Source organism: Vibrio atlanticus, assembly GCF_024347315.1.
Lineage (GTDB): Bacteria > Pseudomonadota > Gammaproteobacteria > Enterobacterales > Vibrionaceae > Vibrio > Vibrio atlanticus.
On record NZ_AP025461.1, the window covers coordinates 749,728 to 865,070 of the forward strand.

Below are 115,343 nucleotides of genomic sequence, written 5' to 3' on the forward strand. Positions count from 1 at the left end.
TTGTTGCTAGGGTTATTGGCGGGTGTGTTTAATTCGGGTTCACAAGTGAGTTTGTATCGAGCATCCAAGACTAGCCTGACACCCGCAGAGCTTAACGCGTGGACGTTCTTGGTCGCGGCAATCATTGTGATACCAATGGTTGTGTTTACTTCAGTATCTGCGGATCCAGATATGCTTGAGAGTGCTGCGGGCAATGGAACCTTTTCGGCTCTGCTATCTTTTGAAGGCTTACGCTGGATTGGGCTTGGCGCTTTTGGATTGGCTCTATTTACTATTAACACGCAAATCTTCCGCTCGAAAGCGTACAAGTTGGCAGACAGCGGTTCTCAGTTGGCTCCCCTAATTTTCACGAACATGCTGTTCAGTGCGTTATGGCAGAGCTTGTTCTTTGATGACGTGTTTTCATCTCAGCAGTTAATCGGCATCAATTTGATAGTCGTGGCGAGCATAACCAATACTCTATTGGCTAAAAGACACAGCAAAGCAAAAGCCAAGCAAACACCTCGATCTGCTGTGGCTGTAGCAGATGCTGCGGTTTTGGACTCTGCCGTTAAAAGCTAATCATTGAGGCTGAAGATTACAGACAAAAGCCTAGAACAATGAACGAATGTACTCTTTTACTCGGTCGATGTGTTCGTTTGGTTCAATCTTGCAACGCTGTTTAGTCTCTAGGAATCGCTCAGCGTATTTGTCATAGATTTTGTTTTCTAAAAACAGCAAATACAGTTTTGGATCGATATGACCGCTGGTGGCCATGTCGGTCATGATATTGAGTGATTCGCTTAGGAGTTTGCCTTTCTTATACGGGCGATCACTGGAGGTGAGCGCTTCGAATACATCGGCAATGGCCATAGCTCTAGACGGCAAAGGTAACTGGTCTTCGTTTAAGCCTCTCGGGTAACCCTTGCCATCGATACGTTCGTGGTGTCCGCTGGCAATGTCAGGAATGTTCTTGAGATAAGATGGGTAAGGGAGCTTGTTGAGCATGGTGAAGGTTTGAATGATATGGTCGTTTATCATGAAGCGTTCTTCGTCGTTTAAGGTACCGCGACGTACTTTCAAATTGTGCAATTCACCTTGGTTGTACTTGACTTCACCAGGTTTGAGTACAAACGCTTCTTGCCACACGTCGGCTGGGTTAAAGCCATTATCCCAAGGTATTTTATGTTCGGGTTTATCGACAAGTAGCGGCTCCATCACGGGCAGCGTTTGGTCTTTGATTCTTGGCTCAATTTCATCTTTTTCAGCCGGATCTTGCTGCGTGTTAAATCTCTCTTTTTCAGACCAAGATAAACCTAGCTGATCGTCGAGTGTTCGTTTCCATTGGCGCTTGGCTATTTGGTCTAAGCGCTCTAGTTGCTCATCCGTCATAGACTCCCCACCAAGGTTACACTCGGCTACGAAGGCAAACTCTTCATCCAATTCAGATAAACTTTGCTCGAGAACTTTCAGCTGATCTTCTTGAAGCGCTCCGTTCGCTATGGCTTTCCAGTAGTCGGTTTCAGCCTGTTGTTTTAACAGTTCGAAACGCATTCGCACTTCGTGGATTCGGTCGTAAATGGTTTCCAATTTTGTAGCTTTGTCTACGACATACTCAGGTGTGGTTACCTTGCCGCAGTCATGAAGCCAAGCGGCGAGCATTAACTCTTCCCACTGTTTACTATCCAATGAGAATTGCGGGTAATAACGGTCATCATCAATGGTTGCTTGAGTCAGCCATTTGGTCAGTTCAGGCACTCGTTGGCAGTGCCCGCCTGTGTAAGGTGATTTGGTATCAATCGCTGATGCAATCAACTCGATAAAGGCGTTAAGCATGTCTTTTTGTTGCTGCATTTGGTCAATGTTATCTTTGGCTATTTCCGCAAAACTGAGCAGTTCTCGTAAGAAGGCGTGCTTGTCTGCCTGCATCTTGGTAATCGGTCTTTCATAGCCAATTGCGACGATACCCACCAACAACTTCTCACGGTTTAATAGTGGAAACAGGTACAGATCTGAATTGAAGATCGAATCTTGGTAATAGTTGAGAACATTGTCTTCTCGGTTTAAGTGGATGGTTTCTCCAGATTTAAGCTGGCACAGCAACCAAGGGGTGTGCTTGATGAAGTCATTGATGTCGGCCTTAAAGGGAAGAATGGCGAGGTTCGCGGCCGTATCAAACACATCTTTCTCTTTTGATTGAGTGAAGAGGACGATGGTTTCTGCTTTGGTAATTAAATAGCTTTGATGAGCAATATTCTTGGCTAAGATCGAAAACTCCTGATTACCTGCCGTGTCTCGAAGTAGCGTAATCAGATCATGAAGCGTGTGTTCCATCAGCTCAATCGAGTGGGCGAGGTTAGCCACTTCTTGAATCATGCTTTTGGGATAATGAGTTCGCCTGAAGTCAAATCGTGCGATGTTGTCGGTGAGTTGCATCAGTGTATTGAGCGGCTGAGACAGACGATTAGCAACAAACCATACGATAGCGAAGCAGATGAACAACATACCAATCGCGACCGCAACTTGCTTGTCTCGCATTGAGATAAGATCAGCGAGCAGTTCATTGTGTGGCGTCGCTTCTGCCAAATATAAAGTGACATTTTGAGTGAGTTCAACAGGCGTTAGCGTTAATGCCCAAGTGTTTAAGTTGTACTCAACGTTTTTTAAGTTGAGGTTTAATTTCTCCTCGTCGGAGATAAGTGGTGCTATGACGGATGCTTTCAATGCTTCCATCTGTTCACGCTTTGGCACATTAAAAAAGCTTAGATCTTGTTCACTGCCAGAGAGTTTGCCCGTCGCTTGGTTATTCGTTTTCTCAGCTTTACTTGTGTCGTTGGGCGGGGAGGTAAGCTTGGGGATCGATAAATCAAGTTGATGCTGACCGAGAAGATTAAAATGTTGATCGAACAAGGCGAGTCGGGTTTGCGGAGAGTAGGCCAATTCACTGATCTGGGAAGAGAGAGATTTCAACGTGAAGTCGGCACCAACGACATGCTTGCCATCCAATGAACGTCTAGAAAGCGTAATGCCATTGGTTTGCAGGAAATAGAATAGGTAGGGCTCAGAAAGTTGTATTGAGCCGTCAGGCTTTGCGTTACGAAACCAAGGTCGAGTAGTGGGGTTGAACTTACTCTCTGCTTGGCTGGTGCTGATCACTTGATGTGCGCCATCAAGGAAGGTAATAAAGTTTTCACCGTCTAGATTGGTGCTGCTGACCATCATGGTCGCTTTGGCGGGGGCGTTATTGTCGGCTCTCTGTTTAATGGATCTCAGAGGGCGAAATATTCTGAAGTCACCATCTTCAGAACCATAAAATAGAGCGACCAAATTGGTGTTTTGTTTGAAGATGATATCGACCGAAGCAAGCCAAGATTCTTTTTCGACGGAGGAGGTTTGATGAGCAACAAACGGGCTCACTGCCATCACGTTTAAAGTTGTGATGACTGGGGCAATAGCTTGTTTAAATACCGATTCCAGTTTATCGCGATGTTCATTACTGACTTCGCGCACTGTGCCTAAAAGCAGTTCTTGAGAATGCCGATAACTTATCGAAATCAGTACGGTACCGACAAGAGTGGTCAAAATTAAGAAAAGGCTAGTGATGTGGATGCTCAGCGGATATCGTCTTCTTCTCATCTAACACTCCAGTTTGTAGACTGGTTTAAGTATTGACGAACTTGGGTAGGTTGCAAAAAATTGGCGTAATTACCGAGTATGTTCGATGTTACTTAGATAAGAAAAGCGTTAGCGTCTTCTGGTTAGCTACGTATTCCCGTGTCGTATCAATGAACCAGAATAAACCTTTATGTTTGAGTGCTAATTGTCACTTTCAGCTGATAAACTGGTCGGATTGTTGCTATTAAGCACTCATTTTCTGAAGCACGTTTTTTGACCGAGCGAAGAGGGCATTGATTCATGGAACTCAAAGTAGATACTCACACCCACACATACGCAAGTGGTCATGCTTACAGCACATTGATCGAAAACGCTAAGTCGGCAAAGCAAAATGGTTTAGCTATGTTTTGTACAACCGACCATTCAGAGTCTATGCCGGGCGCGCCACACTATTGGTTCTTCAGTAACCAGCGTGTACTTCCTCGTTTTATTGAAGATGTCGCAATTATTCGAGGTGTCGAGTCAAACATCATGAACACACAGGGTGAAATCGATATTCATCCGAGCGTTGATAAGAACCTAGATTGGGTGATTGCCAGCTTCCACGAGCCCGTTTTTCGCCCATCGGATGTCGCTACCCATACAGAGGCTCTCGTGAATGTGATTAAGGGCGGTCGAATTGATGCACTTGGTCATTTAGGAAACCCAAATTTTGATTTTGATTTTGAACCTGTGATTCAATGCGCGGCGGAACATAACGTAGCAATCGAAATTAATAACACCACGCTTAAAGGCAATAGTCGCGTTGGCAGTGTTGATCGTTGTTACGAGATCGCAAGAATAGCGAAAGCGAAAGGTGCGTTTATTACGACAGGTAGCGATGCGCATTTCTGCATAGATGTGGGCGGGTTAGATCTCGTGTCTTCACTACTTGATGAGGTGGGCGTGGATTCGAGCAAGGTTATTACCCATTCACCACAGCAATTCTTAGCCTTTTTGGCATTACGTGGTCGTCAATCGATTACCGAGTTTTCGGTATTTGAGTGATGGTTTGCCCGGTACTTGTCAGTAATTAGCTAGCTAGTTTGCATTTCGACACAATCAATTTTTGTGCCCGACGGATTTTTGTATACACTAGCCGAAAATAATAAAGTCGAAGTGCCACAATAACGATGGCGCTATCTTCAAAGACATCGCTTCACCTGGAGAAACAATGAAAACTCGCTCAATCCTTTTATCTGGCTTAATCGCTGCTTCACTATTGTCTGGCAACGCTTTTGCTAATGTAGACCTTAAGAAAAACATGCAAGAAATGAAGCTTGCGTTCAAACAAGCGGCAGAAGCTCAAAGCATTGAAGAGATGCAAAAGCCTATCGTTCGTTTAGATACGCTAGTGGCAGAGCTGAAAACGGGTGTTTACCCAGTCGAGAAAGAAGACAACTTCATGGAAGGGTTCAAAAAGATCAGTGCATCATTGGATAGCATTGAGCAGAAGCTAGACCAAGGTGACTTAGAGTCGGCACAGCAGGAACTTCGTACTATTGACGGCCTGCGTGAAGAGTACCATGAGAAGCGTAATCCAAGCATTTGGAGCAAGATCTTCGGCTAATTTGCCAATCAATTGAGTTTGCTAGATACGTAACAAAGAGCAAAACCTCAAGATTCGATTTCTAAAACGCTGTCTTACATTACCCTCTTCAAGGGAAGGTGTAAGGCGGCGTTTTTTATTGTCGTTTCTCTAAACAGTTTACTGCTATTTTTCTAGACATTTTACTGCTAATGGACGCGTAACATTCTTTTGGCTCTTTGGTTGTAACCAGTTTTTAACTAAAAAGAGTGTGCGTTAGCTTCAATTTTTTAACTTGCTGTTAATCTTTACGTTTACCTATATTCCAAGTCCCTCATAATAAGGGAAATTTATAAAGATTTGGAATAATGCGCCGAACCTCGTTCAACTTCTCCATGTTACTTGCTACAGCATTAAGCTGGGTGCTGGTGACATTAATGCCTGTTATCAATGCTCATGGTAATAGTGCGGGAGTATGGGCGTCGTTATGTACGGTCAATGGCTTTGAACTGGTTCAAATTGAAGAAGGTGAACCTAATACTCATAAAGGAAAGCCGTGTCCCTTTAGCCATTTTTCCACGTTTCACCAAGACAATCTTCCAACTACACTACTGACAACTCGATTGAGTTCTATTGTCTCAGACAGCTACGCTTTTTTGGCTCTAAGCGAACGCTACACGAGACAAGCCCCGCGCGGCCCTCCCTTTGGTATTGCTTAAACCTAACCCACTAACATAATTAGAAAATAAAGTATTAAGTAAAGTTAAACATGCTCAGATTACTTTCTGATTTTTCAGAAGGTACGTTTGCGTGTGTCAAAGGAAATTATAATGTTGAGAAATGAATCTCAAATCCCTGCGAAAGCACAAGTAACTTCGCAGTCTAAAAGCAGTGCAACAACCGGTTCGAAAACCAATATAAAAAGCAAAGACCGCAATAAAACTCTCTACTTCCTCACTTGGCGCTGGCACTTCTATGCCGGGCTATTCGTTATCCCATTTATGTTGATGTTGAGTATTACTGGATTGGTGATGCTGTTTGACGATGAAATCGAACTTGCTTTCCATCAAGACGCGATTGAAATTGTTGCATCGGGCGAACCGATCAAGGTGTCACAACAATTAGCTGCCGTACAAAATCACTACCCACAAGGTACGGTGACACAGTTTGTACCGAGCAAAGTCCCTGATCTTGCGAACCGATTTCCTGTATCACTTGAGGATGGCACTTCCGTTTTCGCCACGGTGAATCAATACACTGGCGAAGTGGTAGGAGAAATCCCCCGCAGCGATAGTCTGTATCAACTGGCGAATGACATTCACGGCACTTTGTTGATTGGTGATTGGGGTGATTACCTAATTGAAGTCGCAATAAGCTTGTCTATTCTGTTACTCATCAGTGGTATTTACTTATGGTTACCGAGAGATAACGCGAGCCGTGCTGGCTTTCTTAAACTTCGATTTGGTTCAGGAACGCGTGTTTTAATGCGAGATCTACATGCGAACATCGGTGGAACACTGTCATTCATTCTTCTGTTATTTATTCTATCAGGATTATCGTGGACTGGTTTTTGGGGTGGTAAGCTAGTGCAAGCATGGAGTACTTTTCCTGCTCAAATGTGGGACGATATTCCTCTGTCTAACGAAACGCATGCTTCTTTAAATCACGGGTCTGAAGAGGAAATGCCTTGGAACCTAGAGCAAACTCCACTGCCTTTATCTCAAGATAAGCCAGCAGAACACGTCCACCAAGTAGAAGAAGCGTCTGAAGCTCATGACCATTCTAAGATGGGTGAGGATCATTCTCAGCATGTATTATCTGCCAGTAATTTCTCGATTGATGATGTGATAGAAAAAGCTCAATCTATTGGTTTTACACAATATAAAGTCAATTTTCCGCGCTCAGAAACGGGCGTTTACACCGTGGCTGCCAATACCATGGGAGGCGATATCATCGACCCAACCCAAGATCGCACGACTCACCTCGACCAGTATTCAGGGCGCATTCTAGGAGAGGTGACGTGGCAAGATTACAATTTATTCGCCAAAACCTTAGCCGTCGGTATTTCTCTGCATCAAGGTGACATCAGCATCATTAATAAGCTTCTAAATGCGTTGTTCTGTTTGGCGTTCATTGTGGTGTCAGTGACTGGTGGAGTAATGTGGTGGATACGCAGACCTTCAGGCCAAAGAAAGTTGGGAACGCCACCGAAGTTTGGCGATGCTGGTTTTTGGAAAGCAGGCTTAGTGACTGTGGTTATTATTTCGATACTGTTTCCACTCGCGGGTGCAACTATCGTGACAGCAATGCTATTGGATTGGTTACTGTTTTCACGCGTTGAGAGATTCAAGACCGCGTTGAGTTAATTGACATGCAAACGGACTTTCTCGACTTGAGAAGGTCCGTTTATTTATCAGATGAGAGATTCCTTTGTGAGGAAGACTTTAGACTAGATGCTGCTCTAGATTTGATAAAGCTTTAGATCTGATAAAGCTCAAGCGGCAGGCCGTCTGGGTCTGCGAAAAACGTAAATGATTTCCCCGTAAACTCATCAACTCGAATTGGTTCGACTTCAATGCCTTGTCCTTCCAAATAGCTTTTGACATGTTGAACATCATCAACACAAAAAGCCAAATGTCTCAACCCTTGAGCTTCCGGAAAGCTTGGTCTTTCAGGTGCGTCAGGGAAGCTGAATAATTCTATTTGAGCGCCATTAGGCAGTGCCAAGTCGAGCTTATACGACTGACGTGCTTCACGATAATTTTCCGCAATCACTTCAAGCTTTAAAACTTCTGTATAAAAGCGTTTAGAGACTTCGTAGTCTGAGCAAATAATGGCGGCGTGGTGTATTCCTTTCAGCATTAGTTTATTTCTCCTGCCAGTTTGTCACCCAAGTGTTCCATCGCATAATCAATGAACACACGCAACCGGGCAGGCATGTACTTGGTTTGAGCAAACTGCATCGCGATAGCGCCATGGTAATTACTCTTGATGGTCCAATCTTCTAGTACTTGCACTACAGAACCTTCAGCCAACGCATCTTGAATCACGAAGTCGTGGAAAATGCCGACGCCAAGCCCTTCTTTCACGCCTTTAAGTCGCATCTGAGAGTGGTTTACCGCGTAACGTCCACTGACGGGAACGGTGTGAAACTCATCATCTTTAAGAAAGTCCCAAATGTGGTCTTTATCTGTCTCTGCAAGATACAAACAATCGTGTTTAGACAGCTCGGTAGGGTGGTGAGGAATCCCTTTCGCTTCTAAATAGCTAGGGCTTGCACACAACACGAGGTTTGTTTTTCCGAGTTCTTTCAATACCAAACTCTCGTCAGGTTTGTCGGTAAGGCGAAAGGCAATGTCGATGCCTTGGCGCAATATGTCGATGTCGCCATCAGCTGCCCTTAGCTTGAGTTGAATCTCTGGATACTGATTTAAAAATGGAACAACAAAAGGCTGTAGCACTGAGTTCAAGAACGCCTCAGGCGCCGCTACCGTTATAGAGCCTGCAGGTTCAGTATGGTCGGAGGTAGACAGCTCAACCGCTTGTTGCGCCGCATTAATCATGACCACGCTTTGGTCGTATACCAACTGGCCTGCTTGCGTGATGATCAATGTACGAGTGGTTCGCTCGAACAGCTTTACTGAGAGTGCTTTTTCTAGACGTGTGATCAATTTACTCAACGCTGAAGGTGTAACGCCTAGCTGTTTTGCTGCGGCGGTAAAGCTCCCCTCATTCACAACTAAGATAAACGAGGCGAGATCGGGAAGTAGGGCGATGAGTTTTGGGTTAATCATAAGTATCCAGTTGGGCTAGTTGCAACGATGAGCTTATTGATAATTGTGAGTGATTTACTTTGATTTGTGAATCAATTTCATTAATTACTTGGCGTGATTGCTCTGATTGCTCTGATTGCTCTGATTGCTCTGATTGCTTGGCGTGTTTTGCTTTTCATCTCATCGGTTTTCATCTGTATAGCAGAGTTGCTGATGCACATTCTAAGAGAAGCGGATAATCATCACCATATCGTTTTGAGATGAAAAATAGAGATCTGATATGAAAGTGAAATTAGACACAAACGGAAGGGGATTTGACGTTAAAAAGAGCAGGTAAGACGCGTTTATGTGCCCTGTGTCACTGGGATGAACCATTATTAGTGCCTGTGATTCATTAATGTTTTTCCAACTAAAGGGATAATCGAGAAGGGGATGTTCAACTAGAATAGGGGTATAAGTTTTACAGTGTAAATGATCGAATTGAAATCGTTTACATCCCCTACATAATGCGGCGCGCGATGCTGCTGAATAATAATTAGGAAGGAATAGACAATGTCTTCTGCATTTTACCAACAGATTCAAACTCAAATCGAAGAAGTTAAAGAAGAAGGTCTTTACAAGTCTGAGCGCATTATCACTTCTGCACAAAAAGCAGCGGTTTCTATCTCGACTGGTGAAGAAGTACTAAACTTCTGTGCAAACAACTACTTAGGTCTTGCGAACCACCCAGCTCTTATCGAAGCAGCTAAAGACGGTATGGATCAGCACGGCTTTGGTATGGCTTCAGTACGTTTCATCTGTGGTACTCAAGACTCTCACAAAGAACTAGAGCAAAAGCTATCTACGTTCCTTGGTAAAGAAGACACTATCCTTTACACATCTTGCTTTGATGCAAACGCTGGCCTATTCGAAACGATTCTAGGCAAAGAAGACGCAATCATTTCTGATGCTCTAAACCACGCATCTATCATTGATGGTGTTCGTCTATGTAAAGCAATGCGCTTCCGTTACTCGAACAACAACATGGAAGAGCTAGAGCAACAACTTATCGCAGCTAAAGAAGCGGGCGCTCGTCACACGCTTATCGTAACTGACGGTGTGTTCTCAATGGACGGCGTAGTCGCTAACCTTCCTGCTATCTGTGATCTTGCTGACAAGTACGGCGCACTAGTGATGGTTGATGACTCTCATGCAGTTGGCTTCATGGGTGAAAACGGCGCGGGTACTCACGAGTTCCATAACGTTGTTGACCGTATCGACATCATCACAGGTACGCTTGGTAAAGCAATGGGTGGCGCTTCAGGCGGTTACACTTCTGGTAAAAAAGAAGTAATCGACTGGTTACGTCAGCGTTCTCGTCCATACCTATTCTCTAACTCTGTTGCACCTGCAATCGTATCGGCGTCTATCCGCGTTCTAGATCTTCTAGCGGAATCTGGCGACCTACGTACTCAACTATGGGAAAACTCTGCTCACTTCCGTACTCGTATGGAAGCAGCTGGTTTCACTATGGGTGGTGCTGACCACGCAATCATCCCAATCATGCTGGGTGATGCAAAAGTAGCGGCTGAATTCGCAGAGCGCGCACTAGAGAAAGGTATCTACGTAGTAGGTTTCTCTTTCCCTGTAGTACCAAAAGGCCAAGCTCGTATCCGTACGCAAATGTCTGCTGCACACTCTCGTGAGCAACTAGACCGTGCAATCGATGCGTTCATCCAAGTTGGTAAAGACATGGCTATCATCTAATTTTGAAGGGGTGCCTTGTGCATCCTTTGATTAGATAAAACAACACCCAATAGAACATATAGATTTTTGATTCTCGCCTTACAGTTAGGCGAGATGAACTGGATAACATTATGAAAATTAAAGCACTTTCTAAGCTTAAGCCTGAAGAAGGCATTTGGATGACCGAGGTTAAAAAACCTGAAATGGGTCATAATGATCTTCTTATCCGTATTAAGAAAACCGCAATTTGTGGTACTGACGTACATATCTATAACTGGGATGAGTGGTCACAAAACACAATCCCAGTACCTATGGTAGTAGGTCACGAATACGTGGGTGAAGTTGTTGGCATCGGCCAAGAAGTTCGTGGTTTTGAAATCGGCGACCGTGTATCTGGCGAAGGTCACATCACATGTGGTCACTGTCGTAACTGTCGTGGCGGCCGTACTCACCTTTGTCGTAACACTACAGGTGTTGGTGTAAATCGCACTGGTGCGTTCTCTGAGTTCCTTGTGATCCCTGCGTTCAACGCATTTAAGATCCCTGCAGAAATCTCTGACGATCTAGCATCGATCTTTGACCCGTTTGGTAACGCAGTACACACAGCGCTTTCTTTCGACCTAGTAGGCGAAGACGTGCTAATCACTGGTGCTGGTCCAATCGGTATCATGGCTGCTGCTGTTGCGAAGCACGTTGGTGCTCGTCACGTTGTAATTACTGACGTAAACGAATACCGCCTAGACCTTGCTCGTCAAATGGGTGTGACTCGTGCAGTAAACGTAATGGAAGAGAAGCTTGAAGACGTAATGGCTGATCTTGGCATGACTGAAGGCTTCGATGTAGGCTTAGAAATGTCTGGTAACCCATCTGCGTTCAACAGCATGCTGACTAACATGAACCACGGCGGTAAGATCTCTCTACTAGGTATTCCACCATCAGATATGGCAGTAGATTGGAATCAAGTAATCTTTAAAGGCTTGGTTATCAAAGGTATCTACGGTCGTGAGATGTTCGAAACTTGGTACAAGATGGCGTCACTAATCCAGTCAGGCCTAGATCTAACACCAATCATTACTCACCGCTACAAAGTGGACGACTTCCAGAAAGGCTTCGACATGATGCGTTCTGGTATGTCTGGTAAGGTGATTTTAGACTGGGAGTAGGTTACAACCGGTTTTGAATTTCAGAAGGCAACAGGTAAAACTGTTGCCTTTTTTGTCGCCATTCTGTAGCCATTTTAAGTTGATAATTAATTTAACCTGTTGATATTTAATGGTTGTTTTTGATTTTGCATAGAGTGGCAAGTTTGATTCAATCAGGATTAGACCTATCACCAATCATTACTCATCACTTTAAAATTGATGATTTCCAAGCTGGCTTCGATGCTATGCGTAGTGGGCTTTCTGGCAAGGTTATCCTCGATTGGGAATAGAAAAAATTAGGCTCTAAATAGCAAAAGGCGACAGTGAAAACTGTCGCCTTTTTTACGAATAAAACCGCTAAATAACGGTCGATTACAGTGCCTGCCGCCACTTTGTCGCCATTAATTCTCTAATGGATTGAGGTGTACAGCTTGTATCAAATGTTCTGGAGCAAAATGAGAATACGCCATTGTCTGCTCAATTTTAGTGTGTCCAAGAATTCGCTGTAACACCAAAATATCCCCTTTGTTCATCATAAAATGCGAAGCAAATGTATGTCGTAGAACAGGCGTCGCTTGACCACTCGGTACGTGCTCTGGTAAAGCTCTTTTAATGTAGCGCCAGGCGTCCTTGTAACTCGTGTTAAAAATTTTATGGTTGCTCACCGCGATATCTAAGATCTCTTGATATAAAGCCGGTGAGATGGGCACACTTCGATTCCTCTTACCTTTTGTCTTGGTGTAAGTCAGTTTAAATTCAGCTACCTGTGAACGGGTAAGAGTTAGAGCTTCACTTATACGGGCACCGGTGGCTAAGCAAATCTTAGAAATTACAATGAGCTGTGGAATCGAGACTGTAATGACTCGGTTGAAATTTTTCAGGTTAACTAGGGCGTGTTGATCTTTCGTGAGTGTTTTTTGAACAGCATGGTAAAGAGTTATAATTTGCTTCGCCAAAAGTAAAACCATAACCAATACCATGCCAAGAACAATGCTAACTGATATTCGCTGGGAACTGCTACTCCAAGTTATGAAAAGTACAGGTCGTATTTACGATAAAACTGAACATCGAATGACATTTGAAGGAATACTTTATCGAATGAGAACAGGTATTCCTTGGCGAGATCTACCCTCTGAGTTCAAAGAGTGGAGTACCGTTTACAGACGATTTAATCTTTGGTCAAAGAAAGGGATTTTAGATAATCTTTTCAAAAGCTTATCTAGCATGGCTGATTTTGAATGGGTATTTCTTGATGGCTCTATAGTTAGAGCACATCAGCATAGTACAGGTGCAGCTACTGAAAGTTCAGAGCAAATAGGAAAAAGTCGCGGGGGCAACTCAACCAAAATTCACTTAGCCGTAGATAGTGGTGGCCTGCCGATTTGCTTTGATTTATCAGAGGGACAACGCCACGATATAGTGCATGCTGAAAGCTTAGTTGAGCAACTCGATGAAGTTAATACCATCGTTTGTGATAAAGGATATGACAGCGAACCTTTCCGTACTTTTGTTAAGGAACGTGGCGGAGAAACGGTAATTGCTAAACGCAATTACGGACAAGATATAGACAAAGACAGTATGGATTGGTGTCTATACAAGTATCGTCACTTGGTCGAAAATGCCTTTGGGAGAATTAAGCATTATCGAGCTATTTCAAGTAGATATGACAAGCTAGAAAGGAATTATGCCAGCATGTTATCGCTGGCATTCATGTTAATGTGGCTACCGATGTATTGTTGAACGCGAAATGTACAGCAAAGATCAACACGCCCTAAGAACTCTTCAATTTGTGGCTTGGTTAGATATGCTAGTTTCGTTTCTTCTCACTTGTTTTGATTGTTTTGATTGTTTCGATAGCTTCAAGTGGATTGGGGTATTTCCATTGATTGTACTTAATTAGTTTCTTGAACATTCCCTTTAGATAAATCAACTCCGTGTTATGTGTTGTTGGTGAAATCTTAATAGATTTATTTTTGCCACGGTAGGGTATTCGCGCTGCACGATAGTCTAAATAGTCTCGTTCTTTAAGGTGGGAGGCAATTGGATTCCCTAATTCTTCAATTGTCTTGGCTATTAGCTCCCGAGCTTGTTTACCCGATTTCAACGTATGACCGTGTATGGTCCACCAAGCGTCTAACAGTTCGCTCATTCTACGGTGATCGGGTTTACTTCCCATCCATGGCTTATCGTCAATCTCCTTCATCGTGTGAAGCTCAAAAGCCTTTGCTTCTCCCCTAGTCGTAAACTTTTTACGAACACGTTTCCCCGTTCGCCCATTCGGGTAACATTCGCAGAGCCAAGGTTTGGTAGAACCATCTTTTAAATTACGGATAGACATAATAAAGCCTAAAATTACTGTATATAAAAACAGTTTAATTGGGGCTGAAACGTAGAACAATGTTTTATATCGGACAAAAAGCACAGGTTAGGTTCCTATCTCAAAGTGCTAAGAAAGCTAATAGGTTATTGTGATCCGCAACAGCAGTTTTTGACAGTACAAAACTGGAAGGTAACTTCTCTCGTTGGAAAGACTTGAAGAGCATTATAATGGTTGAAAACTTCCGTATTGAGAAATGAAAAGTAATCGACCTAGAGTATCGTTACTATATCAGCTCCAAAGTGCTAAGCGCAGAGCAAGCTGCGATGGCAGTTAGAGAGCATTGGGATATAGAGTCAATGCATTGGGTACTTGATGTCAGTATGAATGAGGATGCGTGCCAGATATACAAAGACCATGGAGCGGAGAATCTATCTTGCTTGCGTCATATGAGCTTAAATATGCTCAGAGAAGAGCCAACTAAGCTAAGCATTGTTGGGAAGCAAAAGCGATGCATGATGAATACAACCATTCTAGAGGCAGTATTAAGTGCTGGTTTTACTCAGGCGGTGAAAAACTAGGCACTCATGCGGTCGCCCTGCTGATCAATTGACACTAAATTATGGTTTTTTTATACAACCTCATTCAACTGAGGTATTTACTCTATTTTTTAACGAAAATACCACCATATTCTAGTTAAAAGTGAACTGCTGTATCGAATTCACGCTAAGTTGATGTTAATTCGCCCAATTTTCGGCTATATTACACTCGATGAATAAGGGCGTAACGATTTTTATTCTCACTCCTCGGTTGTTAAGGTAGGTAATGTGCCATTAGTCATGGCGTTATTTTTAGAATAAATGTGGGTTCATTGATGAGTATTAAAGATTTAAGTGTAGTAAAGAAAATTGGGTTGAGTTACTTAGCCGTATTTCTGGTTTTTGCAGTTGTTTCTGTAGTGATGATGTCGAGTTTATTATCACTGAATAAAAACACAGCGATATTAACTGATAAAAGCCTGCCATCGGTTGCCTTGCTTAAAGGTATTCAAGTTGATATTACAAAAGTTCGTAAAGATGAATTTTCGCTTCTGTCAAATGCAAAGCATCCCAAAATCGCGGAATGGATAGAGGGGCTTGAACAATGGAGGGAAAATGTTCAACAAGGTATTTTGTCGTATGAAGCTCTAGCGCTGAGTGAGCAAGAAAAGCGTTCTTTTAAAGTATTTAAAGATACATGGAATAGTTATATTTCTGAAACGCAGCAATATAATTATTTACTTGCACAAGGTAAGGCAAAAAAAGCAAATGAAGTTGTTTTATCTAGTTTCACTACATATACAAAAGCTCTTACTAGCTTGGACAATACGCTTAGCTTAAATGATGAGCTTATAAATCAGCTAAAAGTAGAAGTACAAAGTGAATCTCAATCGACTCAACTTACTGCCACCGCTGGTTCCTTAGTCATTATCGGTATGATAATTCTTTCGTCAGTTCTGTTATCTCGAGTAGTTTGTAAACCGGTTAATCGAGCTTTATGGTTTGCTTCTCAGATAGCTAAAGGTCAGTTGAATAATACAATTGACGAAAGAGAGTTAACTGAAGATGAACTTGGTACTTTGCTGAAAGAGTTAGTATCAATGCAAAATAATTTGCATTCTTTAGTCTCAGAGGTGAGTGATTCTACAATTCAATTAACAGCAGCGGTGGAAGAGGTGAGTGCAATATCAGCTCAAACGGCTTCAGGAATGCAAAATCAACAATTAGAGTTGAGTTCTGTTGCATCGGCCATGACAGAAATGCAGGCCGCAGTTAACGAGGTAGCGCAGAATACAGAAAGTGGAGCTACCTCAGCAAACTCAGCAACTGAAGTTGCAAAGCACGGAACCGAGATTTTAAATAAAACAATCCAAGAAATTGATAAGGTCACTAAAACAATACAAAACACAGATGAATTGGCAAGTGATCTAGAAAATAGTTCAAGTAGCATTAATGTTGTTGTTGATGTTATTAGAGGGATTGCGGAACAAACGAACCTATTAGCCTTGAATGCTGCAATAGAAGCTGCTAGAGCAGGAGAGCAAGGGAGAGGCTTTGCTGTAGTAGCTGATGAAGTTCGTTCTCTGGCTCAACGAACGCAAGAATCTACAACGCAGATTGTCGATATTGTTGAAGACTTACAAGAAAAAACCATCAAAATGGGGGAGGCAAGCAGGGAGTGTCAGAGTGGTATCGCTACATGTGTTGACCAAGTCAATGAGGCTGGAGAACAAATTGATATGATTGAACACTCTGTCGAGAATATTGCTCAGATGAGTACTCATATTGCAACAGCATGTAGTGAGCAAAACTCAGTGTCAGAAGAGTTAAATCGAAGTGTGGAGCATATTAATTCAGCATCCTCAGAAATGGCAGAAGGCACTTCACAAACCGCTATAGCGTGTCAGGAAATCAGTAGTCTAGCTCATAATCTCCAATCGAGGATGGGAGCATTCAAGCTATAGAAAGGTGCACTACGCCTTAGATTTTTTTAATCAGGAGTGGCGTTGTTGATCAAATCAGCTCGAAGATCAACTCTAAGCCATTTCTGTCCAGAATCTTCACAGTTGGCACTTCGTAACGTAGAAGTGCCCCATAATCACTAAGAGTAAATGGTCATACACATTCTATTCATCTGTGTTTGCAATATCTGAGTTAATATACATTTACATCGATTTTAACGGGCTCTTTTTTACAAAAGGATATATACCAAGTTCCGCCTGAAGCTATACATGCAGCCTCTAGTTGAGCATCTTCATCTCGCTGTTGTGCTTTTCGTATTGCACGTGCTTGGCGAGAATCAATAGTTCCTTTCTTACATTCCTCATCAGACATATCTAAACCTCTACGAGCTAATTCCTTAGATACGACTTCCAACGTTGCAGAACGGTATGCGGGCGCGCTATTACCAACTTCGTAACACAAGCTATAAGTATCAAGATAACGAGCATCACTTTCCGAAACGTTTGAGCAACCAGCAACAGTCCCAATAACCCATAAGATTAAAAGATTCCTTCTAAACATATAAATCCCGAAAATCAACAAATTTAAAGTAATTACATTATACATGAATAAGATGATAAGTGCTGTTAAAACAATAGCTTTGAGAAATACTGACACGGATGCATAGATCCTCAAACGCTCAGATTAGCTGTTATGAACTATATAGTCAGTCGACGTTTATGTATTTCTTGATCTTGATAAATGGAATTAATGATGCGCACTTTTCCCGATAACAAGCGTTATGTAGATAGAGGGAAATATGACAACATCCGATTTAAAGGCTACTGTGTTTGTGCGTATTTCGGTGATTGCGATCGGCTGTTTCCGCTGTTTTTCAAGCAAGTTGTCGCTATTTTTACAATTCAGCAACGTGAATGATTACGCCGCACACTTTTCAGGGTTCAAATACACCTCATCGATATAACTCCATTCACCTTCGCCATAAACATTAAGGCCAGTCGCATCAATGGCTAGGTGCTGTATTGCTCCTCTCGTTTTTGTCTTAAATGAGACCTCAACTTGCTTAGCTCTATGATTGATGCAGTGTAATGCGGACAACTTAATGGAACATGGGCAAGTCTAAATATTGAGTCGATAAATCCTTGCGATGCTCTCAGTGGCATAGAAAACATGCGTTTCACCATGAGGGCCGTCGTGATAGCTAAATCGCTGAACCGACGTGGCCTTCCGCGCTTATTTTGTTTGCTTTGCGCCCAACCGCTTATCGCCTCTTCATCAATCCAAAAGGTCATAGAGCCACGGTTAATAAGTAATTGGTTGTATTGCTTCCAGTTGGTTGTTTTGTAGCGTGGTTTAGGCATGAGGCTACGAGAGATAGTGAACGTAGCAGATCAGATCGTAGGTTATGGATTTAATTCCATTGAATTACGCAATAAGGCCTAAATGGACCGCTAAAATGGCATATATGCTGGTTTTGTAAAATCAATGAAAATGTAAAATGTAATCTATCAATATATTTCGCCTTTGGGAAAGTAAAGACATGGCGAAATATATTCACGATACCTTAATTAGCAAATCATGAGAGTCTATGCCATTTTTAAAATCTCAGGCTGAACAGCTTTCTCAACCAATCAGTGATGAGTTGGTGTGTGGTGTTTACTTGAAAATGGACAAAAGTGCGTTTCGTCCATTACGGAATGAGTTCAATGTGGCGCAAACCGCATTGCGTAAACTCAGTCAGAATCCGGCAGAAAGCGAAAAAGACGAGTTGATAGCCGCGTGTCACGCAAGTTGGCAGTCCTTGTCCGAGCGTTTGCTTGAAACTTTCGCCCACACCACGCGAGACATCGAGTTAATTTCTTGGTTTATCGCGGCTCAATTTTTGCTCGACCCTAGTCTTGAGAGTGCGGCCAATAGTATCGAATGGTTGGCGGACTTGGCAGAGCAACACTGGGATCACCTCAACCCCGTTTTGACTGAAGAAAAACTCACATCCGACGAGAATGCGGCCATCGCTAAGCAACAAGCTGAAGCGAAAATTAAGGCATTGATGCAATTGGTTGGGGAGAGTGAAGAGAGCTGTTTGCTGTATGGGCCATTGCTTCAACTTCCTTTGGTCGGAACGGTAACATTTTATGACTACCAGAGCGCCGAGCGCCGAAGTGAAACCAGTCAATTAAAGTCGTCTCTCTCTGCAGTAGTAGCTCAGGAGCGCGCTGCCATCACCGCTAAATTGGACAATTTGAGCCAAGTACTCGCGCAGTTGGATAGATTGCGCGTAAACGTCGCTCAGCGAAGCCAAGCATTAGGCGTCAAAGCGGCCAATTTTGGCTTCGTGACGGGATTACTGCGTCGCGTGGACCAAGCGCTATTTCATCTCACTGGGATCAAAGTGACGGCGACGACGGAGCCGAAAGCCGCAGCGCCTGCTGATGAGCCTTCCGTGGTTTCCGAGCCCACGAATATTGAGCCATCGACTTGTACATCGGAGCCTATGACAACGTCACAGCACCTCCATGCCGGGAACTTGTCCGCGTTGGGCGCGCTCAACAATATGAACCGTGATCTGGCATTCCATCTATTGAGAGAGATCGCGGACTACTTTCGCCAAAGCGAGCCGCATAGTCCTAGCGCTTTCATGTTAGAGAAGGTGATTCGTTGGGGCTATCTCCCTCTGCCTGAGCTGTTGCAAGAGATGATGGCAGAGAAAAGCGCTGACTCGGTCAGTGCAATGTTTAATGCCGTTGGGCTCAATCACCTTGAGCAGGTGACTCTGCCTGAAGTGACACGCCCAGCGGTCACCCCGGTGCCTTCGGTGGCTCCGCAAGTTTCGGAAGCACCAAGTGCCCAAGAGTTAGTATCACAGACTTCCCCTGTCGATACCCAACCTCAACGAGATGATGAACCTAAATCCTCAGCTAAATCTGGCTTGAGCTGGTAATCGTCTTTTAAAAATAAGGAAAAAACATGGCAAGTATTTATATGCGCATCAGTGGCTTCAACTTCGAAGAAGGTGCAGCCACTATCGAAAAAATAAAAACAGAGAATGGAGAAAGCACAGATTGGTTTGCGATCCAGTCTTATGCGTGGGGTGGTGCTCGCAACGTTGCGATGGACATTGGTAATGCCACCAACGCTGATGGTGGCATGGTCGGCGTGAGTGAAGTCAGTGTCACTAAAGTAGTAGATGCTGCCTCAGAAGCTCTCTTGTCTTATCTATTTGCCCCAGGTAAAGATGGCCGTGATGTTGAGATTGCCTTCACCAAACCAGCGGATGGAGGTAAAGGTGTGGAAGTGTACTTCCAAATCAAACTCGAAAAAGCACGTCTGGTTTCTTACAACGTGAGCGGCACTGATGGCTCACAACCTTACGAGAGCCTATCGCTGTCTTACACGAAAATTTCTCAAAAGCACCATTTTGAGTCAACTGGTGGTGATCTTAAGCCAGGTGGTATTGTGACTTACAATATTCCTACGGGAATTATGGAGTCTGGTCAGACAGGATCGTAAAAGCTGTGCGCATTATTTTTCCAATAATGCGCCTAACTTCCCAATAGAATAAATAGGACAAGCTATGTCATTGAACTCGCAACACAAGCGCGTCAGCAAGAACCGAGTCAGCATTACGTATGATGTGGAAACCAATGGTGCTGTGGAAACCAAAGAACTGCCGTTTGTCGTCGGTGTAATTGGTGATTTCTCGGGCCATAAACCGGATTCGGAAAAAGTCGCGCTTGAAGAGCGTGAATTTACTGGCGTTGATAAAGACAACTTCGACTCTGTGATGGGGCAAATCCACCCACGTTTGTCGTACAAAGTGGACAACAAGCTAGCAAAAGACGACACACAATTTGATGTGAATTTGAGCTTTCGATCGATGAAAGATTTTCATCCGGAGAATCTGGTTGAGCAGATCGACCCACTTAAGCAGTTAGTTGAGACACGTAATCAACTCAAAGTGTTGTTAAGTAAAGCGGACCGCTCAAGAGATCTCGAGAGTCTGTTAAAAGAAGTTCTACAAAGTACAGACGCCATCAATGGCTTAGCTGAGGAACTTGGTTTAAATCAGGAGGGCGGCGAATAATGTCGGTAGAACAACAAGCAACGCAAAATGTGGCAGAAGCAGAGGCTTCGCTGAGTTTTCTTGATCGTGCGATCAGTGCGACCGCCCAGACGCCCGTCAATACGACGAAAGAGTTGTTGAGCATTATGACGGCCCAAGCGCTAGAAGGGACCGTAACGTGGGATAAAAACTTTACACTGACCATTGAGAAAGCCATCGGCGAGATTGATCGTAAGATCTCTGAGCAGTTGTCTACGGTGATGCAAAACTCTGAGTTCCAAAAAATGGAAGGGTCTTGGCTGGGGCTACAAAAACTCATAAAAAATAGCGAGTTAGGACCAGATTTAAAGATCAAACTGGCGGATTACACCAAAGAAGAACTGCTTGAGCAATTCGAAGATGCCCCAGCAATTGATCGTAGTCGCTTCTTCAACATGGTGTATCAGGAAGAATTTGGTACGGCCGGGGGTCAGCCGTACGGTGCTCTCCTTGGGGATTACGAGTTTGGTTACGGTGACGAAGATGTTTCTTTGCTTCGTTACATGGGCGAAGTCGCGTCGGCATCTCACTCTCCATTTGTTGCGGCGGCAAACGCTGGCATGTTCGATTTCAGTTCATTCAGTACCTTTGCTGAAGGTAAACCAGTCGCTACAGGCTTTGACTCGCCAGCGTATGCAAGTTGGAATGCATTCCGTGAAAGCGATGACTCGCGTTACGTAGCGCTGACCTTACCTAAGACAATGGCACGCTTACCATACGGCGCGGATACGGTGCCAGTGAAGTCTTTTGCGTTTGAAGAGCTGAAAACGCGTGACAACGGCCAAGCCATTGTTTCATCAGACAACGAGTTTGTTTGGAGCAATGCAGCGTATGAATTTGGCTTACTTATGACTCAAGCTTACACAAAATACGGTTGGTGTACGGCGATTCGTGGTACGGAAAATGGCGGCAAAGTTGAAAACTTACCGAATTTTACGTACGTGTCAGATGCCGGTGATCTATTGCAGCAATGCCCGACTGAGCTCAACTTTACCGATGAACGTGAGAAAGAACTGAGTGATCTGGGCTTCTTGCCGCTCGTGCATTACAAAAACACGAACTACGCGGTGTTTATGGGCGCGCAGACGACGCACAAGCCAAAGACTTACACAGATCCTGATGCAACGGCAAACGCCGCAATTTCAGCTCGTTTACCTTATACGATGGCTAGCAGCCGCATTGCCCTGTACCTCAAAGTTATGGGCCGTGATCGTATTGGCTCTAACTTAGATCCAAATGATGTTGAGCGCGATCTCAACTCTTGGATCGATCAGTACGTAAACCCAAATGCGATCGGTAACGATGCCAAAGCCACCCACCCGTTGGTTGAGGCAAAAGTCACTGTTGAAGAACAAGCTGGCCGACCTGGCGCTTATTCTGCGGTGGCCTACCTGCGTCCTTGGCTACAAATGGAAGAATTGACGACCTCATTGCGTATGGTTGCAAATATCCCTGGTTAATCTGATTCGGGGGCTTGTAGTCCCCGAATGTTTTGCATTGAGTTTTTGATGAAAGTTGACTCCGAAATACCACTCAGCCCAATAGGCTCTTCCGCCTGGCAGGCCTTATTAGCTATGGCGCCACGTCAATCAAAAGCGCTATTCAAAGCATGGCTTAATCGTTTGATTGCTCAGCTTGATGCACTGCTCAGTGAGCAATTATCTGAAGTCATTCAGCATCCGCAGTTTCAGCAACTGGAAGCGTCTTGGACTGGAGTCGAATCCTTGACAGAGGTTCAAGTTTCGCAGCGTCGTGTGAAAATTAAGCTGCTCGATGCCAGTTGGCAAGTGGTTGCTTCCGATCTTAACCATTCATTCGATTTAAAGCATTCGAGGCTGTATCAGAAATTATATGCCAACGAGTTTGATACGGCGGGAGGATTGCCTTTCGGGCTTGTCATGGTTGACCATAAGATCAGTGCCGACTACAACCCAGATCAAGAGTGGGATGACTTATTCACTCTTCAACTGTTATCTGAGTTGGGTGAAATGGCATTTTGTCCAATGGTGTTAGGTGTTGATGAACTCTTTTTTGGGGATGACCCTCGTCGACAACTGCATGATCGAGCTCGTATAAACCGTATTCTAAGCAGCCGTGATCTCGTGTCATGGCAACTGCTACGTGGGCGCAGCTCGTCACGTTTTCTCCACTTAGTGATGCCAGAGTTTTTAATGCGCCAACCTTATCAGCATTGTCCTGCTGGCTTTCTGTTTAACCAAGAACAACGTGAGCATTGTGCCTTATGGGGGAACAGTGGCTACCTGGTCTTGAGTAATGTGATGCGCGAGTTCGACCGCATCAGTTGGTTTGGGTTTTTGCGTTCATACGATGACACTGGTAACTATGGAGCGGTAGTGCCGAACTCTGGATCACTGCGCACGAAAGTAGACTTGTTTGCGGAGGACGATGGCTTTTGGGGCGCGCAGGGATTCATGCCCTTAACGAGCCTTTATTTGAGTGATCAAAAAGGATTTTTTAGCAATCAGTCCGTCTGGCAAGCCCCGAGCCCAGATCAACGTCAACTAGGAATGCTACAGACCAATTTGATGGCCTGCCGATTTGGTCACTACATCAAAGCACAAATCCGTGATCAGGTTGGACGGTACGACAGTGTGGAAAGTTGTCGACGTAGCCTTGAGCGGTGGCTGGATCAATACATCAGCAACGTGAGCTATGGAGAAGACTCGATCTTAGCGCGGTATCCCCTCCGTTCCTGCTATGTGCGAATTGAAGAGTCAGAACACGATAAGACGCGTTATCTGTGTGAAATCATGCTCCAGCCTCAGTATCAGTTTGAAATGATGGACGCCAAAGTAGTGTTGACAGCGTCGGTATCTGGACAAGAAGTGGGGGAGAGTCAATGAGTCTAATGGCAAAACTCAATCAGGGGTGGCGCAATGACATTGATGCCGTCCGCGACGTCATTGTGGATAACGTTTGTGATTTGATCTCGAGTCGGGCACCTCTTTGGTCGAACGAGCCATCTATCCCAGAAGCGACCATTGCTGGTTTGGGGATGCGAAATATTGCTCGCGCACAAAGTAAGACAAACAATGCCGACATTATTGACGAAATTGAAGCGCTAATCCGTTTCTATGAGCCACGTTTAACGCAGGTTGAAATTGAGGTGCAGGAAGGGACAAACGCGACGAACCAACTGAGTTTTCGTCTGTCTGCTGTGGTCCACTCGGATCTTGGCGATGAAGCCATCGTGTTGGACTCCTTTCTGGATCTCAGCAGCAACAAACTTGATGTAAGGAAGTCTAATTTTGTCTAATTCATTGCTTTCCTATTTTGAACAAGAGCTGCGTTTTATTCGCAATGAAACCACACAATTTGCCGAGCGCCACCCAGGGGCAGCGCGTGCGCTCAGTATACGCAAAGACAGTATTGATGACCCACAGATCGCTCGTCTGATCGAAAGTGTTGCACTGATGAACGGTAAGTTACAGCAGCGTCTTGATGACTCTTATCCGGAACTGACCGAAAGCCTGGTTACATTGCTGTTTCCGCATTACTTAAGACCGCTCCCGTCCTATACCATGCTGGATTTTGAGGTGGAGAAGGACGCCAATGCTAAGCATATGATTCCCAAAGAGACGGAATTCGACTTAATGGGTGAAGGGGAGGAGCCGTTCGTGTTTCGAACGACGGAGGACATCGAGATTTTTCCGACCTCCGTCTCGTCAGCCGAAGTGTTATTTGCACCTTTTGAACTGGCTAAGCCATCAGGGGCAGAGAGTGCGAAGGCAATGCTGGAGCTGACCATCACGGCGACCGATGAAGGCATTGAACTCAGTGAGTTGGGTATGGAAAGCCTCACTCTGCACCTCAAAGGAGAAAGCCACTTTGCTTTGCGTCTTTATGATGTCTTGGCTCAAGGTGTTGCTCAGGTGGCGCTTCAATGCGAAGGCGGTGCGGTGCTACTGGGACCATCGGCATTGCAACCCATTGGTTTTGACGCTGAGAACACGGTATTGCCCTATCAGGCAGCCAGTTTTGGTGGGTTCAAACTGCTGACTGAGTTCTTTATGTTTCCCGAGCGTTTTCAGGGTTTTAGTCTCGATTTGACGCGTCTTGGTCAACGACGTCTAGGGGCGGAATGTCGGCTTCAAATCTTCCTTGATGAAATCAGTATGGAGCAGGCGCGAAGCATCCAGACCCAGCACTTTTCATTGTTTAGCGTCCCTTTGGTGAACTTGCACAGTAAGATCTCTGAGCCTATCCATATTGACTTCAGCCAGAAGCAATATCCGGTGTATCTCGATAGCAATCAACGCAGTGATTTGGAAGTATTTTCTGTTGACGAGGTGGTGGACGTTACAGAGGGTGAACCGTGTGTGGTGCCGCCTCTGTACGGGGAAAAATACACCAGCACAAACAATTCATTGCGATGGCAACTTGTGCAAAGTATCCATGAAAGAGGGGTGCTGAGCAGCAGTTTGAAAGTGGCGGACTTGGGACACGTCAGTGCGAAGGTAGGGGAGCGCGTCTGGACTGTCACCACCACGGCTAGCGATGGTGTGAGCGCAGGTTCACTCCCAGTAACAAGTCAAATTGCTTGTCGTGATGCGCTAACAATACCTGCCACAATGAGTTTGTCACGCAGGCCGACGTTGCCAGTACGAAGTCGAGACGCCAATAAGAATGTGTGGGCGCTGCTGTGCCACTTGCATTTTAACTACCATGCCATTTTGGGTACCGACAATCCAACGGCTACCTTGAGAAATGTACTGGAGTTGTACAACCACAATCAAGCCGTGCAGAACCAAGTATATATTGATGCCCTACTGGATATTACCCAAGAGCAGGTTGTGGCACCGCTCCGTGTCTCTGGCAAAACGTGTTTTGCTTACGGAACAAAGATCGCTGTGACGTTAGAAGCCAGTAACGTGAATGGGGGCATTGCTTTGTTTGCCCACTTACTGGATCGATTCTTTGCCTACTTTGCGGGCTTTAACAGCTTCACGCAGTTGGATGTTTATCTCGAAGGACAAGATGGTGTTTATCTGTCCTTCCCAAGGAGAACCGGGTGCAAGAGTCTATTGTAAGTCGATTGACCTCGGGTGGCTTCGCGGGTCAGTTGGAAAAGGCGTGGCAGATGTTCAAGCATCAAGCGCATCTGGTGGGGCAACGACCTGAAGTCAGGTTCAAAGCCGAAGTTCTTCCTGCCTATTACCAGACTCAGGTGTCTCAAGTCACGTCTGACCGAACTGGGGCATTCATCGTGTCAACTTCAGTTGCTGCGTTGTCTGGCAATGGAGGAGCGATGCCCCGAGCGATGTACAGCGGCGCGCTCTCAGCGCGATTTGAACGGGGGGACGAAGCCGCCTGTGATTTCTTTGACACGTTTAACAACCGCTATTACCGCCTGCATTGTGAGACCGAACAAAAACACGATCTGGCCTATCAAGTTGAAGAAGAGCATTTCCATTGGAACCAACACCGTCAGTCGATGACTGGCATGCTGTCTTCACTGGCTGGTCAGACGGGAGAAATACGCTCTATACCCGAAGATCACTTGGTGCAATACACCGGATTGCTTGGGCTTAAGCTGACGTGTTTGCTCGCTTTGAAAGTGTTGCTGGAGGACTATTTTGATGCGGAGTTTGATATCGCCCGAAGTGGACTAGAGTACCTCCCTCTTACGGAATGTTCGTTAACCCAAATTGGGCAGAGTGGTCAGAATCAACAACTTGGGATAGGTGCGTTGGCAGGGAAGAGTACACCGATGCTCGGGCACAAACTCGCGATCAAAATTTGTCCAAGAAACTACGCCCATTACCTTGCTATTAGGCATGACGAGAAAATGATACGTGCGATTGATCATATGGTACGCAGTTACATGGGGGTCAATACCAAGTTTGCTTTGTACATGAAAGTGCGAAGCCAGTACCTGCCGCGAGTCACGCTCTCTTCCGACCATCAGAAAGCACTGCGAATAGGGCAGTCTGCGTGGATGGACAATCAATCAACCCAACCACAGTTTGTGGAAATGCCACTGGCGAAAAGTTAGGAAAAAAGAATGATCAACATTGAACTGAAGAGCTTGGTTAAAAGGCTGACACCAGCGTTAAAAAACGCTTTAGAGTCAGCCGCTGGTGAATGTGTCAGCCATACTCATTTCTCGATAGAGCCAGAACATTGGTTCTTACTGTTGCTGCAGCAAAGTAAAGGATGGGATGCGGCGTTGCAACAAGCATCCTTATCGAAAGCTCAAATCCTCGAGCGTTGTCATGCTCATTTAACAGGGTTACCTCGTGGGAATGACTCGTCCCCCGCGCTGTCACCAGGGTTGGTTGAGTTACTGAAAGATGCCTGGATGTTAGCCTCGCTGAACAATCAACAATCGGTTGTCAACGAGTATCACGTTCTCATGGTGCTTAAACAGCGAATGGAACAGAGCATTTATAATGGTGTCTTGAGTGGCTGGGTGACAACGTTATCGTCAGAGTGGCTGCGCCAGCAGGCTTTGGCGGCCAATACGCCCAATCCAATCTCGGAGACGTCCGAAAGCATGGTCTCAGCCCTTGGTGATTCCACCACGCCGGCTTTGGACAAGTACTCGCAAAATTTAACGGAGGCCGCACGAAGCAGAACGTTAGACCCGATCTCGGGGCGTGGTGATGAAATTCGTAAGGCGATTGACATCTTGTGCCGTCGACGTCAAAACAGCCCAATCTTAGTCGGTGACCCCGGTGTGGGAAAAACCGCTATCGTTGAAGGATTGGCACAAGAAATTGTCAATGGCAATGTCCCGCCTGCGCTCGAGAATATTGAGCTGCGAAGCCTTGATCTATCCCTACTCCAAGCGGGTGCGAGCATTAAGGGGGAATTCGAGAATCGCTTAAAAGATGTCATCAATGAAATTAAGCAATCGCCGACACCTATCATCATGTTTATTGATGAGGCACACACGCTGATTGGAGCCGGAGGCGCCGCAGGTCAAAACGATGCGGCGAACATTCTTAAGCCAGCCCTGGCTCGGGGGGAATTTCGCTCTTTAGCGGCGACGACGTGGGCGGAGTACAAACAATACTTTGAATCGGATGCGGCACTGACTCGACGCTTTCAAGTCGTGTCTGTTGACGAGCCGAGTGCTGAGGATGCGGTGCATATGCTACGCGGCGTTAAACGAAGCTTGGAAAAGCACCACAGTGTCAAAGTGATGCAGCAAGCCATTGATGCGGCTGTGTCGTTGTCTGTCCGTTACTTACCCGAACGCAAGTTGCCGGACAAGGCGATCAGTTTGTTGGACACTGCGTGTTCACGAATTGGGTTAAGCCAAAGTGCCACTCCACGCCAAATGGAGGCGGTGGCAGAGCAAATTCGCTATACCCGCAATGAAATTGACACGCTATCGCACGAAGCAGCCCTATGGTCGATGGATGACCCTCGATTAGCGGCGGCAAAGCAGCGGTTGACCACCTTAGAGGCTGAACATCAGGCCATTGAATCACGCTGGAATGAGGAGCGTGATTTAGTGACGTCAATCCTCGAATTGCAAACTTGTCTGGATGAGGAGCTGCAAGATCAGGGCGAGATCACGTCCAATGAACTAAGAGACACACTATCTGAGAAAATGGCGGCATTGGGTGAACTGCAAGGCGAGCAGCCATTGGTTCTGCCTCTGGTGACGGCACAGACGATCGCGGAGGTGGTCGCGCTGTGGACTGGGATTCCTGTCGGCAACATGTTAAGCCAAGAGGTCGAGCGACTGATGGCGCTTGAGTCACACATTGGTGAACGTGTTATTGGCCAGATCACCCCAATTGCTGAGTTGTCACAGGCGATACGTCTTTCGCGAGCGGGATTAACGGATCCGCGCAAGCCTGTCGGTGTGTTCTTAATGTGTGGACCGAGTGGGGTCGGTAAAACTGAGACGGCGTTGGCTTTAACTGATTTGCTGTATGGGGGCGAGCGTAATATCACCACCATTAACATGACGGAGTTTAAGGAAGCGCATAAGGTCTCGATGCTGCTGGGCTCGCCAGCCGGCTATGTTGGATACGGAAAAGGAGGCGTCTTGACGGAAGCGGTACGCAAAAACCCTTACTCGGTACTCCTGCTGGATGAAATGGAAAAAGCGCACCCAAGTGTGCATGACATCTTCTATCAAATCTTTGATAAAGGGGCGGTTTCAGACAGCGAAGGTCGCCATGTCGATTTTCGCAACACCATTATCATCATGACCTCAAACGCCGCGGACAGTGCCGTCGTGGATGCTTGCTCAGAAGAGCGACCTGACGTTCCTTCTCTGACTCACACGATCTTTCCTGAACTGCAAAAACACTTTAAGCCAGCGTTTTTAGGTCGAGCAACGATTGTGCCTTATTTCCCACTCAATGACGACGAAATGGCAAAGATCGCGGCGTTATCTCTTCAGCGAATTCGCCAGCGTGTTGATGAACACTACGGGGCGAGCTTTGATTACGACCCACAAGTGATTGAGCAGCTAGTTCATCTGAATGAGTCCCCGGAAACAGGGGCGCGAGCCATTGAACAAATCATCAATCGTCAATTGATGCCTAACTTGGCGAATCAATGCATTCAACGCATGAGCGAGAACCAGCAGGTGGAAGCGGTGCATGTCGGTATCGACAGCAATGGCTTGTTCGACATTCGCATTCAATAACAAGTGATAAAGAGGCGTTAGACCTCACATTAAGCAGCGGTGAGTGATTACCGCTGCCTTGACCAACAACGACGTGAGTTTTTGATTTTTTTTTGTTGCTAGGGGCGGTGTCAGCGCTCCCACATTAGTAACGTTACATGATGAGTAAGTATAGATGACGCAACCTGTTTTTTCTAAGTCACAACTGGAATGGATTCGACATAACCTCACTGTAGCCGTGATCCACGGTGGGGACAAAGCGCGCGCGGAGAGCTTTATTTTCGAGAACTTAAGCCCGCGTTCAACTAAGACGTACGAACCTGTGGCGCACGATATCACGAATGCTCTGCGTGAATCGGGTTTTCAACATGTGGAGGTATTGGCTGAGGACATTGATCTTGCTCAGCAGTTGAAAGACAAAGCCATTGACTTAGTGATCACCAATAGCGGTGGACTTCAGGGATTTGATTCAATGTGTCATCTGCCATCAACGTTGGAGATGTTGGGCGTCCCTTACGTCGGACATTCGCCAATGACGGCAGGCATATTGGATAACAAACACCTCTTTAAGCATGAGATCCACGCCGCGGGATTACCGACGACACCTTTTATTACTATAGGTATTGACGAACGCTTCGAGGATGAGGTCAAGCAAAGCGCGATTGACCAAATTGAGGCGCAGTTTGCGGACGGGTTTATCGTAAAGCCTGTGTCTGGGAGAGCGTCGATTCATGTTTACCCGGTCTTTTCGAGAGAGGCCTTGGCAGGAGTGGTCGAGAAAGTGCGTGTAGCGACGGGGAACACGGTGATGATCGAACCCTTTCTCAGCGGTCGTGAATTTGTGGTGGCGGTAGCAGGCGAGTTCATTTTCAAGTCTGGTCAGCTTACACAGTCGGATACACCGCTGGCTTTTTCTATCACTGAGCGTGTGCTTGGCGAGGACGAGCCGATTTTTACGTCTATGGACTTGAAACCCATAACCCAAGATCGTCTGATTGCAGTCACCGACGAACCTCTGCGTAGTGAACTGGCAGCGATTGGGCAGAAAATCTACCGCCAATTGGGTCTTCAAACGCTGGTTCGCGTTGATTTACGTATGGATAGCACAGGCAAAGTGTACGTTTTGGAAACGAATCCAAAACCGGATCTTAAACGCCCTCAAGGGGACAGCGTCAGTTTGGTTTGCCATGACTTAGCCCGTGAAGGCATGGACTACACAGATCTTGTCCAGTCACTGGTCTTCAATCGTCTGTCTTTCTTAAAGCAGAAAAGACCGATGGCGTTGGCCCACTGCCTAACGGCGCAATTTGATGCTTTGCAGGAGTAATAGTTGAACACGTTTAAGCAATACAGTCGCTTGATGCTTGGGGCGTTATTGGTCCTGTTGTCACTGATGTTGATCTTCGTCGTGGGCTATGCCCAGGCATTGAAAAGCTATCAACAACAAAGCCGAGACGCCATTCTAGCCCAAACGGAAGCGGCCAAAATCGGTATAGAGCAAGTGCTGAACTCTGGGGTCCCACTGCCTGACATCGCGGGGTTAGAAAAAGTGTTGTCTCCTATCGCAGATGCTGACTCGTCAGTGGTCGATATCCGCGTGATTTCGGGACAACAAGAATTGTATCGCTATACCGATGAAAGCATGCACGGAAGCTTGGTCAGCATCCCTTTGAACAACAAGTTTACACAGGTGGGAGCATTGGAAGTGATGCTCAGTGATCATGAGATTGCCAAGACAATTGATGGGCAGTTCAAACCCATGTTGGGGTTGGTGCTCTTTTTGACCGCCGCGTTTGTGTTTTTTGTTCTTCGTAGTGCCAATCCTAAGATCTACTTTACCGCATTTGGCGGGGTGTTTTTGGCAATGTCCACGAGTGTATTTTTTATGGTGGGGGCTCTGTATAAGTCGGGTTTGGAGAACAAAGCCGACTCCATGGCCAACATCGTAACGCAGCGATTAGCGCCTGTATTGAGTGCTGGAATTGGGTACGAGCAAGTCAGCGGTATTGATCGAATGTTGGACAGTTTTCGTCAGTCCAATCCTGAAGTTTCATCCATCTCCGTGTCACAAGGGAATACGATGATCGCCAAAAGTCAGGCTCGCGCCGATTCCATGGTTGTGGAGAGTATGGCTGCGTTTCTTGTGGAGGATACCAAAGGCAGCCAAGTTACTGTGGCCTTTGATCCCAAGGCATTGCTGGCTCAACTCCTGAAAACGCTGAAAAACTTTGCGATCTTGTTCGCTGGGTGTGCGTTCATCTGCTTTGCATTTGTGCGTTTGCTTTGTCACTCCAAGGCACAGTCTGACAATGAGGCCGTGTTAGCAAAAGTGAAACCTTTGTTACTGGTGACGGTATTGATGGAGTCATTGATGGCGCCCGTATTGCCGCAATATTTGACGCAGGTAGCGGTGGAGAGTGGCGCAAGTGAAAGTTGGTCCTCGTACTTTTTTACCCTGTACTTCGTTGGATTTGCTGCGACATTATTGCCGGTGGCGCGATTGCTAGAAGTGTGGGATATCCGCAAAGTGTTGGGGGCAGGGATCGTACTGTCGTCGCTGGGTTGCTTACTTTTGGCGTATGACTCTCAATTGATGACGGTGCTCGTGGCTCGTTTGATTTCGGGGGTGGGTCAAGCCACGATCTTCATTGCTGTGCAAGGGTATATTTTGCGCTGCAGCGATCAAAGCAACAAAACGCAAGCCGCCGGCATTATCGTGTTTTGCTTTAATGCGGGCTTTATTTCAGGCGCCGCAATTGGTGCGCTCTTGGCGGACACTGTTGGGGTTCAAGGCATCTTCATGCTGGCGGTGTTTGTTGGTGGGTTAATGTATCTGTTCGCGTTGACTCTCCCTTCGATGGCGATGCAAGCCACAAAGCAGGGGACGTTAAAAGAAAACTTTACCGCCATGGTCAAAGATGCGTCAGCATTGATGCGAGTCCCTTCGTTTATGCGCACAATGTTGCTTGTAGGGATCCCGACCAAAATGATGCTCACAGGTGTCGTGTTTTTTGCCGTACCTATCTTGTTATCGAATGCCGGCGTAGAGCGAGAGAGCATCGGTCAAGTATTGATGGCGTATGCTTTTTCCGTGTTATTTGTTAGCGGCAAGGTGTCACCGATGATAGACCGAGTAGGCTCGGCGAAATGGGCGCTGTGTCTTGGCAGTGGCGTCGGTGCTGTCTCACTTATTTTATTGTCTTTTTCTTTCCGTTTTGAAGACATAACGTATCTGGTTTTAATTGCCACGTTTGCGATGTTAGTCATGGGGATTTCTCACGGATTGATCAACGCCCCTGTTGTGACGCACGTAGTGACGTCGACTCAGGGCGCGAATGCGAACTCAGTCGCGTCAACGTATCGCTTTCTTGAACGACTCGGACATGTTTTGGGAGCCATTGTTGTTGGAGCACTGTTGACTCATTTGGGACACTCTTGGGCGTTTTTCACCCTATCGATCTTCTTTGGTTTCGCCGGGGCGACGATGTGGCTTCTTGATCGAACGCCAAGCATGGAGGGGCAATCATGAAGAGGTTGATGGGAGTTTTTCTGTGGGTGACGATGTCATCGTTCGTTCAGGCGAAATGGCCTCAGTGGTTGGGAGAACCGCTCATAGACAATCATTCGGTGGAGTGGGAAATAAAGGCTCAAGAGGGGGACGTTGTGTTCGCGCCGCGCGCAGAACGTCCGCGTGTCTGGGTGCTTATTTCACGCAAAGCGGACTCTTACGATGTGGCCCTCTCCACCATGCTAAAAGTCTTTCGTCGCGAGATGCCTAATGTCTCATTTCGAGTGTTCTTATTGCCGGCGACTCAGCAGCAGTTGCGAACGTGGACGCATGCGGCGGAACGTGAGGCGGCTCTGATTTACAGCGTGGGATCGCGGGCGACGGTGTCGCTTCATGAGGTTTATTCGGGCGGTAAACTGCCGGTGATCTCAGTTAATGCCAAAGATCCTGTCTTAATGGGGCTGACAGACAACTATCAAAGCAGTGGAAACAACTTTGCGTATACATCCCTAAACTTGCGAGCGGATATCACGCTTAACTTTTTACGTCGTTTCCGACCAAGCTTGACGCAAATTGGTGTGCTGTATGCAAAAACCAACACCAGTGCTTACTTGACTCAGTATCTACCACTGAAAATGGAAGCAGAAAAGCAAGGTGTGCGAGTTTTTCCTATTGAAGTGGATGAAACCCAACCCGGGCAAACGCTAGAAGAAAGCATGGCAGCGCAAACGCAAGCCATGCGAGTTGGTGATCATACGTTTGAGCGTTCACTGCTTTGGTTAACTGGCAGTTCGAGTTTGCTGAGTCGGATTGATGAGATAAACCAGTATTCGCAGCGTTTACCTTTGTTGACGGCAGTACCGGATGCGGTCAATGCCAGTGCGCAAAGTGCGTTAATGTCGGTTGGTGTCGGGTTTGAAAATAACGCACATCAAGCGGCGCTCTATGGTCTTCGTATTCTGAACGAAGGGGTAAAGCCTCATTCTTTACCTGTTGGACTCCTGTCCCCCCCTGATATTGCGATCAGTTTTAAACAAGCTGAGCGAGTCAACACCCCTGTACCTTTCGTTTTGCTCGAAATGGCGAGTGACATCTACGCCCGCGATGGCAGTGTTGTGCGCTCAGCGGGCATGAGCATGGAGGATCATACACCATGAGAACCGTCATATTTCTGCTGCTATTCATCGGAAGTAGCAGTCAATCGGCGTGGGCGTTCAGTCGACCAGACCGTTTACTGCTCGCAACGCAAGAGTGGTTTCCCTACCAGTACCAAGAGAACGGGGTAATGAAAGGCCCAGGGATCGATAAAGTAAAATGCGTAATGCGCCACCTGGATCAGCCCTATCAACTGACCATGACCAAATGGGACCGCGCGCAACTGATGACTGAAGTTGGGTCTCAACATGGTTTTTTCTTGGCTTCACACAACAGCAAACGCGATGAGTATGCTGAGTACTCCGCACCTTTGGAAGAGCAGAATTGGAGTTGGTTTTCTCTGTCGGATTCGACGGAGGTCGACAGTGCGATGTTCAAGTCTCAAATCAAGGTGGCGGCGTTGTTTGGCTCAAACAAATGGTTTTGGTTACAGAAAAACGGTTATCGAGTCAGTAAAAAACCAAGAACCCCTAAAGCGCTGATTGAGTTACTGCTTAACGGCGAAGTCGGTGCCATCTTAGGAAATGACGCCGTGATCGACGAAACCATCAAAAAAATGGGCGTTAGCTACCGAGCCATATCTCGTACTCGTGTTCAGTCTCAGTCTTTGGGGGTGTACTTTTCCAAAGCCTTTATCAAGCGATATCCCCGTTTTCTCGCGGAGTTTAATGACGCGGCCGAACAGTGCCGTTAGCGTTCAATATGGATTTAATGACAGGTCAATTATATGCCTCTATCAATCAGAATAATCAGTTCTCCGGACGGTGAAAGCATTGCCGAGTGGAATCAAGCCTTTCCTGAAGACGGTGGTGATATCGGTCGTGCTTTCGGGAACACATTGCAGCTCAGTGATGCCAGTCGGGAAATTTCGGGAACGCATGCGATCATTCGCAAGAATTCGCGTGGGTACCAAATTGCCGACAACAGTACCAACGGGTTGTTTATTAATGGATCTGACAAGCCATTAGGGAATGGAAACCAATCGACTCTCAGCGATGGAGACGTGCTGGATATCGGTCGCTACCGCCTACTGGTGTCGTGTTTTGTTCCCGATCTTGCCGTTGTGAAATCTGGATTGGGGGCGGAGCGTCATTCCCCTTTTGGAGACGATCCGTTTAGTCAAGAGACTCCTATCGTTGGTGAGATCCCAACTGAAGAAGTGGGTGAACCGGAGGTAGTGATCTCCACGTTGGATGTGGTTGATGACGATCCGTTTGTCGCCCATGCCCCTACTCTTCAACTGGCGGCGGCGTCTTTAGATCTTGAGTTTCAATCTGCGGATGAGGACCCGCTTGTAGAGGCTGAGGTCAGGGCGATCTTCCCACCGTCGGAGGTGTCTGCTGCACGTCATCCGGAACTCGGCACGTCTGTTCGCCCTACAGCCTATGTGTTAGCGGAATTGCAACATCATGACCAACGTTCCCAAGACCGAACTGACAAAGCCTTAGAAATGGCGTTGACCCGTTTGTTGTCAGACATTTCACCTACTGCCATGGAGAACATGTTTGATGAGCTGTCTGGTAATGGGTTTTGGTCTCGCAAGCCTAAGTATTGGGAGATGTACAAACATTACTTTCATCGTCAGGTCGACAATCGTGACTGGCAAGTGAAGTTTCAAGCGTACTTTCGAGAGGCGCTGCGTCTTCAGAGAAATTTAGAAGGGGAAAAGTGATGAAAAGTCGATTTTGGGTACCGCTGCTGGCGCTGTGGTTGTCTGGCTGCAGTTTATGGAGTGAGGACTTAGGGCAACCAAGGTTGGTCGTTAATCTGACGGCGGCAACAAACATTAACCCGAATGCCGAAGGTAAACCTTCTCCAGTGGAGCTGCGAGTGTACCAACTCACCAAACGCAATGCGTTTGAGCAAGCGGATTTTATTCAAATCTATGACGACGACCAGGGGATCTTAAAGTCTGAGCTAGCGGTTGTGCGTCAATTACCAAGCTTGTTGCCAGGTGAATCGCGTCAAGAGGTTATTCCATTGGGGGCCGGCGTTCAATTCATCGGTGTCATTGCGGGATTCGCTGATTATCGCGAAGCAAAAAACAAGGTGATTTATCAACCTGTTATTGTCCATTCAGCGGCAATCAACATAGAAGTAGATGGCATCAATCTTACGGTGTCTGGGGAAGAAGAATAATGGATAACAATAAAGTTGTATGGAGTGAGGGGATGTTTTTATCACCTCAGCACTTCCAGCAGCAAGAGCGCTATGTTGAGAACTTCACGCGTGAGTTTGCGGGTCAAGTCAGCCCGAAGTGCTTCGGTGTTACGCACCTCGAGTTAGATCGTTCAATGCTCAATATTGGCAAAGTCTCTGTGCGCCGCGCTAAAGGGATATTCCCAGATGGTACCCCTTTTGTGGTTGATCAAGCGCTGGTCGTTGATGTACCTAAAAACACGCATCATAAAAAAGTGTACTTGGCGCTTCCGGTTACCCGACCAGGCGCCGTAGATGTGGGTGAGGACGCCAGATTAAGGCACCGTGCTCTGGAGCATCCCGTGTATGACACAAGCCGCGAGCAAAGTGATCCCGTGGCGTTGGAGTTGGCCATTTTAAATATACAACTCAAGCTTGAAGGGGATGAGCTTGAGGATTTTGTCTTGTTGGCCATCGCGGAAATCAGTGAGCATAAGTCTGAGGGCGCGGTTGTGCTCAATCAAGCGTTTGTTCCCCAATGTTTGCATTTTGGGGTGTCGACTTATTTGTCTGATTGCATCGCGGATGTGTTTGCACAGGTTCAGTACCGTTCGCGCGCCATTCATGCCCGTCTCCAGGCAGAGGCAAGCAGCAAAAGTTACCAATCTTTGATGCGTGACTATCTCTGGCTACAGGTGTTGGGGAGTTGGGTGCCGAAACTCGAACAGTGGCATCTCGATCCGACGTTATTGACGCGACATCTGTACCTAGAATGTGTGTCGATGGCCGGTCAGATGCAAGGGCTTGAAGGTAAGATGCCAAAGTCCTTCCTTGCTTGGAACCCAGACGATCTCTACGCGGTGTTTTCGACGGTGTTCTCTGAGCTCTTAGTCTTGTTACGCGAAGTGCAAATTGACAATGTTTCCACCTTAGTTTGGGACAAGCAACTGTTTGTTAGTCGTCGTTTGTTGCGCACCATAGTGGACGATCGCAGCTTGTATCATGAAGCTCGATTTATCATGGTCGTGTCGTCGTCTATTGGGGCGACTCGCTTGGGAGAAGAGTTCCCTCGCGCTGCGAAGTTAGCGGGAAACAGCGATATCGCGGGGTTGGTGCGTAATGCGCTGTCCGGCATTCCATTACGCCATCTGCCTTATGCTCCGTCGGAGCTTAAATCGTTGAACGATGCCGCCTATTTCGAAGTCGACACTAAGTCGGACTTGTGGCAATCCCTAGTCAAGCGAGACGAGGCAATCGCGTTACATATCGACGAACGAATCGATGATATTCGTGTCGACTTCCATGTGATTAGGTAGGTGTGAGATGGCGGGATTATTCAACGAAGAGCCAACGGTGCGCCTTCAACGTACGGCGAACGAACAACCTCAAATACGGGACCGAAAAGAAGCCCCAAATGTCGATACTTCAGGGACCGAACGATTAATCGAAGGACTGACGGTCTACGGGAGCCCTTTAATGAATGCGGCGACCGAACTGCTCGGTATACTCGTCACCATACGTCGTCAAGGCGCTCCGAGAGATATCAACCGCTTTCGCCAACAGCTGTTAGGGGCGATCGAGGCGTTTCGTTTGCGAGGCTTGCATTTGGACTACCACCCAAGTGTGATTGAGAAAAGCTGTTTTGTACTCTGCGCCGCTTTTGATGAAGCCGTGCTGTATACCACGTGGGGGGACCGGGCCCGATGGGAAAACCACTCCTTGTTGAGCAAAGTTTTTTCACAGCGCAACGGTGGCGAAGCTTTCTTTGTGTTGCTGGAAAAAGCGAGTCAGCAACCAGGCAAACTGGTGGACTTCATTGAGTTGCAGTATGTCTTACTGTCATTGGGTTTCAAAGGACTCTATCGCCATGGCGATGATAGTCAACTCTATGACATCACTGCCCGAGCTTACGGATTAATTCGCCACTATCGCTCTGAAACTCCAATGCCTGTGCCTCAAACGCAAGTGCTAAAGGAAGGGAAACAGCCGTGGCTAATGATCAGTATGGCGAAAACGATGGCGGTCACGTTTTTGCTTCTTGGGTGTGCGTATGGCTTTACAGAATATTGGTACCACAGCCGCAGTCAACCGCTGCTGACACAGTTTTCAGCCATCGACATGTCGGGCGTCAGTTTCAAGAAATCCAACAGTGATTTGGTGTATTTGAGTACGGATGATGATTTAGGTCGAGTGAGCGAGACCCCTGATCTCCAAGGCGAGAAAAAGGAAGAGCAAGTCGCAGCATTGGAATGGGAGATCATCTTAGCGGTGTTCTCTCGACCAAGTGATGCCCTTCGGTTGTCGTCTGAGCTTAACCAAGCGGGGTATGAGTCATTCACGCGGGAAAGCGAGCATGGTATCGAGCTGTATCTGGATGCGGGTGAAGACCTCAAAACCATACGTAAGTTGAAGAATGAGCTAAATGTTCGTTTTGGATTAAACGCCACAATCAAAAGAGCGCAGAAGTAAGATGGGTAAAAAGATATTGTCAATATTTGTGGTGATGAGTGCGCTGATGGGGACGCTTGCACTTTGGTTGTGGTTACCTGATGAACAGCCGGCTTGGATCAAGTGGGTCGCGCTGAGCCTTACCGCGGTAATTATGAGTGTGACGGTGATCTACTGGTGGCGCCAGCGGGCAAAGTCTCAAACGACGTCAAAAGAGCACGAACAGTCGGTCTTATTGAAGCAAGATACCAGAGTGATCGAACAGCTGTTTCGTCTGGCGGTCAAAAAAATATTTGGGCAAGGGCGCAACAAGCTTGACAGTTTATACCGTCTCCCTTGGTACTTGGTGCTCGGAGGTGAGCAAGACGCCAAAAGTTCGGTCTTGCTTCAAAATGGGTTTGAACCGATCAATGAACGCACCGAGCACGACAGTGATACCGAGCAGTACCTGCGCTTTTGGAGCAATGATCACGCGGTTGTCGTCGAAGTTGGTCATCGCATATTCGACAGTGAAGGCATCGACGAAGCGTTGTGGGGCGTTCTTGCCAAACAGCTTTTTAAGTATCGTCCTCGCCAAGGTCTTAATGGGATCCTAACGGTGATTGGTTGTGAGCGTTTGGTCGTAACGGACAATAAAGAACGTTCAAAGTTAGCGGCGATCTACCAGGAAGCCATTTTATCAATGGGAGGGGCACTGGATCTGGTTCTGCCCGTCTATATGGCTTTTTCTAAAGCCGATGGCATTGCGGATTTCATCGATTTCTTTGAAGGCTTTACCGCTTGTGATTCTGAAAACCCTTTCGGCATTACTTGTGACTATGATGTGTCACGCCGCTATGACAAACATGACTTTGAGCAACAGAGTCACAAGCTGATTGAGGCGCTGGCCTTGCAACAGTTTGAACAACTCAATAATGCCAATGTGGACAAGGCGGAAGCGATACTCGCTTGGCCTTATCAGTTGAGAATTGTGTTTGAGCGGATCAATGAGCTTCTGAGCGAGATTGGCCGAGAGAACCGTGTGCGTGAAGCGGTTTGGCTCCGTGGCGCTTATTTAATGTCATCGGGGCAAAAAGGCATCAAGCATGACTTGTTAACTCACTCTGTCGCGGAGCGCGGAGAGTTCAATCGCCTCGAGACCAAAGAGCAGCAACCGAGTCGTCGTGGCTACTTTACGCAGCGAATCTTCAGTAAAGTCATACTTCCTGAGAACAATCTGGTGGGCGTCAACGAGTGGCGACATGCGGGATATTTGGTCTTTCGTTCAGCGATCTTGGTCTCAATCATGGCGTTAATGGTGATTGGAGGCCTGAAGTTAAGGGATAACTGGACGGCGGATGAAAACTGGCGCAGTGCGGCTATCTCTCAGGTTCGTTTCTACCAGTCGGATATCCAAGCATTAAGCCAAGACTATTCAATGTCTGATTTGGTGGCGATCTTGGTTGAGTTGGGCGACGTTGTGATTGCTGGTATCCAACCTAAACCTTGGCATAAGCTCGTCAGTATCAAACAGGGTGAAACGGCAGAAACCATCTACAAAACGTACGAAAAACAGCTACATCAAATCTTGTTACCGAAGTTAGAAGAATTGATCAGTAGTGAGTTGTACGTATACGTCAATTTGGGTAATCCAAGCCGAATCTTTGAAATTTTGCGTTACTACCAAATGTTGTTTGACCGCGACCAGCTCAACATAGAAGAGCTGCAAGCGTATCTAGTGGATATTCTGAAAGATCAGGGGGAATTATCTTCAGATGAGTTGGCTCAACTCTCTCTGCTAATCGAAGATTTGTTCAGTGGCGATTACGACCAACAGTTAGTGCCAAATCAAGAGCTGATCGCCGTTGCGACCAATAATTTGGAAGGGTTGTCGCCCGAACGTTTGATATATGCGCGGATTAAAAGCATGCCCCAATACCGTACACAGGTGGATCTGCGCCGACAACTGGGTGAAAAGTTCGATAGCCTGTTTACGTTCTCTAGCGGTTTCCATGGCTACTTAGTACCAGAGGTTTTTACCAAGCAAGGGTATGGCAAGCTTGACTTGACGGCTAAATCTCCTCTGTTGAGAGAGCTGATGGGAGAGTTCAAAGCGATCCAGGGCGACATGTCAGGGGCCTCTGTCGTGGAACTAACGGAACTGAGTAAGCAGATTCAAAGGTTGTACTTTGCCGACTATGTCTATTACTGGAAAGAAATGGTCAATAACATTGAAGTGAAGCCTTTTGTCGAGGCCGCGGAGCTAAATTACGTCCTGCGCAATGTAAGGACACCGGCCAGCAGTCCATTGCTGGATGTCATGGAAGCGGTGGTCGTCAACACAACACTTGCGGTTGAAGAGCAACCAGATACCAAAGGGCAAAAACGGATAGCCAGTCAGTTGGGGCTGAAAAAAGCCAAGAAAGTGCTCAACAAAGCTAACAAAATCAATCGTGCGGTAGGCGACAAGCTACTTAGACTCCAGCCATCGTTTGTGGTTAATGAGGCCTTTTTACCGTTCTCTCAGTTTGTCAACGGAAGCGGAAAAGGGGCGACCCCTCATGATGAACTAATTGTTGCGGTGACGGAGTTGACCAGTTTCTATGATACGGCGTTGACGAATGCTAATCCGGGCAAAGCGTTTCATGAATATGCACTGGCTCATGCTAAGGGGAGTCGTGATCCGATCGTGAAGTTTCGTTTAGCGGGCAGCCAAGCACCAAGCCAGGTTGCAAGTTGGGTGCAAAGCATCAGAGAACAGGTCTGGGGACAAGTAGTGCAAGGAAGTGCTGACTATTTGAACACTCAGTGGGACGAACAAGTTTATCAATTTTACGCGGCTGCGATTGAAGGGCGTTTCCCATTCGCTCAGCATGGCCGGGGTGAGGTGAACTTAGATGATTTCAGTGCCTTTTTTAAACCCAGTGGCCGGGTTGACCAGTACATTGACCAATTTCTTAAGCCGTTCGTGTATTGGGATAATGGGCGCCTGAAAATCAATGAAGTGGATGGATTGATCTTACCGATCAGTGATTCGACACGAGCGCAGCTCGAACGAACACGACAAATTACGCGTATCTTCTTCGGATCATCTGGGGGAGAGATGGCATTAACGATTGGCTTAAAAGCCCAATCAATGAGTACAGATGTCACGGAGTTTCGTTTACGAGATGCCCAAACGCTCTTTAGCTACCGACATGGTCCACGGGTATGGCGTGATGTGACGTGGCCTTCGCTCGGCGGTGACGATCATCTTAGCGCTGAGTTTTTCAACGGAGACAATCGTCTGGCCGGGCAATCCTTTACGGGTCAGTGGGCTCTGTTTCGAGCCATGTTTAGTCGAAGCAGTCGTGCAACCACCAGTCGATTGGTGCGAACTCTGAATTATGACCTTGATGGTAATCAGATTGGTCTGGAGTTTTCATTGAGAGACTCTAATCAGAGCTTGGACAAGGCGGTGTTTTCACAATTCGCTTTGCCTAAGCAGTTGTAAACATACCAATGGAAAGGGCGATAAATCAAGGAAGAGCGTTCGTTAATCGTAATGCTCTCCGAGTGCCCGCAGGGCACCAAACTCGGTACTGTCATGATACTCCCCACGAGTATATCAAGCAGTTTACCGCGCCAGCCGAGCTGGCGCGGGAATACTCGGCCTTGATTGACTGTCAGGGAGCGTGCGTTCAAGAGGTGTTAGGTGTCGACTGGTCTCATGGAATTTTACGACTGTCGTATGACCCGTGCGCCGTCACGCTAAGCCAGTTTACCTCAGCGGATCTTCCGACGTTTATTGCCATATTGCCACGTATTATTTCGGCCATTGAGCACTGTCACCACCGAGGGTGGGTGCACGGCGATATTAAACCATCGAACCTGCTCTATGTGCCTAAGAATCATCAAGTGCGCTTGATTGATTTTGGTGCCAGTCATCGCATGGGCACCCGCCGTGAAACATTCCGTCACTGGCAAGGAACCCCCATGTTTGCTTCGTCGGCACAGCTCAATGGAGAGGGGCGGGTCGAGGCGAGAGACGACTGGTATTCGCTTAACAAAATCATCGAGCAAGTCATGCCGTTAGAGCGTGACTATACAAGACGTACAGAATTGGAGCGCTTAGCGCAGCGTTTATGTACGTGAATCAGCGATAGGAAAGTGTATGAAAAAGAAAAAACTTGCGACCGAGAATCTTGACTTTGATGTCTCAACAATTAAGAGCAGCAGTGGGGAACTAAACGACAATTTGGGGTGTGCGATTGCCATTGAAAATTGGTTAACAAATCTGTATTCGGTGTGTAAGAAATCGCAGCGCGCCTTGCCGTTTTTAGAAAAAGCTATTGATCTGGTGTACTCGGAGGTGGAAGCCGAACTGTATCGCTCGTCTGGAGGTAAGGCTAGCGCCTATAGCGCAGCCGAAGTAGCGAAACACCCGGTGTGGGATTTTTTTGTACAGCGCGTTACCAAAAGGTATGGCAGTTTGGTGCGAGTCGTGAAGCCGCACCGTTCGCCAACGGAATCAGTACGTTCCAAATTGATCAATCATACTTTCTCTCAAATGCTTTACAACAAGAATCGCGTTCTTGAGCGTTCTAGCAACAGTATTCTGGCTTCGGGCGAGCTTGGCGCGCTTAAAGTCGAACTGCTGGATGCTCAAGTGGGGGCCTTAGTGGATGCCTACAACGGTCATCTAAAGCAAAATGACGAGCTGTGGCCTGCTTTAAACGAGCTGTTTCAAAAGCATGTGGGGACCTCGAGTAAATTGGAAGGCTCAGTGAAGGAGGGCGGGCCTGAAATCGATTTCGCGGGCGACTTGTTTGCTGAGTATAAGTTTGCGTACGAAAAGGTCTGGGATTTTGGCAAAATGCGCAACAAAATCAATCTTGCGATGGAGGTTGGTGCGCGTGGCGGCTTTAAGGGTAATATACATGCTAAGTTTGGGCAAGGTGGGTCGGCCGGTTTTCGTAACAAAAAGGTTGGTGAAGAGGCTGGGCGTAAACTAACGTCGACCAAGTACACAGAAAATTACACGCTAGGCAAAGGGGGGGAAGTTAACAAAAAAGAAGATGCGAGCGACGACTCATTTGAAACGATGCAGTTGATCCCAGGCATTGACCTCGAAGTTAATGTTTCCTTAGCGGCTCAGGCTGGGTTGAGGTTAAAGTTTGAACATGAACTCACTATTGGTGACTTCATGAATATGAAAAACGAAGCGGACTTATTTGCAGGAGCAAACGTCAAGGCCGAGTTTGTCGCGACGGCGAACACGGCAAACTATTTCGCGTCTGATGAGATAATCAAATTTAAGGCGGGAGCGAGCGCATTTGCGGGCGTGAAAGCCACAGGCAGCAGCTCCATTTCGTTTAAAGCGCGCGGCATTAAAATGGCGGGTGCGAGTGTGACGGGCTCCGTTTCTGCAGGCATCGGTGTGTCGGCTATGGTTGAAACCATAGTAAAAAGCTCAGGAGATATTCGCTTTAAAGCGGGGGCAGGGGCGACGGTTGGTGTCGGTAGCAGTGTGAATTTTGGTACCATGGTGAATCCTATGCTGGTGAAAATCCTTCTCTGGGACAAATTAGGTCATCGTCTGCATTCACAACAAACCAAGCGAATCACCAACATTCAATACAACCGACAGGTCAATCAAATTGTTGTTAGTCGATGTCAAGATAACATTAGGACGGCGATGACCAATCTTGATCTGGAATATAGAACATTGGCTGAAGAACTGTGGCGGATCCCGACCTTCACCAATGTATCGACTCAAAATGAGGTTACTACGATACATGACGAGATCTCTCGTCCCAATCAACACGTTCTTGATCAATACTTAAAGACTTTGGGCGTAACAGATCACTTGCACATGGATGACGACGACGTTCTGCAAGCTGCTATTGATATCGATAATGATGCGCGAGAAGTTCAGGCTAACGCGAAGCGGGAGAAAGAGGCTGAGAAAGCTTTCTCGAAGAAGGGTAAGCGACTCAAAAGGGCTAACCCGATACGCCGTCCTGCAGGGTTGCTCGCGGTTCAGCCCCATACGGCTTAATCGCAGGCCTGTTATGGCGGAAATGGATGTCCGCCTAACTATGATTGAATCAGTGGTTTAAAGTACATATGAGCAGTAACACAATACAATATCAATCTCGCCCACTTATTGCGACGTTATCGGACAATGAGGATTACATCGTCACTCATCTCACCGGAGATGAGACCGTGTCGCTTGGATCTAGGTTTGTTCTATCGCTGGTCGCCAGTGCAGAAGTGAATGTTAAAAACCTCGGTAAAGCAGTGCGGGTGATCTATTCACAAGCAGAAGAGAAGTTTCACTACACGGGGTTATGTAACTCAATCCAGTTCACAGGGTTCAGCAAAGAAAAACAGCAGTACTTTTATCAATTAGAAATGGTTGATCCGCTTTCTATTCTCGCGCATCGCGGCAGTCGTCAAATCTTTCAAAACATGACGACAAAGCAGATTGTTGAAGACATACTTAGGCAAGCCGACTTAAAAGGTTTTTTTCGTTTTAATGTGTCTGGCAGTGGAAAAAAACACGAATATTGTGTCCAACTGGATGAGTCGGATCAAGCCTTTATTCAGCGTTTGTTCGCCAGTGAGGGGTGGCATTTTCACATTCAGCACTCATCGGGTAAGCCCTTGGTCTGCGTCGGGGATACCAACCAGCGTTTTAAAAAGATCGCGGCGCCAACACTGAGTTATCAAGTGGGAGCGCGTGAATCGAATCGTATGATCAGCCATTGGAGTGATTTACGCCGCGTGGGTACGTCGACCGTGTCTTTTTCTGACCATCATCAGTCGAAAGGGGATGTTTTTGATAGCGGCGAACGTCAGACTGCCAGCGAAGCGTCACTAAAAACATTATCACGACAAGGCTATGCTTATGGTCATGATTCAAAAGCAGAAGCGCGTGATGCCGCCAAACGTCAGATGGAGGCGTTAGATTGCGACAAATTGGCATCGCAAGCGTCGTCGACCATCACAGCGTTGGTGTGTGGGTCTAAATTTACTCTCAGCGAGCATCCATTGAAATCTATGAACCAAGAATATCTGGTGACTAAGATTACGTATCAAATTGCAAGTGAAGAGTCCCGCAGCGACCTAACGTATCGCAATCAGTTTACCTGTATTCCTGCTTCGGTGACTTATCGACCAGAAATACCGACAAAACCGCGTGTACACAGTTTGCATACCGCCACGGTGACCGGTCCTAGTGGCGAGGAGATCTATCGCAACAAATTAGGCGGTGTGAAAGTGCAGTTTCATTGGGATCGCCATGGCAAGGAGGACGAGAATAGTTCGTGCTGGTTGCCGGTGTCTCAAAGCTTGGCCAGTAAGGGGTTCGGAGCGCAATTCACGCCTCGCGTGGGTGACGAAGTTCTCGTTCAATATATTGATGGCGATCCGGATCGTCCTGTGATCACTGGCTCGCTTTATCACCAGAATAGTGCCCCTCCATACAGCTCTGCGACTCAAAGTGGCATCAAAACTCGAACTACGCCAAACGGCAGCAGTAAACAGGGCAATGAACTGCGTTTTGATGACCACAAAGACAAAGAGCACGTGTATTTGCATGCCGAAAAAGATTTTGAGATTGAGGTGACAAACGATGGCCTAACGTCGATTAAAGGCTCAAAAACGACTCAGGTGGAAAAGACAGTCGCTATGGCAGCCAAAGAAGGGATCACGATAGAAACAGAGCAAACGCTGGTGGCTAAAAGCAAACAAAACTGGACGGGTGATAGTGGTCAAGACTTGGCACTAAAAGCGGCGTCCAATATTGCTCTTGAGGCAAAGTCGAACGTTTCTGTTGACGGTCAACAGGTCTCTATTACGGGTAAGAGTAAAATTGAACTCAGTGTCGGTGGAAGCAAAATAGAAATCAGTGCGAGCGGGATAAAGATTGATGCTCCGCAAGTCTCGATTGCGGGCAAATCGAAGGCGGAAATTAAGGCCACGATGTTGGCTTTAGAAGCACAGGGCAAAGCCGACCTCAAAGGCAGCCTTGTTTCGATTAATGGTAGTCTGAGTACTCAGGTAAAAGCGGGAGCAATGGTACAAATACAAGGGGCGATTGCTAAGGTAAACTGATGACATTAATTAAAATTCCTCATGATGATGTTCAAGAGATCTTTCGTGCCTATGAGCCGAGTCCGGAAATATTAGAACTGGCGACGGCCCCTATTGCGCCCGCAAAGTTGATTGCTGAGGCGACGCACAGGGCACTGTTTTCTGATGCAGTCATGTTCATTGCTCATGCCTTACCAATACGCGAATCAGTGTGGTGGGCGGTGTGTTGCGCTGACACACGTATGGATTGGAATGAAGATGAAACCAATGCTGTACGCGCTGCGCGTGCTTGGGTGCATACGCCGGATGAAACCAGTCGCCGATTTGCTGAGCAAATGATCGATAAAGCGGGCTTAGATACCGGCGCTGGATGGGTAGCTCAAGCGGCATTCTGGAGTGGTGGTAGTATGATTAAACCAGAGGATCCTGTAGTGCCCCCGCCTCCGTATCTGTATGCTCAAGCGGTAGCAGGAAGCGTCAATCTTTGTGCGGTTCTCCCTGATGGTGAGCACGCACAATCACGATACCATGAATTTATCAACATGGGCCTGAACATTGCTTCAGGTGGGAATGGAAAACGCTAGGAGAGAGTAATGTTACCAGCCGCTAGAGCGACGGACATGCATGTGTGTCCAATGCAAACCCCCGCTGTTGTACCGATCCCACATGTGGGAGGGCCACTACTACCGATGCCGAGTACGGTATTGGTGGGTAATCTCCCGGTAGCGACACTTGGTCAAATGTGTGTTTGCGTGGGTCCACCTGACAGCGTGGTAAAAGGCAGCGCAACGGTTTTAGTGAACAATAAGCCCGCAGCAAGAATGGGCGACCTGACTGCACATGGTGGAACCATAGTGATGGGGATGCCCACGGTCTTAGTGGGGGGCTAAGCAGCCATGGACATCTTAACTAAGTCTTAAGCCGCTATGGCGGCTTAACACCAGCGTCTTTGTCACTATGCGCTAGCGCATAGCTGGGTGACTTTACTATACTGCGTTGGCGTCATTTCATGGAACTTGCGAAATAACAGCCGGAAATGACTCGTATCGCTGTACCCGACTTGCTGGCAAATCTGATCGATATTTAACTTGGTGGTCTCCAGTTTTTCTCTTGCTATCGCGATACGAATTCGCTGAATGTAATTCATGGGAGATTCTCCAGTTGCTGCTTTAAAACGACGTTTCATTTGTCGTTCGCTGAGAAAACTCTTTTCTGCACACAGGGCAACAGATAGGGCGCTGGGCTCTGCATCATGCATCCAATCCTGCAATCTATGGATCAGTTCATCACTGTGTTGACGGTATTGGGCAAAGCTGGTTAAACATAGGGGCTGGTTCGAAAAATTGCCTCCCATGAATTTTTCGCAATGGGCAGCACCGAATAAGGCATCAATCAATAAGATTGTTGCTTCATAATATTCGCGAATGCCCGAGGTGCAAATAAAAGGCCCGTCATGGGTGACATTGCGATGCGGCATGAGCTTGACGTGGCTTTGTTGCGTAATTCAATGGAACTAAATCAAGAACCTACGATCTGATCAGCTATCTCCACTCTCTCTCGTAGTCCTATGCCTAAGCCTCGTTACAAAACAACCAACTGGAAGCAATACAACCAATCACTCATTAACCGAGGTTCTCTGACCTTTTGGATTGATGAAGAAGCAATAAGCGGGTGGGCGCAAAGCAAACAGAATAAGCGCGGGAGGCCGCGTCGGTTCAGTGATTTAGCTATCACGACAGCACTTATGGTCAAACGAGTTTTTTCTATGCCATTGAGAGCGCTTCAAGGATTTATCGACTCGATATTTAGGTTAGATCATGTACCGTTAAGTTGTCCGCATTACACCTGCATCAGCCGTAGAGCCAAGCAAGTTGAGGTTTCATTTCAGACTAAAGCGAGAGGAGCAATACAGCACCTAGCCATTGATGCTACTGGCCTTAAGGTTTATGGCGAAGGTGAATGGAAAGTGAAAAAACACGGGACGGATGGCAAGCGTAGAGTCTGGCGAAAGCTTCATATTGCCGTCGATACCAACACTCATGAGATCATTGCCGCCGAGCTAAGTTTATCGACGGTTACAGATGGAGAAGTACTCCCGAACTTACTGAAACAAATACGCCGAAGTATCCTTGAGGTGTCTGGTGATGGCGCTTACGACACAAGAGCGTGTCACGCTGCTATTAAGATTAAGCGAGCCGTTGTGCTTATTCCCCCACGAGAAGGGGCCGCCTTCTGGGAGCGTGGTCACCCTCGAAATCTCGCAGTGGGTTGCCAGAAATTATACGGCTCAAACAAGTATTGGAAAGAGCGGTATGGATACCACAAACGTTCACTCTCAGAAACAGCGATGTATCGAGTTAAACAGTTGCTAGGAGGACGATTGAGCTTAAGAAATTACAATGCCCAGGTGGGTGAAACTTACGCGATGATAAAAGCGTTGAACAAGCTTACTGAGTTAGGTATGCCTGAAACTTGTCGTATTGACTAAGAAATACGCGAAATGGGTTGGCTCTATCTCTAAATTCAATTACGCAACAAAGCCACTATTTTTAGTAAAGATAAGCAAACAGAAATGAAGTCGTTAGTGGAAAACCTCAAAGCGAATTTAACTGCTGATCTACTAAACATGAAAGATCAAACATTTGATTTCCTTCGTAACAGTGGGCACTTATAAGGTGATGGCGATGTTAATGTCTCTTTAGGCAATTACAACTTCAACTGGGGCGGTGATGGTAAAGACCTTGGAGCTTACTTAGGCGACAATAATAACTTCTGGGGAGGCCGAGGCGATGACGTCTATTACGCAACCGGAACATCTAATATATTCACCGGCGGTGAAGGTAATGATATAGGTGTTCTGATGGGGCGTGAAAATATGATGTTTGGTGGTGAAGGCAATGACGTTGCAGTAGTCGCTGGACGAATTAACCATGTTTACCTCGGTGCAGGTGATGACCAATCGTTTGTCTTTGGTGAAGGTGGTGAAATTAACACCGGAACCGGCCGTGATTACGTCGTTACATCCGGCAACTACAATCGCGTGGATACTGGCGATGATCAAGATTACTCCGTTACGATTGGCAACAACAACCAAGTAGAGTTAGGTGCGGGTAACGATTTTGCTAATGTTTTTGGCAACTACAATCGTATCAATGCTAACACTGGTAACGATGTGATCAAGTTGATGGGGTATCATGCTGTGTTGAACGGAGGTGAAGGTGATGATCGACTGATCGCTGCTGCGATCTCTAAGTATAGCCAGTTCAATGGTGGTGAAGGCCGTGATTTGATGGTATTAGGTGGTTACCAGAATACGTTCAAAGGCGGTACTGGCGTTGATAGCTTTGTCGTAAGCGGTGATGTTATTGATAACCTTGTTGAAGATATCCGTAGTGAAGACAAGATTGTGTTCAATGGTATTGATTGGCCAAAACTATGGTTTGAACGTAGTGGCTATGATCTAACACTTTCTACGTTGCGTAATCTTGAAAACGATACTGATCAAGCTAAGTTTGAGAACATAGGTTCAGTCACCTTTAGTGATTACTTTAATGGTAATCGCGCTCAAATTGTTATTGCAATGGGTGAAAAAGAGATTGACGGTGAAAGAGAATGTACCACGTTGTCTGATAACGCGGTTGATGCATTAGTTCAAGCCATGAGTGGTTTTGCGCCTCAAGTTGGTGACAATGGCTTTATCGACAACCTTGATAGTAAATCTCGTATAGCGATTACAACGGCGTAGGCCGATGTTTCTGGAGGAAAAAGCGCTGTTGCATAATTAAAGCGCCATAATTTTAATTTTATTAAAGCCGTCTTCTTTAATTTTAGTGTCTGATAGAGGTTGATTTTAATTTATTTTTTATTGAATGTAATGTGAGGGGTATATTGAAAACAAAGCCAATTTTAGCCTAGATATTGTGATAAAATGTTTTGATATTAAAGTACTTGAGGATTACATATTGCGTAATATAGAAAACACCACACAAAGCCCTGAAGGACAACTTCTTTTACGTACTCTTTCTATGCCCGCGGACACAAATGCTAATGGTGATATTTTTGGGGGGTGGATCATGTCACAGCTTGATCTAGCTGGAGCTATTTTAGCTCAAGAAATATCTAGAGGACGAATCGCGACTGTTTCAGTATCAAGTATCACCTTTAAAAAACCAGTAAAGGTCGGCGATGTAGTTTGTTGTTATGGTGAATGCATTAAAATTGGTAGGACATCAATGTCGATTGATTTGGAAGTTTGGGTGAAACCTATTCAAGAGGATAATGTTAATCACCGTTTCCAAGTGTGTGAAGCTACTTTTAATTATGTAGCTATAGACTTAAATGGAAAACCGCGGCTGATTCCTAAAAATAATATGGTTGCTTAAACAAGTTGAGCTTTTATTGGCTCCTCAAAGCCACCGCCTAGGGCGGTGGTGATTGTTCCTTGAAGTGCCCATGTTAGAAGTAACCTCTTATTCACCACAAGTAAGAGAAAACAACCACATGGGCGATTACAGAAGTTCATCACATGTCTATTGGCGTTGCAAATACCATATCGTTTGGACTCCAAAGTACACATATAAGATTTTGAAAGGTAGGGAAGGAGCTTTATTGTTCAATCTATATATCGTTCAATCTATATATTGTGCAATGAAAGACTGCGAGGTTTTAGAATTAAATGTTCAACTAGAACATGTTCATCTTGTTGTTATTGTGCCTCCCAAGTTATCGGTTTCGAGTTTGTTAGGCTTTTTAAAGGGCCGAACCGCAATTAGACTTTTCAATAAATTTCCACATATACGTAAGAGACTATGGGGAAATCACTTTTGGGCTAGAGGGTATTTTGTAGATACGGTCGGTGTGAATGAAAAAGTCATTCGCCGATATGTACGACACCAAGATAAGCAGGACATAGAGTATGAACAACAACTGTAGTTATTGAAGAATTGATAGCGCGGAAGCCCCTTTCTAGGGATGATAAAGCGAAATTGCCTTCTAAGAAGGCGGATATTTTTTCAGTCTTGCATTGTAAAGGGGTCAAGGAAATGGGCATGGCTTAGACCATAAATATAATGAACCAAATGTTTGTCTGCCCATTAGGTTTTCGGGCAGACAATTAGCTTAATTTTTAAAAGAAGCCTAAAGGATTAACACTGTGGCTAACGATGATATTTTTAGTGTTCTGGTAGTGGTCTAGCATCATTTTGTGTGTTTCTCTACCAATCCCGGACTTTTTATAGCCGCCAAACGCAGCGTGAGCAGGGTAAGCATGGTAGCAGTTAACCCAAATTCGCCCAGCTTGTATATTTTTCGCCATATGTGAAATCAGATTGTTGTCACGTGTCCATACTCCAGCACCTAAGCCATACTCAGTATCGTTGGCGATTGCCAGAGCTTCTTCAGTGTCCTTAAATGTCGTAACAGCAACGACTGGGCCAAAAATCTCTTCTTGGAAAATACGCATATCGTTAGTTCCTTTGAAGAGGGTAGGCTCGACAAAGTAACCATTGTCTTCATTGCTGTTACCACCAATAAGTAATTCGGCACCTTCTTCATGACCAAGAGCTATGTATTTGCGAATTTTGTCAAATTGCTCTTGTGACACCTGTGAACCAACTTGTGTGTCGGTATCGAGTGGGTTTCCTTGTTGGATCGTTTTCATGCGAGTTTGCAAACGTGAAATGAAGCGATCGTAAATTGATTCATGAATCAAAACTCGAGAAGGACACGTGCAGACTTCACCTTGATTGAAAAAAGCTAACAAGACACCTTCGATACACTTATCAAGGTAACTGTCTTCGTGATCAAATATATCAGCCATAAAAATATTTGGAGATTTACCACCTAGCTCGACTGTTGACGGAATTAGGTTCTCAGCGGCACACTTCAGAATATGCTGTCCAACTTCTGTAGAGCCAGTAAAGGCTACTTTAGCAATCTTTTTATGTGTAGCAAGTGCTTGACCTGCTTCTGAACCATAGCCATTTACGACATTGATTACACCGGCAGGGACTAGATCTTCGATGAGCTCCATCAATACTAAGATTGACGCAGGAGTTTGTTCCGCTGGTTTTAATACCACGCAGCAGCCAGCAGCCAGCGCGGGTGCCAGCTTCCAAGCGGCCATTAAGAGTGGGAAGTTCCATGGGATAATTTGTCCTACAACACCAACAGGTTCTGGGAAGTGGTAGGTCATGGTTTGTGAATCTAGTTCCGCAGCGGAACCTTCTTGAGCTCTAATGCATCCAGCAAAATAGCGGAAATGGTCGACAACGAGTGGAATATCAGCGGCGAGAGTCTCGCGAATAGGTTTCCCATTGTCCCATGTTTCAGTAATAGCAAGCATCTCAAGATTGTTCTCAATACGCTCAGCTATCTTTAATAATATGTTTGAACGCTCAGTGACTGATGTTGAAGCCCAGTCATTTTTCGCATTGTGCGCAAAATTAACTGCCAAATCGATGTCTTCTTGAGTCGAAGCTGGAATTTCACAAATTACAGAATGGTTGATTGGAGAGGTATTAGTAAAATATTTTCCATGTTTCGGTGCTACCCATGCCCCTCCTATGAAGTTTTGATACTGCGGCTTGAAATCGACAATCGAATTTTCAGTTCCTGGTTGTGCATATAACATTTTCAGTTCCTTTTTTTAGATTCTGTGCGTTATTATCCACCCGCACATGAAAAATAAAATAAGCAACTTCAACCATAAGTTAAGCTAGAATAAAAATAGCCATACTAAATCAATGGTTTATATGTTAACCGTGAAACTAAAAGTCTTGAATGCTTAGGGTATATGTCTTTTTTCTAATGAATTTCATTTTAATATGCTAGTCCTATCAATGTAAATAGAACGCTATCATTACCAATATAGTAACCAAATAGGACATATATATCTGATATTATGGACGTAATAATGGTGTTATTTTTATAACCACATGATATTTGGTTGGTTTGTTTTATTGGTGCAATTGGTTTCACTGTTTTATTTTAAACATATAACGTTAACATATGAAGAACAAGAACAATGAACTAGAGGAATATAAAGTGTATCAAGAATTGAGCCAACTGTTAGATGACATTGGATATGCATTTGATAAGCATGAGCTGAAGATATGTACTATCAGAGCTCAAAAAAACAAAGTAATAAAAGCGATGATTGTAAAGGCAAAAGAACTAAATTTTGATATTTCGTCAAATCTATCGAAAAGTGTCTTGTCAGCGATAGTTAGTCAGGAAGACATTAACGAGCAACAAGCGATTGACGTTTTGACGAAGTATGTAATTAGCGACAATATAATTCAAAGAGAAATGAGAGAGAGCCTTTTCCTTGCTGCGATGAGGGAAAGCGAAGAGTTTCATATTGTTATGCTATTGAATGGAGAGGGGGTAAATCGTGTTATCTGAAGAAATGCTTTATGAAAGAACCAAAGAAGCGCTGCGATGCGCACGCTTGCTTGAGCTTGATACATCCAAACAATTTATTAGAACATGTTTGAGTGCTTGTGTGGCTGATAAGCGTATTCATATTAACAATATTGGTGAGGTATTAAGCCATTCAATTGCTTATCCGAGTAAATTATTAGCAGGTGCATATGAATCCAGTGAACTTCATCGGTCCATAACCCCTGTCTTAGAAAAACTCTCTCAATAGTATTTGTCTGAGTGGCAAAAATGTCACATCAAAAGTAGTTGCTTGGGCCTGATCTGGCAGTCATTATTTTTTAAGCGATGTTTGTCAGATTGAACCTAAGGCTGAACTTTTTACGGTTTACGAGCTAACAGTGTATCTAGTGAATGTTAGTTGCCACTTTTTATCCACATGATTACTCGCCCTGAATTTTATAATCAATACGTGTTTTGACTCACCAAGATCGTCATCGTTTATTTCTTGCATGTAAATTAGTCGACTTTGTTTTTGTTTCGCTTTTCTTTCCCTTGTGGTATGTCGTTGAACGCTTGCAGATACAAGCGTAGGCGGAGAGACATCAGCTTTATTATTTTTCAATCCAAGTGAATAACTCCCTCTTCTAGCTAAGGGCTTAGGTCCAGTTAGAATTAAGGTGCTTAAATCTCACAAGCCTGTGTCGTTTTGCGATATTCTGTGGGCGTCATGTCGTAAAATTTTTTAAACAGCGACCTAAAATGGTTTGTGTCACTGTAACCAACTTGCTGGGATATTTGTTCTATGTTTAAGCTGGTAGTGTCCAGCTTGTCTCTCGCTAATGCCACTCTAATACGTTGTATGTAGCTCATTGGAGATTCGCCAGTTGCTGCTTTGAAGCGACGTTTCATTTGCCTTTCACTCAAAAAACTTTTCTCTGCACACATAGCGACAGATAGCCTGCTTGGGTCTTCATTGTGCATCCACTCTTGTAACCGATCAATCAAACTGTCGCTATGTTGATGGTATTGAGCAAAGCTCGTTAAACAAATTCGCTTAATTTTTGAAACATCACCTCCTAAGTACTGTTCACATTTAATTCTTTGGGCCGTGCCTAACAAAGCATCAATTAACAAAATTGTTGCAGCAAAGTATTCTTTAATGCCGGAGGTGCAAATATATCGGTCATCATGAGTTATTTTCAAGTGTGGTTTGAATTTTACTTGGGGGAATTGATTTCGAAAATCTTCAGCATATACCCAATGTGTAGTTGCGCTTCGTTTGTTTAAAACCCCAAGTTCAGCCAGAAGAAATGTCCCCGTACATAAAGAGAGAACAAATTCACACTGCGTAATTTGTTTTTTTAGCCAATATTTAACCTCTTTGGGTAAGATATAAGACCCCTTATTTATGTTACCACAAGCACCTATTATTAAAATGTCGGTATATTCGACGGATTCCCAATGCGTACTACTGTTAATTGTTAGCCCCCCTAAGAATTGAGTCGGCCCCCCTGTGACTGATACATAACTGACCTGTGGCGCTGGTAATCCTGCTTGCATTGAAGCAATTGTCAGCATTTCGATTGGTCCCGAAATTGCTGTGATCGGGCTTCCTTCTAACAAGAGTGCAGTAATCTTTAAAGGTTCTCTTTTTCTGATCATGAGTATTACGTTTCTCAAACATGTCCTATTTGCTAGTACTATGTCCATAAACCCTTAAGAACACTAATAAACAAATCCGATATTTAAATTACTCGTCATTAGATTGATTTTAAATGAATAAATTAAGTTGTTGATATTTATATGTTTATAATCAACATGTTTGGTTATAACTAAATGTGTTGATGATTTAGGTTAATTACTCTAATTAATCGGCCGTGATACACTGGACACTGCCGGTCAATAAACTGGAATAACAGAAAATATACTTATCTTGGTATAAGGTCTGGAAAAATTGTTCCGATGAATTATCAATCAAGTGTGCTTCAGTGAAATCAAGTTCTGTTGAGGGAGTGTAGTTTGCGCTACGTAGCGCGTTGGTTGTCGAAAAGAGGTCTGCACCCCAGAAATAAACGGAGTAATAGATGTTGAGGGCTTTGTTTTTGCCTTCGGATAATAAGCTACAGTGTGCATCGTGAACTCCTCCCCACAGATGATCTACCGTAATCACTTCTTTGAACGAGTCGACTTCAAATGTTGTATATGTACGACCATGAGAAAATAACATGGTGTTGTTTCGACCATCTAAGAATGGAGGGTGATTGAGAGTATTTATCCAGGAGATAAGCGTAATGACGAGTGTATTTGCTAAGACCAGAAAAACAATGGCTTTACTGACATTGTTCATTAATTTCCTCTCTTACTTGCTCGATTGAATAGTCTCGGGAAAAACTAAAATTCATTGTGTTGTGTTCATGTAAATTATTAGGTTGATAAACACACGATACATAGAGTTGCTCAGGGTTTTCAGAAATATAGAGCATACGTAAGTCACTTGAGTATCTCCCTTTGAGGTCATTGAAACGTTTATCTCCATTTTTAGTATCAGTAAAATAGTACGTTACGCCCAAATGTTCACGTTGGTTCCATTGAATACGATCTGTGGTGCTATTGTAATATATGATCCGCGTTAACCAAGTGAGACTAACTAAAAATAATAGTGAGAGAGTCAATAGAATGAATCTTTGAAGGTATTGTAGATGGGCCGATAGACTGGTCTTCTCATGGTCTTGAGGTTGGAGAGTGTCTGGGATTATTTCTGAACTAGGTGTTGATGAGTTGTTTTGTTCAAGAACTATTGGTACCTCAAGGCTTATTATGTTGCTTACCAGTAAATAACCATGCTTTGGGACTGTTTTTATAATATTTTGTTGTCGACCATTGTCACCTAAAGCTATACGTAGGTGGGCTATAGACTGAGTTAAACTAGCTTGCGAGACGACTCGCCCTGGCCAAGCCACGTCGATTAAGGTACTTTTTAAAACGGTTTCTCCTTGATTTTTACATAAAAGCTCTAAAATTTTACAATCTGTAGAGTGCAATTTTTTGCTCTCCCCATTACTTTGGTTAGTTAGCTGGCGCCTAAGGGTTGGATTAAATATCCACATGCTATGTTGTTTTCTTGTCATTGACGTCAATTTTTTCTTTATTTTTAGATATATTGACACATTGAACTGAGCTGTTCGACAGTTGGATGTAACAATATTGGTGGGAGGTTTCTAACAAAGTTTGAAAATTTTCTTCGCCGCCATCAAAGAGCACATGTTGCTCTGGTAAATCAAAATATTCTGTTTCTGGAGAGTTAACCAGTTGATTTATATATTTTATGGAATAAATGGATTTCGGCCAAAAGGTAATAAGGAATTGTGTGTCCAGTTTTTTTCCATTGTCGAAATGGATAGAAGCCAGTAATAGAAATCGGTTCCATAGATAAGGTTTTAAGTGATAGTCGATTTTTCTGTATTTATTGTCTCCCATTTGCTCACCGTAAGTCAGAACCGTTTTACTTATTTGGGTATTAACGTTTTGAGCAAAACTAGGAATAAACGATGCATTGAGAAAAATTTGAATAGGAAACAAGGCAAGTAAAAAGACAACGCTGAGCAAATAGTGTTTATTGGCATTTTTGTACAATATCATTGCTAATCCCCTCTATAGCGCGCTTAATATCAATAGAAAAGTTGATGCTTTGGCCGTAAGGTGATGATGCATTCTGGTGAATGCAACTTACATAAATCCTAGTTTTATTTGAAGCAATATAAAAATTTACATTGTTTAAAGTAGGGTGCCTAATCAGCTGCTCTAAGAGTTGTTGACTATGAAAATCGTTGTTCTTGATCGTAAAGGTGTTAGTTTGAGAGTTCAACCTTGACATGTTCAGTTTAGGTTCGCTTTGTGAAGGTATGAACAAAAACCAAAACAGTAAACAGTTCATGCTGACTAATAAAACTATTACGCCAGCTTGCCAAGAACACTTAAGCTTAAAAGCTACTACCTTATCAGGTCGCCTAGTCTCGGGTTGGGCTTGGTTAGTTAAAACTAGAGCTATTTTATTATAAGCGACAAAGTAACCGGCTTTAGGTACGGTTCGAATGATACATTGTGCTTCCACTGTATCATTCAAAGCTAAACGTAATGATGCAATGGCGTGTGTGATACTGGCATCTGAAACAAATTTCCCCGGCCAAATTTTTTTGTGAATTTCAGATTTAGTTACGACTCGATGGTTATTCGACAGTAAGAGCAATAATAACTGGCTTTCTGTTTTTGTTAGTCTCTTTTCTTCACCTGATATTTTATTTCGAAGTTGAGAGTGTTCATGAGGTCTAAAATCCCACATAGATAGCTGCATACCTATACTTGGTGTTGTTTTTAAATGAAATATTACAAATTTACCAAATTATTCAATAGACAACAACTAGGAAAATAGTATGAACTCGAGTTTATAATGAGAGTTGATGATAGGCGTTGAGGGCAATTTTGCTTTGTTTTTTAACGAGAACTTTGAAAGGTATACTTAAATCAGCACAGTTACTTTCATTTATGTGTGTGGTTTCATTTAGATGCGTTGATACCTTCCTCTTATGAGGTCGTATGTATAACGATATCGACTCTACTTAACTAATCTATGGGATTGCATCAGTGTACTATTGGATAGAGACAGTTGTAACTAATTTGATATTATTTAATTAAATGATGGAGTGCCATGTTGTATTTTATTATGTAATTTTCAATTAAAATTTCTTCTACTAATGGTTTTAGTATAGATGATTATTCTAGTTTAAGAGCCCCTAATGATACCAGGATTAACAACCCTATAAATATATTTTGTTTTTTTATGCTTTTCATTATTGATTGTTATTTATAAAATTGGAATTAGGTTAATATATAAGAGGCTAATGCCCCTTATATATTTCCGGAGTCTAGCGGTTTTCTAACGCAACTTTCACTGCTCGTTCTAAACTAGGGATAGTTGTAAGTTCAGGTACTCTTTGGGTATAAATGACTTGGTTATTCATACCCACTACAATAATACTTCGACTAAGTAAGCCTAACTGCTTAATTTGAGTTCCTGTATTGAGGCCAAACTTATGTTCCGAAGAGTCAGAAAGATATGTCGCTCCGTCAAGAGAATGCTCTCTAATGAACCGCTGTTGAGCAAAAGGAGTATCCGCACTGACTGCATAAAATTCAATGTCTTGAAGTTTGTGATGGTTGCTTTCTATGTATTGAGAAAGCTCAATAGCTTGTTGAACACAAACAGGTGTATCAACAGATGTCAATATGCTATAGATTTTGATCGATTTACTTTGCGCACTAGTATCATAGCTTTCTAAATCTGAAGTCAACATCTTAGCTGAAGGCAATAAATCGCCTGCTTCTAATGGTGTACCAATCAGATCAAACTTTGTGGTGTTATCAAGTGTTACGACTTGTGTCTCTCCAAATCCAGCATCGTCTTCAGTAGTTTCAAACTTTGCGAAGGCGTTTATTGAATAAAGGGTGGCAGCAACAATAAGTAGTTTACGCATGATTATGATAAAACCGCTAGCGCAGATTCATAGTTTGGTTCAGTAGTAATTTCAGAAACCAATTCGCTATGTTTGACTATACCATCTTGACCGATAACGATAACAGCTCTCGCAGCTAATCCTTCAAGCGCACCTTCATTTAAGTTTACACCGTAGTTTTCAGTGAATGATGACTCTCTGAAAAAAGACGCTGTTGTTACTTTATCAATGCCTTCTGCACCACAAAAACGATTCATAGCAAAGGGTAGATCAGCAGAAATACATAATACGATTGTATTGTCTAAATTCGCGAATTTTTCGTTAAATGTACGAACGCTTGCTGCACAAACAGGAGTGTCGATGCTAGGGAAGATATTTAGCAAGACATTTTTCCCTTTTAGGCTTTCTAAAGTTAGGTTATTTAACTCTTTGTCGCAGAGAGTGAAACTTGGTGCTACTTGATTAGGCTTAGGGAATAGACCTGAGATAGCAACGGGGTTACCTTGGAAAGTTATAGACATATTATTACCTTTTGTTGTTTATTTTTAGGTTCGAAATTATTGAGCGGCGTGATAGTAGTTTGATATTTATAAATAACAAATCCGATGTGTTATTTTTTTTGTTATTTCTTTTTGTTATTTTTTGATATTTAATGAATAATACGTTAAGTCCTAAATACCCCTCATATTAGTCTGATTTAGAGGGTTTGATTGGTGTATAATTTTTAATTTATATAATGCTTTCTGAAAGGTTTTATTCATTAATCGTGTTTGTTTCGCGAAAATTAATTTTTTCCTAGGGAAGAAACATGATCTTTTTACGTTGGTTTTTGATTCCTCAACGATGAACGAGCTGTATTCAGGAATTAGTCTTCATACCTAAACAAAGAACCCCCAGTCATGCTGTTTTTGTTGGTCAACTTTCAAAGACAGCGTGACTTCTTACATTTACAATAAAATCAGACCATAGAGTAGATTCATTATTATATTTTGATAGTTTCTAACTATCCCACACCACACCACGATTTTGCAGTCACGCTCGCTACTCCCGTTGTATATGATTCTGAAAATAAAGACAAAACTGACAATGGAAACACTGGGAAATGAAAAAAACATTTGCATTTTTACTCGTTATTTCGACTCAGACCTTAGCGAAGGCCTTCCAGCCAATGATTATAAATGGAAAGGTAGTGGAAAAATTTTTGCGCGAATGAATATACGTCCTTGACATATCCATTAACAAATGTAGGAAGAAAATATTGAATAAATGAATTGAAGAGAAAGAATTTTGTCACCTTTAACTCCTGGAAATATTCAGCGAGAGGATTCACGAAAAATTTCAACACTATGAAAAAAACAACAATGCCATTTAAAAATAAATATGCTTACTTTTTATATGCTCCTTTGCTGTTCTGGAGTATAAATGCGTTTTCCGTTCAACTTACATACGCAGACGAAGCTTCTGCATTTAAAGCCGCAGGCTATAGCTTCGATGGTAAATCTTGGCGTAGTAATTGTCAGGAATTTAGCTTCACCTCATTGGATGAAATAACTGTTGTACGAGATTTGAATGGTGATGGTCAGCCTGAGGTGATTATTATAGAAAGTAATACATATTGTTATGGCAATACCGGCTATCACTATACTCTCGTCAGTAAACAGAATAATAGTAGTTGGAAGCTAATCACTAGTGGAGTTGGAATACCCAAGCTAATAATGAATGAGGAACATCACGGTTGGCCGGATATTGAGGTAGGCGGTCCGGGTTTTTGTTTTCCTGTCATGCGTTGGAATGGCTGCAATTACGTATTCAATCGGTATCAATATGATGATGTACCTTGTTATCTACAATAATTGACGCTGCTACTTTAGCTAAATGCCAACGACCAAAGATATTGCAAAATAAGTTGTGGTGATCTGCGCGATTAGTGAAGCTTTCGTTAGCCAAAAATTCCATTTCTTTCGCAAGTATTATTAAGGTTGCGTTATATTTCACTGTAATTGCCCCATTATTGATATATACAGTACGGTAAATTATTTATCACAAGTGAAGACAAAGACGGGTCAGAGAAACAATGTAGACAAGGGCAATTCGACAGCCTTTTATGACTGTCACCATGTTATGAAAATGATCCTTTATCTCTTCTTTCATTTTCAAAGTTGGAGATAAAGCCGAACCACTATTAAATCAACGAGAACTTATAATGTCAGAACAATTAGAGATGATTCTTTTGAGCCTGAGTGCAGGGGCAGTCAGTACCCTAGTTGCAGTGCTAATCATCGGTGTGTTTTTTGTAGCAATATGGTTAGGAAAGACAGGCAGAAACAGAGATTTCGTTAGCTACGCACCAACTCTTCTAACCACATTGGGTATACTCGGTACGTTCTTTGGGATTGTGCTTGGCTTGTTAGAGTTCGATCAAAACAATATCGAAACAAGCATACCTCCACTTTTAGCAGGTCTTAAGACAGCGTTCATAACGAGTCTGATGGGGATCTTCGCATCTCTATTACTTAAGACGCTCAGCACTATTCCTCTCTTCAAACCCAAAAAAGCGAAAGAGCAAAAACTTGGCGCGACACCGGAAGATATTCTTTCTGCAATACAGTATCAATCCACAGAAACAAAGGCTTTGAAAGATGCTCTAGTCGGTAACGAAGAGTCTACGTTGCTTGGTCAATTCAAGATGATTCGCAGCGACATAAACGACAATGCCAAGCTATCCCGAAAGACGCTTGATGAAAGGGCCGAAACTGAAGAAGAGAGATTTAAAGAGTTTTCCACGAATCTGTGGCTCAAGATGCAGGAGTTTGCCGATGTCTTGTCGAAATCTGCGACAGATCAGGTTATAGAGGCGCTTAAGCAGGTTATTACTGACTTCAATAGCAATTTGACAGAGCAGTTTGGCGACAATTTCAAACAACTAAACGAGGCAGTGTTGCTTCTCGTTAGGTGGCAAGAAGATTACAAAAACCAACTCGAGCAAATGCAGAGCCAGTATGAGCTGGGCGTAAAATCAATTGCCTCTACCGAGTCTTCGGTCGCGACAATCAGCGAGCACAGTAAAGTGATACCTGAAGCTATGATTCAACTTAAAGAAATCATGGAGGTCTGCAATCACCAAATATCTGAGCTTGAGAGTCATCTTGGTGCATTCAGGGATATGAGAGACAAAGCGGTTGAAGCCGTGCCGGAGATTCAAAACCAGATAGAGAATGTGGTGAGTAGTATATCTAAATCAGTCGAGACTGCTAATACCCACTATGCCGATATGCTCACTGAAGCCGAGAAAGGCATAAACAATGTCAGCGAAAAGCTAATAGAGAGCTCTGAAACTATCGGCAAGTCTATAGACTTGGCTGCAACTGAATTTACAGATAATGCAGCTAGAACGAACGAAAGCCTCAAAACAAGCTCCGACTACCTTCAAGACCAAACTGGAATTATCAAGCAGCACCTAGAAGACGCTGTTTCTGATCTGAATAACACTATGCGCGGCATGATTGAAATGCTAGTTACTGATGCCAAGCAGATGTCAGAAACGATGACCACCGCTAACCAGAACCTAGTTACCGATACCAACAAAGTGTCTGATGCGATTGTTAATTCGGCAGGTAAGTTGCAACAGAGATTGTCTGACGTTATCGACGAGGCATCAACTCAGCAAATTAATCAAGCTAGACGCACGTTCGAGGCGATGGAAGAGAGTATTCGAAACCAAGTCGGGTTAACTGGCGAGGCGGTAGATTCTCAGCTCAAGTTGATTGATGAGTCTATGCAGCAAGAGATTAACCGTGTCATTACTGAGATGGGACGAGCTCTTACTCAGGTGACAGGCAAGTTTGTAGAGGATTATGTGAAGCTGACTCAGGCAATGAATGAGATCGTTAACGAGCGAGTTGCCTAATGGACAAGATATTCGGTAAAAGCAATGCCGCCGAAGAGGAGAATGGAGAGCATTGGCTTTCCATCTCAGACCTAATGGCCGGCTTAATGATGGTGTTTTTATTTATCGCCATCGTATTCATGCTCAAGACTCAGAAAGAAAGCCAGAAGATAAAAGATGTAGCAGTTGCCTATCAAGAGAACCAAGTTGCCATTTACGATGCTTTAGTGAATGAATTCAAAGGCGATTTGGATTTATGGGGAGCAGAGATTGATAAGGAAACTCTGTCATTCAACTTCAAGTCACCTGACGTACTGTTCGCAAACAACCAGACAAAGATTAAGACTGCTTACAAGAGGATCTTAAATCAGTTCTTCCCACGCTATATCGAGGTTCTTAAGCCGTTTCGCGACTCGATTGATGAAGTGAGAATTGAGGGGCACACATCTAGCGCAGGTCTTAGAGGCTCAACCAAAGAGCAGGCTTATTTTTACAATATGAGGTTGTCACAAGGTAGAACACGCTCCGTTTTGCAATACGGCTACAGCTTAATGCCGGAAGAGTCAGATTGGATAACTTCCAGAGTAGCTGCGGTTGGGTTCTCTTCCTCGAGGTTGGTCAAAGTAGACGGGTTAGAAGACCCAGATAAATCACGTCGAGTCTCGTTTAGAGCCATTACAAACGCTGACATACAGATAAAACAAATTCTTGGTGAGAACTGATGAAGTTAAATATCGACTTTGGCGCCCTGTATAAAGCTATTGCCCCGTTGGGGGCAGTGAGATCTGATTTTACCTTAACAAGGCGCTCAGACAATCTAGAGAGCGTTACTCGTGGTCTAGTTCAAGGCAAGGTATTAGGTAAAGACATTCAGTTAGATGAGATTGACGGCTCAAATGGTGTACTAAGTTACGACGGTCATCAGGTAATGCTCTACATACCCGACCAGGGGCCAAGCATAAGCGAAGTTATTAGTAACGGTAAGTGTAAGTCGGCAAGACGTGTTCATGTCGCAGAGTGTAAAACAATAATTGATATGCGCGAAAAAGGGCGTTTTCACAATAGATATGTGGTGACAAGTCGAATCGATGGCAAGTTTCCGGTCTTTGGTCGTTCTTTTCACTCAGGTCAGGACTCAAAGGGTGAATCTGATTTATCACCATGCATTATGTGTATGAAGGAACTGAATGTAGAGGGCTATACCGAGAAGACATACGAGGAGCAGAAATCGTTCATTGCCAATTTCTCGTTCGTGAGGTTATTTGAGTCATACAGTTCCCACTTCGAGACATTACCAACCTCTACTGCTGATTATTACAGAGGCGGGTACTCTCCTGATTGGGCATCGATATCATCGAGCTTCAGAAGCGAACTGAATTACACCTGTCAACATTGCAGTGTTTGCCTAAAAGATCACAAAAAGCTACTTCACACTCACCATGTTAACGGGAACAAGACAGACAACAAGAGGGCGAACCTTAGAGCCTTGTGTGCTGACTGTCACAGGAAACAGCCTCATCATGGTCACTTGTGCGTGAGCAACGAGACAACTTTGACCATCAACAGGCTAAGAGAAGAGCAGGGCGTTGTAACTCCGTTTGACAGCTACCAAGATCTAATGCTTTATGCCGATCCTGCTCTTGTTGGCTTAATATCAAAGTGTCAAAAGAATCGACTTCCCTGTGGTCAGGTTGGCGTAAGTAAGAACATAAAGGGAAGTGAAGTCTCTATTGACTTGTGTTGGGATAATCAGAAAGTGGCGGTGGTGATTAATCACAAGAGCTCTAGAGAGCTTAAAGGCGCAGGATGGTCGGTCTATACAGTTCAAGACGCATTAGATAGATTTGATTTGTTTCAAGGCGAGGTTAGATAGCCAATTTCCTTAGCCTTGACCATTTAAAAGTCTAACGTGCTTTGGGCCATTAATTTGAGCTGTGTTTAAGGTAACCGATGGGTTGGCCTTCCCCTTCTTATATGAGAAGTCGCATTAATCGTTATTTTTAAAATCTTAGGGGTTTATATACTTAAAGTATTAAATCCCTACCAGGCCTTGTTGATGCTCTGAACACTTCCGCCCATATCCACAGCATAGCCTCATGTCTACGCCTCGTCCAAGAACAACAGTTGATCTTGAAAGTTCCTGGGAGTTTTCGAGCACTGAATTATGGCAGATTTCCATAAGAAAACACGGTGGTATAGAGTGGCACGACTTGCCATTGAGTAATTACGTTAACATGATGTATGGAGTTCACTCCCTCCTTTTTAATCTAGACTTAGGAGAGTGAGAAAAGACTGATGGTCCCAATGTGTTGACTAAAAATGTCATCGCTATCGACTGGCGTCGTTGATCAAATCAGGTAAGGAATGTGGTTATCCCACTCAACTTACCTGTTAGTTTTTAATAGGCATACCTAGCCCTAAGACTTTGTTATTAGCTTTTATATTTGCCAATGCCTAACCAACTTGAGTGTTGTAACATCTCAAACTCAATGTACTGCTAGTCAGTGCTTTATATCGAAACATTGCCGTTTCATAGATTGAGCTATCGTGATACCCAGAGTCAGTTTTTCACTGAACTAGCGTATCGTTTATGAGCGCATCAATAGCTTTATTTCGAGGGTGTTCCTTGTCCCAATAACTAGCATTTTTTCTAGGAGGGATGAGAGGCTTGCAGCCCTTAGAGCGCAAGACTTCATGATACTTTTTGGTGTCGTAAGCACCATCACCTGACACCTCTAGAATGCTTCGGCGTGTTTGTTTCAGTAAGTTAGGGAGTACTTCTCCGTCTTTAACCGTCGATAAACTTAGTTCGACTGTAATTATTTCATGCGTGCTTGTATCGACTGTGATTTGCAGCTTTCACCAAACTCAATACTTGCAATCTGTCTCGTGTTTTTTGATTTTCCATTCACTTTCGCCATAAATCTTAAGGCCAGCCGTATCAATGGCTAGATGCTGTATCACCCTCTCGTTTTTGTTTTAAGGGAAATCTCAACTTGCTTTGTGCCCACCCGTTTATCGCCTCTTCATTAACGCAAAAGGTCGGAGAGCGACGGTTAATGAGTGATTGGTTATATTGCTTCCAGTTGGTGGTTTTGTGACGAGGCTGGGGCATAAGGCTACAAAAGGTAGTGTACGTAGCTGACCAGAGCGTAGTTTCTAGATTTAATTCATTTAATTACGCAACAAGGCTCCATCTAGACCTCCGTCAAATCAGACGTATCTCTATGGAGGAACAGACAAAAATAAGAAGATTATAAATATAAGTAATTGTTTTTAAATGTTAAATCAAAAGATCTATAACCTTATATTAAACGGGGTTAATATTTAAATGTCAAACCAGTGGGGCATAATTGGCAGTATGATGTTCGACCGAATGATATCTAATTACTACCTTAAGGGGCTCATTTTCCTTCCTAGTTCATATTATAGTCAGTTCGTTGCTACCTTTTCTACAAGCTGAGCAATCGTAAAGTTGAAGAGGGATTGGCAGAGCGTGGTATCCATGTTGATCTCAATTTTGAATCGCTGGTTCATCGAATAAAGAAACCTGTCGTCTCTAGTCGAGGATGGAAGAGACGTTCATTATGTCAGGGTTAATGAGAGGACAATTGTAGGTTATGACAAGTGGAGGAATAAACGTAAATTTCATGATGAGAAAGCGGTTCATGTATTCTTGAACAAGGTAATTGGTCATTAATCGTTTACTTGGAAGGTAGTTATCGATAAAAGTGGCGCTAACGCTCCATAGTATCAACGTCCAACTTTGGTTGATGGGGGCGATAATTAAAAATTGGGCAGCTCAATAATCGTTAATATTTATCTGCTGGGATCCGTTTACGCCCTAGCAGCCTAATTGTACCTTAAAATTAGTACACTTTTATTTCATCATAATTTCTAGGTACAACCGAATTCATTATTTGTAAAGTTTTTTGGAAATGTGAAATTGGTCATCTTGTGGTTGGCTAGATAGTTGCCTTAATTTAATTTAATTTAATTTAATTTAATTTAATTTAATTTAATTTAATTTAATTTAATTTAATTTAATTTAATTTAATTTAATTTAATTTTGTTATAGTTCATTGTGGAATTTATAGAGAGATTTTATGTTTAAAAACCTAAAGTTAGGTGTGAAAATTGGCGGAAGTTTTGGCGTTGTATTAACGTTGCTTTCTATAGCGTTGGTTATTGGGATATATTCAATTAAAAATGTGGATGATGAGATAGTTAAATATAGAACTCAAACGCGTCAAACGAACCAATTTAGTAAGTTACAAAGTAATATGTTGATGCTTCAAATTAATGTCAAAGATTTTCTTATAACAGAGAACGATAAAAATTTAAAGCAATATTATTTTTTTATTAAAAAATTAAATAGCATTATCATGGAAGCAGATCAAGAAATTGATTTTTCAGGGCGGACAAATCTGGTTGAGAAAGTTGATACAGCTATGAGAAATTATGAAATTGCTTTTGAGCGAGTAGTAAGTTTATTAGAACAAAAGGATACTATCCATAACTCAATACTAGTGCCTAGTGGTGAAAATATGAGCCGATTGATTGGCGATATCATTCAGTCTTCTTATGACGATGGTGATACTGAACTAGCCTACTATGCGAGCCATGTGCAAGAGAAAATGTTGCTTGGACGTCTGTTTGTTGTCAAGTTTCTTCAAAGTAATCAGACTGGTGATTTTAATATGGCGATTGAAAACATGGACAAAGCTTTAACAGATGAAATCAAAAAATTGAGCCTTCGCTTACATAACTCAGAACGTAGGGAGATACTAATAAAACTTACCCATTCTCATCTGAGCTATATTCAAGCGATGAGAGATATTCATGATTTAATTGTTGAGCGAAATAACATCATTACTAACCATCTAGAAGCTATTGGTTCACAAGTAGATATTCTTGTTGATGAGATGAAGCAGATTGTTTTAAAAGAGCAAAATATTCTTGGGGTCGAACTTCAGGAACATACAGATAGAAGTGTAAAAATTACTCTTATCGTGTCTGTCATTGCTATTTTATTTGGTGGATTATGCGCTCATTTTTTGACTTTAGCCATCACTAAACCAATACAAAAAGCCGTCGATGCCGCTAATCAACTTGCTCAGGGTGACTTGGCTATTAACGTAGGGATAACGAGCAAGGATGAAACGGGCAAGCTTCTTGATGCGGTGCAAAATACCGCTGATCATCTTAAACAGATGATTTCTACTATTTCAACCGCGAGCAGTGAATTGGCTTCGGCTTCCGAGGAATTAGCTGTGGTGACAGAGCAGACTTCTAAAGGTATTGGTTTGCAAGAAACTGAAACAGAGATGGTTGCGACGGCCATGAATGAGATGTCTGCGACGGTGCAGAATGTGGCGAACAATGCGGCTAAGGCATCGGACGCCGCCAATCAAGCTGATAAGGAAGCCATGTCAGGAGCGAAGGTAGTTGAACAAACTATTACTTCTATTAATTTACTGTCGCAAAGTGTGAATCATTCCTCTGGCAAAATGAATGAGGTGCAACTGGAAGTGCTGAACATCAGCAAGATTCTAGCCGTCATACGAGAGATAGCTGAACAGACTAACCTACTTGCGTTGAATGCGGCGATTGAAGCTGCGAGGGCGGGAGAGCAAGGAAGAGGCTTTGCCGTTGTTGCAGATGAAGTGCGCTCATTAGCAGAAAGAACACAAGGTTCGACTTCTGAAATCCAAGCCATCATTGAGCAACTTCAGGTGGGAACTAAAAGTACAGTAGAAGCGATGGATCAAGGTAAAATACAGGCTGATAACTGTGTAGCACAAGCAGCGAATGCTAGTTCAGCCCTCCAAGCCATTACCTCTGCAATTAATACAATTAACGAGATGAATATGCAAATTGCTAGTGCCTCTGAGCAACAAAGCATAGTGGCTGAAGATATCCATCAGAATGTTGTTAACGTGAAACATATTGCTGAGGAAAATGCGGTTGCTGCTAACCAAACCAGTGCTTCGAGTACAGAGATAGCACGTCTTGCTGGAGATTTGGGGCAATTAGTTTCTCAGTTTCAAGTTTGATATATCTGGATAACTCAGTGAACTTACCAAGTAAAATGATTTTTCATAACAAAATGTATGAGTTTAAAAAAATCCCTTTTTTAAGTTCTACGGCATGTCATATTTAAATTTTTGCTTGCTCAAAGAAGCTAGACTGGAAATAAGGCGGGAAATAGGCTTATTTGTTGACCATACTTCTGTCTTAGATAGAAAAATATGTCGCCATCCTGCCGCCATTAGTAATTTTATATCAATGTAAGTTTTTGTTTTTAAATTACTTATGTTCTCATTGTATATAATGGCTTCTTTGATTCAATCAGGCCTAGATCTAACACCAATCATTACTCACCACTACAAAGTGGACGACTTCCAGAAAGGCTTCGACATGATGCGCTCTGGTATGTCAGGTAAAGTAATCCTAGATTGGGAATAATTCTGAATTAGGAAGCTAACTTAAGAAAGCTTAATAGAAAGGCGACAGTTATTACTGTCGCCTTTTTTGTGTCTATCTCGCCTTGATATGTGTTTGCACTTTTAGAAATGCTTGTGACAAGAAGAGCACATAACAAAGGGCGACATGATCAAAGGTCCTGTCGCCCATATCGCTTTTATTTCGAGGCTTATTAACCCGCAGCAGCCTGCATGATGAGACCACAGATGTAGGCACCGTATGTACCTAGAGCGTAACCCAATACCGCCATTAGGATACCTACTGGCGCTAATGCTGGGTGGAACGCTGCTGCTACGATAGGAGCCGATGCTGCGCCGCCAACGTTAGCTTGGCTACCGACAGCCATGAAGAACAGTGGTGCACGGATAAGCTTCGCCATCACAATCATTAGAATGGCATGGATAGTTAGCCATGTGATACCAATGAAGAAGTAGCCTGGATTGTCTAAGATAGCCGTCACATCCATTTGCATACCGATAGTTGCAACTAGGATGTAGATGAACGCTGAACCTACCTTTGATGCGCCACTGTGCTCAAGACTGCGTGTTGATTTGAAGCATGAAGCGATGAGCGCGAACGTTGTCACCATTACGATTAACCAGAAGAAGCCTGATGTAAGGCTGTACTTCGCAAGCTCTGGAGCGTTGGTCGAGATCCAAGGTGCGATTAGGTCACTGAATAAGTGAGCTAGACCCGTAAGACCAAACGCAATACCCGTGATCTTCATTAGATCAGTTGTGGTCGTTGGGCGAGCGTTCTCTTCTTGGTATTTAGAAACCGTCTCTTTTAGCTCTTCGATAGATGATGTGTCTGCTTTTAACCATGCATCAATTTTCTTCTGACGGCCTGCCATGATAAGTAACACGGCCATCCAAATGTTCGCACAGATAACATCAACCGTAATCATTGCAGAGAACAGTTGGTCATCAACCTCGAACACTTCTTTCATTGCTGCTTGGTTTGCACCGCCGCCAATCCAAGAACCTGCCACAGTTGTAAGGCCGCGCCATACATCGCCAGATACAAGGTCAGGGTTAACTTGGTCGATGATTAGAATCGCTAAAGGCCCGCCAATAATAATGCCGACAGTACCAGTTAGGAACATGATGACGGCTTTAGAACCAAGGCCAAATATTTTACGAAGGTCTGCTGAGATGATCAGAAGAACGAGTGCACTCGGTAATAGGTAGCGACTTGCAACGAAGTATAGCTTTGAGTTTGACGCATCGATGATGCCGAAGCTGTTCAGCAATGAGGGAACAAAGTAACAGAGCAATAGACCCGGAACGAACGAGTAGAATTTTTTCAGTGCGCTATTTTGGCTACTTTCCGTGATAAAAACACCGCCAAGAATAACAGCTAACATGCCCATTATTACTGCATCATTAGTAATCATTATTATATCTCCTTTAAGGTGAGCGCAACCGCCTCACTTTTTGAAGTGCAGGACTATACCGACAACTGGCATGCGTTACAAATTGTAACGATAGACATACTTTGAAATGTTTTTGTTAATTTTTATGGTTTGAATCTGTGAATGTGGAATGTTAGTTATTGGCGATGTGAATGTTTTAGTGGCGACTTGTGAGGCGTGTTTAGATATATGCAATGTAACTCAAACGTTAGAGGATGGTCGCTACGAATTAGAACGACGACTGAAGGGCTTAAAAGAATGCATATATACCTGTATTGACGGTATGGTTTATGTGGAGAGGTAATGTTTTATAAATGTAAAAAGTGAATTCATTTTTGACGGGTAACTTGAGATTGAAAATTATAACTGGATCACATAAATGTCGTGGTTCATCTGATTTAGGTTCCGTGTTTTGGCTTCATCGGTCGTGCTATTCGTATTTAGAGAATGAAAAAGCGACCCGAAAGCCGCTTTTTGAGTGGTTGTTAACCTCGAATTTGAGCTCTGCTTAGGTTTGTTCTTCCTCAAAGCCATCTGCATAGCCTTTCGGTGGCGGGGTCCAACCTCGTTCTGAGCGAGAGTGCTTGTCTGAACGGTCTTTTTTCATGTCTTCTTTCATTGCTTCTTCAAGGTGAATGAAGATTTGTCGGTAGTTGTTGTCGTAACGTGGGTTCTCTTCCGCTTCAGACCAAGCTTGGTATAGTTTTTCAGACTTACGGCTTTCAACACGTTGATACGTTGATTTTTGCTGTTCAACGAAGAATGGATGGTGCCCTAAAGAACGTAGAGCTTCTGCGCCCATTTCGAGTGCCGAGTGGTACGTTTCTGAGACTACAGAATCTGCACCAGCTTCTCGTAGGCGGTAACTGTGACCACGGTCGAACGCACGCGCTAAAATTTTCACTTTAGGGTAGGTGTGTTTAACGTATTTTACTAATTCAACGCTTGAGTCTTGGTTATCGATAGCGACGACAAACATTGCGGCTTCTTCGATCCCTGCTGTATGCAATAAGTCATGACGAGTCGCATCACCAAAGTAAGATTTGATGTTGATAGAGCGAAGTAAATCGACTTGGTTGGCTTGGTGATCCAAAACCACAGTCTTGACATCATTCGACACCAATAAGCGGTTAACGATTTGACCGAATCGGCCAATACCAGCAATGATCACCGTACCTTTCTCTTCGATAGTATCGGCTTCTCGGTCGTTAGACTTTTGCTCGTAACGAGGAAGTATCACTTTATCAAATAGAATGAATAAGCCTGGTGTTAGGAACATTGAAAGAGCAACAACCAGCGACAGAGTTTGGACTATATCAGCAGACAATACGTGGTTTTGAGCCGAGAAGCTCAGTAGTACAAAACCAAATTCACCGGCTTGCGCCAAGCTCAACGTAAACAACCAACGGTCGCTATTTTTAATTTTGAAGATCAACGCCAATGTAAACAACACCAAGGCTTTAAGTAGCATAACGCCAAGAGTGAGGCCAATGATCAAACCAAAGTCGTTGAATAGAACATCAAAGTTGATGCCCGCACCTACCGTAATGAAGAACAAGCCAAGTAGCAGCCCTTTAAACGGGTCTATATTAGACTCAAGCTCGTGGCGGAATTCACTGTTCGCCAATACCACACCCGCAAGGAAGGTTCCTAAAGCTGGTGAGAGGCCGACTAGGCTCATTAGTGCAGCAATACCAATAACCAACATCAGTGCGGTTGCAGTAAAGATTTCTCGCAAGCCTGAGCTCGCCACAAAGCGGAACAGTGGACGACTCAAGAAGTGCCCGCCGACCACAACAATCGCAATAGATGCTGTGATCACAAGGCCATAAGCCCAGCCGGGTAGGCCAGCAACAAGACTCAACTCTTCATGGTGATCAGAAGTCGAAGCGACCGCGCTTTGTGCAGCTTCGATTAATTCTGGCAACGCCAATAGAGGGATAAATGCCAGCATCGGAATGACAGCGATATCTTGGAACAGTAAGACCGAGAAAGCATTCTTGCCGCCTTCTGTCTTGGAGAGCCCTTTCTCATTAAAGGTTTGGAGAACAATCGCGGTAGATGACAGTGCGAAGATCAAACCGATAGTCAGCGCGATCGTCCAAGGTTGCCCGAAGAACAGAGCAATCCCCATGACTATGGCCGTTGTGCCACCGACTTGTAGGCCGCCGAGCCCCATCAGGCGGTTTCTCATTGCCCAAAGCATCTTAGGCTCAAGCTCAAGCCCGACCAAGAACAGCATCATTACTACACCGAATTCGGCAAAGTGTTGAATGGTCGTGGTCTCTTCACCCACTAAGCCGATGATTGGGCCAATCACCACACCGGCAATGAGGTAACCAAGCACAGATCCGAGACCAAGCCTTTTGGCGATAGGAACCGCGATGACTGCGGCAAGCAAATAGATAAATGCTTGTAGAAAATATCCTGTCATGATTTAACCTCTGCTCATCAGTTCATCAACGTAATGGTTTAGCTTTTCAGCCTTGCTTGCCTTTTTAAGGTCGACTTCGCCCGCAACAAAAGCCACTAAAAGTGTTTTATAGCTGTTTACGTGATCTTGAATTCGGCCTTCTTCCAACGCAGTACGTGAACCAAATAAAGCCAATGGGGCCAAGTAGTTCATGCCGCACAAAGATGCTGTTTGTTCGATTGGGTGAAGCAGTTCACGTATGGTGAAGTGGTTATAACCGTCTGTCTGATAAGCATCTTTCTTGCCACCAGCGGTGATACTGCATAACAAGCTTTTACCTTGCAGTTCATTACCGTCGGTGCCATAAGCAAAGCCATATTCGAGAACAAGGTCTTGCCATTCTTTAAGAATCGCGGGGGTTGAGTACCAATATAGTGGGAACTGAAAAATGATGATGTCATGGTCCAACAGGCGTTTCTGTTCACGGTCGATATTGATCTTGAAGGTTGGGTACTCAGCATAGAGGTCGACACAGGTAACCCCGTTAATGCGTTTGGCTTGCTCAAATAAGGGTTTGTTCGCTTCAGAGCGATGCTGAGAAGGGTGGGCGAATAGCACCAAGACTCGATTTTTCGACATATAGCCCTCTTTGTCCATTAACGAATAATATTTATTGGAATTATAGATATACAATAATAGAAGAATGGTTGAACAACAACGAATTAGCCCATACTTATCTAGTTAGATGCGCGTGTTTTTAGGGACTTAATTATATAAAACACCCGTCAATTTGAGTATTTCCGGCACACGCAGCCGATGACTGCGTAAAACTAATTATTCGCTAATAATAAAAGCAAAGAGGTGCACTTTATGTCACCGTTGAAGGCTAACGTAAATAATTCAATCACCCTACATAGAACGACAATGAATAAAGGAAAAGGTATGAGCACGGACTTGCGTCAACAATGTAATTTGCTGCTTTCTGGTCACTTCGATCCAACACCAGCACAAACCTTCGCGCAAATGGCTGAATGGTGCGAAACACATGATGTGGCGCACGACACCTACGGTGATGGCGATTTTATTGAGAGTTTTGAAAGCAAAGTGGCTGATTTGCTCGGCTATGAAGCCGCCGTGTTTGTGATTACCGGCACAATGAATCAACCGACAGCGTTAGAGATTGCTTGCCAAGAAAAAAGAAATCCTTTGGTAGCGATGCACGAATCCAGCCATATTATGCGCCATGAACGCCAAGGGTATCAGCTCCAGAACCGATTCAATGTACTTCCGGTTGGTAATGTATTTCGCACTTGGAATGTCGACGACTTAAAGGCTTGGCCTGATGAGATTGCCGCGGCATTGTATGAACTACCGATGCGAGAGATTGGTGGTCAGCTGCCTGAGTGGGAAGAGCTTGAAGCGATAAAGCAGTACTGCAAAGAACAATCGATTCATCTGCATATGGATGGTGCTCGTTTGTGGGAGTGTGGCGCGTATTATCAAAAGCCATATAGCGAGATTGCTAAGGGGTTCGATACAGCTTATGTTTCGCTCTATAAAGGGTTAAATGGTCTTGGGGGGTCACTCCTACTAGGTGATAAGGCTTTCGTAGCAAAAGCTTCAGCATGGATGAAGCGTCAGGGCGGAAATGTTTACCATCGCACACCTTACGTGGTTTCGGCAGCAATGCAGTTTGATCAACGGATTGAGTTAATGCCTGCTTTGTATGAACGCACCAAACAGGTTTACCAGATATTACAAGATTACCCGCAATTCACGGTTAATCCGCAGCAACCGCAGGTCAACATGCTTCACCTATATTTACCTGTGAGCCATGAAGACGGCATTATTGCGCGAGACAATATTGCTAAGAAGCACAAGGTTTGGATAGGAAATCCAGCCATTAGCGAGCTACCAAATCAATGTAAAATTGAGTGGTATGTGGGTGATAACTTATTGAACTTACCTGATCATGAGCTGATCGACATATTGGATTTTATTAGCGAAGAGCTGATTTTATTAACGAAGAGCTGATTTGATCGCAGAAGAGTTGAACTGATTACAGCAGAAGTGAGTTAACTGAGATGAATACAGGACATGTTTCCTGTATTCATTTTTACGCCAATAGGATGGCGGGGATTTGTTACATGTATTGGTTGATGTACACGTCGACTAAAAACATGAATACAGGTACCGTGCTGAGAAGTCCGAAGAAGACGATTGGCACCCAGTTTTTCATTTTCTTTTTAGGTTGCTCAGTGTTGTTCATAAGTTCGGCCTTAAATTAGTTGTTGTAGCTGTTTAGCTTTGTGATACTAAAAATCTACGAGCATGGTATCAAATAAAATCGATGATCCCTATGCGGATTTGGCGTTTCGTGGTGCGTATCAATCACAGAAAATGTAGGCGATTCATAAGCGGTTCATAAAGGCTCAATAATAATGAACCTATTAGAACAAGTATTGCCTTATTCGGCATATGAAATAAACAGCATTCAAAGATTTGGAGAAGACAACATGAGAACAATAGGAAACATCATTTGGTTTCTGTTTGGTGGCGTATTTATGGGGCTAGCTTGGTGGTTCTTCGGACTGCTCGCATTCCTCACCATCGTTGGTATTCCATGGGGTAGAGCGTGTTTTGTAATGGGTAACTTCTCATTCTTCCCATTTGGTCAAGAAGCGATTTCACGTGATGAATTGACCAATGAAACTGACATCGGTACCAGCCCGCTAGGCGTGATTGGTAACGTGATTTGGTTCTTATTTGCGGGTATCTGGCTAGCAATCGGTCACATCATGTCAGCAGTAGCGTGTTTCATTACTATTATAGGTATTCCGTTTGCGATTCAGCACCTTAAGCTCGCGGTTATTTCGCTGGCGCCAATCGGTAAGACAGTTGTCGATAAACGTGAAGCAGAAGCGGCGCGAGTAAGAAATTACAAAGGTTAAGACTACAGTTTAAGCCTTATATAGAACTGAAAAAGCACATCACATGATGTGCTTTTTTGTGCCTCGTTTTCGATCTAACGATGCCCCAATCTCACAAACACTCACTAGGGCGTGTTGATCTTTCGTGAGTGTTTTTTGAACAGCATGGTAAAGAGTTATAATTTGCTTCGCCAAAAGTAAAACCATAACCAATACCATGCCAAGAACAATGCTAACTGATATTCGCTGGGAACTGCTACTCCAAGTTATGAAAAGTACAGGTCGTATTTACGATAAAACTGAACATCGAATGACATTTGAAGGAATACTTTATCGAATGAGAACAGGTATTCCTTGGCGAGATCTACCCTCTGAGTTCGGAGAGTGGAGTACCGTTTACAGACGATTTAATCTTTGGTCAAAGAAAGGGATTTTAGATAAACTTTTCAAAAGCTTATCTAGCATGGCTGATTTTGAATGGGTCTTTCTTGATGGCTCTATAGTTCGAGCGCATCAGCATAGTACAGGTGCAGCTACTGAAAGCTCAGAGCAAATAGGAAAAAGTCGCGGGGGCAACTCAACCAAAATTCACTTAGCCGTAGATAGTGGTGGTCTGCCGATTTGCTTTGATTTATCAGAAGGACAACGCCACGATATAGTGCATGCCGAAAGCTTAGTTGAACAACTCGATGAAGTTAATACTATCGTTTGTGATAAAGGATATGACAGCGAACCTTTCCGTACTTTTGTTAAGGAACGTGGCGGAGAAACGGTAATTGCTAAACGCAATTACGGACAAGATATAGACAAAGACAGTATGGATTGGTGTCTATACAAGTATCGTCACTTGGTCGAAAATGCCTTTGGGAGAATTAAGCATTATCGAGCTATTTCAAGTAGATATGACAAGCTAGAAAGGAATTATGCCAGCATGTTATCGCTGGCATTCATGTTAATGTGGCTACCGATGTATTGTTGAACACAAAATGTACAGCAAAGATCAACACGCCCTAGATACTAGTTCCACTAGACATTGTTGAACAAGACTTCAAGCCTAAGGGTGATGTTGGCTTCTTCGGTATGTTTCTCATAGGGCTCTCGTTCCCATTGGTAGCGCGGAATCAATTCGTAGAACAGCCATTCTTTCCAAACGTTTTCTCGGTAGGTTATCGACACCTGTGAGTATTCGTAGTGGTTATACGGCACGCTGGTTGCTGCAATCGTCGCGCTGTATTGCAGAGCTTGGTCTTGAGAAAGATAGTGATACAAAGTTAGCCCCGTACCGTACTCCCAGCCTTTAAGGTCGTCGTTATAACCTGCAAAGTTCGACCATCGCACTAAGAAGTCATCACTCAAAGAAAGATCAAAATCGATATCGGTGATCTCGCCAGTTTCTTGCTTTTCTTGATACACACGTTGGGTCAGCCTGAATACGGCATCGGTAGTGAGAGGGTAGGTAAAGCGATAACGAGCTTCAATACGCGGACGCAGTGTCGCTTTAATGTTGAAGCTACTGTAACCCTTCGCATAAGCATCGTAACGAAGGCCGAGTGCGCTCTCTAATTCCTCTGAATCTTGCGGAAAGAAATCCAAGAACTCTTCATCGCCAACCGATTCATAGATTAACTTCAAGCGCTTACTGACAAAGGGCAAGTGCAAGCGTACGTTGAGCTTGGTTGAGTAATCAACATCGCCACCTTCTGAATAGATAAAGTCGTTGTACCAACGGACAGACGTGCCCGCTCGAGCATCTTCGGTAATGCGGTCATCGACAAAAAAACTGTCAAACCATAATGCAGGTTGACAAAATTTACTGTTCAGGAAATGGTAAGCCTTTTCGACAGGGACGTCTTCTAACGGCTGACTGTGGCACTCATTTTGTTCCTCTGCTTGAACAGAGTATGAAATGAGTGACGCCAATAATGAGGTGCTAGCTATCCTACGACTCAATGGAACCTGTTTGTTATTCTATATATCAATAGTTTGACTATAACCAAGCGATTGCAACAATGCGACTTTTTAGTGATGAGCAGTGAGTGATTAGTCACTACTGATTAGTGATGAGGGTAAAGATCTGAAAGGTATCGGACAGATAAAAAAACGGGCTCAGAAGGTGAGCCCGTTTGTGTTAGCTATTTGTTTTTAGCAAGAGCCGCGTGTTTCTAGCTCGAATAAATTGTCGCTAGATTACATTGCCGCTTCGAAGATCGCTGAGATTTCTTCGTGAGTTGCTTGTTTAGGGTTGGTGAAGCCACAAGCATCTTTAAGTGCATTATCAGACAGCGTTGGGATATCTTCTAGTTTCGCACCAAGTTGCGCGATACCAGTTGGGATGTTCACGTCATTTGCTAGTTGAACAATCGCGTTGATAGCTGCTTCTGCGCCTTGCTCTGGTGTCATACCTTCAACATTCACACCCATTGCTTTTGCAACATCACGTAGACGCTCAGGACAAACTTGCGCGTTGTAGCGTTGAACATGTGGAAGCAAGATAGCGTTACATACACCGTGTGGAAGATCGTAGAAACCACCCAGTTGGTGCGCCATTGCATGAACATAGCCAAGAGAAGCGTTGTTGAATGCCATGCCAGCCATGAACTGTGCGTAAGCCATTTGCTCGCGAGCTTCAATGTCTTCGCCGTGCGTTACTGCTGTTCTTAGGTGCGCTTGCACAAGTTCGATTGCCTTAATTGCTACTGCGTCTGTGATTGGCGTTGCTGCGATAGAAACGTAAGCTTCGATTGCGTGTGTCAACGCATCCATGCCTGTTGCTGCCGTTAGTGATGCAGGTTTAGCAAGCATCAACTCAGGATCGTTTACTGAAATAAGTGGTGTTGTGTGCTTATCAACGATAGCCATTTTAATGTGACGAGCTTCGTCAGTAATGATGCAGAAACGCGTCATTTCAGAAGCTGTACCTGCTGTTGTATTGATAGCAATTAGAGGCAACCAGAGCGATACCTTTTGCAAAATCGTGTGGAGAGCCGCCACCCAGTGAAACAACGAAATCACAATCGTTGTCAGTCAGCAACTCAAGACCATCGTTCACGTTGGTGATGGTTGGGTTTGGTTGAGTACCGTCGAATACAACTGCGTCTACGCCACGTTGGCTAAGTAGGTCTTGTACCTGTTTAACCACGCCAATTTGGTTAAGGATCTTATCCGTTACGATCAGACCTTTTTTAAAGCCTTGAGACTGAATGTTATAGCAGCATCTTTCAAACAGCCAGTACCCATGAAGTTGATTGTAGGGATGTAAAATGCAGTAGACATTGGAAAACTTCGTTAATTATGATTTTTTAATTTCCTACATGTTGTCGGCAATCAACTGGTCGACCATTGATCTGGAACAACTTTGATTCCGAACTACCACTTTGTGATTATGCGTTGTGATAGGGCTCATATAGCAATCGTTTTTATGGTTTTCTTATGTGTTTATTGTCAGTAATGGAAAGCGAACGATTGATTTAAGACTGGAATGGCGTTCCATTACCATGAAAAGTAAAGGCTATTCACTCAACGTCGGTTCAAGTTCAGTTTGTGTCGATGGTTTGCGTGAGTCATCGTTAGCTTCAATTTGAGGTTGCTGAGACTCATCGGTATCTAAGTCGTCAGAGGTGTCTTCTGGTTCTTCATCATAATACTTAACATGATGTATGGAATCCACTCCCTCTCTGCCAATCTACACTTAGCAGAGTGCAGTTATAACGAGGGTTCCAATATGTTGACTAAAAATGTTATCGCGATCGACCTAGCAAAAAATGTTCTGCAAGCCTGCCATATCAGTATTTACGGTGAGATGCTGTCCAATAAACCTTTAAGTCGACAGAAAATGAAAGAGTTTCTTGCCAAGGCTAAGCCTTCCATTGTCGCCATGGAAGGTTGTTGCGGCTGCCACTACTGGGGGCAATTAGCTGAAAAGTTTGGACACGAAGTGCGGATTATCAACCCGAAGAAAGTGAAAGGCTACCTAGAAGGACATAAAACTGATCATAATGATGCCCTTGCTATCGCTAATGCCGCTATCCAAATTGGTATCAAGTACAGCCGTCCAAAGTCATTAGAACAACAATCTATGCATTCATTAGAAACCAGCCGTAGGTTCTTATCTCGTAGTGTGGTTTCCTTAGGGCTTCACATTAGAGGGACGATTTTGGGCTACGGGATAGCAAACCCTAGAGGTGAAAAAGGTTTAAAAGCGTCGGTTCAAACAGTACTTGATGGAGAGACCTCAATACCAGCAAATGTTGTATCCGTTCTGTCCATGTTGTGGGAGCAATATAAAGAACTGAAAGCAAAACTCATCGCGTTCGAAAAAGAGAAAAATGCGTTAACCCGTCAGATAGAACCATGCCAACGATTAATGGAAATTGAAGGTGTTGGTGAAACAACAGCTGCGATGCTTTATACCACTCTGGGTGATGGAAAGCAGTTCAAGAATGGAAGGCAAGCTTCAGCGTTTGTTGGTCTTACGCCCAAACAACACAGTTCAGGTGGTAAGGTCTTTATGGTTGGGATCGATAAATGCGGTGGTGTGAAAGAGCTACGCTCCCTTCTCTATCTTGGTGCAATGTCTTACGTTGGACGACTACCAGAAAAACCGAAGACTCAAAAGGATGCTTGGTTGAGGAGTATCATAGATCGTATCGGATTCAAGAAGGCCTGCATTGCACTGGCGAACAAAGTGGTACGGACTGCATGGGCAATGTTACGGTATGAATCTGAATATAAACCTGTTTTACTCACCGATTAATCATTAATAAACTCTTAAATTTCACAAAATGATGATGCATAAAAGGTAAGACCAACCTACTGAAAACCTGGCCATTCTGTCATGCTAAGCAAGCTGCTAACTCGATAAGGACAGTAGGTGCGCAAAACATCAAAGGCTAGAAGGTAGCTCCTTCAATAAGAAGCCGAATATACGACCGCATCTTAACTTTTATTACCAAAATCACTTTGTAAATACGTGGATTCCATATAAGGAATGGGGTGAGCATGACGGATGACGGTAAGAAGTGCTTCATGGTACCTCCCGGTACTAAAATGTATTTTTAGGGCGTGTTGATTTTTCGAGCTGATTTTTGCAGCGAGTTGCCGGGCATTTATACAAGGCAGAGGCTTTGATGTGTAGCTAGCCTACATGAGAAGCCGTTAACGTAGTAGAAATGACCGGCAAACGCTGCCCGAAGGGTTCGAGCTGGGCGCCCCCGCAAAAAGCGTCTTACTCTTTGTTGAGGAAAATTTGCTTAGAATGACTAGGCTACTTCTCCCTCGCCGCGATTAAAACGCTTTTATCTCGAACAAAACTTAACCACGAAAGTTCAACACGCCCTACTATGGTATTGGTTTAATATGTGGCAAAGTTTGCGATACATCATGACTTGTTGCTTGTTTTCTATAAATTCTTAGAACTATATTCAGGCTCACAAAAATGATAGTAGAATGCACATCTGGCCTTTGAGGCAATGAGAAAATAAATACAAGCACTGCTCAACCGCGCGAATAATAGGAAATAAAATGAAGTACGATTGGATATTCTTTGATGCAGATGAAACCTTGTTCCACTTTGATGCTTTTCAAGGAATGAAGCTGATGTTCTCCCGTTTTGGCGTGGACTTTAGCGAACAGGATTATTCAGTTTATCAAGAGGTTAATTTGCCGTTATGGGTCGATTACCAAGATGGCCGTATTACGGCGGCACAACTGAAGCACGCGCGTTTTGAAAGCTGGGCAGCAAAATTAGAGACAACAACGGCAGCACTAAACAGTGCATTTTTAGCCGCAATGGCAGACATCTGTTCTCTGCTTCCTGGTGCAAAAGAGTTGATGGAGTCGTTAAAAGGCAAAGTGAACATGGGTATCATCACCAATGGTTTCACAGAGCTGCAGTCAATCCGTTTGGAACGAACAGGAATGACAGACTACTTTGATCATGTGATCATTTCTGAGGAAGTCGGTGTCGCTAAACCAGACGCGGAAATTTTTGAGCATGCGCACAAGCTGATTGGATTGCCATCAAAGCAAAGAGTATTGATGGTCGGGGACAACCCACACTCTGATATTTTAGGTGGCTTGGATTTTGGTATTGAGACCTGTTGGTTAAACAGTCAAGAAAAGGCAACACCAGCCGGCATCAACCCTCACTATCAAGTGAAGTCTTTGGCTGACCTGCAAGCACTTTTGTTGGCATAACAGCTAATTTAATTGCTAATTGCTAATTGCTTTTAGATTTTTGAGTGAATGATTGATAGCCGAGTACAGTTAAGTGCTCGGCTACTTATTTTTACTTACTGCAACTTATCGATAGTGGTGTTTAAGCCTACCTTTGCTTAAGCTCGCTTTGATTACCTAATTACAATAAAAAGAAGGAAGAGGCGTGCTGAAATCTCATCGCCATAGCTGCTACGGCATTGCTGCCATTTTACTATGGAGCTGCTTAATTGCATTGTCTCGTAGTGTGTCAGAACAACTGGGCCCAATTGGTGGCGCCGCCAGTCTTTATACAGTGAGCTCCCTGTTGTTAGTCTGTGTTATGGGGTTGCCTAAGCTGTCGCGCTTCTCTAAATCGTATTTGATGATCGGTGGTGCCTTATTCGTTTGCTACGAAATCTTCTTGGCTCTGGCTTTAGGAATGGCAAATAGCCGACATCAAGCCTTAGAAATGGCCGTTATCAACTACCTATGGCCTGCACTAACGGTGTTGTTTGCGGTGCTGTTGAGTGACAAAAAGATCAACTGGTTGGTTTATCCAAGTATCGTCTTAGCGTTTTTTGGCGTGGCTTGGAGTATCAGCGGCGATCAGGGGCTTTCTGTCGAGCAAATCGCGGCTAATATTGCGACCAACCCTAAAACTTATTCGATGGCATTCTTCGGCGCGATTATTTGGGCGGTATATTGCAATTACACCCAACGCGTTGCTAAAGGGCAGAATGCGATTGTGCTTTTCTTTATCGCTACTGCGATCACTCTGTGGATCAAATACGCATTGAGTGATGAAACCGGCATGGTGATGACTTCAAGTGCTGCGATTGACTTAGTGCTTGCTGGGGCTTGTATGGGCGCTGGTTACGCGCTTTGGAACACGGCGATTCTAGGTGGCAACATGGTGTTTTTGGCAACCATGTCTTACTTTACGCCAATCTTCGCGACGTTACTTTCCTCGATGATTTTGGGCTTGTCATTGACCATGACGTTTTGGCAGGGCGTATGTATGGTAACTGTTGGTTCACTGGCTTGCTGGTGGGTAACCAGAGACAAAAAGCCGACGGTTAAGGCGTCGGCTTCTAAAAATGTTCATTCTCAGTCTTAATTTGCGCTTATATATCAGTGCGAGGATTTCCTAGTCTTCAATCAATATTCCATTTCTTCCTTGGTCTTTTACTTTGTAGAGTGTTTTATCTGTTTTTTGGATCAGCTCTTCATTGGTTAGATTTAAAATATCAAAGTGTGTGAATATCGCTCCGCCAACCGAAAGAGTTAAGCGATCACTGCATTTAGACTTCTTGTGGCTGATATTTAAATCATGCACACCGGATAAGAGCTGAGAAGTTTTTGCTAGCAACGCGTTTTTTGTTTCACCCGTACATAAAACTAAAAATTCATCACCGCCAAATCGGAATACCTTAAAAGATTCTGCTGAAAAATGATGTTTAAGCTGTTTTGATATGGTAACCAAAACCTCATCCCCTTTCACATGACCGTAGCAATCATTGAATTGTTTATAGTAGTCAATATCAATTAATAGTAACGCGTAGGGTTGTTCTATTTCTACAGTATCACGCCACTGTGTGATGGATTCTGCCAAGGTTAAACGGTTAAATAATTGACTGAGTGGATCTAAATTCATCAGTGTTTTGAGCGTCATTTTTTGTTCTTCAAGTTGTTTCTTTTGCTGCTTATTCTGAAGATCAATGGATAAATAAGAACCCAAATGTTTCATTAAAGATAAGTGATGTTCTTGGTATGCGTTGGGCTCAATGGATTGGATGGTAAGAACACCAAGGCGCTTACCCTCAAGAATGAGCGGCAGCATGATAACAGACGAGTAGTCTTCTTTAGTTACACCAGTTAAAGCGTGCTCACCGAGTGGTTTATTTAATAGTTTGTTCAGTGCTGCTTTTGTAAATGCACCATGACAGAAAGGTATTCTGTTATTAATGCAATATGCACTTAATGTCGCTTGTTTTGTACAGTCGACAGTGAAAGGTTCGAGTGTAACACCCAGGTCTAAATAAATTTCATAGGTCAGTTGTTGTGTATCTTCGTTATACAAAGCTAGCCCAAGAGACTCAACTGGCATCACCTTTTTCAGATCTTCGTGAAGGCGTTGCATCATATCGGTGAGGTTTGAATGTGAACTTAAATACTCACCAAATGAAGTAATTAAATCTAAATCTGTTGTGAAAGAGTGTGCTTTCTCTAATGCGGGGCGTTCTGAGTACAGTTGATACAATTGAAAAACGGCTTCGTTATTACTCTCGGAAAGGTTCTGGAATGCTATTGACTGAAGTTCAAAGGCCTTCTCAACTATCTTAGATTGTTGGGCTTCCGTTGCTTCTTGGCGACTAAAATTAAATAGTGATGAGGCGAGTTTTTGTAGTGATGTAGCGCTGCCATATTTGTTTCCTAAAGATATAGCACGGCTTAAATATGGCTCAAGGATATCGTTTCTTTCATGCTCTATTGCACATGAACAGTAATTTTTTAAAGTTTCGATTAAGTAAAAATTGTCGCCCAGTAATTCACAGATTTCAATTGCAGTCTTAAAAGAAGAGAGTGCTTCATCAATCTGGTTGATAGATTGAAGGTGTTCTGCATAGCAACTGTGGTAAAAGTAAGTACCAATAAGACTAGGGTGTTTATTGAGTAGTTCTCGACATAAAGTGAATTTTCTTTCGGCCTCGGCTTTATTACCTAGCGTTGAATCAATGATAGCAAGGTTACTTAATATTGATCTCGATGAAGCTTGAAGAGAATTTTTTTCTATTTCCCATGCGAGGTTGCAATAGTACTGAGCTTTTGAATAATCTTGGGTTTCTAAAAAAATGTAACCTAAATTATTATATATTCGAGTTAGGAGGCGTTCATTGTTAACGGCTTTTGATGCACTTGCTTTAGTTAGAGAAATAATGGCTTTTGAATAACAGCCTAATCGTATGAGAGCAACGCCAATAGAGTATTCTATGCAGAATTTAATGTCGTGAATATTGGATATTTCACTTCGATGTAGTGCTTCAGTTAGATGTTCAAAGGCTTGATGTACTTGCCCCAATTTTAATAACCGTGATCCTGTACAAAAATAATCAACGGCGCTTGGGATTGGTAGGTCATTTTCAGAGGCAAACTCTCTTATTGTACGAAGGGGCGAACAAATTTGAAAGTAAAACTTATAATATAAAAGTGATGTATAAAGGTTACTAGGGACCAGACCATTAAGCCGTAATATTTAAATTCAATTGAAGCTCATAAGGCATTTTAGATAAGCGTCGCTTTAATTGATGGCGTGTTCGTTCAATATCATCAACCGTAATCGCATCTTGGTCGTTAGTATGAATATCAACATTGACTCTTAGTTCCGGGCCAACCTTAGTCACACCCATTAGCTCCAAATCTTGCTCCGCATCTTTGTCCACAGCGACAACATTCTTATCTACCGCGTCAAAAATATCTTTGGTTGCCGACATCATTAGCAGTTCGCGCATTGCTTCACGTAGCATGTCGAACGGCACTTTGATGAAGTAGAAAGACATCAGTAACATCATCATTGGGTCGGCATATACCGCGTATTCAGCAAACGGAGAGTAAGCCACCAACCAAGCAACAACGAAACCTGCCGTAACTGCCACACTCAAAAGCGTATCCATTTGCCACTGTTTAGACTCAGCTTGAATCAAACCTGAAGAAATACGTTTGCTCTTGTTAGCGATGTACCACCAAGCGTAACCACAACCCAATACGTTGAAAATACCAAACAGGGTTGCGATAGAAGCATCGACTTCACGACCCCCTGTCATCAGAGCACCAATCGCAGAGTAAAGCGAATAACCGACCACAAGCAGAATCACAATCGCTTTAATCGCGATTACGATTGGCTCAATGATGGCTCGACCGAACGGGAACTCCCTGTCCGATGGGCGATTAATGTAGTTAGAGGCAGCTAGTGACAATAAAGTTAACAGTAAACTGATAAGAGAATAGACACCGTCAAATACTATGACTAGAGAGCCAACGAGAAGACCCAACACCAATCCGCCAATTGCGAAGCCTGATGCTAAAAGGGCTGAGAACAATAGTACTCGATTTTCGTTTTGGCTTTTCCTGTCACACATAATATTTTCCAGATGTTTTTGATAACTTCATTGTTCTAATATTGAGCTAGCTTTACAAACTTTATCTGATGACGTTTATATGTCGGTAACTCGTTTTATATTCAAGTTATTATAATTCAATGGCTTAACGATAAATTTGGGTGTCAGTAAAGTTGACGATGACTGTTTTTCGGGAAATGTGAAACTGGCGTTAAATGGTTTATGATTAGTAAAACACATAGGTTGTGAAGGTCTCATAGCCTAGCTGTGTAAAGGATTAGGCTGTTAAGGTTACAGAAATCGCACTGAAACCTTATACCTTAAACTTCGGTTTGAACCTTGGACGTAGAGCTGAGTTGAACTTGAAAAGGAATGGATGAAGATGAAATTTGATGATCTCAACGATAGTGAGTTGTGGGCGATTGCTAACCCGATCATGGACAATTTGATGGACGGCTCGACCAAGGTTGACCATGCTCAGCACTGCCGAGATTTTACGCAGCGCATGAAGGATATTGTGACGCCGGAGTATCTGGAAAAGGTGTGTCATCATTATCAGCACAGTAATGGCTTTTTTGCTGAACGTGAACCTGTGGCGCTATTCAGACGCTCCGATTCTATCGCTTTTGTTTGGAAGCAAGCGTATACCATTGCGAAAGGCGAGTTTGTGGCTGAAATGGTACTGGTTGAAGAAGACGGACGTTATTTAGTGGATCACGTGATGGTCTTCTAAAGAGAGGGCTTTTTATTTGCTAGATGACTTTAAGTGTCGAGATAGAACATTATCTGACACTTTAGAAATCAAACAAGTAATCGCTGATCTGATCCGCTAACCAATTCATTCCTGGGTGTTCCGCCATACCTGCCGCGGTAAACATACAGTAGTCTTCTTGAGTCAGGCCATAAGTGTGCTTGATCACCGCCAATTCTTGTTCGCGCAATAAATGGCGTATCAATGGCTCAGGCATTACGCCCCATGCATCTTCTCGTAGAATCGTATCCAACATAAAGTCGAAGCTAGAGAAGCCGATGTATCGGCGTGAGAAGGGCTCAAGCTCAGGGTTATCTTTTTCATTGAGATAAACCATGGTCGCTTGCATCGAATTTCTTAGTACTTCATCCGACACTCTTCGCATCGCACTCAAATCATGCCCTTTCTTACATACCGACATCATTCGGATCTTGCCGAGTGGGTTATAGATAATTCTTGGGTCGTCGACACGCTCGTAATCGACACCAAACGCAAAATCAACTTGCTGAGTTTCGACAAGATTAGCCAAGTCGCCACTAGACGCGAGAACGAAGTTGAAAGAAGTGGAAGGGTATTGGTTGTTTAGGGCGTGCGATAAACTTTGCCACATTTCATCGGGAAGGGAATCGTCGCGTGCGATCCAAATCTCGGCGTTGAATTCACCCGAAACATGTAAGCAGGTTTGCTTAATGCGTGCTGCCGTTACCAACATGCCTTCACAATCTTTATAGATGGCCTTACCGGCCTCTGACAGTTCGACATGGTTACCGCTGCGAACAAACAGTTCGACATCTAACTCTTTTTCCAAGGCTTTGATCGACATGCTCAGTTTGGTTCGGTTGCATTCTAGCTGTCGAGCAGCTTCAGAGACGGATCCTAAATCAGCAACAGAACAAAAGGCTTGGACTTGAGAAAGGTTCATTTCATTTCCATATTGAGCGGGTGGCGGTGCATATTATCTGAATATTGTGCTGACTATCTTAGAAATAGTCCATCTTTGCATGATAACTCTATGACGAATTGACTAATTTGGTTTATTCTGGGGGCGTTCCGAACCTACAAGAAGTAAAGATGGAGGCCATGATGGCGAAACAATGGGACGAGTACGCACCTGATTGGGATAACGATCCCGCTACTGCTGTATTCGCACAGTCCGCATTTGACCAGTTAACACAGCTCGTTGATTTGAACGGAACCCGTGTCCTTGATTTTGGTTGTGGTACAGGATTACTCAGCCAGAAAATATCTCCTTTTGCAAAAGAGATCATCGCTCTCGATATCTCAGAAGGGATGATTGAAGAGTTAGATAAAAAAGAGCTGTCTAATGTAGAGCCTGTCGTTGATATCTTATCGCGCGGACTTGCAGCCCAACACCCAGCATTCAGAAATCAGTTTGACTTAGTGGTAGCCTCTTCGGTATGTGGCTTTATTCCGAACCTACAAGATACAGTCAGCCTTATTTATACTCTGTTAGAAAACGATGGGGTTTTTGTACACTGGGATTGGTACTTAGAAAACGACAGCGAAGATTTTGGGGTCAGCGAACAGCGTTCCCAGAATGTATTGAGCGCAGCAGGTTTTTCGATTGTTGAAGTCTCAACACCGTTTTCAATCAACACCCCACAAGGTACTTTGAAGGTACTGATGGGTGTAGGCCGTAAACAAGTGGTTCCTCATCTATAGGTCACTTGTCTGTAGTTGACGTATCTGGAGTTGACGTATAGATAACTCCAGATAACCGCACTCACGCTTAATTGACTAAACCCACATCAACGATCTTTGGATCCGTTATGTGGGTTTTCTATTTATACGCACTTGCGTTTTAAACTAAACGGTTCAATTAAGCGGCCTAATCTCTTCTGCTCATTCTTTCCCTTCCCCAACGACAATCATCGATAAACAACCATCGTTAATTGGCAAATGGCCAATTTAAAAACTGTCTATTCACAAAATTTACAAGCTATCTATTCATAAATTACTAAGTTACAAATGGTGTTTTCCATTTTGGAAATGTAGGCTTGCATACATTTCATTAGTGGAAATGTAAGTGTGAGACATAAAATAAGCCCATAAGAATATTAAGGGTTTAATCATGAGCCACCAATCTGCGTCATCTACTTCTTCAACATTTTCAGAACAACAACAACGCTTTAGCAATATCATTTCAGATGCCAACCTGTCCCCAAAACAGAAGTCGAGCTATCTTGCCTTAGAAGCTGAAGCCAGTCTGCCGTATATGCCGGTAAGCAATGAAGTAGAGCAAGCCTTACAACAAGGTGTGCTGTGTGACATGTTTGAAGGTCACGCCCCATTTAAGCCGCGCTATGTGCTTCCTGATTATTCTAAATACTTACATCAAGGCTCCAAGTATTTAGAGCTTAGCGCGGCTACTAATTTCGACGAAGCATTGAACATGCTCACCATCCTTTATCATCACGTTCCATCAGTGACTTCAATTCCGGTTTACTTAGGCCAGTTGGACGATGTGTTGATGCCTTTTGTTGGCGGTTTGACGGATGAGCAGGTATACCAAAAGCTGAAGCTGTTCTGGATCATGCTGGATCGCACGCTGCCAGATGCCTTCATGCACGTTAATATTGGCCCTAGTGACAACATTGTATGTCGCACTATTTTACGTGTGGATGCTGAACTCAAGCAGATCGCACCTAACTTAACCTTTATGTACGACCCTGCAGTCACATCTGATGACCTGCTTCGTCATGCTGCGAGCAATATCTGTGAATGCAGCAAGCCGCACATTGCCAATTATCCTGCACACGCCGCTGCGTACGGAGATAAGCGTTTTGGCATCGTGAGTTGCTACAACTCTTTGCCTCTGGCGGGTGGTTCAAACACGCTAGTACGTATGAACCTCAAGCAAGTGGCTCTGAAATCTGAAGACAGCGTAGACTTCTTACAGCAAGTACTACCTAACTACAGCAGCATCATGATCGAATTGATGAATGCACGTAGTCGCTTCTTACATGAAGAGTCTAACTTCTTCGAAGGCTTCTTAACCAAAGAAGGCTTAATTGAAGAAGATCGCTTTGCGCCAATGTTTGGTATTTATGGCATGGCTGAGGCGGTTAACATCTTAATGGAAAAAGAAGGCAAAGCAGGGCGCTATGGTCACGATGAACAAGCAAATCAGTTAGGCCATCGTATTTCTGAAAAGCTGGCTGAGATTGTTGAAAACTCGGAAGTGAAATATGGGCTGGAAGGTAAGGCTCTGTTACACGCTCAAGGTGGTATCAGCCTCGATGAAGATGTGACGCCGGGTGTACGCATCCCTTATGGAACAGAACCGGATCCAGTGTCTTACGTACGTGCGACGGCTGGTCACCACAAGTTCTACACGTCGGGCATCAGCGACATTCTAACGATTGACGAAACGGTGAAGTCCAACCCAGAAGCGATGTTCAACCTGTGTAAAGGGGCGATTCAAGCGGGTTACCGTGAGTTCACCGCTAACGTAGCATCGAACGATTTGGTTCGTGTGACAGGTTATATGATTAAGCTGTCTGACATTGCCAAATATGACGAGCAAGGTTCACGCACCAATACCACTTTCCTTGGTGCTGAAGCTGCAAAAAATACGGGCATACTAGAGCGTAAACCACGCGTAGCGAGCTTAGAGATGTCGCCGACATACGAATAGCTTTAACGTACGCATGTTATGTGTTTCTCGAATACGAACAATGTGAATTATGAAAATTTCTGATCTAACAACTCAAATGGCTAGGGTTAAAAATAATAAGACAGAAAAACAAGCGAAGGTCAGCCGTGTGCTGACCTTTTCTTGTGTTGATGGACCAGGAAATCGCTTGGTGCTGTTCCTACAGGGGTGTAATTTCTATTGCATCACTTGTCATAATCCACACACCATCAACCACTGTAACCATTGTGGAGACTGCGTGAGTGGCTGCCCGAGCAGTGCTCTGAGTCTTATTGAAGGCAAAGTGAAGTGGGATCCGTTAGCGTGTACCAACTGCGATCAGTGCGTCGATATCTGTGATCATAAGTCTAGCCCCAAAATCACCACGATGACGGTATCAGATGTGCTTGAACTGGTTAGGCACAATCAATTCTTCCTGAGCGGTATTACCGTTTCGGGTGGCGAGGCGACCATGCAATTGCCGTTTATCGTCGAGCTATTTCAGGCGATCAAAAGCGATCCGCAATTGGCACACTTAACGTGTTTTATTGATAGTAATGGCTCGTTGACACAGCAAGGTTGGGATAAGGTATTACCTTACCTTGATGGTGCGATGATCGACCTAAAATCATGGCAATCTGAAACGTATCAATGGTTAGTGGGTAGAGGGAACCATCGAGTGTTTGAAACCATTAACTACTTAGCTGATAAAGGCAAATTACATGAAGTTCGGTTACTGCATATTCCTAATAAAAGTGACCTAGATATCGAGGTAGAGCAGGTCGGGTATTACTTGAAGGGTTTGCCAAGTGATGTTCGAATTCGGTTAAATGCGTTCCAACATCATGGGGTAATTGGCGAAGCTTTAGAGTGGCCTAAATGCACCGAACAACAAATGCAGAGCTTTCACGATAAGCTCTACTCAATTGTTCAAAGAGCAATGCAAACCCCTGAGGTATATACTTAGTCTCTTATCAAATTTCAGTCTTTATAAAACCAGTCTAGTTAGTTCAATCTGCTTCTAACAAAGGTCTAGGCTTCTAAAAACAAGTCACACAACCATTTGATCGCCTGATCATTCATGTTTGGCTTGTTCCATACCAAACTATACGCTACTTTTCCGTAATTAAAAGGAAGCGGTTTACTTACCAAGCCTTGTGCTTGTTTGGCATGCTCAGCCCATTGTTTTGAGCAAGTGAACAAGAAAGGTGTGTGGTGACATAGCACCGCAGCCGCGCCAAAGTCCGCTACCGATATCGCCATATCTCTAGGCTTATGACATTGCACTAAGTTTTGCTCAAAGTAAGGCTTAGACAGTTCGTTATCTAAGATTCCAATGTGTTTGTAATCTAAATAGCCTTCAACCGTTAGTTCTTGCTGAGCGAGAGGGTGGTGTGCACCCATCAAACAAACCATTTCATCAGGAAGAATCGTTTCCCACACCAGCTCTTTATTATCCGTTGGGGGTTGAGAGATATCGTGTGGCAACAGGATCAAGTTGACCTTACCACTGAGCAAAGCATCGAATCCAAGTTCTTGTTTCGAATAGATATTAAGTTTGGCGCTTGGTGCAAGTTCCGTGGTGATTTTGCTGATCTTCGAGGCAAACACTTCGAAGGTACTTTCACGCATCGAAAGTGAAAAGCTGCCTTGATACTCCTGAGGAGTAAAACTCTTTTGGTGAAGTAACCCGTTCATGCTGGAAAGAATCGCGTGAACAGTGGGCGCTATTTTCAGGGCAAAGGGAGTCGGGATCAGCTTGGTGCCGTCTCGATAGAAAAGTTCGTCATTAAGGATGTCACGCAGCTGAGACAATGTCTTACTCACACTCGAAGGGCTGACAAAGAGTTGCTCTGACGTTTGAGTGACGCTGTGGGTGTTCAGCATAATATGAAGCGCAGTGAGGTGTTTAAGGCTCACTCGCGATAAATGTAAGTAATCCATACACAACTCACTCAATGCGTGACAACGGTCGGTTTAAGGTTTTATAACAGAAACTAGCGCGCTAACTTGTGATGAGCGCGCGAAAAGTGACCCGCACAGAATGCGCCTACAATCGATAGCTCACCCGCCAAACATAAAGCCGCACAAACCTCAGCTAAGGCTTGTGATTTACCGTTGCCGTGTAGCCCTAGTAAATCGAGACACGCTTTTTGGCTTGGTAGGCCAGTACCGCCACCGACTGTTCCTAACATCAAGTTAGGCAGCGTTACACTCGCGTACAAACCACCTTCTTTGTTGAGCTCCATACGAGTCATACCAATCGCAGACTCAGCAACACACGCCGCGTCTTGACCGCAAGCAATGTAGAGTGCAGCAAGTGCATTGGCATAATGAGCATTGATACCAATCGTACCGCTTAGAGCACCACCGACTGTGGTCATTTGTCCGAACTGCACCATCTTCTCTGGTGTGGTGTGGAGGTACTTAGCGACAAGTTCAGCAGAGATATTGACCTCGGCTGTGACTTTTTTACCACGAACGCTGCGCAAGGTTTGTGTATTGGCTTTCTTATCGCCTGATAAGTTGCCATCAAGGAAAGCATGATCGGGCTTAACCGGCGTATTTTCTATGATGTACTCAAATACAGCGTTGGTCGCGATAGTTACCATATTCTGACCAGAAGCGTCTCCGGTTAGAAATTCAAACACCAAGTAAACATGGTTACCTTCGATGTTGATATTGATGTCGGTAAGTTTGCCGTGCGACGTTGTTGATTCAGCTAAGGTTTTAAATTGGTCATACTGGGTCACTGCCCATGCCACAAACTGTCCTGCTTCAACTAATCCTTGGAATGCGAAACCAGGAGTGCGTGTTACGCCTTCATTGAGCAACATTGCACTTGCACCACCACAAGCTGTGATCAGCTTTGAACCACGGTTATACGACGCGACAAGCGCCGCTTCAGTGGTTGCAAGTGGGACTAGGTAGTCGCCATTAGCAAACAGGCCATTGACTCTTAAAGGGCCAGATATACCAACAGGGACTTTTACCGTGCCAATAAAGTGCTCTATGTTTTTCTCATAAGCCTGAATCTGGCTTTGAGTATGAGGGTCGAGCAGTTCTTGCTGCGAGTCTGCATTATCGAGAGCCGCCCAGCGACGTGTAAGGTTTTTTTCAGTCAGGTAAGGGCTTGGAGTCAGTTTATTCACTGGCTTATCAAAATGAGGCTGGAGCTTCTTTTCTAATTCGTCTGCGGAGATGTCGCCTCCTAAAATAGAAACATAGTCACGGCGATGCAGATTTAGTTTTGGCATAAATAGTATGAAGTAAAGTTTGTGCAGCAAAATTGATTTGCGCTGATTCTACCGAGTAATAAACCAGAAACAAGTGCCTGATATAATGAGTTACAGTTTGTATGGATTTAGAGCCATTTGTTAGTCAAAAAGAGGGTAACCATCAAATCGATAAATAGTAGCTCGAATCAGATATGGATATCGAGAAGGCTACCAATGGCTTCGTTTTGACGATCAACCACACTCGCACCAACACGGTTGTAATTTGCGCTCTGTGTCAGCTTTAATAACGCTTCAGTAGAGGAAGAAGCTGGTTCAGGCTCTTTCTCTTTAAACGAAATGGGTTGTTCAGGTTCTATTTGATTGAAGCTCAAATCGCTAGTTTGGAAAGTGTCGTTGGTTTTTGGAGAGTGTTTGGAGTTTTGGTTAAGCTCGATAGCGGCTTCTTCAGCCATGTTGGTTGACTGCTGAATGATGGCGTAACCAGATTGAATACCAGATATCGACATAGCAGAACCTTTTATTGACGTATGAAATGAGTCTAGGCGGACGATATTTTGAGTGCAATGGAGAACGGCTACAAATTACTAAGATCAGGTGGATTTAAGCTAAAATAGTGACATTAGTCTATTAATTGAACAACTCATTCAGTACGTTTAACTCTTCATCTGTCAAAAGAGAAGGTTGATCTGTTTCAAGGTTTTCGTCTATTTCACCTTGAAGTGCTTTCAATTGCTGCGGGTTAAGGAGCTGTATTTTCTGCTTAAATGCTTCAAATTGCTGTGTATTCATAATGAGACCTTAGTTCAAATCCATATGCTCAATAGAGCATAGCTTACTGATTCAATAAATCAAACAAGATTAAGTGAATATTAAATGAAGTTTGAAGTTTCCTAAAACTAAGACAACTATAGATCCCTTTGATTGTTTTTTGTCCGAGGAATGTTAGGCAAAGTTATGGATGAGTCAATCAAAGTCAGCAAGTTTACATGCGTGTAAGATTTGAACGGCCCTTGTAGATAAAGGGTAGGCAAGTGGTTGCTCTACCTAGATGAGCCTTTTGGTAGAGCAATGTATAAACACACGGAGTGTTCAAAAAATGAGCAGTTTCGTTATCTTTTTGTTTTTACTGTTGTTTTGTTTTTCATCTTGAAACTTCTTTTTCAAGCGGCTTTTCAATCTTAACTTTAACTGCAAATTTTGTGGCTAAGGTATGCAGTTCTGGAAGCATTCGATAAATCAAATGTAGCTGTTGTAGAACCATTCTAACAGAGCTCTCATCCTCTTCTCTCCATTCACTTAAACGCTTATCAAGTTCAGGATCGTAAGCGTTTTTTACTTCGCATTGTTCTTGATGACAAAACAGCTGGTCGTTGAGAGCGTCGAGATGCTCGTGTATTACTCTGTGTGCGTCCAGTACCAGTTTATGTGTTGCTTCGTCATCGATACGTGTTCTATGAGCACCCAGAGCAGAGATATAGCTGAGTAGTGCATGGTTAAGTGTTAGGAATCGGAAGCTCTCATCTTCAGACGTACGGTACTTACCCGGCTCAACCAGCATGCTACTAACAGCGGCAGTCAGATTTGCATCATTGTTATGTGCACTGCGGCGTGCAATACGATAGCTAAGGCTGTCTTTTTTGCCTACACGGTATTGGCCAATGATCTGAGCGAGATAATCTTTATTGGAATCAAGCGCATCTGCCATCACCTTGTGAAGTCGTTTTGATTGCCAGTCCGGTAAAATATAGCTAACCGCTAAAACAGCAAGCGCGCTGCCAATGAAGGTATCTGCTAGTCTTGGCAATACAACTGCGTAGCCTTCCCCTAATTGATTGAAGCAAAAGAGCACAAGCAGTGTGATAAAGGCGGTCGCGAAGCCGTAGTTATTGATACGGAAAGCGAAGAACATCACGCCACTGACCACAATGAATACCAGCTGACTCTCTTGAGATGGGAAAAAGGTCAACAACGGTACTCCAATCAACAAGCCTGCGACGGTGCCAATGACACGAGCCGTCAGCTTTTGTCGCGTTGCACTGTAGTTTGGTTGGCACACAAACAGTGTTGTTAGCAAAATCCAATAACCTCTTTCAATCTCAAAACCTTGGATAATTCCGTAACCGATCGTCAAAGTGATCGCCATACGAATTGCATGACGAAATAGCATCGAGTCGGTGTTCAAGTTGGCTTTGATCTTATGCCACATCGCCGTCAAAGTATGAGGGTTGGTATCGTCCAGTACGCCTTCTTCTAGTTTTTCTGCATCTGGGTTACTTATATTTGATAGCTGTTTTTCGACGGTAGCTAGGTTATTAAATAAGTAATCCAACTGGTTGAGCAGTGATTTCCATTCTGGGTTGTTCTGTTGATGCAGATGATTAAGTGAAGACATCAGTTCATCCAGTGCCAGAACAGATTTTTCGCCATGTTGGTATTCAGCGCCAACCTTCAGTGAGCTTGCCACTTCTTTACAAGCTTTAGCTTGGGCTTCGAGCAGATACTTAAATCGAAATAAAACGTCTGATCGCTCAAAGTGTTTTGCCAGTTCTTGATAACGGTAGTGGCTGGAGCTTACGCGTTCATGAATATCCTGTGCGATGAAGTAAGTATTAAGGAATCGGTCACTCGGTCCGTCAATGTGCCCGCGCTTAGAGCGGTTGAGTAGCGTCGCTTTGCACATGTTGAGCGCGTTAACAGTGCTAGCATTGAGTTTGGCTTCAATAATGCGATGTGGTTGGGGAATCAAATCTGAAACTGGATAGAAGAGCTCTGCTTTAGAGCCGATGTAATTGCCGATTTGATCGAATACTGTTGCTAGGTTTTGCTGCACTGGTTGCATTGGCCATACGATCTGCCAAATCATCGACATGAAGTAGTACCAAGCTGCGCCCGTTAACAGTAATAGAGGTTGAAACCAAAGGTTAGTGCTCTCGTGAGCCCCAAGCATGGCGTAGATAGCCACAAGTAATGATCCAAATGCGATACTGGCATATTTAGGGCCAATTGCCCCAAGTATAATAAAAGAGAAGGTTGAAACGAAAAGCCCTATCGCGAACAGCCAAGGCGTGTCGAAGAGAATCTCAATAGAGAAGGCTGCAACGGCAAAACAGATAAAGGTTAGCGTGAGTGCTTTCAAACGTCCGGTAAAGCTATCATCACTTTCAGCAAGAGCCGCAGCAATAACCCCTAAAATTAATGGTGTGATCAGTGTGTTTTGACCATAATACCAAGCAGGTACTACAACACCGAGCAGAGTGATGAGAATTAATACGCTGTAATTTATGGTTTTATTCGCCCAATAAAGGCGTAGTTTTGCTGAGAAGTCCACAGTCGCTCACTTGACACACTAAAACCATAATCCTAACAGAAATCAAGCACAAGAATTTGATACTTATCCATAATTGCCCCTAGGTGGTCATGAAAGCGTCGATAAGCAGTGAGACATTATTAATTCTCACTGCATCATGATATAAATTCAATATTCCCTATTAAAGAGCACGCTCCAATGCAGCTAAGCGCTAATAAGACTGCACAGTTTTTTATTCAAAATGAATATCATCAAGTTGAGCTTGATGGTCCACGCCTGCTGTTATCTTCAGTAGGCAGTGAAGAACGTATCCCTTTCACTATTTGGAGTGGCAAGATCGCGATAAAGCGCGGATTGTTTTGGGGATCGTTGCAGTTTTTTGCTAATCAACAAGATGGCAAACAGCGAAGCTGGTTAGTCCAAGGCCTTCCATGGGAACAATGTCGTCAATTTGCGCGCGCATCGGTTGCTGCTTATCAGAAGTGGCATGACAGACAATGTGAACAGCTGGCAGAGCACGTTCCTCAATGGGAAGCTGAATTGACACGTCTTGAGCAACTTCCTGCTTTCCTACCGCATTCTAAAGTGAAGACTTGGGTCGAGATGGTCAACGCAGGTCTGGAAAATATGACGATGACTCTAGAGGAAGCGGCACAGCGCATGCCAAACCGCATCGCTCGAATGCAGCCATGGTTGTCTGAAACGGAAATTAAGCAAGCCGAGAGGAATCAACAGTGGTTAGAGACAGAAAGACAAAATTGGGAAGTATTGTTTGCTCAATGTGAGTCGTCACCCCTGAACTTATCGCAACAATATGCGGTCTTGATGAATGATGATCACAACCTTATTTTAGCGGGCGCAGGTTCAGGTAAAACCAGTGTTCTCACCGCTCGCGTCGCGTATTTATTGCAAAGCCACCAAGCTCAAGCTGAAGAGTTGTTACTGCTCGCCTTTGGTCGTGAAGCCGCGGAAGAGATGAAGCAGCGCCTTAACAGCAAAATTGGTATATCAGCCGAGAAGGTGCAAGTCAGTACTTTCCACCAGTTGGGTCTAAAGATACTGAATCAAGTTGAACCCGAACGCGTGGTTATTTCTCCGCTCGCGCTCGATGACAACCAACGCCAAGCATGGTGCATTGATTGGTTGAAGAAGCACTGGATGACGCCGACCAACTTTAAACGTTGGCAAAAGCACTTGTCTAAATGGCCAATTGCTTATTTAACCGGTGATGATGAGCTAGGTAGTCATGTTTCAAATCTTAAATTGATTGGTTGGCTTGAAAAGCAACTTGAACAGTTGAATGCATCGGGTTTAACGAAAAAAGAAGTACAGCAACAACTGATTGATCACCGTGACTATACGCGCCTCAACAGCGAGCTTTCACTGTGTTGGCCATGCGTAACCGCTTGGCAAAAGGAATTGAAAGAACAGAATCATATCGACTTCTCAATCATGATTAGCCGAGCGACACAGTATGTCGAGAAGGGGAAATTCATTTCGCCTTGGAAGTTCATCATGATCGATGAATATCAAGATATCTCACCAGACCGTTTAGCCTTGGTTGAAGCCTTGTGCAATCAATCGAAAGCGCAGCACCAAGCTTCTATTTTTGCCGTAGGTGATGACTGGCAGTCAATTTACCAGTTCGCGGGTGCAGATGTTGATCTAACGACGGGCTTTAAAGATCGTTTTGAGAGCTCGACAATTCATCACCTAGATACGACTTATCGATTTAACAATCAGTTAGGTTCGGTTGCCAATCGCTTTGTGCAGGAAAACCCGATTCAATTACCAAAAGAGCTCAACAGCTTCAAGCAACAGAAACAGAAGTCGGTTTATAGTGCGCCAAGCAAAGAAGTTGAGAAGATCCTCGATCAGATAAACAGGCAAGCAAAAGGTAAAGCCAATAAATCAGTGATGTTGCTTGGGCGAAATCATTACCACAAACCAGAGCTGTTGGAAGACTGGAAAAAAATCTATACCTCAATTGATATCAGCTTCATGACTTGTCACGCGAGTAAGGGTAAAGAAGCGGATTTCGTGATTATTCTTTGCGTTGATGAAGGACAGTTCCCCGCGAAGAAGAAACAATTGCACATTGATGGCGCGTTGACTGAATCTTCGGATGTGTTCCCTTATGCGGAAGAGCGTCGTTTGTTTTACGTGGCAATGACGCGAGCAAAAGAAAAAGTATGGATCACGCACAGTGGCGATGGTTCTGGCTTTGTGCAAGAACTGCATGGCTCTGATTACCCTGTCGTTCGTAAAAAGTGATGTCACTTGGCGTAATTGTCTAAGATTAGATCTTCAAGCCCTGCCTTAATATCACAAGGCAAACGTATAAAGCAGAAGGAATCCGCTATGGAACACGGCTCTATTAACTACATTGAATTTGCTGCGAAAGACATCGCTGCCACGAAGGCATTTTTCAGCCAAGTGTTTGGTTGGATCTTTGAAGACTATGGTCCCGAGTATTCTGCTTTTGAAGGTAAAGGCTTAATGGGTGGGTTTTATTTAGCGGATCTAGCGTCCAATGCTGAAGGTGGTGCGGCGTTGATGGTTTTTTATAGCGAAGATCTTGAGCAAACCAAGCGTGATGTGACTGATGCTAGTGGCGAGATAAACCGTGAGATATTCAGCTTTCCCGGCGGGCGACGCTTCCATTTTAGAGAGCCAAGTGGTAATGAAATGGCTGTGTGGAGTGATAAGTAGAGAATTAAGGTTCTGGTAAACAAAAAGCCAGCTATGCGAAATGATCCTGTAACGTTGGACATTTCTGTTAAGCGGTAATCAAGGCCTGACTATCGAAGTCAGGCCTTTTAGTTTCATTTTATACGTCTGGTATTGTAGAACTAATTATGCATCAACCCATTTAAGGGCGAGGCAATTTAATCAAGACTAAGCAAGAATCTCTTTCGCTGTGTTTACTACGTTTTCAGTAGTGAAACCAAACATCTTGAATAGTTCGCCTGCTGGTGCAGATTCGCCGAACGTTGTCATACCGATGATCTTGCCACCGAAACCAACGTACTTGAACCAGAAGTCAGCGATGCCAGCTTCTACAGCGATACGTGCTGTAACGTCAGATGGAAGTACAGACTCACGGTATTCAGCGTCTTGCTTATCAAACGCGTCAGTTGCAGGCATAGATACTACGCGTACCGCTTTACCTTCAGCTGTTAGTTCAGCAGCAGCGCTAACCGCTAGCTCAACTTCAGAACCCGTTGCGATAATGATTAGATCTGGCTTACCAGCACAATCTTTCAGGATGTAACCACCCTTAGCGATGTTTGCTACTTGCTCAGCGTCACGATCTTGTTGTGCAAGGTTTTGACGAGAGAAGATAAGTGCAGAAGGGCCATCTTTACGCTCGATTGCCAGTTTCCAAGCAACAGCAGACTCAACTTGGTCACATGGGCGCCATGTGCTCATGTTTGGAGTTAGACGTAGAGACGCGATCTGCTCAACTGGTTGGTGAGTTGGACCATCTTCGCCTAGGCCGATAGAGTCGTGCGTGTAAACTTGGATGTTCTGAGTTTTCATCAGAGCAGCCATACGCATAGCGTTACGCGCGTATTCCATGAACATTAGGAACGTTGCGCCGTATGGTACGAAACCACCGTGCAGAGCGATACCGTTCATGATAGCCGTCATACCGAATTCACGTACACCGTAGTGGATGTAGTTACCAGAGAAGTCATTTGCTTCAAGAGACTTAGAACCAGACCACATAGTCAGGTTTGAAGGCGCAAGGTCAGCAGAGCCGCCCATGAATTCAGGTAGCATAGCACCGAATGCTTCTAGAGCATTTTGAGATGCTTTACGTGATGCGATGTTTGCTGGATTAGCTTGAAGATCAGCGATGATTGCCGATGCTTTCTCTTCCCATTCAGCAGGAAGATCACCGTTTACGCGGCGTTTGAATTCAGCTGCCAGCTCAGGGTATGCTGCTTCATAAGCTGCAAGTTTCTCGTTCCACGCTGCTTCCTTAGCTGCGCCTGCTTCTTTCGCATCCCACTCTGAGTAAACTTCCGACGGAATTTCAAAAGGACCGTGCTCCCAACCTAGTTGCTTACGAGTTGCTGCGATTTCGTCAGCGCCTAATGGTGCACCGTGACAGTCGTGCGTACCTGCTTTATTTGGAGAACCAAAGCCAATCACTGTTTTAGTACAGATTAGAGTTGGACGAGGGTCCGCTTTAGCTGCTTCAATAGCCGCGTTGATAGCGTCAGCATCGTGACCATCAACTGCTGGAATTACGTGCCAGCCGTAAGCTTCGAAACGCTTAGGAGTATCGTCAGAGAACCAACCTTCAACTTCGCCATCAATAGAGATACCGTTGTCATCCCAGAAAGCAACCAGCTTACCAAGACCTAGCGTACCCGCTAGAGAGCATGCTTCGTGAGATATACCTTCCATCAGACAGCCATCACCCATGAATGCATAAGTGTAGTGGTCTACGATGTCGTGGCCTTCTTTGTTGAACTGTGCCGCAAGTGCTTTCTCAGCCATCGCCATACCAACAGCGTTGGTGATGCCTTGACCTAGAGGACCTGTAGTCGTCTCGATACCTGGTGCGTAGCCGTACTCTGGGTGACCTGGAGTCTTAGAGTGCAGTTGACGGAAGTTCTTAAGATCTTCAATTGAAAGCTCGTAACCTGCTAGGTGAAGCAGAGAGTAGATCAGCATTGATCCGTGGCCGTTAGACAGGATAAAACGGTCGCGGTCAGCCCACTCTGGGTTTGATGGGTTATGGTTCAGGTGAGAACGCCAAAGTACTTCAGCGATGTCAGCCATACCCATAGGTGCGCCTGGGTGACCAGAGTTTGCTTGTTGTACGCCGTCCATGCTTAGAGCACGAATTGCGTTAGCTAGATGTTTGCGGTTCATAGAAACTTCCGAATAAAAATTAAGATAAACAAATTGATAAAAGTAGGGGAACTGAACGTTCCCCTATTTGAAATTGGTAAGAGTGATTACAGCTTAGCTGCGATCATGTCTTCTAGTTTGCCTTGGTCAACTGCGAAGTTGCGGATGCCTTCAGCTAGCTTCTCTACAGCCATTGGGTCTTGGTTGTGATCCCATAGGAATTCAGCGTGAGTCATTGCAGCAGGACGCTCTTTAGTACCGTTAGAGTCGATTAACTTCTCTACTACTTCGCCTTCAGCTGCTTCTAGGTCTGCTAGAAGTTGAGGAGCGATAGTTAGACGGTCACAGCCTGCAAGTTCAAGGATCTCGCCGATGTTACGGAAGCTTGCGCCCATAACAACAGTCTTGTAGCCGTGCTCTTTGTAGTAGTTGTAGATGTCTGAAACTGAGATTACGCCTGGATCTTCTGAAGCTTCGAAATCGCGACCTTCTTTCGCTTTGTACCAGTCCATGATGCGACCAACGAAAGGAGAGATTAGGAATACGCCAGCTTCAGCACAAGCACGAGCTTGAGCGAAAGAGAATAGAAGCGTTAGGTTACAGTTGATGCCTTCTTTCTCTAGGATTTCAGCAGCACGGATGCCTTCCCAAGTAGAAGCCAGTTTGATAAGAATGCGGTCGTTAGTGATGCCAGCGTCGTTGTACATTTTGATAAGTTGACGAGCTTTAGCAACGCTGCCTTCCATGTCGTAAGAAAGACGAGCATCTACTTCAGTAGAGATGCGGCCAGGTACAACGTTAAGGATTTCTTTACCGATGTTCACGTTAAGCATGTCACAAGTGTCTTGAACTTGTTGTGCTTTGTCGCCACTTTGCGCTTTAGCGTATTCGATAGAAGCATCGATTAGAGGTGCGTACTCAGCAATTTGAGCGGCTTTAAGAATTAGAGATGGGTTAGTTGTTGCATCTTCAGGAGTGTACTTGCTGATAGCTTCGATATCGCCAGTGTCAGCTACAACAGTTGTTAGTTTACGAAGTTGCTCTAATTTATTGCTCATTTTGATCATCCTATGTATCGCAGAACACCCCTTTAATGGGAGAGGTGTGGGCATTTGCAAGCGAACTAATGAAGTTCCTCATGGTTGTACCAGTGAGTCAAACTTACATTAATTTAAATTTTTCTTCGAACGAACATTTGCACAGAACATTTGATCGCTCGATGAGTAAATGATGTAGCCATATTTATCCGATCTAGCCCCAAAGTCAACGGTAAATAGTGCTGTATGGTGACTTCAGTCAAATATATTTCGCTCTAGTAATCATGGGGTATGCAAGCAAACGTTTAACGAACAAAGTGAGGTGAATTAATCAACACCAAAACTATGGTTATGATGCTGAGCAAATGCTCCTTGATGTTACATATGTTCGGGGTGTAAGCTTGTGTATCACTTACTGAGCTCTCCTTTATTAGGAAGTGCAGCAGGTAAAATAATTGTTAAATATTGGTTGAGTGGTATATGAGTAACAATATCCAAGATGTTTCCGAAGAAAACACTGATCTCCTAACCGAAGTCGCCGTTGCCTACTATCAAGATGGTGCGACTCAAGAAGAGATCTCTAAAAAATTCTCTATCTCTCGTGCAAAGGTTGGTCGAATGCTCAAACAAGCCCGCGATGAAGGGATTGTCGAGATCACCGTGAAATACCACCCAGTATTCAGCGCGAAGATCGAACAACGTTTGATCGAACGATTTGGTGTTAAGCGTGCACTGGTTGCATTAGACCAACCGAATGAAGAGAAGCAGCGGTTACAGGTTGCGGGCTTGGTGTCGAACTACTTAACGAGCACCCTAAAAAACGGCATGGTAGTCACGGTTGGCCAAGGTCGAAACGTATCGTCGGTTGCTCACCATACTGGCGTAATTACCCCACGTGACTGTAAATTCGTATGTGGTATCGGCGGCATTCACCCAAGAGGCGGTATGTTTAACGCCGACCATATATGCAGACAACTAGCGAAAAAGTACGGCGGATCTTCTGAAACCTTGTACGCGCCTGCTTATGCAGAGAACAAAGCACAAAAATCCGCGTTCATGGAAAACAGTACTGTTAAGCAAACACTCGATCTAGCTCGTAAGGCAGATGTTGCATTAGTGGGTATTGGTGACATGAGTGAAAACAGCTATATGGTCGACCTAGGTTGGTTTACGGCGGGAGAGGTCGTTCAATCTCGTTTACTACAAGGAGTGGTGGGTGACTTTGCGGGTTATGACTTTTTCGACGTGCATGGTAAAGCGGCAAACACAGTAATGAGTGACCGAGTCATCGGCTTAGGTTTGGAAGAGTTCCGTCCTATCGCTGAAGTAATCGCCATCGCTGCCGAGAACAGTAAGCCATTAGCTCTGTTAGGTGCACTAAGAACAGGTGTGGTTGATGTTATTGCGACTAGTGTAAGTAATGCTTTAACGGTGCTTAACTTGGATGAGCAGATGAAACATGCTGAGTTAGATGATTAGCAAAATATAAACCAGGGGAGCCCGTTTTGGCTCCCTTTTGCTCTCGCTAAAGAATAGGTTCTGACTCTTTACTCGTGATTTTAGGGAGCGAGGAGAGATACGTGCACAGTTCGTCATAAGGAATAGGACGAGAGAAGTAGTAACCTTGCATCAAGTCACATCCACATGCTTTTAGAATCGCGAAGTGTTCGTTTGATTCTACGCCTTCTGCCAGCACCACCATACCGAAATTTTTACCGATAGCGATGATGTTCTGGACCATTGTTAGTGACTGTTGATCGACTGCTATGTTTTCAATGAAACTCTTATCAATCTTAAGTTCGTCGATAGGGAGTGCTTTTAACATGCTCAATGACGAGTAGCCCGTACCGAAGTCATCTAGAGAGATCTTAATATCGTTTTCTTTGAGGGCTTCAAACAGTGGTTTCACTATAGCCACATCTTCAATGAACAAGCTTTCAGTAATCTCGAGCGTTAAACAGCTTGGTGAGAACTGATATTTCTCAAGCGTAGCGAATAGGTGTTCGGAGAACAACCTATGCGAGAATTGACGGACTGAAATATTGATCGATAATCCGATATTTTGGCTCGTTGTACGGTGTAAATGAGCAATTTGCATAACACTGGATTCAATAATAAAGGTACCAAGTTTGTGCATTAAGCCTGTGCTTTCAGCAATAGGAATAAATACATCTGGCGGGACAAAACCCAGTTCATCGTCTATCCAGCGTACCAGCGCTTCTACACCGTGGGTGCTTTTATCTGCACGAACCAATGGTTGAAAAACCATAAATAAAGCTTGTTTATCGATAGCGATACGAAGCCTTTGTTCTACTCTCATTTTGTAGAGGTGGGCGTCTTGCATTTCGGTCGTGAAAATACTGTATGAGTTTTGCTGCTGTTTCGCTTTGTACATCGAAATATCGGCAGAGCGTAACAGGCTATCTAAATCTCTTCCGTGGTCTGGGAAGCGGGCAATACCTACACTGCAACTCAACAAAAATTGAGCGCTTTCAACTTCATAAGGTTGAGAAAGTACTTCAATAATTCGTTCTGATAGTCGCTTAATTTCAGATTCACTATTCAGCGTTGTTAAAAACAAGAACTCATCACTGGATTCTCGTACCAATAGGCTGACTCTGGAGCGAAACCGGATCAAACGTAATGCAATTTGTTTGAGCACCTTGTCTCCGAAGTCATGTCCATGGGTATCATTAACACATTTGAAGTTATCGATGTCGATAAACAGCAGTGAGAATGGCTCTGACTCATCTTCAATCCACTTGCCAATGTTTTTACGCATATAGGAGCGGTTGGGGAGAGAGGTTAATGGATCGTGATTGGCTTGGTAAATCAATTGGCTGCGAGTTCGTTGCTCGTTCTTCGCAATCGATTTTACTAAAAAATAGAAACCAAACTGAAGAACAACAAAAACAAAGAAAAGAGTACCGAACTCTTTTGCGAATATACCATCAACGTGTTCTAGGTCTGTACGGCCGACAACCCAAAGCTTGTAGCCTGGAATGTATTTAGCGCTAACGAGCGATGGGAAAGCGCTATCATCGATACAGAAAGAATATGTGTATTTTCCTGTTTTCGCTTCTTTGACGCTGACAGTCACTTGCTCAGAAAAGCTTTTGGTAATGCGATCCATTAGATCGTTATCAACTGGTTTTAAATAAGCGTCTAGCGACTCGATATCGCTAGAAAAAAACTGACGATAGTTGTCGGTTCTAAGTAGAGTTAACGTGTTGTAATTGCCTGCGTGCGCATTGTTTTCAAACAATATTGTGCTGTCTAAGCGTAAACCTGCGGTCATGACTGCATCAACGTTCTTGCCATCGAGAGAAATGGATTTTCTCATTGGGATCACGAGGCTGTTAAGAGAATCATGGAAATAAGTGCGCCCCAAAACCATTTTATTACTAGATACAGCCTCTAGAAATGAGTCTTTGGTGTATAGGAGATCCAGTAAGTTAAATTGGTCAGACAGCTGTAGGTTTGAGCTGATTGACAGGTAATCCCCTTGAGGATTTAGTAACCCGAAAGCGGCTATTGCAGGATGACTATCAAGCAGTTTATCTAATATTGGTCGAATTTGAATCGAAGCCGTTCGGGTAAAGTCGGACTGCTGAGCAAGTTGATGCCCAACCACTTCAAGCAGTGCTTCTTGGCTAGTTAATAGAGAGTTTACTGAGCTAGAGAAGATCTCGACTTGGATATGTTGTTGCTTGGTAAAGTCATCTCTGTTTGATTGCCACTTGGTTATGCCAAAGGCGCTGAAAAGTATCAGGGTAAGCAGCACGATCATAGCGTACAGCGACCAGATATTTTTCTTAAATAGAGCCATGAGATGCCTTTTGTTGGTGACTACTTTTAACAGACTGCAAGTGACAACGTTTATATCGCCAGTGTGATTAATACAACGAGGCATAAAACATCAGAGATGAATATATCAATGTTTAAATAGTGTAACGGCTAAGAACAGAGATTCTTGAATGAAATATTAACACTCATAAACGTGCTGACAATTAACCCATGATTAATCACAGTTTTTGTTAGCAATCGGATGGCTCTACACATAGGTAAAGTTAACTTAGTCACGAAACTGCGATGTAGTTAATCTGCTATGTCGCCAAGCCAGCATATCTTCAAGTGACTACAACATTAAACCCGTGAGTTATTCAACGTCTAGCTTATTAGCGACAAGATGCATAGGTAATGGGGTTTTAAGTCATAACCTTTAGTAAGCTCCGTATGCATGCGCAGTATATTCTAACAGTATCATTAAGCGAAGCTGAATTACTTTTTAGTTACGGCAATAGGTAGTTTTTCATTTGCGCCCCATTCAGTCCATGAGCCATCGTAAACGCCCATATCACTTGAATAACCAGCCAGTTTAGCGGCTAATAAAATGATGCAAGCCGTCACACCAGAGCCACAGCTAAAGAACATAGGTTGAGAGGGGGTTAAGTTCAGAGTCGAGAAAATGTCAACTAACTCTTCTTGAGGTTTCAATTTACCTGCATTTAAGACTTGTGCGAACGGCAAGCAAACTGAGTTTGGGATGTGGCCACTACGTAAGCCTTCACGTGGTTCTGGAACTTCTGAATCGAAGCGAGCTTGAGAACGTGCATCCAGAATGTTTGCACTTTTGTCATCGGAGTAGTTTTGGATTTGCTGAGCATTTACAAAGTGGTTGTCTTGAATTTGGCCTTCAAAATTGCCCGCTTTGACTTCGGTGCGATAGTCAGTCTCTGTCGCGTAACCGGCTTTTATCCAAGCAGGTAAACCGCCATCTAAGATGTATACGTTGTTATGTCCCATTGCCATAAACATCCACCATGCGCGAGGCGAGGCAAAAGTTCCTGAGTTATCGTAAACCACTATCGTACTGTCTTGATTGATACCAATTTCTTGTGCGCGTGTATTGAAGTGTTTTTCGGTCGGGAACATGTGAGGGAGTAGAGTGTGCTTGTTACAAAAGTTTTTGTCGTAGTCGAAACGAATCGCACTAGGTATCATTTGTCCTTTGATCTTTTCTGACTCACTTGGGATCTGAAATTCGATACTGGCGTCGAGGATTACAATGTTGTCTTCTTCTAGCAAACGTTGTTGAAGTTGTTCTGGTGAAATGAGTGGCTGATTCATTCTTCTTATATCCATTCTTGTTGTTATATCGGCGACTAAGGCGCAGCCCGGCAGTGGATGAACTGATAGCTGCTTTGTCCGGTTATTTGATTGTTTAATGTATCAAGCACGACCACAGAATCAAGAGGGCAGTCTGTTGTTGGTGGAATGGAAACGCGAAATATTTCGTTGTCTTGAGTTTCAACCGTGAGGTAGCGCCTATGTCCGTCTAGGGATTGAGTGAGCGTATTGGAGATGACTCTGGCTTCAATGCGTTCTCCGGTAGAAGATGTCATCGGGAAATAGGTGAGAAATAAAAGTAGCCCAATACCAATCGATAATATAACGAATCCCATTTTCAACTGTTTCATAAAGTAAGCCTTTGAAAGTCATCTTTAAAAGATAAGACAGGCTTTCGATAAAGTGAACATAACCAGTACTGAAAATTGAAATAGCGCCCAAATAAAAAGGTGAGCCTCATTGCTCACCTTTATGCATTGTTATTCGACTTTCGACTTCGAGACTGCTGTCTAACTCCAACTAAATTTAGCTATTGTTAAACTGAACTCAGCGCTTTTCATTCCTTTACGTTTACCAAGTGATTTGTGATCCGTCACTTGCAACGACTTGTTGCAGCGGCGCTTGACCATCATAAAACCAGATCTCAATTAACAGAATATCTTCGCTTAGCGGCGCCGAAAAGTTGGACGTAAATGTACCGTTGTCTAAAGGGCCTCCAATGACCTTACTTGAATAATCAGGCTTGTAAGTTAAGTCTGTCCTTGTGGTAAATCGACTATATACGGATACGAACGAACGATCGGTTGAGATGTGGCTGATATCAATATTGAGGTCGAATTGATCTACAGAGTTATAATCGAAACCATCAGGTATTACGAGCTCATCCATTTTGTACGCTTGCGGGCCGTTGGAGATAACTGCATTAACTGGTGTCGGTGCCGGATTTATAGCTACGGTGACTGGTGATGAGACCACTGATGGTGGTGTAACTGGCGCTGACGCCACTGGTGTTGACGTCGCTGGTGTTGACGTCGCTGGTGTTGACGTCACTGGTGTTGACGTCGCTGGTGTTGACGTCGCTGGTGTTGACGTCACTGGTGTTGATGTCACAGGTACTGTCACCACTGGTGTTGAAGGCGATGGGTTAGGAGTTGATGCTCCTCCATCGCCACCACACCCTACCAACGTTAGTGATGCGATTAGTAATGGAATACGTATTGACTGCGACTGAGCCGTATTTTTCTTAAGTGCAGCATTCGACAGACTAGATAAGATAGCATTGTTAAAGTTCCGGCGACCGTTTGTTACTGTCTGTTTAATTGGCATATTCATAATCATTCTCCTAAGGCAAGTAACATTGGTCAGCGGCAGGTGTTTGGAACCAATCGGTGGATTGAGTACCGCCGGATTCAGCAAAGTTCGCAAAGTTTGGATAGGCGGTGACGATATCTACATATTCCAGTGGCCATTGCCATTCCGTGTCTGAAGTAATCAGCAGTGCCCAAGGGTGGTTGTCTGCGGTTTTGAAATATTTGCCTGTTGATGGATTGCTGTCATCAACGCCTAGTCCTGTTTCAAAGAGATTAGCGGTATCAAATGCCTCGGTTGGAGCTTGGTCTGGCAAATGCACCTCCCAGCTGCGCCCTGGATGTAGAGGTAGGTTTTCACCATGATAATACCCAGGCGTTGCGAAGATGAACGGGTCGTAAGGCATGTCAGTCCAACTGTCAGTACTCACTCCATCGCCAGCTAAAGTAATCCCGATTTGGAAAGCGAATTGCTCATCTTCTTTACAAGAGCTGATGGTGCGGTAGAAGGTACAACTAGTACTGATTTTCTCTGTAAGGTCGTTAGCAATAACAAAGATTGCCTCGCTACGTCCTTGCTCCAAGTCTAAATCAGTGAACACACCATTGTGCTTCATGTAAGAGCTTCCGCTACTCACTAAGCTTGGGTCTAGATTAGGAAGTCGAACCGCAAAACCATTTCTGTACGAAGCACCTACTGCAGCAAGACGTCCATCGATGGTGGATTTAACCACTTTTCCGTCTTTTAAGATCTCTGTGATGCGATACATAATCACAGCATCATTCATGTCGTAATCAGCTTTATAAGGCCAGTTATCTTCATACGCCAAGGTTGCGTAACCAGAAGCACTTGGGAAGTAACGGGCTGTAGCGCCGTCGTTAAGAACATCAACTTGAATATCAACTACCTCACCAGATGTCGAACCACCAAAGTAGCTCAGGTTGGTTTGTTGGCTGAATCTGAAGCGAGCCCAAGTAGTCCCCGTTAGTGCGTTGATATCGACATTTAGGAACAGATCGTTTTCACCAGCATCCAGTTGGTAGTCGGTAAATACTTGCTCGTTAGCACCATCGAAGCTGCCATCTTGGTTCCAGTCAATCCACGCCGAAAGGTAACCGGTTGTTGAAGCTTCAATCACCACTTTTGAATCAAGCCCGGCTTCAAGCGCCGTAACAAAACCTATACCACCGTTTGCCCACTCGTCATCAATGCCAACACTTTCATCCGATTGTGGAGTTACGTAGCCATCAAGGTCGGCATCGGGTGCATCAGTGCCTAACCAAGTCACACCATCAAGTTCATGTCGAGGACCATTGCTGGCGAGTAGGGTTAGGTAGCTGTCTGGTGCATCACCAAAGTCGATGTTGGAATCTTCATCCACAACTGGCGCATTCGCACAACGAGCGCCATCATTTTGATTAGAAGAAGGCCCATTCGAAACAAATTCAACGGCTGGAACAATACCTGCCGCGATATTGGCAGCGTTGTCTGGAGACAGGTTGATACGGTAAATTTTACCGTCTTGGTTTCGAGATACGTAGTAGTAGCCGTTGACATCAAAATAGCCAGCACCGAACGTACCTAACTCGCCGGTGTCTCCGATGTAGGTTTCGGCACCAGTTGTAGGGTTGAAGCTGTATAAGCCTCCGGAGTTATTATCGATACCATATAAAGAACCATCACTTGGGTGGAAAGCGAAATCAGTCAGTTTTACGGTTGCCGGGCTACCAGCTATTTTGTTAACTGTAACAGTCGCGTTTGGGTCGGCGTCTAACGGCGATAGATCAACGGTGAACAAGCCTTTTCCTGTACGGTAAAGGTAATACACATGGTCATAGACATCGCCGACATAGAAAGTGTGATCGGTTGGTAATCCACTGGTATTGATCACTTCTGCTTGGAAATCCTGTCCAAGGCGCACCAAGCGTTTGTTGGTAGTGTCATAGCCATAAATATATCTGTCTTGAAAGTCGAAACCAACACCATTGATATTGGCGTTCATGCCCGTATCGTCTTCTAACAGGGTGGTTGAGCCTGTCACTAGGTTCACGCCCCAAACTTGTACGGGTGTCGATTGGAATAGGTAAGCCTGGCTCGGACAGGTATCGAATGGCGCTGCGTTGGCGACCAAAGGCGCACTTAATAGCAAACTTAACGTTGTAATTCTCATATCTACATCCTTGTCATAGAAGGTCTAGATACTTTTACAAGTTACGTGCCACTTTTAAGTTGTTGATTTTTATTACTTATATTCTAAATTACTGAGATGTGCAATATATTCTCAAAATGAGAATTCAAATGAAACTAATCTTTTATAGATCATTTCAAATTGATAAATCGATTTGAGAAGCTGATGTTGAGACCTAAAAAAGCCCTGACTTTTAGTCAAGGCTTAGGTTGTCGATTAGAGGGGGATATGACTTAGTCTACCCACATACCGAGCAATTAGGCATCTTCATTAAATTCATTTCACGCCAGCTGTGGGACATGGCATCGAGAATTAAAAGTTTGCCTTGCTTTGGTTGTCCAAACTGAGCAATAACCTTGATAGCTTCCAAAGCCTGAGCTGCGCCTACCATGCCAACTACCGGTGCCATCACACCGGCTTCAACACAGCTTAGTGCAGCGTTGCCGAATAGTGCACTTAAGCACTGATAACACGGCGCGTCGGCGTCTTGATAAGTGAACACACTAATCTGACCTTCCATACGAATTGCAGCACCAGAAACAAGTGGTGTTTTCGATGCATAGCATAAGCGATTGAGTTGATTGCGTGTTTCCACGTTGTCACTGGCATCAAGAACTAACGAGTGCGCTTCAATTAACTTTGCAAGCGCTTGATCATCAAGCCTGTGGTCGACGGTTTCAATCGTCAGATGAGGGTTCAATACCTGCAGCGACTCAGCTGCCGAATCGACTTTCTTCTTGCCAATATCAGCATCGGCGTGAAGGACTTGTCGCTGTAAGTTTGAAAGCTCGACAATATCATCATCGATCAGTGTTAGCTTACCAATACCCGCAGTCGCAAGGTATTGGGCAGAGGCACAACCTAAACCTCCAGCTCCTAAGACTAAGATTGAGCTCTGCTTTAGCGCTTCTTGGCCTTCAAAATCAAACTGCTTAAGAATGATTTGACGGTTGTAGCGAAGCATCTCTGCGTCAGACAGTATTTCCATCAGTAAGCCTCGTTAGTAAAGCGTCGAGTTAAACAGTTGGATCTGAACCGTTTCACCGACTTCAACACGGCCGCGTTCGCGCTCTAGTACCACAAAGCAGTTTGCTAAACTCATTGAGCGGAAAGCGCCAGAGCTTTGGTTACCCGTTGTTTCTACCACAAATTGACCGTTTTCAATCGAGTAAATGCCACGCTGGTAATCAGTACGGCCTGGGCCTTTTTTGAATGCAGACTTGGTGATAGCAGGAATAGATTCCGGAGCTGTCCACGCTGTGTGACCAGCCAATTTAGCAAGCATAGGTTGAACCAAAACATACATGGTCATCATCGCCGATACTGGGTTACCCGGTAGGCCGCAGAACCACGCGTTATCCAACTCACCAAATGCGAACGGTTTACCGGGTTTGATAGCTAGCTTCCAAAAACCGATTTGCCCCAGTTCTTCAAGAATGTCTTTCGTGTAATCAGCTTCGCCAACGCTTACGCCGCCAGAAGTCACAACCACGTCTGCTATTTGCTGTGCTTTCTCGAACGTCTCTTTAAGCGTTGCAGTGCAATCTGGGATGATGCCTAGGTCTATAGCTTCACAACCAAACGCTTCAATTAGTGGTTTAATGCCGTAGCGGTTGCTGTCGTAGATCTGACCGTCTTCAAGAGGTTGACCTAGTGGCTTTAGCTCATCGCCGGTAGAAAAGAACGCGACTTTAGGCTTCTGTAACACTGTCACGTGGCTCACACCCAGCGAAGCAATCATTGGAATGTCACGAGGTGTTAAACGTTCACCGCGGCTAAGAACGATATCACCTTGTTTGATGTCATCACCAGTAGGGCGAATATTATTGTTCAGCTTGATGTCGTCTTGTTGAATTTCAATGCCAGTATCAGTTTCAACCGTATTTTCTTGCATGATTACGGCGTCACAACCTTCAGGGATCTTTGCGCCAGTCATAATGCGAATACAGGTGTTGCTTGGCCATTCACCTTCGAACGGTTGGCCTGCAAAAGATTTGCCTGCTAATGGTAGTACTTTACCGTTCTCTAGGTCTGCTAAGCGCAGTGCATAGCCATCCATTGCTGAGTTATCAAAAGGAGGTACGAAAATAGGGGAAAGAATATCTTCAGCAAGGACATAACCTAATGCTTCAGCAAGAGGTAGAGATAAAGTCGTTTGGATTGGTTTGATTGGTGATAGCAGCTTATCTAGTGCTTCTTCAATTGGCATTAAGCCCGGAGCGTCGCAACAGCCCATAATTGAAATCCTTTGGTCGTTATTATTTTGATTTAGTGGTTGGCAATAGTGGCTCCATAATTATCAAATCACAGATGTTCGCCAACGAAATTGCAGCCACTTTAGCATAGTTTAAGCCCCGTAAATAATGACCTCCCTTAAAATATGGGTGTATTTAATCAAAATTCCGAGTATCCTTGTTTGCCATCCAGAAGGGGTATTAAAAGAGGAAGTTCAATGTCAGGTCTTAGCGAATCAGCGAAGTTGGTTAAAGATGCGCTAGCAAGCCGCGGATTAGAGACACCAATGCGTCCTAACCAGGTTAGCCGAGAAGAGAAAAAGGAACGAATCGAACACCATATGCGTGAGATTCTAACTCTCCTTGAACTTGATCTTGCAGATGACAGTCTGGAAGAAACGCCGCAACGTATTGCAAAAATGTATGTGGATGAGATTTTCTCTGGTTTGGATTACGCCAATTTCCCTAAAATCACCGTGATCGAAAACAAGATGGGTGTTCGTGAAATGGTTCGTGTAAAAGACATTACCGTCACCAGCACATGTGAGCATCACTTAGTCACCATTGATGGTAAAACCGCAGTCGCTTACATTCCTCAAGGTAAGATCATTGGTCTTTCGAAGATCAACAGAATCGTTCGTTTCTTTGCT

At 44.2% G+C, this 115,343-nt stretch carries 92 protein-coding genes and 9 pseudogenes (2 of these 101 only partly in view); 60 read left to right on the top strand and 41 right to left on the bottom strand.

The window, feature by feature from the left end; genetic code table 11:
• On the top strand, positions 1-561 hold the 3' portion of the coding sequence (locus OCV30_RS19040; RefSeq protein ID WP_065678201.1) for a DMT family transporter. Its footprint begins 459 nt before the window's first position; the window shows 561 of its 1,020 coding nt (coding positions 460-1,020); its start codon lies beyond the left edge, outside the window; its stop codon occupies positions 559-561.
• A 30-nt stretch (positions 562-591) separates the two neighbouring features.
• Here OCV30_RS19040 and OCV30_RS19045 read toward each other — a convergent pair whose 3' ends face one another.
• Entirely contained in the window at positions 592-3,615 is a 3,024-nt protein-coding gene (locus tag OCV30_RS19045; RefSeq protein WP_065678202.1) for an HD domain-containing phosphohydrolase, read from the bottom strand.
• A 279-nt stretch (positions 3,616-3,894) separates the two neighbouring features.
• Between OCV30_RS19045 and OCV30_RS19050 the strand changes: the two genes are divergently transcribed.
• The 4 genes from OCV30_RS19050 to OCV30_RS19065 all read left to right on the top strand — a co-directional run bounded on the left by OCV30_RS19050 (position 3,895) and on the right by OCV30_RS19065 (position 7,527).
• The gene (locus OCV30_RS19050; RefSeq protein WP_065678203.1) at positions 3,895-4,641 is read left to right on the top strand and encodes a phosphatase; all 747 of its coding nucleotides are present in this window, start codon (positions 3,895-3,897) and stop codon (positions 4,639-4,641) included.
• A gap of 166 nt (positions 4,642-4,807) precedes the next feature.
• Positions 4,808-5,203: a cytochrome b562 gene (locus tag OCV30_RS19055; protein ID WP_065678204.1), complete on the top strand. Its 396-nt coding sequence runs from the start codon at positions 4,808-4,810 to the stop codon at positions 5,201-5,203.
• A gap of 326 nt (positions 5,204-5,529) precedes the next feature.
• A complete protein-coding gene (locus OCV30_RS19060; RefSeq protein ID WP_065678205.1) occupies positions 5,530-5,880 on the top strand; it encodes a hypothetical protein in 351 nt (116 codons plus the stop codon).
• A 111-nt stretch (positions 5,881-5,991) separates the two neighbouring features.
• The gene (locus OCV30_RS19065; RefSeq protein WP_065678206.1) at positions 5,992-7,527 is read left to right on the top strand and encodes a PepSY-associated TM helix domain-containing protein; all 1,536 of its coding nucleotides are present in this window, start codon (positions 5,992-5,994) and stop codon (positions 7,525-7,527) included.
• Positions 7,528-7,639: 112 nt separating this feature from the next.
• On the opposite strand, the gene gloA2 is transcribed toward OCV30_RS19065, so the two are convergent.
• Both gloA2 and OCV30_RS19075 read right to left on the bottom strand, forming a co-directional pair.
• A complete protein-coding gene (gene gloA2, locus OCV30_RS19070; RefSeq protein WP_065678207.1) occupies positions 7,640-8,023 on the bottom strand; it encodes an SMU1112c/YaeR family gloxylase I-like metalloprotein in 384 nt (127 codons plus the stop codon).
• Positions 8,023-8,955 carry a LysR family transcriptional regulator gene (locus tag OCV30_RS19075; RefSeq protein WP_065678208.1) on the bottom strand — a complete coding sequence of 311 codons (933 nt, stop codon included), beginning with the start codon at positions 8,953-8,955 and terminating at the stop codon, positions 8,023-8,025. The genes gloA2 and OCV30_RS19075 overlap by 1 nt, the downstream gene beginning before the upstream one ends.
• Positions 8,956-9,486: 531 nt before the next feature.
• Between OCV30_RS19075 and OCV30_RS19080 the strand changes: the two genes are divergently transcribed.
• From OCV30_RS19080 to OCV30_RS19090, 3 genes and pseudogenes are all read left to right on the top strand, one after another.
• Positions 9,487-10,680 (top strand): glycine C-acetyltransferase, encoded by a 1,194-nt coding sequence (locus tag OCV30_RS19080; protein WP_017059545.1) that lies wholly within the window; start codon positions 9,487-9,489, stop codon positions 10,678-10,680.
• A 110-nt stretch (positions 10,681-10,790) separates the two neighbouring features.
• Complete coding sequence (gene tdh, locus OCV30_RS19085; RefSeq protein ID WP_065678209.1) at positions 10,791-11,822, top strand: L-threonine 3-dehydrogenase; 1,032 nt, start codon at positions 10,791-10,793, stop codon at positions 11,820-11,822.
• A gap of 134 nt (positions 11,823-11,956) precedes the next feature.
• Positions 11,957-12,091, top strand: a pseudogene (locus tag OCV30_RS19090) (L-threonine 3-dehydrogenase); the annotation flags it as partial.
• Between the two features lie 111 nt (positions 12,092-12,202).
• Here the strand turns inward: OCV30_RS19090 and OCV30_RS19095 are convergent.
• Positions 12,203-12,658 (bottom strand): annotated as a pseudogene (locus OCV30_RS19095) (tyrosine-type recombinase/integrase); the annotation flags it as partial.
• A gap of 121 nt (positions 12,659-12,779) precedes the next feature.
• On the opposite strand from OCV30_RS19095, the gene OCV30_RS19100 reads away from it, so the two are divergent.
• The gene (locus OCV30_RS19100; protein ID WP_261879049.1) at positions 12,780-13,541 is read left to right on the top strand and encodes an IS5 family transposase; all 762 of its coding nucleotides are present in this window, start codon (positions 12,780-12,782) and stop codon (positions 13,539-13,541) included.
• Between the two features lie 67 nt (positions 13,542-13,608).
• On the opposite strand, the gene OCV30_RS19105 is transcribed toward OCV30_RS19100, so the two are convergent.
• Positions 13,609-14,139, bottom strand: coding sequence for a phage integrase (locus tag OCV30_RS19105; RefSeq protein WP_276536997.1), 531 nt, complete (start codon positions 14,137-14,139; stop codon positions 13,609-13,611).
• A 146-nt stretch (positions 14,140-14,285) separates the two neighbouring features.
• Between OCV30_RS19105 and OCV30_RS19110 the strand changes: the two are divergent.
• A pseudogene (locus tag OCV30_RS19110) lies at positions 14,286-14,699 on the top strand (ISAs1 family transposase); the annotation flags it as partial.
• A gap of 293 nt (positions 14,700-14,992) precedes the next feature.
• Positions 14,993-16,621 carry a methyl-accepting chemotaxis protein gene (locus tag OCV30_RS19115; RefSeq protein ID WP_065678307.1) on the top strand — a complete coding sequence of 543 codons (1,629 nt, stop codon included), beginning with the start codon at positions 14,993-14,995 and terminating at the stop codon, positions 16,619-16,621.
• Positions 16,622-16,811: 190 nt separating this feature from the next.
• On the opposite strand, the gene OCV30_RS19120 is transcribed toward OCV30_RS19115, so the two are convergent.
• A complete protein-coding gene (locus OCV30_RS19120) occupies positions 16,812-17,276 on the bottom strand; it encodes a hypothetical protein (protein WP_017082421.1) in 465 nt (154 codons plus the stop codon).
• Positions 17,277-17,585: 309 nt separating this feature from the next.
• Positions 17,586-17,980: pseudogene (locus OCV30_RS19125) on the bottom strand (IS5 family transposase); the annotation flags it as partial.
• A gap of 227 nt (positions 17,981-18,207) precedes the next feature.
• Here OCV30_RS19125 and OCV30_RS19130 point away from each other — a divergent pair.
• From OCV30_RS19130 to OCV30_RS19240, 23 genes are all read left to right on the top strand, one after another.
• On the top strand, positions 18,208-19,560 hold the full coding sequence (locus OCV30_RS19130) for a type VI secretion system protein TssA (protein WP_065678303.1): 1,353 nt from the start codon (positions 18,208-18,210) through the stop codon (positions 19,558-19,560).
• Between the two features lie 26 nt (positions 19,561-19,586).
• A complete protein-coding gene (locus OCV30_RS19135; protein WP_065678302.1) occupies positions 19,587-20,129 on the top strand; it encodes an Hcp family type VI secretion system effector in 543 nt (180 codons plus the stop codon).
• Positions 20,130-20,193: 64 nt separating this feature from the next.
• Positions 20,194-20,703, top strand: coding sequence for a type VI secretion system contractile sheath small subunit (gene tssB / locus OCV30_RS19140; RefSeq protein ID WP_017082797.1), 510 nt, complete (start codon positions 20,194-20,196; stop codon positions 20,701-20,703).
• Positions 20,703-22,181 (top strand): type VI secretion system contractile sheath large subunit, encoded by a 1,479-nt coding sequence (gene tssC, locus OCV30_RS19145; RefSeq protein WP_065678301.1) that lies wholly within the window; start codon positions 20,703-20,705, stop codon positions 22,179-22,181. The genes tssB and tssC overlap by 1 nt, the downstream gene beginning before the upstream one ends.
• Positions 22,182-22,229: 48 nt before the next feature.
• Complete coding sequence (locus OCV30_RS19150; RefSeq protein ID WP_065678300.1) at positions 22,230-23,585, top strand: type VI secretion system contractile sheath domain-containing protein; 1,356 nt, start codon at positions 22,230-22,232, stop codon at positions 23,583-23,585.
• Positions 23,582-23,998, top strand: coding sequence for a type VI secretion system baseplate subunit TssE (tssE, locus tag OCV30_RS19155; RefSeq protein ID WP_029224443.1), 417 nt, complete (start codon positions 23,582-23,584; stop codon positions 23,996-23,998). The genes OCV30_RS19150 and tssE overlap by 4 nt, the downstream gene beginning before the upstream one ends.
• The gene (tssF, locus tag OCV30_RS19160; RefSeq protein WP_065678299.1) at positions 23,991-25,772 is read left to right on the top strand and encodes a type VI secretion system baseplate subunit TssF; all 1,782 of its coding nucleotides are present in this window, start codon (positions 23,991-23,993) and stop codon (positions 25,770-25,772) included. The genes tssE and tssF overlap by 8 nt, the downstream gene beginning before the upstream one ends.
• The gene (locus OCV30_RS19165) at positions 25,754-26,737 is read left to right on the top strand and encodes a type VI secretion system baseplate subunit TssG (RefSeq protein ID WP_065678298.1); all 984 of its coding nucleotides are present in this window, start codon (positions 25,754-25,756) and stop codon (positions 26,735-26,737) included. Before tssF ends, OCV30_RS19165 begins: the two co-directional genes overlap by 19 nt.
• Before the next feature lie 9 nt (positions 26,738-26,746).
• Complete coding sequence (tssH, locus tag OCV30_RS19170; RefSeq protein WP_065678297.1) at positions 26,747-29,356, top strand: type VI secretion system ATPase TssH; 2,610 nt, start codon at positions 26,747-26,749, stop codon at positions 29,354-29,356.
• Positions 29,357-29,510: 154 nt separating this feature from the next.
• The gene (locus OCV30_RS19175) at positions 29,511-30,662 is read left to right on the top strand and encodes a D-alanine--D-alanine ligase family protein (RefSeq protein WP_065678296.1); all 1,152 of its coding nucleotides are present in this window, start codon (positions 29,511-29,513) and stop codon (positions 30,660-30,662) included.
• Between the two features lie 3 nt (positions 30,663-30,665).
• Entirely contained in the window at positions 30,666-32,864 is a 2,199-nt protein-coding gene (locus OCV30_RS19180; RefSeq protein WP_065678295.1) for an MFS transporter, read from the top strand.
• Entirely contained in the window at positions 32,861-34,000 is a 1,140-nt protein-coding gene (locus OCV30_RS19185; RefSeq protein WP_065678294.1) for an ABC transporter substrate binding protein, read from the top strand. Before OCV30_RS19180 ends, OCV30_RS19185 begins: the two co-directional genes overlap by 4 nt.
• On the top strand, positions 33,997-34,692 hold the full coding sequence (locus tag OCV30_RS19190) for a substrate-binding periplasmic protein (RefSeq protein WP_065678293.1): 696 nt from the start codon (positions 33,997-33,999) through the stop codon (positions 34,690-34,692). Before OCV30_RS19185 ends, OCV30_RS19190 begins: the two co-directional genes overlap by 4 nt.
• Before the next feature lie 33 nt (positions 34,693-34,725).
• Complete coding sequence (locus OCV30_RS19195; RefSeq protein WP_065678292.1) at positions 34,726-35,670, top strand: type VI secretion system-associated FHA domain protein; 945 nt, start codon at positions 34,726-34,728, stop codon at positions 35,668-35,670.
• On the top strand, positions 35,670-36,137 hold the full coding sequence (tssJ, locus tag OCV30_RS19200) for a type VI secretion system lipoprotein TssJ (protein WP_065678291.1): 468 nt from the start codon (positions 35,670-35,672) through the stop codon (positions 36,135-36,137). The genes OCV30_RS19195 and tssJ overlap by 1 nt, the downstream gene beginning before the upstream one ends.
• Entirely contained in the window at positions 36,137-37,453 is a 1,317-nt protein-coding gene (gene tssK / locus OCV30_RS19205; protein ID WP_065678290.1) for a type VI secretion system baseplate subunit TssK, read from the top strand. The genes tssJ and tssK overlap by 1 nt, the downstream gene beginning before the upstream one ends.
• Positions 37,454-37,460: 7 nt before the next feature.
• Complete coding sequence (icmH, locus tag OCV30_RS19210) at positions 37,461-38,606, top strand: type IVB secretion system protein IcmH/DotU (protein ID WP_065678289.1); 1,146 nt, start codon at positions 37,461-37,463, stop codon at positions 38,604-38,606.
• Between the two features lies 1 nt (position 38,607).
• The gene (gene tssM, locus OCV30_RS19215) at positions 38,608-42,057 is read left to right on the top strand and encodes a type VI secretion system membrane subunit TssM (protein ID WP_065678288.1); all 3,450 of its coding nucleotides are present in this window, start codon (positions 38,608-38,610) and stop codon (positions 42,055-42,057) included.
• A gap of 350 nt (positions 42,058-42,407) precedes the next feature.
• Positions 42,408-42,698 (top strand): protein kinase domain-containing protein, encoded by a 291-nt coding sequence (locus tag OCV30_RS19220; protein WP_261879050.1) that lies wholly within the window; start codon positions 42,408-42,410, stop codon positions 42,696-42,698.
• A 19-nt stretch (positions 42,699-42,717) separates the two neighbouring features.
• Complete coding sequence (locus OCV30_RS19225) at positions 42,718-44,604, top strand: hypothetical protein (protein WP_065678286.1); 1,887 nt, start codon at positions 42,718-42,720, stop codon at positions 44,602-44,604.
• A 68-nt stretch (positions 44,605-44,672) separates the two neighbouring features.
• Positions 44,673-46,664 carry a type VI secretion system Vgr family protein gene (locus OCV30_RS19230; RefSeq protein ID WP_065678285.1) on the top strand — a complete coding sequence of 664 codons (1,992 nt, stop codon included), beginning with the start codon at positions 44,673-44,675 and terminating at the stop codon, positions 46,662-46,664.
• Positions 46,664-47,227 carry a DUF6931 family protein gene (locus tag OCV30_RS19235; protein ID WP_065678284.1) on the top strand — a complete coding sequence of 188 codons (564 nt, stop codon included), beginning with the start codon at positions 46,664-46,666 and terminating at the stop codon, positions 47,225-47,227. Before OCV30_RS19230 ends, OCV30_RS19235 begins: the two co-directional genes overlap by 1 nt.
• A gap of 9 nt (positions 47,228-47,236) precedes the next feature.
• Positions 47,237-47,533 carry a PAAR domain-containing protein gene (locus OCV30_RS19240; RefSeq protein WP_004744250.1) on the top strand — a complete coding sequence of 99 codons (297 nt, stop codon included), beginning with the start codon at positions 47,237-47,239 and terminating at the stop codon, positions 47,531-47,533.
• 65 nt (positions 47,534-47,598) lie between these two features.
• Here OCV30_RS19240 and OCV30_RS19245 read toward each other — a convergent pair.
• Positions 47,599-48,141, bottom strand: a pseudogene (locus tag OCV30_RS19245) (helix-turn-helix domain-containing protein); the annotation flags it as partial.
• A gap of 69 nt (positions 48,142-48,210) precedes the next feature.
• Between OCV30_RS19245 and OCV30_RS19250 the strand changes: the two are divergent.
• From OCV30_RS19250 to tnpA, 4 genes and pseudogenes are all read left to right on the top strand, one after another.
• Complete coding sequence (locus OCV30_RS19250) at positions 48,211-49,131, top strand: IS5 family transposase (RefSeq protein WP_065678283.1); 921 nt, start codon at positions 48,211-48,213, stop codon at positions 49,129-49,131.
• Between the two features lie 51 nt (positions 49,132-49,182).
• A pseudogene (locus OCV30_RS19255) lies at positions 49,183-50,388 on the top strand (calcium-binding protein); the annotation flags it as partial.
• 280 nt (positions 50,389-50,668) lie between these two features.
• On the top strand, positions 50,669-51,025 hold the full coding sequence (gene yciA / locus OCV30_RS19260) for an acyl-CoA thioester hydrolase YciA (protein ID WP_244499020.1): 357 nt from the start codon (positions 50,669-50,671) through the stop codon (positions 51,023-51,025).
• 118 nt (positions 51,026-51,143) lie between these two features.
• Positions 51,144-51,575 (top strand): IS200/IS605 family transposase, encoded by a 432-nt coding sequence (gene tnpA / locus OCV30_RS19265; RefSeq protein WP_065678281.1) that lies wholly within the window; start codon positions 51,144-51,146, stop codon positions 51,573-51,575.
• 193 nt (positions 51,576-51,768) lie between these two features.
• Here tnpA and OCV30_RS19270 read toward each other — a convergent pair whose 3' ends face one another.
• Complete coding sequence (locus OCV30_RS19270) at positions 51,769-53,274, bottom strand: aldehyde dehydrogenase family protein (RefSeq protein WP_017098662.1); 1,506 nt, start codon at positions 53,272-53,274, stop codon at positions 51,769-51,771.
• Positions 53,275-53,651: 377 nt separating this feature from the next.
• On the opposite strand from OCV30_RS19270, the gene OCV30_RS19275 reads away from it, so the two are divergent.
• Together OCV30_RS19275 and OCV30_RS19280 are read left to right on the top strand one after the other, a co-directional pair.
• Positions 53,652-54,047, top strand: a complete 396-nt coding sequence (locus tag OCV30_RS19275; RefSeq protein WP_083994572.1) for a hypothetical protein — start codon at positions 53,652-53,654, stop codon at positions 54,045-54,047.
• On the top strand, positions 54,037-54,294 hold the full coding sequence (locus OCV30_RS19280; RefSeq protein WP_065678280.1) for a hypothetical protein: 258 nt from the start codon (positions 54,037-54,039) through the stop codon (positions 54,292-54,294). Before OCV30_RS19275 ends, OCV30_RS19280 begins: the two co-directional genes overlap by 11 nt.
• 413 nt (positions 54,295-54,707) lie before the next feature.
• On the opposite strand, the gene OCV30_RS19285 is transcribed toward OCV30_RS19280, so the two are convergent.
• The 7 genes from OCV30_RS19285 to tpx all read right to left on the bottom strand — a co-directional run bounded on the left by OCV30_RS19285 (position 54,708) and on the right by tpx (position 60,057).
• On the bottom strand, positions 54,708-55,736 hold the full coding sequence (locus OCV30_RS19285) for a GlxA family transcriptional regulator (protein ID WP_083994571.1): 1,029 nt from the start codon (positions 55,734-55,736) through the stop codon (positions 54,708-54,710).
• Between the two features lie 157 nt (positions 55,737-55,893).
• Positions 55,894-56,373, bottom strand: a complete 480-nt coding sequence (locus tag OCV30_RS19290; protein WP_065678278.1) for a hypothetical protein — start codon at positions 56,371-56,373, stop codon at positions 55,894-55,896.
• Entirely contained in the window at positions 56,357-57,154 is a 798-nt protein-coding gene (locus OCV30_RS19295; protein ID WP_083994570.1) for a winged helix-turn-helix domain-containing protein, read from the bottom strand. Before OCV30_RS19295 ends, OCV30_RS19290 begins: the two co-directional genes overlap by 17 nt.
• A complete protein-coding gene (locus OCV30_RS19300) occupies positions 57,135-57,665 on the bottom strand; it encodes a hypothetical protein (RefSeq protein WP_065678276.1) in 531 nt (176 codons plus the stop codon). Before OCV30_RS19300 ends, OCV30_RS19295 begins: the two co-directional genes overlap by 20 nt.
• Positions 57,640-58,377, bottom strand: coding sequence for a winged helix-turn-helix domain-containing protein (locus OCV30_RS19305; protein WP_244499018.1), 738 nt, complete (start codon positions 58,375-58,377; stop codon positions 57,640-57,642). The genes OCV30_RS19300 and OCV30_RS19305 overlap by 26 nt, the downstream gene beginning before the upstream one ends.
• Before the next feature lie 571 nt (positions 58,378-58,948).
• Entirely contained in the window at positions 58,949-59,557 is a 609-nt protein-coding gene (locus tag OCV30_RS19310) for a redoxin family protein (protein WP_065678274.1), read from the bottom strand.
• A 2-nt stretch (positions 59,558-59,559) separates the two neighbouring features.
• Positions 59,560-60,057, bottom strand: a complete 498-nt coding sequence (gene tpx, locus OCV30_RS19315; RefSeq protein ID WP_065678273.1) for a thiol peroxidase — start codon at positions 60,055-60,057, stop codon at positions 59,560-59,562.
• Positions 60,058-60,882: 825 nt separating this feature from the next.
• Between tpx and OCV30_RS19320 the strand changes: the two genes are divergently transcribed.
• From OCV30_RS19320 to OCV30_RS19335, 4 genes are all read left to right on the top strand, one after another.
• Positions 60,883-61,389: a hypothetical protein gene (locus tag OCV30_RS19320; RefSeq protein WP_244499017.1), complete on the top strand. Its 507-nt coding sequence runs from the start codon at positions 60,883-60,885 to the stop codon at positions 61,387-61,389.
• Positions 61,390-61,739: 350 nt separating this feature from the next.
• Positions 61,740-63,443, top strand: coding sequence for an anion permease (locus OCV30_RS19325; RefSeq protein ID WP_065678272.1), 1,704 nt, complete (start codon positions 61,740-61,742; stop codon positions 63,441-63,443).
• On the top strand, positions 63,443-64,144 hold the full coding sequence (locus tag OCV30_RS19330; RefSeq protein ID WP_065678271.1) for an OmpA/MotB family protein: 702 nt from the start codon (positions 63,443-63,445) through the stop codon (positions 64,142-64,144). Before OCV30_RS19325 ends, OCV30_RS19330 begins: the two co-directional genes overlap by 1 nt.
• Positions 64,144-65,295, top strand: coding sequence for an HNH endonuclease (locus OCV30_RS19335; protein ID WP_065678270.1), 1,152 nt, complete (start codon positions 64,144-64,146; stop codon positions 65,293-65,295). Before OCV30_RS19330 ends, OCV30_RS19335 begins: the two co-directional genes overlap by 1 nt.
• Before the next feature lie 584 nt (positions 65,296-65,879).
• Here OCV30_RS19335 and OCV30_RS19340 read toward each other — a convergent pair.
• Positions 65,880-66,537, bottom strand: a pseudogene (locus OCV30_RS19340) (IS5 family transposase); the annotation flags it as partial.
• A gap of 991 nt (positions 66,538-67,528) precedes the next feature.
• On the opposite strand from OCV30_RS19340, the gene OCV30_RS19345 reads away from it, so the two are divergent.
• Positions 67,529-69,478: a HAMP domain-containing methyl-accepting chemotaxis protein gene (locus tag OCV30_RS19345; RefSeq protein WP_065678269.1), complete on the top strand. Its 1,950-nt coding sequence runs from the start codon at positions 67,529-67,531 to the stop codon at positions 69,476-69,478.
• Between the two features lie 271 nt (positions 69,479-69,749).
• Positions 69,750-69,890, top strand: a pseudogene (locus tag OCV30_RS19350) (L-threonine 3-dehydrogenase); the annotation flags it as partial.
• Positions 69,891-70,080: 190 nt separating this feature from the next.
• Here OCV30_RS19350 and OCV30_RS19355 read toward each other — a convergent pair.
• The 3 genes from OCV30_RS19355 to OCV30_RS19365 form a co-directional block, all read right to left on the bottom strand.
• The gene (locus tag OCV30_RS19355) at positions 70,081-71,304 is read right to left on the bottom strand and encodes a DUF819 family protein (protein WP_017111839.1); all 1,224 of its coding nucleotides are present in this window, start codon (positions 71,302-71,304) and stop codon (positions 70,081-70,083) included.
• 526 nt (positions 71,305-71,830) lie between these two features.
• Complete coding sequence (locus OCV30_RS19360; RefSeq protein WP_065678268.1) at positions 71,831-73,756, bottom strand: monovalent cation:proton antiporter-2 (CPA2) family protein; 1,926 nt, start codon at positions 73,754-73,756, stop codon at positions 71,831-71,833.
• Between the two features lie 3 nt (positions 73,757-73,759).
• The gene (locus OCV30_RS19365; protein ID WP_065678267.1) at positions 73,760-74,374 is read right to left on the bottom strand and encodes an NAD(P)H-dependent oxidoreductase; all 615 of its coding nucleotides are present in this window, start codon (positions 74,372-74,374) and stop codon (positions 73,760-73,762) included.
• A gap of 303 nt (positions 74,375-74,677) precedes the next feature.
• Here OCV30_RS19365 and OCV30_RS19370 point away from each other — a divergent pair, with 303 nt between their 5' ends.
• Complete coding sequence (locus OCV30_RS19370; protein ID WP_065678266.1) at positions 74,678-75,769, top strand: threonine aldolase family protein; 1,092 nt, start codon at positions 74,678-74,680, stop codon at positions 75,767-75,769.
• Between the two features lie 109 nt (positions 75,770-75,878).
• On the opposite strand, the gene OCV30_RS19375 is transcribed toward OCV30_RS19370, so the two are convergent.
• Positions 75,879-76,004, bottom strand: a complete 126-nt coding sequence (locus OCV30_RS19375; protein ID WP_017060906.1) for a hypothetical protein — start codon at positions 76,002-76,004, stop codon at positions 75,879-75,881.
• A gap of 247 nt (positions 76,005-76,251) precedes the next feature.
• Between OCV30_RS19375 and OCV30_RS19380 the strand changes: the two genes are divergently transcribed.
• Positions 76,252-76,686: a YccF domain-containing protein gene (locus OCV30_RS19380; RefSeq protein WP_032555146.1), complete on the top strand. Its 435-nt coding sequence runs from the start codon at positions 76,252-76,254 to the stop codon at positions 76,684-76,686.
• Positions 76,687-76,882: 196 nt separating this feature from the next.
• A complete protein-coding gene (locus OCV30_RS19385; protein ID WP_102552608.1) occupies positions 76,883-77,644 on the top strand; it encodes an IS5 family transposase in 762 nt (253 codons plus the stop codon).
• A 47-nt stretch (positions 77,645-77,691) separates the two neighbouring features.
• Here OCV30_RS19385 and OCV30_RS19390 read toward each other — a convergent pair whose 3' ends face one another.
• From OCV30_RS19390 to OCV30_RS19400, 3 genes and pseudogenes are all read right to left on the bottom strand, one after another.
• Positions 77,692-78,615: a hypothetical protein gene (locus tag OCV30_RS19390; RefSeq protein ID WP_065680287.1), complete on the bottom strand. Its 924-nt coding sequence runs from the start codon at positions 78,613-78,615 to the stop codon at positions 77,692-77,694.
• A gap of 237 nt (positions 78,616-78,852) precedes the next feature.
• Positions 78,853-79,938 (bottom strand): annotated as a pseudogene (locus OCV30_RS19395) (iron-containing alcohol dehydrogenase).
• 235 nt (positions 79,939-80,173) lie between these two features.
• On the bottom strand, positions 80,174-80,332 hold the full coding sequence (locus tag OCV30_RS19400) for a hypothetical protein (protein ID WP_167351965.1): 159 nt from the start codon (positions 80,330-80,332) through the stop codon (positions 80,174-80,176).
• Positions 80,333-80,386: 54 nt separating this feature from the next.
• Here OCV30_RS19400 and OCV30_RS19405 point away from each other — a divergent pair, with 54 nt between their 5' ends.
• The 3 genes from OCV30_RS19405 to yddG all read left to right on the top strand — a co-directional run bounded on the left by OCV30_RS19405 (position 80,387) and on the right by yddG (position 83,977).
• A complete protein-coding gene (locus OCV30_RS19405; RefSeq protein WP_065680108.1) occupies positions 80,387-81,418 on the top strand; it encodes an IS110 family RNA-guided transposase in 1,032 nt (343 codons plus the stop codon).
• Positions 81,419-82,185: 767 nt separating this feature from the next.
• Positions 82,186-82,860 carry a pyrimidine 5'-nucleotidase gene (yjjG, locus tag OCV30_RS19410; protein ID WP_017101728.1) on the top strand — a complete coding sequence of 225 codons (675 nt, stop codon included), beginning with the start codon at positions 82,186-82,188 and terminating at the stop codon, positions 82,858-82,860.
• A 184-nt stretch (positions 82,861-83,044) separates the two neighbouring features.
• A complete protein-coding gene (yddG, locus tag OCV30_RS19415) occupies positions 83,045-83,977 on the top strand; it encodes an aromatic amino acid DMT transporter YddG (RefSeq protein ID WP_065679914.1) in 933 nt (310 codons plus the stop codon).
• Between the two features lie 30 nt (positions 83,978-84,007).
• Here the strand turns inward: yddG and OCV30_RS19420 are convergent, their stop codons facing one another.
• Complete coding sequence (locus tag OCV30_RS19420; protein WP_065679915.1) at positions 84,008-85,939, bottom strand: sensor domain-containing diguanylate cyclase; 1,932 nt, start codon at positions 85,937-85,939, stop codon at positions 84,008-84,010.
• 160 nt (positions 85,940-86,099) lie between these two features.
• Positions 86,100-86,996 carry a cation diffusion facilitator family transporter gene (locus tag OCV30_RS19425; protein WP_065679916.1) on the bottom strand — a complete coding sequence of 299 codons (897 nt, stop codon included), beginning with the start codon at positions 86,994-86,996 and terminating at the stop codon, positions 86,100-86,102.
• Between the two features lie 361 nt (positions 86,997-87,357).
• Here OCV30_RS19425 and OCV30_RS19430 point away from each other — a divergent pair, with 361 nt between their 5' ends.
• A complete protein-coding gene (locus tag OCV30_RS19430) occupies positions 87,358-87,708 on the top strand; it encodes a hypothetical protein (RefSeq protein WP_009845584.1) in 351 nt (116 codons plus the stop codon).
• Positions 87,709-87,769: 61 nt separating this feature from the next.
• On the opposite strand, the gene OCV30_RS19435 is transcribed toward OCV30_RS19430, so the two are convergent.
• The gene (locus OCV30_RS19435) at positions 87,770-88,648 is read right to left on the bottom strand and encodes a LysR family transcriptional regulator (RefSeq protein ID WP_065679917.1); all 879 of its coding nucleotides are present in this window, start codon (positions 88,646-88,648) and stop codon (positions 87,770-87,772) included.
• A 161-nt stretch (positions 88,649-88,809) separates the two neighbouring features.
• Here OCV30_RS19435 and OCV30_RS19440 point away from each other — a divergent pair, with 161 nt between their 5' ends.
• From OCV30_RS19440 to OCV30_RS19450, 3 genes are all read left to right on the top strand, one after another.
• Positions 88,810-89,409: a class I SAM-dependent DNA methyltransferase gene (locus OCV30_RS19440; protein WP_065679918.1), complete on the top strand. Its 600-nt coding sequence runs from the start codon at positions 88,810-88,812 to the stop codon at positions 89,407-89,409.
• A gap of 409 nt (positions 89,410-89,818) precedes the next feature.
• Complete coding sequence (locus OCV30_RS19445) at positions 89,819-91,384, top strand: YjjI family glycine radical enzyme (RefSeq protein WP_065679919.1); 1,566 nt, start codon at positions 89,819-89,821, stop codon at positions 91,382-91,384.
• A 49-nt stretch (positions 91,385-91,433) separates the two neighbouring features.
• Positions 91,434-92,348 (top strand): YjjW family glycine radical enzyme activase, encoded by a 915-nt coding sequence (locus tag OCV30_RS19450; RefSeq protein WP_065679920.1) that lies wholly within the window; start codon positions 91,434-91,436, stop codon positions 92,346-92,348.
• A gap of 65 nt (positions 92,349-92,413) precedes the next feature.
• On the opposite strand, the gene OCV30_RS19455 is transcribed toward OCV30_RS19450, so the two are convergent.
• From OCV30_RS19455 to yccS, 5 genes are all read right to left on the bottom strand, one after another.
• Positions 92,414-93,325, bottom strand: coding sequence for a LysR family transcriptional regulator (locus tag OCV30_RS19455; RefSeq protein WP_065679921.1), 912 nt, complete (start codon positions 93,323-93,325; stop codon positions 92,414-92,416).
• Between the two features lie 53 nt (positions 93,326-93,378).
• Positions 93,379-94,638, bottom strand: coding sequence for a hydroxymethylglutaryl-CoA reductase (locus OCV30_RS19460; RefSeq protein ID WP_065679922.1), 1,260 nt, complete (start codon positions 94,636-94,638; stop codon positions 93,379-93,381).
• 167 nt (positions 94,639-94,805) lie between these two features.
• Positions 94,806-95,126, bottom strand: coding sequence for a hypothetical protein (locus OCV30_RS19465; protein ID WP_009845577.1), 321 nt, complete (start codon positions 95,124-95,126; stop codon positions 94,806-94,808).
• Positions 95,127-95,247: 121 nt separating this feature from the next.
• On the bottom strand, positions 95,248-95,409 hold the full coding sequence (locus OCV30_RS19470; protein WP_009845576.1) for a hypothetical protein: 162 nt from the start codon (positions 95,407-95,409) through the stop codon (positions 95,248-95,250).
• A 352-nt stretch (positions 95,410-95,761) separates the two neighbouring features.
• Positions 95,762-97,948, bottom strand: coding sequence for a YccS family putative transporter (gene yccS / locus OCV30_RS19475; RefSeq protein WP_009845575.1), 2,187 nt, complete (start codon positions 97,946-97,948; stop codon positions 95,762-95,764).
• Positions 97,949-98,125: 177 nt separating this feature from the next.
• On the opposite strand from yccS, the gene helD reads away from it, so the two are divergent.
• Positions 98,126-100,201, top strand: coding sequence for a DNA helicase IV (helD, locus tag OCV30_RS19480; RefSeq protein WP_065679923.1), 2,076 nt, complete (start codon positions 98,126-98,128; stop codon positions 100,199-100,201).
• 87 nt (positions 100,202-100,288) lie between these two features.
• Complete coding sequence (locus tag OCV30_RS19485; protein WP_065679924.1) at positions 100,289-100,639, top strand: VOC family protein; 351 nt, start codon at positions 100,289-100,291, stop codon at positions 100,637-100,639.
• Between the two features lie 186 nt (positions 100,640-100,825).
• Here the strand turns inward: OCV30_RS19485 and tkt are convergent, their stop codons facing one another.
• The gene (tkt, locus tag OCV30_RS19490) at positions 100,826-102,817 is read right to left on the bottom strand and encodes a transketolase (RefSeq protein WP_065679925.1); all 1,992 of its coding nucleotides are present in this window, start codon (positions 102,815-102,817) and stop codon (positions 100,826-100,828) included.
• Between the two features lie 86 nt (positions 102,818-102,903).
• Positions 102,904-103,854 (bottom strand): transaldolase, encoded by a 951-nt coding sequence (tal, locus tag OCV30_RS19495; RefSeq protein WP_029223051.1) that lies wholly within the window; start codon positions 103,852-103,854, stop codon positions 102,904-102,906.
• Between the two features lie 459 nt (positions 103,855-104,313).
• Here tal and OCV30_RS19500 point away from each other — a divergent pair, with 459 nt between their 5' ends.
• On the top strand, positions 104,314-105,312 hold the full coding sequence (locus OCV30_RS19500; protein ID WP_065679926.1) for a sugar-binding transcriptional regulator: 999 nt from the start codon (positions 104,314-104,316) through the stop codon (positions 105,310-105,312).
• A 46-nt stretch (positions 105,313-105,358) separates the two neighbouring features.
• On the opposite strand, the gene OCV30_RS19505 is transcribed toward OCV30_RS19500, so the two are convergent.
• The 7 genes from OCV30_RS19505 to moeA all read right to left on the bottom strand — a co-directional run bounded on the left by OCV30_RS19505 (position 105,359) and on the right by moeA (position 114,695).
• On the bottom strand, positions 105,359-107,662 hold the full coding sequence (locus tag OCV30_RS19505) for a putative bifunctional diguanylate cyclase/phosphodiesterase (protein ID WP_065679927.1): 2,304 nt from the start codon (positions 107,660-107,662) through the stop codon (positions 105,359-105,361).
• A 452-nt stretch (positions 107,663-108,114) separates the two neighbouring features.
• The gene (locus OCV30_RS19510; protein WP_032499412.1) at positions 108,115-108,963 is read right to left on the bottom strand and encodes a sulfurtransferase; all 849 of its coding nucleotides are present in this window, start codon (positions 108,961-108,963) and stop codon (positions 108,115-108,117) included.
• A 35-nt stretch (positions 108,964-108,998) separates the two neighbouring features.
• Positions 108,999-109,313, bottom strand: coding sequence for a hypothetical protein (locus OCV30_RS19515; RefSeq protein ID WP_065679928.1), 315 nt, complete (start codon positions 109,311-109,313; stop codon positions 108,999-109,001).
• A gap of 220 nt (positions 109,314-109,533) precedes the next feature.
• Positions 109,534-110,295 (bottom strand): hypothetical protein, encoded by a 762-nt coding sequence (locus OCV30_RS19520; protein WP_244499055.1) that lies wholly within the window; start codon positions 110,293-110,295, stop codon positions 109,534-109,536.
• 10 nt (positions 110,296-110,305) lie between these two features.
• On the bottom strand, positions 110,306-112,441 hold the full coding sequence (locus tag OCV30_RS19525) for an LruC domain-containing protein (RefSeq protein WP_065679929.1): 2,136 nt from the start codon (positions 112,439-112,441) through the stop codon (positions 110,306-110,308).
• Between the two features lie 256 nt (positions 112,442-112,697).
• A complete protein-coding gene (gene moeB / locus OCV30_RS19530) occupies positions 112,698-113,447 on the bottom strand; it encodes a molybdopterin-synthase adenylyltransferase MoeB (protein WP_065679930.1) in 750 nt (249 codons plus the stop codon).
• 12 nt (positions 113,448-113,459) lie between these two features.
• Entirely contained in the window at positions 113,460-114,695 is a 1,236-nt protein-coding gene (moeA, locus tag OCV30_RS19535; RefSeq protein ID WP_065679931.1) for a molybdopterin molybdotransferase MoeA, read from the bottom strand.
• 216 nt (positions 114,696-114,911) lie between these two features.
• On the opposite strand from moeA, the gene folE reads away from it, so the two are divergent.
• Positions 114,912-115,343: the 5' portion of a GTP cyclohydrolase I FolE gene (gene folE / locus OCV30_RS19540; RefSeq protein WP_004731548.1), read on the top strand. Its footprint extends 222 nt past the window's final position; 432 of the gene's 654 nt are visible here — the first part of the coding sequence; it begins with the start codon at positions 114,912-114,914; its stop codon lies beyond the right edge, outside the window.

Excerpts from the sequence above, each read along its gene's own strand:
- OCV30_RS19045 (WP_065678202.1), bottom strand. The coding sequence starts at position 3,615 with ATGAGAAGAAGACGATATCCGCTGAGCATCCACATCACTAGCCTTTTC.
- OCV30_RS19050 (WP_065678203.1), top strand. The coding sequence starts at position 3,895 with ATGGAACTCAAAGTAGATACTCACACCCACACATACGCAAGTGGTCAT.
- OCV30_RS19055 (WP_065678204.1), top strand. The coding sequence starts at position 4,808 with ATGAAAACTCGCTCAATCCTTTTATCTGGCTTAATCGCTGCTTCACTA.
- OCV30_RS19060 (WP_065678205.1), top strand. The coding sequence starts at position 5,530 with ATGCGCCGAACCTCGTTCAACTTCTCCATGTTACTTGCTACAGCATTA.
- OCV30_RS19065 (WP_065678206.1), top strand. The coding sequence starts at position 5,992 with ATGTTGAGAAATGAATCTCAAATCCCTGCGAAAGCACAAGTAACTTCG.
- gloA2 (WP_065678207.1), bottom strand. The coding sequence starts at position 8,023 with ATGCTGAAAGGAATACACCACGCCGCCATTATTTGCTCAGACTACGAA.
- OCV30_RS19075 (WP_065678208.1), bottom strand. The coding sequence starts at position 8,955 with ATGATTAACCCAAAACTCATCGCCCTACTTCCCGATCTCGCCTCGTTT.
- OCV30_RS19080 (WP_017059545.1), top strand. The coding sequence starts at position 9,487 with ATGTCTTCTGCATTTTACCAACAGATTCAAACTCAAATCGAAGAAGTT.
- tdh (WP_065678209.1), top strand. The coding sequence starts at position 10,791 with ATGAAAATTAAAGCACTTTCTAAGCTTAAGCCTGAAGAAGGCATTTGG.
- OCV30_RS19100 (WP_261879049.1), top strand. The coding sequence starts at position 12,780 with ATGCCAAGAACAATGCTAACTGATATTCGCTGGGAACTGCTACTCCAA.
- OCV30_RS19105 (WP_276536997.1), bottom strand. The coding sequence starts at position 14,139 with ATGTCTATCCGTAATTTAAAAGATGGTTCTACCAAACCTTGGCTCTGC.
- OCV30_RS19115 (WP_065678307.1), top strand. The coding sequence starts at position 14,993 with ATGAGTATTAAAGATTTAAGTGTAGTAAAGAAAATTGGGTTGAGTTAC.
- OCV30_RS19130 (WP_065678303.1), top strand. The coding sequence starts at position 18,208 with ATGCCATTTTTAAAATCTCAGGCTGAACAGCTTTCTCAACCAATCAGT.
- OCV30_RS19135 (WP_065678302.1), top strand. The coding sequence starts at position 19,587 with ATGGCAAGTATTTATATGCGCATCAGTGGCTTCAACTTCGAAGAAGGT.
- tssB (WP_017082797.1), top strand. The coding sequence starts at position 20,194 with ATGTCATTGAACTCGCAACACAAGCGCGTCAGCAAGAACCGAGTCAGC.
- tssC (WP_065678301.1), top strand. The coding sequence starts at position 20,703 with ATGTCGGTAGAACAACAAGCAACGCAAAATGTGGCAGAAGCAGAGGCT.
- OCV30_RS19150 (WP_065678300.1), top strand. The coding sequence starts at position 22,230 with ATGAAAGTTGACTCCGAAATACCACTCAGCCCAATAGGCTCTTCCGCC.
- tssE (WP_029224443.1), top strand. The coding sequence starts at position 23,582 with ATGAGTCTAATGGCAAAACTCAATCAGGGGTGGCGCAATGACATTGAT.
- tssH (WP_065678297.1), top strand. The coding sequence starts at position 26,747 with ATGATCAACATTGAACTGAAGAGCTTGGTTAAAAGGCTGACACCAGCG.
- OCV30_RS19175 (WP_065678296.1), top strand. The coding sequence starts at position 29,511 with ATGACGCAACCTGTTTTTTCTAAGTCACAACTGGAATGGATTCGACAT.
- OCV30_RS19185 (WP_065678294.1), top strand. The coding sequence starts at position 32,861 with ATGAAGAGGTTGATGGGAGTTTTTCTGTGGGTGACGATGTCATCGTTC.
- OCV30_RS19190 (WP_065678293.1), top strand. The coding sequence starts at position 33,997 with ATGAGAACCGTCATATTTCTGCTGCTATTCATCGGAAGTAGCAGTCAA.
- OCV30_RS19195 (WP_065678292.1), top strand. The coding sequence starts at position 34,726 with ATGCCTCTATCAATCAGAATAATCAGTTCTCCGGACGGTGAAAGCATT.
- tssJ (WP_065678291.1), top strand. The coding sequence starts at position 35,670 with ATGAAAAGTCGATTTTGGGTACCGCTGCTGGCGCTGTGGTTGTCTGGC.
- tssK (WP_065678290.1), top strand. The coding sequence starts at position 36,137 with ATGGATAACAATAAAGTTGTATGGAGTGAGGGGATGTTTTTATCACCT.
- icmH (WP_065678289.1), top strand. The coding sequence starts at position 37,461 with ATGGCGGGATTATTCAACGAAGAGCCAACGGTGCGCCTTCAACGTACG.
- tssM (WP_065678288.1), top strand. The coding sequence starts at position 38,608 with ATGGGTAAAAAGATATTGTCAATATTTGTGGTGATGAGTGCGCTGATG.
- OCV30_RS19225 (WP_065678286.1), top strand. The coding sequence starts at position 42,718 with ATGAAAAAGAAAAAACTTGCGACCGAGAATCTTGACTTTGATGTCTCA.
- OCV30_RS19230 (WP_065678285.1), top strand. The coding sequence starts at position 44,673 with ATGAGCAGTAACACAATACAATATCAATCTCGCCCACTTATTGCGACG.
- OCV30_RS19235 (WP_065678284.1), top strand. The coding sequence starts at position 46,664 with ATGACATTAATTAAAATTCCTCATGATGATGTTCAAGAGATCTTTCGT.
- OCV30_RS19240 (WP_004744250.1), top strand. The coding sequence starts at position 47,237 with ATGTTACCAGCCGCTAGAGCGACGGACATGCATGTGTGTCCAATGCAA.
- OCV30_RS19250 (WP_065678283.1), top strand. The coding sequence starts at position 48,211 with ATGCCTAAGCCTCGTTACAAAACAACCAACTGGAAGCAATACAACCAA.
- yciA (WP_244499020.1), top strand. The coding sequence starts at position 50,669 with ATGCCCGCGGACACAAATGCTAATGGTGATATTTTTGGGGGGTGGATC.
- tnpA (WP_065678281.1), top strand. The coding sequence starts at position 51,144 with ATGGGCGATTACAGAAGTTCATCACATGTCTATTGGCGTTGCAAATAC.
- OCV30_RS19270 (WP_017098662.1), bottom strand. The coding sequence starts at position 53,274 with ATGTTATATGCACAACCAGGAACTGAAAATTCGATTGTCGATTTCAAG.
- OCV30_RS19275 (WP_083994572.1), top strand. The coding sequence starts at position 53,652 with ATGAAGAACAAGAACAATGAACTAGAGGAATATAAAGTGTATCAAGAA.
- OCV30_RS19285 (WP_083994571.1), bottom strand. The coding sequence starts at position 55,736 with ATGGACATAGTACTAGCAAATAGGACATGTTTGAGAAACGTAATACTC.
- OCV30_RS19290 (WP_065678278.1), bottom strand. The coding sequence starts at position 56,373 with ATGAACAATGTCAGTAAAGCCATTGTTTTTCTGGTCTTAGCAAATACA.
- OCV30_RS19295 (WP_083994570.1), bottom strand. The coding sequence starts at position 57,154 with ATGACAAGAAAACAACATAGCATGTGGATATTTAATCCAACCCTTAGG.
- OCV30_RS19300 (WP_065678276.1), bottom strand. The coding sequence starts at position 57,665 with ATGATATTGTACAAAAATGCCAATAAACACTATTTGCTCAGCGTTGTC.
- OCV30_RS19305 (WP_244499018.1), bottom strand. The coding sequence starts at position 58,377 with ATGCAGCTATCTATGTGGGATTTTAGACCTCATGAACACTCTCAACTT.
- OCV30_RS19310 (WP_065678274.1), bottom strand. The coding sequence starts at position 59,557 with ATGCGTAAACTACTTATTGTTGCTGCCACCCTTTATTCAATAAACGCC.
- tpx (WP_065678273.1), bottom strand. The coding sequence starts at position 60,057 with ATGTCTATAACTTTCCAAGGTAACCCCGTTGCTATCTCAGGTCTATTC.
- OCV30_RS19320 (WP_244499017.1), top strand. The coding sequence starts at position 60,883 with ATGAAAAAAACAACAATGCCATTTAAAAATAAATATGCTTACTTTTTA.
- OCV30_RS19325 (WP_065678272.1), top strand. The coding sequence starts at position 61,740 with ATGTCAGAACAATTAGAGATGATTCTTTTGAGCCTGAGTGCAGGGGCA.
- OCV30_RS19330 (WP_065678271.1), top strand. The coding sequence starts at position 63,443 with ATGGACAAGATATTCGGTAAAAGCAATGCCGCCGAAGAGGAGAATGGA.
- OCV30_RS19335 (WP_065678270.1), top strand. The coding sequence starts at position 64,144 with ATGAAGTTAAATATCGACTTTGGCGCCCTGTATAAAGCTATTGCCCCG.
- OCV30_RS19345 (WP_065678269.1), top strand. The coding sequence starts at position 67,529 with ATGTTTAAAAACCTAAAGTTAGGTGTGAAAATTGGCGGAAGTTTTGGC.
- OCV30_RS19355 (WP_017111839.1), bottom strand. The coding sequence starts at position 71,304 with ATGATTACTAATGATGCAGTAATAATGGGCATGTTAGCTGTTATTCTT.
- OCV30_RS19360 (WP_065678268.1), bottom strand. The coding sequence starts at position 73,756 with ATGACAGGATATTTTCTACAAGCATTTATCTATTTGCTTGCCGCAGTC.
- OCV30_RS19365 (WP_065678267.1), bottom strand. The coding sequence starts at position 74,374 with ATGTCGAAAAATCGAGTCTTGGTGCTATTCGCCCACCCTTCTCAGCAT.
- OCV30_RS19370 (WP_065678266.1), top strand. The coding sequence starts at position 74,678 with ATGAGCACGGACTTGCGTCAACAATGTAATTTGCTGCTTTCTGGTCAC.
- OCV30_RS19375 (WP_017060906.1), bottom strand. The coding sequence starts at position 76,004 with ATGAACAACACTGAGCAACCTAAAAAGAAAATGAAAAACTGGGTGCCA.
- OCV30_RS19380 (WP_032555146.1), top strand. The coding sequence starts at position 76,252 with ATGAGAACAATAGGAAACATCATTTGGTTTCTGTTTGGTGGCGTATTT.
- OCV30_RS19385 (WP_102552608.1), top strand. The coding sequence starts at position 76,883 with ATGCCAAGAACAATGCTAACTGATATTCGCTGGGAACTGCTACTCCAA.
- OCV30_RS19405 (WP_065680108.1), top strand. The coding sequence starts at position 80,387 with ATGTTGACTAAAAATGTTATCGCGATCGACCTAGCAAAAAATGTTCTG.
- yjjG (WP_017101728.1), top strand. The coding sequence starts at position 82,186 with ATGAAGTACGATTGGATATTCTTTGATGCAGATGAAACCTTGTTCCAC.
- OCV30_RS19425 (WP_065679916.1), bottom strand. The coding sequence starts at position 86,996 with ATGTGTGACAGGAAAAGCCAAAACGAAAATCGAGTACTATTGTTCTCA.
- OCV30_RS19430 (WP_009845584.1), top strand. The coding sequence starts at position 87,358 with ATGAAATTTGATGATCTCAACGATAGTGAGTTGTGGGCGATTGCTAAC.
- OCV30_RS19435 (WP_065679917.1), bottom strand. The coding sequence starts at position 88,648 with ATGAACCTTTCTCAAGTCCAAGCCTTTTGTTCTGTTGCTGATTTAGGA.
- OCV30_RS19440 (WP_065679918.1), top strand. The coding sequence starts at position 88,810 with ATGGCGAAACAATGGGACGAGTACGCACCTGATTGGGATAACGATCCC.
- OCV30_RS19445 (WP_065679919.1), top strand. The coding sequence starts at position 89,819 with ATGAGCCACCAATCTGCGTCATCTACTTCTTCAACATTTTCAGAACAA.
- OCV30_RS19450 (WP_065679920.1), top strand. The coding sequence starts at position 91,434 with ATGAAAATTTCTGATCTAACAACTCAAATGGCTAGGGTTAAAAATAAT.
- OCV30_RS19455 (WP_065679921.1), bottom strand. The coding sequence starts at position 93,325 with ATGGATTACTTACATTTATCGCGAGTGAGCCTTAAACACCTCACTGCG.
- OCV30_RS19460 (WP_065679922.1), bottom strand. The coding sequence starts at position 94,638 with ATGCCAAAACTAAATCTGCATCGCCGTGACTATGTTTCTATTTTAGGA.
- OCV30_RS19465 (WP_009845577.1), bottom strand. The coding sequence starts at position 95,126 with ATGTCGATATCTGGTATTCAATCTGGTTACGCCATCATTCAGCAGTCA.
- OCV30_RS19470 (WP_009845576.1), bottom strand. The coding sequence starts at position 95,409 with ATGAATACACAGCAATTTGAAGCATTTAAGCAGAAAATACAGCTCCTT.
- helD (WP_065679923.1), top strand. The coding sequence starts at position 98,126 with ATGCAGCTAAGCGCTAATAAGACTGCACAGTTTTTTATTCAAAATGAA.
- OCV30_RS19485 (WP_065679924.1), top strand. The coding sequence starts at position 100,289 with ATGGAACACGGCTCTATTAACTACATTGAATTTGCTGCGAAAGACATC.
- tkt (WP_065679925.1), bottom strand. The coding sequence starts at position 102,817 with ATGAACCGCAAACATCTAGCTAACGCAATTCGTGCTCTAAGCATGGAC.
- tal (WP_029223051.1), bottom strand. The coding sequence starts at position 103,854 with ATGAGCAATAAATTAGAGCAACTTCGTAAACTAACAACTGTTGTAGCT.
- OCV30_RS19500 (WP_065679926.1), top strand. The coding sequence starts at position 104,314 with ATGAGTAACAATATCCAAGATGTTTCCGAAGAAAACACTGATCTCCTA.
- OCV30_RS19505 (WP_065679927.1), bottom strand. The coding sequence starts at position 107,662 with ATGGCTCTATTTAAGAAAAATATCTGGTCGCTGTACGCTATGATCGTG.
- OCV30_RS19510 (WP_032499412.1), bottom strand. The coding sequence starts at position 108,963 with ATGAATCAGCCACTCATTTCACCAGAACAACTTCAACAACGTTTGCTA.
- OCV30_RS19515 (WP_065679928.1), bottom strand. The coding sequence starts at position 109,313 with ATGAAACAGTTGAAAATGGGATTCGTTATATTATCGATTGGTATTGGG.
- OCV30_RS19520 (WP_244499055.1), bottom strand. The coding sequence starts at position 110,295 with ATGAATATGCCAATTAAACAGACAGTAACAAACGGTCGCCGGAACTTT.
- OCV30_RS19525 (WP_065679929.1), bottom strand. The coding sequence starts at position 112,441 with ATGAGAATTACAACGTTAAGTTTGCTATTAAGTGCGCCTTTGGTCGCC.
- moeB (WP_065679930.1), bottom strand. The coding sequence starts at position 113,447 with ATGGAAATACTGTCTGACGCAGAGATGCTTCGCTACAACCGTCAAATC.
- moeA (WP_065679931.1), bottom strand. The coding sequence starts at position 114,695 with ATGGGCTGTTGCGACGCTCCGGGCTTAATGCCAATTGAAGAAGCACTA.